Below are 94,479 nucleotides of genomic sequence, written 5' to 3'. Positions count from 1 at the left end.
ACTCTCATCAGAACCGAAGTCCCGAATCCCGTTCGACTTGCATGTATTAGGCCTGCCGCTAGCGTTCATCCTGAGCCAGGATCAAACTCTCCATTGTAAAGTTTCTATTTGCTACTCGTAAGTAGCTGTTTCCTATTGCTCTTGGATAATTAATTTGAAATTGAATAAACAATTTCCTGTCGTTTCGTCTTACAATACTTCAATGAACTTTCTCTCTTTTGAGATTTGTTTCAAACCCTTTGTCTGAAAGCGAGTGCAAATATCGGGAGGTTTTTTTTAACTTCCAAAAAGTTTATTAGAATATTTTTCTTTAATTTCTTTTTTAACTTTTTGTCGTTAACACTACCTCATATTTCAATCTGCATTTAACCATTTGTTTGATTGTTTCCCTCATTTGGGACTGCAAACATAGAAGCTATTTCCAAATTTACCAAACCAGCTATTCATTTTTTTTAAACATTTCTGTTAACCTATTGTGGACAAGCTAAATAAATTACTTTGGTGCTTTATACAAAGGTACAGTACTGCAAGGTTCTCCATACATTATGGATTTTGCATGAGGCTGGACCAAAGTAAGCAGCCGACCATAGGCATATGAGGGGACGGGAAATTTACTACAACCTTTTACTACAACTGGTTTATCCTTATAAAGGGAGGCGTCTATCTTTGAGATAGCTTGTTCAAATAAATATTGTTCTAAGACTGACAAATCACCAATTACATGCTCGACACTATTACTTGTCAAATAGGTACTGACCAACATGAATGCCCATGCAGGAATAATTGCATCAGCTGTACATGTAATTGCAACTAGCTTATTTGAATATGTCCCCCAATCTAAAGACTTCAAAGCTGACCTAAAGTCGAGTTCTTTCAAAACTAATTCTTGAAAAAGGAAATCTTTAATATCAAAAACAACCCTCTCTTCTTTTCTGTAAAAATCTTCTAAGTTAATTGTGACCAATGAACTGTTCGCAACTCTATTAATTATCTCACTCATGATAGAAATGGGTTTTTCTTAGATTGAATAACCTTAAACTCTTTCAAGTAGTTCGGTTCAAAATATGCTAAATCTTCAAAATCCTCATCTTTATACTTTTCATAAGCAATTACACCAATTGACTTACTGGAGTTCTCTGCTACAAAAAAATTGGCATTTGGGTGATCAATTATATTTTTGAATTTTGGAACACCATCGCCTAAAAAATAAACCAATCCTTTATCAAGCAATGATCTAAAAGAGTTTTCATCCAAAATCACTGGTTTTGCAACATCAATCTGAGATCCATCTCCATAGTAGGACGAAGAATACACCTCCATCCTTCTAGCATCTATCATACTCACTATTGCACTGCTTTGATGTACCTGCCCTACTAACTGATGAGCCAGTGCTTTTAGTGTGTCTACAGAAATTAAAGGTATGTCATTTGCGAAGGCCAATCCTTTGGCGACTGAAGTCCCTATTCTTAAACCTGTATAACTACCAGGTCCAGCTGAAACGGCCACGGCCTGCAAGTCTTTGATTGATAATGCTGCTGCATGAAGCAGGTTTTGGATCATCTCCATCAGTACCTTTGAATGAACATTATCTTTGTAAAGCTCAGATAGTCCAACTAACCTACCATCTTGATGCAGCGCAACTGAACAAACATTGGTTGCAGTCTCTATTGAAAGTATGGAAACCATAAGGAAAATTACTTCTTCTTCGTGTTCACACTTAATAAACTGTTGACTTTGCTGGTATTGGATAATATTTCAAGAGATTGTTTAATTGCATCATCTTCGCTTAGAGAAGCCTCTATCACTCCCTCCTGATAATAATACCTTGATATCAATTCATCTTTTAAAGCTTCTTTTATTTCAGCTTTAAATGTCTGTAAATCTTGTTCCTTGCTATGAGTTACTTTCTTTTTGAGATTTTGAATCTGATCCTTTATCTCATCAAAATACTTTTCCTTTTCAGCATACTTCTCAAGGTCTTCAATAGATTTTTCAACATAAGTGGTATAATCATACTCTTTACCCTCAAGCCAAGCCACAAAATCATTGTAGGTCTCATCTGAAACTTTGAATTCTCTTGGACTAGGTATCTCTTTATTTTTCAAAAAATACTGATTACCAAAATCAAAAATTAAGCTTCGAGCTACTAAGCTATATGTAATCGGAGCATAAGATCTGTCTTCTACTGCTTCATCTGGTTCTATACCAGCACCATCAAATACCACCCTACCATTCTTAGTGGTAAATTGATTTCGTAAAGAATCTGGAACAACCCTTTCATCATCCTCTTTCTTACTATAGTCAATCGCCTGAATACATCTTCCGCTAGGGATATAATATTTGGCTGTTGTCAATTTGATTTGAGAATTATAAGACAAAGGAACAGTAGTCTGAACAAGGCCTTTACCAAAAGTCTTCTTACCTACCAGTACTGCTCTATCATAATCTTGCAATGCCCCCGCAACAATTTCTGATGCAGATGCACTTCTCTCGTTTATAAGTACGACAAGCGGAATATCTTTATCAAGTGGTGATTTTGTGGTTTTATAAACTACATTGACACTTTCCAACTTCCCTTTTGTACTCACAACCTCTTTTCCCTTAGGAATAAATAAATTAACAATCTCAACGGCTTCTTTTAATATCCCTCCAGGATTATCCCTCACATCTAAAACTAATCTATTGATTCCTTGAGATTTTAGTTCGATTAGTGCTTTTCTAACATCCGCAGCTGCATTGGTGGTGAAATCTGTAAGTTTGATATACCCAGTATTATCATCAAGTTTTCCATAATAAGGCACATTACTGATCACAATTTTCTTTCTCTCTAAATCTACTGAAATAGTGTCTTCTCCCCTTTTGACTTGTACAAAAACAGATGTATTAGCAGGACCTTTTAACAATTTTGAAATATCAGCTGTTTCTTTTTCCCTAACATCAACAGTGTCAACTTTCAGAAACTCATCTCCAATCCTCAATCCCGCAGATTGAGCAGGAAAACCCTTATATGGCATAAGAACCATGTTTTTACCTGTCCTATTCCCGATCAATGCACCCACACCGCCATATTCACCAGTAGTAAGCATTCTGAAATCATCCGAATTTTCTTCAGGAATAAACTCTGTATAAGGATCTAGCTCTTCTAACATCGCATTAATCCCGACTGTCACCAATTCTTCAGGATCAATCTCATCTACATAATAGGAGTCTAACTCCCTAACCATAGAAGCAAAAATGTCCAAGTTTTTAGCAATGGCAAAAAGCTTATCATTCTTCAAGTTGAAAGAAAGAAATATAGAAACTATTACAAGTCCAATTACAGATGGTATGATGATTTTTGCCTTTATAAACTTCATGGTGATATGGGATTAACTTTCTTGTTGTAATTCATTCAATTTGGTGAGAACCTTGATGACCGTTGACTCGATTTTATCAAACTCAATGATTTCGGATGAAACATAAATTAATGCAATATGCATTTTTGAATCAGCTTGAGCTTCTAAAAGACCTTTATTAAGCCTATAAGTCTCTTTTAACCTTCGTTTGATCAAGTTTCGGTTTACAGCCTTTTTAATCTTTCTCTTTGAAACGGAAAAAAGTACCTGAATAGTTTCAGATTCACTAATATTACGCTGAATGTATAAAACTTTTAGTGGATATAAAAAAAAAGAGGAACCTTTATCAAAAAGTTCCTTTATAGCCTTTTGAGAATGTAATCTTTCATTCTTTGGAAGTCCGTATTTTTTCATATTCATTGCTTGCGTATAAATATACGAAATCAATGGAATGAATTACTTCTTAAGTGTCTTTTCAGAAGAAACAGTAAGTTTGTGTCTTCCTTTTGCTCTTCTAGACTTGATTACTCTTCTTCCGTTAGCAGTAGACATTCTTTCTCTGAATCCATGCTTATTTCTTCTTTTTCTACGAGAAGGCTGAAATGTTCTTTTCATGACGCGCTATGATTTAATATTTTGTATGCTTACCTGAATCCCTCGATAGGTTCACCCTAAAAAGGACTGCAAAGATAGATAGGTTTTTTTTATTTACAAATCAGAGATTTACTTTTGTTGAATAACAATCAAATTATGATATGCAATATCAATTTAGAAGACATGCTATTTCTTCCCAATTTATAGACATTAAGCTTTTGATCCACTGCAAAGCTAAAGAAATCATATCGCTCCAACTTGCTGCTTGGAGACCTGGAAGGTATGAAATCGCTGATTTTGCTGCAAAAATAAAAAACTTTGAAGTCACTCACCAAGGTGATTTCGTCAAATCCTCTAAAGTGAATAAAAGCCTATGGGAGTTTCAAGCAATTGAAAAAGGGGTTTATGAAATATCTTATAAGTTTTTTGCAAATCAAATGGATGCAGGAGGATCTTGGTCTGACGACAGTCAATTATATATAAACTTTACAAACTGTGTCTTTGACATCAAAGACAGACACAATGAACCTATTGAAATTATCATTGAATTACCGTCTGATTATGATATTGCCTCTTCTCTAAAAAGAATTGGAAAAAACTCGTGGGAAGCAAAAAATTATCAGGAAATCATAGACAGCCCCTTACTTGGTAGTTCCAACCTGACACATTTGGAGTATTCAGTTGCAGGTACAGTTTTTCATGTTTGGCTAAATGGGAAGATCTATTTCAATCAAAATGAATTAATCAAAGTTTTCGAAGCATTTACCAAAAGACAAATTCAAGACTTTGGAGGCTTCTCAGCAGCAGACTATCATTTTATTATTCAGTTACTTCCTTATAAACATTATCATGGCGTAGAGCATCGCTTCTCAACAGTAATTACAATAGGGCCTGATAAGGATTTAAAAGAAAAGAAGCTTTTTGAAGACTTGATAGGTGTGAGTTCTCATGAATTGTATCATTTTTGGAACGTCTGCAGGATAAGGCCTATAGAAATGATCCCATATGATCTAAGCAAAGAAGTCTATTTAGACTCAGGTTTTGTGCTTGAAGGGATCACTACTTACATGGGAGATCTATACTTGCTCAAATCCAAGTTTTTCACTTTAGAAGAATACTTCCAAGAAGCCATTTCAAAACGTATTCAAAGAGAGTTTGACCAATTTGGATGGAAAAGTCAAAGTATCGTGGACTCTAGTAAAGACCTATGGCTAGATGGGTATAAAGCTGGAATTCCTGACAAAAAAGTAAATATTTACAATAGAGGTTCATTAATTGCATTTTGTCTGGATATATTGCTTATTCAAAATCAAAGCTCTTTAGCTGATGTTATGTCTGCCATGTGGGAAAAACATGGTGCTAAAAACTTAGGCTATAGCATGATTGATTTCATAAATACGATAGCATCAGCTTTGAATAACCATAAATTAGCAGAAACTTTTTTTGAAAATTATGTTTATGGAAAAGAAGATATCCTACCTCTGATCATAGAAAGCTGTAATAAGCTAGGCATACAATTGACAAAAACCTATGAGCCTGAAAATTTTTTGTTGCATGATTATGGAATTCGGCATGTAGAAGGATGTGTAACTCAAGTACATCCTGATTCAGCAGCTTATCAGTCAGTCATGATAAATGATAAAATAATTTCTAAGGAATTAAGTGAAGGAGAAATCACTTTGGAAGTTGACAGGTATTCAAGAAGATTATCGCTGAAACTCTCTCAATCAAACATAAAACATTTCCCTACATTCCAGGTGACATTCAAAACCCGAACATCGCTATTAGAAAAATGGATTGAATAAAAAAGGGAGGTTTAAACCTCCCTTTTTTATTTAAAATCAATTAAAATCCTCATCACTGAGCTCTTTATTCAATTCGATTTTGACAATTTTTGTCTCCAAAGGAACAGGTAGCATCGGACTTGTCATAGTTATCGTATGAGGATAAAGTACACCACTTACTTCCTTATAATCTGAATAAACCATGTCACCTGCTGCGTCTGAGCTAGTCTTTAGCTTCAAGCCAGACTTAGTAGAGTAATATTCTACGGTTTTCATTCCGTTTGGTAGTGCCAAAATCAGCACATTTGCCTCTTCTCCTTCGACTTCTTCTGTTCCTCTAAGTGAAAGTTCAATTCCAAGCTCCTTATACATAGGCTCAGGAAACACATAGGTTTGAGTTTTGATCATCGCTATCATTTCTTCAGGAAGGTCTTGGGTCTGACCACCAGCCTCCATAAATCCTTTCCCATCCTTAAGTATCATTTTTTGTTGTACCTCACCCATTACTCTAGTTTCTTGTTTTAACCTTGAGTTATCAGAATCAGCAAACAAAATCGTCTCAATTTTCATCCCTTGAAAATCCGCTTCCATGGCTACATGTGAAGTTTTAATTTTTGAAACTTTGTCCAATCCACCAACGGCCTCAACATATTTGGCAATCACTTCATCTGGCTCTATCAAATTAGCTTTTATTTCAGCCTTAATTTTTTGATCAAGCGTATTTTCTAATGCAAATCCAGGACTTACAAAAGTGGAGCCAGCCATAATAGCTGCTGACATTAAAAGAATTTTGGTTTTCATAATTTGTATTGTTTAGTCATCATTTGATTAGCTTTACCTTAATATTGCCAAATGATTTTAGTTAATTAAACTGATTGTCCTCGATAGAAACATTAAAAGCAACATTTTCAACTTTGGCTTCCAAAGGAACTGGAATCATTGGATTACTGATAGTCATCAACATTGGGTATTTGACACCATCTACTTCTTTATATTCACTGTAAAGAACTTCTCCAGAAGTAGGACTTTCCATTTTTAACTTCAATCCGCTATCTACACCAAAAAAGAAGTCTGATGAGCTTCCAGAAGATGCAGTAACAACTAGCTTATAAGCGTTCTTTCCTTCTACTTCTTTTATTCCGTCAAGTTTTAGGGAATATCCCAAAGATTCAAAATGCAATTCTGGAAATATATACATGGAAAGCTTAGCCTCTTCATATTGCTCTTCAGGAAGTTGCTGAGTTTGCCCCATCGCCACTACTGATGCCTTACCATCCTTTATGATCGTATTTGACATTACATTCCCGCCCATCAACACTTTATTTGAGAAAGCCTCTTTATTTTCGTCATGGTAGAAGTTCATTCCCAACTTCATTCCTTGTACTTCTGCATTGGCTTCAATAATAGCTGTTTTCACCGCTTTCACTTTATCTATACCACCTAAGGCCTGAAAGTACTTCTCCAGTACCTTTTCTGCTGTCATATCAGCATCCATAGCAATTACTCTCTCCGGATCTCCTACGGTATTAAATCTATTAATTTCTCCATATGCCATCATTCCCTCAGATACTACCGACCCATTGCCGACAACTGTAATGTACATATTCTCTGGTTTCAAAAACTTCTTGGCAGCAGCATTCACATCTTCTACAGTCAAAGCATTCAACCTCTGAAGATAGGTTGCATAGTAATCCTTGGCCAAGCCATACCTCTCGATATTTATCGCGAAATTTGCTATTGTAGCGGGACTTTCAAGCGACCTACCAAATGAACCACTCAAGTTGGCTTTAGCTGCATCCAACTCTTCTTGCGTGACACCATTATCTTTCATGTTTCTGATTTCATGGATCATTTCATGTACAGCAGAATCTGTCGCCGTACCTCTCACGCTCGCATTAGCTGTAAAGCTCGCAACCAGACTATTTGAGCCTATTCTAGCATATGCTCCATAGGTGTAGCCTTTATCTTCTCTAAGGTTCATAAATAACCTCGATGAACCTCCCCCACCTAATATATATCCTGCAACTTGACTTGCCAAATAATCAGGTGAAGGCAAGTGGTTTTCAATCGGGTAGGTTAGTTCTACCACAGACTGCTGTGCAGAGGGTCTATCTACTAGTGCTACCATATTTTTCTCAGGGACTTGAGGCTTCTTATACTCATGCTTTGGAACATCCTTATTCTCCCATTTGGAAAAATGCTTCTCAACCAGCTTTTTTGCTTGGTCCAAAGTAACATCTCCTACTATAGCCAAATAAGCAATGTTTGGCCTGTAATAGGTGTCATAGTAGGTCTTTATATCCGATACTGTGATATTATCGATGGTTTCTTCAGTTTCATTTTCTCCGTAAGGGTGATCTGTTCCATAAACTAACTTACTTGTCAAAATAGAGGAAATTGTAGATGGATCAGATTTTGCCGCAGCAATCCCTGATTTGGCTTGAGTTTTCAACTTTTGCAGTTCATCTTCTGGGAAAACTGGGTTGAAAAGAACATCAGCCATTAGCTCCAACACCTTTTCTTGATGTTTAGTCAAGGTAGAAGCAGAGATTGAAGTTGATGAAGCAGAGACTCTAGCACCAAGAAAATCAACTTCTTCATTGAATTGATCTTTTGACCTATTTTTTGTGCCTGCCGTCATCATATCTCCAACAAATCCTAACATTCCTGACTTATCTCCTTCCAAAATAGGATCCCTATCCAATATCAAAGAATAGGTCACTCTAGGCAACTTGGAATTCTGAATCACAAATACTTTCAATCCATTTGTTAAGGTAAATGATTCAGCATCACCGAATCTAATTTCTGGAGCTGGACCTGCCTCTGGCATTTTTGATCTATCCAACTGTGCATTTGCTACAAATGACAGTGATACTAAAAGTAATATTATATATAGTTTTCTCATTTCTATTCAAGTTAATTTCAAAACTTATTCAGTTGCATCACTAGGTTTTGGCAAATATTTCAACACCACTCGACTCTCCTTATTCAAGTATTCGTTAGCCACCCTTTTGATGTCTGCAGCTGTCACTTCCCTGTACTTGTCAAGTTGTGTATTTACATAGTCAGCACTTCCATAAAAGACATGACCTTGAGCTAGCGACTGTGCGATACTGGCCACTGACCCAAAACCATTTACAAGCTGAGTTTCTTTGATATTGATCAGTTTTTGAAGATCTTTTTCTGCAATCCCGTTTGATTTCACTGATTCTAAAACTTCATCGATTGAAGCATTCAGCTCATCTACATCCACACCCATATTGGCAATTGCTAATACCAAAAACATTCCTCCATCTTCAAGGTCATTTGGAAAAGCGACAGCTTGTACAGCTTTCTGCTGCTGATCAACCAACTCTCTATACATTATTGAACTTTTTCCAGAAAGCAAATAAGTACTTAACAAACTCAATGCATAGGTATCAGGGTGATTCTTCTTTGGCATCAAATAGCCCTGAAAAATCGCTGGAAGCTGAATATTATCATACACAATGTCTTCTAGCTGAGTTGAGAGCTTTTCAATTTCAATATTTGGTCTTTTAAACTCCTTTTTCCCAGCGGGGATATCGGAAAAATACTTTCTTATCAGTGCTTCAGTTTCTGCATAGTCTATATCTCCAGCGATTGATAATGTTGCGTTGTTTGGAACATAATACATGTCATAGAACTCCATAAACTCCTCAAGTTTTGCATTGTCTAAATGCTCAGCCGAGCCAATAATTGGCCAATTGTATGGGTGATTTGGATATAGTCTTACAGGAATCTCTCTTTGAAAAGACCCATAAGGCTGCTCATCCATCACCTGTTTCATCTCTTGCTTGATCACTTCTCTTTGCGTATCAACACCAGTCTGATCTACTTTTGCATGAAGCATTCTTTCTGACTCCAGATAAAGCGACAGTTCTAATTTATTTGAAGGAAGGATTTCATAATAGACAGTGTAATCTTGATTCGTACCAGCATTCAAAGTACCACCTGCTGATTCGACTATCTCAAAAAACTTACCTCTTGGGATATATTCTGATCCCTCGAACATCAAGTGCTCAAAAAAGTGAGCAAAGCCAGTTCTTTCAGGATCTTCGTTCTTTGAACCTACATGGTATAAAACCGTAGTTGCGACTATTGGGGTTGTTTGATCTTGATGCAATATGACATGCAGCCCGTTGTCAAGTTTGAATTCCTTGAATTCTATCTTGTTTTGTGCAAAAACTGAGCATGTAATTAATAAGCCCAGCAAAATAGATAGGGTAGTTTTCCTCATCATGTTATTTATTTAAATTTTAACAATTGATTAAAGTTTCAAAAATTATGCAGTTTAAAATAGTGTTGGCAAGATAATTATCAAAGACAAATAAAACACACATTTAATAATTATTTATCAATGTAATAAATTATCACTACTACAATATACCCTTACATTTTGAATTCATTAATGATCATTTTCGGACGTTCAATGTTCAATTATGTCCTAAATCGGTCATTCATTTTTTCAAATTCCCATCATTGTATATGAATTCAAAAACCTTATTTATGTCTTTTATTAAAGACTTTTGACCTACTGTATTATTTTCCAAATGCGAGGTTTGAAGCGTCAAATCTACCATCATTAACTTTTCACTAAGATCATATAATCTATACCTGGTAATAAGCCAATAATTCAAATTATCTAAAGGCCCGATAGGTCCAACAAATGGGCTGTTCTGAACGGTTTCATTATACCGCATTGTAGCCCCAAGTCTACTTACTCTTAAATGCCTTTTGTCCAAAACTTCCACATCAAGCAAATACCTAACTCCAAGCTCATCGGAAAGTTTCTCTAGGTTTCTATTTGTTGAAAAATCATGAATTCCCACAGATTTTAACTCAAGCTCATGAAAATCAGTATCCCACACCTCTCGAAAGCCTTTTGACCTCAGTTCTCTCGGTAATATTTCCAAGAAAGTATTATAATCTATCTGAGAAAAACCTGAGGGAATTGTAACTAGAATAATTTCATTTCTATCCAGCGGCATTCTCATTTCATTAATCCTTGCATCCCTTACAAACTGCTGCACTGGCTTGCTACATGCAACCCATAAAAAACAACTAGTCAAAATCGTCAACATGCTTAAAAGATTAGCCAATTTCATAGGCAACTTTAATTATTGTGCAGGGACTTAAAATAAGTCATTGATCCTAGTAATTTACTCCCATACCATGAAAAAGGTTCTCCATCTACCAAAATTATTTTAGTCTTAGATAATATTTTTTTGAAATATTCAATATGCCTTTCTTTGAAAGGGTATGGTTCAGAACTCAACAAAAGGTATTGTGGGTTTAAGGTTTGAAGATTATCAACGCTTACTGAAGGGTATCTTTCAGCATTGATAAGATTATCGAAACCTGCAAAATCAAGCATTTGATCTATAAAAGTATTAGAACCCGCACACATGATAGGATCATTCCATATCAGGTAAACTGCTGAACCTAATTTTGGCAAAGGTTCATTAAATTGACTAACTATTGCATCTGCGATTAAGGTTGCTTTATCCAATGTCGAGGTAATTTCCCCTATCCCTCTAATCATCTCGCAAGCATCTGAAAGTTTAAAAATATCACTCATCCAAACTGGGTACTTTCCCGACAATTCTTCTATCCCTTCTCGATAATTTTCTTCTTTGTTACCTATAATCAAATCAGGCTTCAGTGCATCTATTTTATCAAAATGAAAATTCTTAGTACCTCCTATGATCTGTTTATCCTTTTTAAAACCTTTGGGATGTATACAAAACTTAGTAACTCCTACAATTCTATCTCCTAAGCCCAAATCCACCAAAAGCTCTGTTTGCGAAGGAACTAAAGAAACAATCCTTTGGGGATTAGATTTTATATCTATTATTCTGTGGAGCTGGTCGATAAAGGTTGGCATTTTTCTTAAAATTAAAATTGTAATAATTAAGAACTGTTGAATGCGAAATGGATTTGAAGGTTCATTTCGAAATCACTAAGTTTAACTAATATCCTAATGATTGAATTACAATCATCTATCACAATTCTACTGCATCCAGATAGTTTAAGCTTATGGTCTAAAATCTATGCAAAAACTATTATGAGTCTATAGTATCAAATACAAAATTAAGGTCTATGTACCCACAGACCTTAATGAGGGTAGATTCGTATTTTATTTATGCGAATAACTAGGCTCTTTAAACAACATACCTGAAATCATAATTAGGATCGAAATCTTCAAGAAATGCTTTAATCAATTGTATCACCTGCTCTATATCATCCTTACTTGCCGTTTCCACGGTGGTGTGCATATACTTCAAAGGCAGGGAAATAAGAGCAGAAGGCACTCCTTCATTTGAATAAGCAAACGCATCCGTATCGGTGCCAGTCACCCTTGATGCTGCAGCTCTTTGAAAATCAATTTTTCTTTTTTTGGCTGACGCTATAATTAAGTCTAGCAACTTTTTGTGTACAGAGGCACCATAAGTCAGCACAGGCCCCTTGCCAGCGACCTGTTCACCTGAAGTGATTTTATTATACATTGGCGCAGTAGTATCATGGCACACATCAGTGATAATGGCAACATTTGGTTTGATCCTCGCTGCAATCATTCCAGCCCCTCTTAGCCCTATTTCCTCTTGTACTGCATTGACGATATATAATCCAAAAGGTAATTTTCTACCTTCTTCATGAAGTCTCTTTGCCACTTCTGCTATCATATACCCCCCAATTCTATTATCTAAAGCTCTACCACTGTAAAATTTACCATTCAGCTCAGTTAACTCATCTTGAAAAGTAATAACACATCCCACATGTATGCCCAATTGATCCACTTCTTCTTTGGTTCGAGCTCCTACGTCTATGAAAATATTATCCAAAGTAGGCGCATCATCTTTTCCATTTTTCCTAACATGGATTGCTGGCCAGCCAAATACCCCTGGAACAACTTTGTCAGAAGTATGGATATTCACCCGCATCGAAGGAGCAATCATGTGGTCAGAGCCACCATTTCGGCGAACATAAATATATCCTTCAGGTGTAATGTAGTGAACAAACCAGCTGATTTCATCTGCATGCGCTTCAATAACCACCTTGAAAGTCGCTTCTGGATTTACAACTCCTACCACTGACCCATAATTATCAGTAAAATAAGTATCAACGAATGGTTTGATATAGTCCAGCCAAATCTGTTGACCTGAGGCCTCAAAACCGGTCGGACTCGCTGTATTAAGGTATTTGTAAATAAAATTATTTGATTGACTCATGATTCCAATTTTAAAATATCTTCCTTTGTTGCCTGTTATTGATCACCTTTTTACAAAGGAATGTTCCCATGCTTTTTCCTTGGCAATTTGTCTACCTTATTCTCTAGCATTTTGTATCCTCTAATAAGTTTCTCTCGAGTTTCTGAAGGAATGATTACTTCATCTACAAAACCTCTATGAGCCGCTCTGTAAGGATTTGCGAATTTGGCTGTATAATCATCAATTTTCTCCTGCAATTTAGCCTCTGGATCCTCTGATTCTGCAATTTCTCTTTTAAAAATAATTTCAGCAGCACCTTTTGCTCCCATCACGGCAATCTCCGCTGTAGGCCATGCAAAATTCAAATCTGCACCAATATGCTTTGAGTTCATCACATCATATGCACCTCCATAAGCCTTTCTTGTAATGACTGTCACCCTTGGCACAGTCGCTTCCGAAAATGCGTATAGCAATTTGGCCCCATTGGTAATTATACCATTCCACTCTTGATCAGTACCTGGCAAAAAGCCAGGTACATCAACTAAAACAAGCAAAGGCACATTGAAAGAATCACAAAACCTTACAAATCTAGCTGCCTTGGTTGATGCATTGTTATCCAACACACCTGCCATCGACTGAGGCTGATTACCGACAATTCCTATACTCCTACCTGCCAGTCTAGCAAACCCAACAACTATATTATCAGCATAATCCTTATGAACTTCTAAAAATGATTCTTCATCCACAATGCCATTAACCACATCACGAATATCGTAAGGCTGATTGGGGTTTTCAGGAATCAATTCATCCAAGACTTTTCTTGACTCATCTTCCTTTAGCTCATAGGGATATACAGGAGCTTCATCCTCACAGTTTTGTGGAATGTAACTAAGTAATGACTTAAGATGATTAATACAATCTAGCTCATTAGCACATGAAAAATGGGTAACTCCACTCTTAGTACTATGGGTGCTTGCACCTCCAAGCTCTTCCGCTGTCACTGTCTCTTGCGTTACAGTCTTTACTACATTTGGACCTGTCACAAACATATAAGATGAATTCTCTACCATCAATATAAAATCTGTGATAGCAGGAGAGTAGACAGCACCTCCAGCACAAGGCCCCATGATTGCAGATAATTGAGGGATCACACCTGATGCTAAAGTATTCCTGTAAAAAATATCTGCATAGCCACCTAAGGAAACAACACCTTCCTGAATCCGGGCACCACCTGAATCATTCAGTCCAATGACTGGAGCACCGTTTTTCATAGCCATATCCATTATTTTGCAGATTTTCTCTGCATGAGTTTCAGATAAAGACCCTCCAAAAACAGTAAAATCTTGGGAATAAACATAGGTAAGACGTCCATTGATCTCTCCATACCCTGTTACAACCCCATCCCCCAAGTAATGCTCTTTATCTAACCCAAAGTCTTTTGCTCTATGCATGACGAACTTATCAATTTCTTGAAATGTCCCTTCATCCATGAGAAGGTGAATCCGTTCTCTAGCCGTCAACTTGCCTTTTTTATGTTGCGATGAGACCCTTTCTTTACCTCCACCTTCAAGTGCTTCTTGATTTTTATTTTTTAAAAGTTCGATTTTTTCCTTGTTGCTTGGAAGGGTATAGATTCCCAGTGTCTTATTTTCCATATTATTTAATCTAAAGTTAATTTGGCTTCTTCAAATATACATGCTGCAAGTAAAGCGCAAAAGTTTTTTATCATATATAGAAAGATAAAGGGGACTTAAAGAATTGATAATACACTTGGTAGAAAGTGTCTGGCATGAATTTAAATAAATCCTCTATATTCGCACAACTTTAACAGAGGCGCTTATGACTAACAGGAAAGCTGCTATCATTGACATGGGTACCAATACATTTCATTTGTTATTGGTTGAGTTGAATGCAGAAAATTTTACGACTATATACAAGGAAAAAATACCTGTAAAAATCGGGCAAGGTGGTATTAGTAAAAACACTATTACGAATGATGCAAGCAAAAGAGCTTTTCATACTTTGGGGCATTTCAAAAACTTGATTGATGGTGAAGGAATTACAGAAGTCTTTGCTTTTGCAACCAGTGCAGTAAGGAATGCTGACAATGGACTAGTTTTTGTCTCTGAAATCAAATCAAAGTTTGGAATAGATGTACATGTGATTGATGGTGATGAAGAAGCTCAACTGATCTATGAAGGTATAAGATTCAGTGGAGCACTTGACGAATCTACTCATTTGATGATGGATATTGGGGGAGGATCCGTGGAATTTATCATTGGAAACAATAAGGAAGCATTCTGGAAACAAAGTTTTGAAATAGGAGGGCAAAGACTTTTAGATCTTTTTCATTATCATGATCCTATTTTGGATTCAGAAGTAGTGAAACTAAACAGCTTTTTAGATGAAAAACTCAAACCCCTGATCAATGCGATCGAGCTTTATCAACCAACCAAAATAGTTGGAGCTTCTGGAACTTTTGACACCTTAAGTGACATGTATTATGAAAGTACACATGCCAAGAAGAGAGTCCCAGAGCTAGCTTTCTTTTTACCAAGAACTGGCTTTGAAGCACTCGCTCACCAACTTATTTCACTTGAAAAATCTGAAAGGCTTCAAATCCCCGGTATGATTCCAATGCGAGTGGATATGATAGTAGTGGCAACCTGTCTTATAACATTTATCTTACAATATATTTCAGGAGACCACTTGATTTGTTCAAGTTTTGCGCTCAAGGAAGGTGCTATTTCCAGGTTGGTAAAAGTTGATTCTCTTGCAGGCGCTGTTACAAATTAACCCAATCATATTAGAAGAAAAATGAATAACTATAGCTACGAAGCACTTTATAAATTCACGAAAGATTTACTTTTAAAAATAGGATGCCCAGAGACTGATGCTGAAACAGCTTCAAAGGTTTTGTTATCGGCTGATTTAAGAGGTGTGGATTCCCATGGAGTAGCTAGGCTATCTGGATATATTAGACTTTGGGAAAAAGGTCGAATCAACCCTAAACCAAATTTAAAAGTTACTTATGAAACGCCAAGTACAGCTGTAGTAGATGGTGACAGTGGCTTAGGGCTAGTGGTGGCTCCATATGCCATGCAAGTAGCTATAGAAAAAGCAAAAAATGTAGGTACAGGCTGGGTAAGTGTAAAGAATTCAAATCATTACGGCATTGCAGGGTATCATGCCATGATGGCTTTGGATCAAGATATGATAGGGATATCATTAACCAATGCTAGCCCTTTAGTGAGCCCCACATTTTCTAAGGAAAGAATGCTAGGAACGAACCCCATTTCTGTAGCAATTCCAGCAAGTGAGCAACCACCGTTTGTAGCTGATATGGCAACGACAACAGCTGCAAATGGTAAACTCGAAATTCTTCAGCGAAAAGACCTCGATGCTCCACTTGGCTGGGTCCAAGATGCCACCGGAACCCCCACTACTGATGCCAATGGTGTAAAAAAAGGAGGATCTTTACTTCCTCTTGGTGGTGACAGAGAACACGGTTCTCACAAAGGCTACATACTAGGTTCGATTGTAGATATATTATCAGCCGTCCTATCAGGCGCAAATTATGGCCCATGGGCTCCACCATTTGTTGCATTCTTGGAACCAGATCCCAACCCAGTTGGGGAAGGTTTAGGTCACTTTTTTGGAGCCATGCGAGTAGATGCCTTTAGGCCAGCTGAAGAGTTTAAGGCTCATATGGACAACTGGATTACCAGGTTTAGAAAAGCAGAACCAGCTCCTGGCTTTGATAAAGTATTGATCCCAGGTGATCCAGAAAGAGAACTTGAGGCTGAAAGAAAGGTATCAGGCATTCCATTGATCAAAGCTGTGGAAGATGATTTAATGGAATTAGGCGAAAAATTTGGAATAAAACTCGACAATTGACCTTACTCTTTACTATTTAGTGTTTATCTTTTGTTAACTTGAGAATCTCAAACCACACAAAAGATAAACATGTCACACCCAAAACAATCCAGAAGAAACTTTTTAAAGAAATCATCAGCTGCGTTAGCATTAGCAAGTTTAAGCTTGGGTTCGTTTAAATCTATTGCAAATCCAGACACCTTAAAAGTAGCTTTAATAGGTTGTGGATGGTATGGAAAAATGGACTTATGGAGACTTTTACAAGTCGCTAATGTGGAAGTCGTTGCACTTTGCGACGTTGATGAAAACCATTTGGAGGAAACAAAAAACCTTCTAGCAAAACGGTCATCCAAAAGTAAACCTAAACTTTACAAAGATTACAGGTCTCTATTAGAATCTCATGATTTAGACATTACAGTGATTGGCACACCAGATCACTGGCACGCACTTCAAGCCATCGCAGCTATCCAAGCAGGCTCTCATGTATACCTACAAAAGCCCATTTCAGTGGATGTACTGGAAGGAGAAGCTGTAGTAGCTTCTGCAAAAAAACATCAAAAAATAGTTCAAGTAGGTCTGCAAAGGAGAAGCACTCCACATTTAATTAATGCGAAGGAACAAATCATAGACAAAGGTGTACTAGGGAAAATTGGCCATGTAGAGATTTGTTGTTATTACCATATGCGTGCAAATGGTAATCCATCTATTGAATCTGTACCAGATTTCTTCGACTATGAGCTTTGGACTGGTCCAGCACCGCTTCGCGAGTATGATGGCTTACCGCACCAGAGGTGGTGGAGAACATTCATGGAATATGGCAATGGAATCACTGGAGATATGTGTGTGCACATGTTAGATTGTGTCAGGTGGATGCTAGGCTTAGGTTGGCCTTTAAAAATAGCTGCCACTGGAGGTATATTGGTTCAAAAAGAAGGCAAATCAAATATAGCCGATACACAAACAGCCATTTTTGAGTTCCCTGAATTCAATGTAGTATGGCAACATAGAACATGGGGAAATCCTGTGGACCCTGAATACCCCTGGGCTTTCAAAATATTTGGTGAAAACGGTTACTTGGCAGGAAGTCCTCAAAAGGCAGATTTTTTCCCAAATGACAAATCAGAACCTGTTCATTGGGAGGCTAAATATGAAAAAGAAGAATTCCCTGAAGATACGAAAGAAGAAAAAATAGAGCTACATGCAGTACCTGCCACAAGGAGACATATGAAAGATCTTCTGAAAGCTATAGAAAGCGGTAAATCACCAGTAGCAAATGTCGAAGAAAGTCACATCTCTACTGCAAGTTGCATATTAGCTAATATCAGTATGGAGTTAGGAAGACCCCTATCTTATGACCCAAATTCCAAAACAATTCCAAATGATAAAGAAGCGACTGATTTACTCAAAAGGCCATACAGGTCTCCGTGGAAGCATCCCTTTTCTTGATTTCCCCCTGACTGCCTATAAACTTTGACCCAAGTTAAAACAGTTTATAACCAGCCTGAAAATCAAAATATTTCAACAAAACATGTAACATTATGTGATGCTCAGAGGAGCATCACATTTTTCTTTTGCGCTAAACCTCCCTTACTTTTTTTTGAAATTCATGTAGCATTTTGAAAAGATGATCCGTCTAGAGATTGGAAAGATTCAAAAAACCAACTTATGAATACTACAATGAAAATTAAAAATGCTTTGAAAATGTTGCTTGCTCCAATTGTGGTTACTTTGGGATTAAGCAGCTGTCTAAATGACAATGACGGCGCACCTGTTGAACCTTCAGCGCATATCTCAATCTATCATGGTGCCCCAGAAACAGCAGCACTTGATGTCTTTGCCAATAGCAATAGGGTTACAAACAGTCCCTTTCGATTCACCGAAACCTTACCTTACCTAAGATACTATTTAGGAGAGCGAACATTCAAGTTTTCACCATACAATTCGGTGACCACTTTATTTGAAGATACTTTTACTATTGAAGAAAATAAGGTTTATAGTATGTTCCTAGCGGGTATACCGAATGACCTCGAGGCCATACTGGTGGAAGATACCTGGGGTTCATTTAATCAAAATCAATCACAAGTAAGGTTTGTACACTTATCTCCTGATGCAGGTGATGTAGAAATCATATTAGATACTGAAGAATCTTCAATATTCGAGAACACTGAATTCAAATCATATTCAGATTTTGAAGCAGTAGAAGCAAAGAGTTATAACATCAGCGTGGTTTCCACCACTACTGGAGAAACCCTTATAACAGCCAATAATGTGGAGCTAAGAAACAACAGAGTTTACACCCTAATCCTAAGAGGTTTAGAAAGTGAAGAAACTGATGTAAACAAGCAGCTCAACTTACAACTTGTAACCAACTTTATTAATTACTAAATTCTCAGCATGTTTGATATTTTAAATCAATGCTTGTTTATTAAACGCACTTTGCTAATTCATTAATAAAGTGTCAAGTTAGGACAAAACCACATGCTAAATAAAAAAAGTCCCGAACTCAATGCTCGGGACTTTTCATTTTCATATGCTCTTAATACTACTACGAGTCGTTTTAAAACTATGTAGCTTAAGAATTGATACTCCATTACTATATTTTAATAAGCTCTTGCAAAAAGAACTCTTCCTTTGGAAGCATTACCTGTAAGCACACACTTCCCATCCTCTTCCTTCTGATCAAGTGGGACACATCTAATTGTAGCTTTGGTTAGTTCTTTGATCTTGTCTTCAGTCTCAGAGCTCCCATCCCAATGAGCAGCGACAAAGCCACCTTTATTTTCAATCACATCCTGAAACTCTTCCCAAGAATTAACTTCAGTGGTATGAGTTGTTCTAAAATCATATGCTTTTTGGTAAATGGCAGTTTGAATTTCATCTAGTTTTGCTACAATAAAGGAATCAATTTCAATTTCATTAAGATTGATAGTCTCCTTGGTCAAAGTATCTCTTCTAGCCAACTCTATGGTGTTATTTTCAAGATCTCTTGGACCCATAGCAATCCTTAAAGGAACTCCCTTAAGCTCATACTCTGCAAATTTCCACCCTGGCTTGTGTGTATCTCTATGATCAAAATGAACCGAAACACCAAGCTTTCTTAATTTTGAAACTATTTCTTTTGCCTTTTCTGAAATGCTATCTAATTCTTCATCAGACTTGAATATTGGAACAATTACTACTTGAATAGGTGCAAGTTTTGGAGGTAAAACCAAACCATTATCATCGGAATGAGCCATAATCAAAGCTCCCATCAACCTTGTACTCACGCCCCAAGATGTTCCCCAGACATGATCGAGTCCTCCCTCCTTCGTTGCAAATTTCACATCAAATGCCTTAGCAAAATTTTGTCCCAAAAAGTGGGATGTTCCAGCCTGTAATGCTTTCCCATCTTGCATCATGGCCTCAATACAGTAAGTATCTTCTGCACCTGCAAACCTTTCATTGGGTGTCTTTACCCCTTTCACTACGGGAAGAGCCATAAATGATTCTGCAAAAGTAGCGTATACATTAAGCATTTGAACAGTCTCATCTATAGCTTCCTGCTTGGTAGCGTGAGCAGTGTGACCTTCTTGCCATAAGAACTCAGCAGTCCTCAAAAACAACCTTGTTCTCATTTCCCATCTCACTACATTAGCCCATTGGTTCACAAGCAGAGGAAGATCACGATAGGACTGAATCCAATTTTTATACGTACTCCAAATGACAGTTTCGGAAGTAGGTCTTACGATAAGCTCTTCTTCTAGCTTAGCTTCTGGATCTACAACTACACCCTTTCCATCTTCAGAATTTTTTAATCTGTAATGCGTCACTACTGCGCACTCCTTGGCAAACCCCTCCACGTGACTTGCCTCTTTGGACAAGTACGATTTCGGGATAAATAGCGGGAAATATGCATTGGTATGTCCAGTTTCCTTGAACATCCTATCAAGCTCAGCTTGCATCTTTTCCCAAATGGAATAACCGTAAGGTTTGATGACCATACAACCACGTACTGCGGAGTTCTCAGCCAGGTCAGCTTTCTTCACTAATTCGTTGTACCACAAAGAGTAGTCTTCACTTCTTTTAGGCAATCCTTTGCTCATGATTTATTTGTTGATTTGGAAATTCTATTTATATTCGTCTCTCATTGAGAGTTGGCAAATATAATTCAAAAATAACAACCCTCTTAGATAACACACGTATAATAGTGTTGGAGATAGTAAACAACAACAAAATGAAACGATTTAACACATTCTTGACTTTAGGAGCATCAGCTATAGTTGCCTTGTCGTCTTGTAGCACCAGCTACAATGCCATGCAAGGCGAGTCTGATGATCTTTATTTTATGGCCTCTGACGCTAGGTTAGCTACAGAATTTGCTGTAAATAACAATAACGCCCAAAATTTTAGAGCACTTTCAGAAACAAGTTCAGATCAATTTGAACAAGAAAATTTTTCTGCTCGAAATGTAAATCCTGAATATATCGCTAAGTATCAAGCTGATTCAAATGTTAACAATGATGAAGCTGTATATTTTGATGACAATCAAGTAGCAGCAGGAGGAGATCCGAATATCAATGTTTACAATAACTATTACAGCAACGCTGGAGGTAATTTCAATACATTTGGAGGCCCTATGATGAGCCCATGGATGATGGGAGGATTTTCTCCTTGGGGAATGGGAATGGGAATGTATGATCCATTCTGGGGCCCAGGTTTTGGAATGGGTATGATGCCAGGAATGGGCTTTGGATTTAGACCAGGTTTCAACATGTCTATCGGCTTCGGTTTTGGAGGTGGATTTGGATGGGGAAATCCATGGATGATGAGAAGAGGTTTTGGCATGGGTGGATTTTATGATCCATTCTTCGATCCATTCTGGCCAGGAATGGGATTCGCTGGCGGCGGATGGGGCTGGGGAGCTCCAGGCTGGGGATGGGGCGGAAGACCTATCTATGTCATCCCAGGAAATGAGTTTGGTAATAGACAAATAGTACGTGGCGCTAGACCAACAAGAGGTTCTTCTCTTGCAGCAACTGGAGCAAGATCTAGAACGAGTAATGTAGCTGCAGCACCTAGTTCTTCAAGAGCAGCAGCAAGAAGAGATGCTACAGGAACTAGTAGAACTGGTACTTCAGTAGCCAACTCCTCAAGAAATTCTAGAGCTGATTTTGGAAGAAGTCAAAATGACTACTATAATAATTCAAGAGCAGGTTCTACAGCTACAACAAGATCTGCAGCTCCTTCTTCAAGAAACACAAGATCTGCTGTAATGGACAGAGGTGCAAGTAGAGTTGGAAGTAGTTCTGCAGCTCCTTCTTACAGAAATGCAGCGCCTTCGAATACAAGGTCTAGAGTTGGATCTACAGCTGCTCCAAGCAGATCCACAGCATCACCTAGTTACAACAATTCAAGATCTACTGCACCAAGTAGAAATACATATTCTCAACCAGCAAGAACATCTACTCCAAGCAGAAGTACTTATAGTGCTCCATCAAGAAGTACCGGAGGTAGTGTAGGAGGTGGAAGTGTAGGAGGAGGTAGCCGAGGAGGCGGAGCTAGCTCAGGAGGTTCTTCTAGAGGTGGAAGAGGAGGTTGATACTAAAACTATCTCATTTTAAAAAAAAGATACCCATGCCCTAAGGTTTGGGTATCTTTTTTTATTATAAGTTAAAATTTTGTGATCTCTCATTATCTTTTTTTTATTTATTACGTTAATAAATTCAGATCAAGCACCATATTTGATAATTGCTTGAGTGATTAACTTAAATTATTCCTATGTCATTAATCAAAAAATCACTGATAGTTGGGGCTTTGGCCTGTGGGTTTAACTTGTCAAATGCGAATGCTCAGACAAGCTTTCTTGACGATGCTCAACTTTTCAGTCAATTTCGATCTACTGGTTCGGCACGCGTAAGTGCCCTAGGTGGTGCGCAGATGTCTTTAGGTGGTGATGTTTCTAATATACACACCAACCCTGCTGGCCTTGGGTTTTATAGAAGGTCTGAATTTTCCTTTACGCCATCATTTTCTGCGAATCAAGCCCAATCAAATTTTCTAGGCCAATTACAAGAAGATAGAACACCAAATTTTTCCGTACCTAACCTGAGTTTGGTAATAAGCAAACCTAAAGGTGACTTACAGCCAGGTTCATTTAGAGGCGGGACATTTGGTATCAGTTTCAACAGAATAGCTGATTTCAACAATCAATTTGGTTTCTACTCCGATATACCACACGGGAATTCCCTCTTAGACTTCTACATCAACCAATACAGTGCTTTCGGTGAGCCACCTGTAAGAGCTACAGATGGCTTGGTTTTGGATATTGAACTCGTGCAAGGAAGCCCTGCAGATGGATACATAAGAGATCCTGAATGGGCAATAGGCCAACCTTTTGCAGATGAAACGATCATAACAGAAGGTGGTATTACACAAACTTCATTTTCCTATGGTGCCAATTTTGACAATAAGCTATTTATAGGAGCAAGTCTTGGCATCCAATCGGTGAATTTTTTCCAAAACAGGATTTATGGCGAGGAGTTCTTGGACGGAAACGGAGTACGTTCACTACTTTATTCCATAGAAGACAATACCAGAATCAATGGCTTTGGAGCAAGCTTAACTGCAGGTTTAATTTACAAACCTGTTGAGACGGTAAACCTTGGTTTGAACTTCAAAAGTCCTACATGGTACAGACTAAACAAAGAAGTGGATGCCAACATCATTGGCGAGTTTTTTAATGAAAATGGCCAATTGCAGTTCACCGAAAGAGCGAATTCTGACTTGGAAGTAAGTACGACAACCTTAAGTACACCCCTTATACTAAGCGCCGGTGGTACTGTTTTCATAGGTAAAAATGGTTTCTTAACTGCTGATGTAGATTATGTCGATTACAGCCAAAACAGATTAAACTCTAGAGATTTTGACACATCCTTTGACAATGCGGACATCAATACATTCTTAGGCTCTACATTCAACTTCAGGGTCGGTGGCGAATATAGATTTGATATTTGGAGATTAAGAGGCGGGTATGGTTTCTATGGAGACCCAACTACAGACGAATCATTTGATAGAAGTATGCAAAGAATCACTGGTGGTATTGGTGTAAGACTTCGAAAAATGTATATAGACTTTGCATTGATCAACTCTAGATCTGAAAGCCTTTATAATTCATATGCAATCATTAACAGTTCCAATCAAAATGTAGGCCCCTTCACCGAGACAAGGAACAACATGACTCAGGGCATGCTTACATTAGGATTTAATTTCTAATGTAATTCATCATTTCAGCCAACAAAAGCTCAGTGGAAGGATCATCTCCACTGAGCTTTATTTTTGCTTGGTCATAATAAGTACCTCTTGAAGACAAGAGATCCTTTAGCTTTAAGGTAATCTCACCTGCATCCATGCCTGAGAACAAAGGCCTTTGTCCAGCATCATCTTTGGTCAGTCTATTGTAGATAGTTTCTAAAGACACATCTAGGTAAACAGACACACCATGATCATTGATCAAATCCATGTTGCCATTAAAACAAGGTGTTCCACCACCAGTGGACAACACAAATCCCTCAATTTGATTCAGAACTTCATTTAGGCAGGAAGTCTCTAATTCTCTAAACACACCTTCACCCTGCTCTTCAAAGATTTCTTTGATCTCTTTACCTTCTCTTTTCTCTAAATATTGATCAAGATCAATAAAGGCAAAGTTGAGCGATTTTGCTAAGGTTTTTCCAAAAGTAGATTTCCCTGAGCCAGGCATCCCGACTAGTATAATTTTAAGAGCTTGTCTCATCCTCCCAAAACTTCTTTTACATCTTCAGAATTAGGAGTATTGCGAAAGTGATATTTACGTATCACAGTACCCTCATTTAGAAGCATCACTCCTGGATTAGATCGCATGATCGTCTTCACCACAGTGGCGTCCGCTTGAAAACCTACAACTTCCCAATTCTTTCTTTCTAAGAATGTGTCAATATCAGGTTGGGAAGAGGCCGCTACAAACACTATTTTTATATCAGCGTCCTTCAATCCAGAAATCATTAAATCAATTTTGTCGATATTTTCATCTTTCACTTTGGAAAGGTTTGTCACTAAAATAACAACCTTCTTACCTGAAAGGATTTCTTCTGTATAATCACCATCCTCATTCCAAACGGCAAAATCAGATATTTTTGGCAATGCCTCCTCATTATTGAGTTTCAATTCAACAAATTCATAAGCTTCATCAGAGGGATATTGATCAAAAATCTCTTCTTTACCATCCTTTTGCATGACATAACTATACTCAAGTGGTGCTGAAGGTTGCATTGCTTGTGGGATATTCACCCCTTCCTTGTAGGCCCTGAAATCTATAAAAGGCAGGTTTCTAATAGCTAAAATTGCCACTGAAATAGAAAACACCAAAGAAAACAAAGCTGTCCATAAAGCCCAATTTGCTCGATTATCTTTAAGTGATTTTCTAGAAAGAAAAAGGATAAGAATCATGACCAGAAGGACAATATCTTTGTAAAATGATTCCCATGGAGTTAGCTTGATAGCATCACCAAAACATCCACAATCTGTGACTTTATTGAAATATGCTGAATAGAAGGTAAGGAAAGTGAAGAATAAAATCATCAAACCCAGAGCCCAGACAGTAAATCTAAGCTTGAACCCTACTATCAGCATCACTCCTAACACCACTTCCGCCACGACCATTACTACGCCAATCTCCAAAGCCCAAGGCTTGAATATTTCAAAAAATCCAGCAATATCATAGGAAAAAACATCAAAATACTCCTCAAGCTTAATAGCTGTACCGACTGGATCATTTACTTTGATCAAGCCAGAAAAGATGAAAAGACCGCCTACTAATAAGCGGATGAGACGCAATAGCAAGTCTTTAAGCATGGTTTTGTAATTTTATAAGACAAAAAATAGCATAATTGATCATATCTTGATAGTTGGCTTCTATACCTTCGGACACCAAGGTCTTGCCTGCATTATCTTCAATTTGTTTTACCCTGTAAAGTTTCATAAGGATAATATCCGTCATCGATGAAACGCGCAAATCTCTCCATGCTTCATCATAATCATGATTTTTATTTTCTAACAAACCCCTAGTGGCATATACCCAGTGCTCATACATAGGAGCTAGCTCTTCATAACTTAGCTCCATTCGATCATCATCTTTTAGAGAAATCTGAATAAGGGCTATTATACAGTAGTTGATGATTCCCACAAACTCATCCGAAATCGGATCATCAACTCTTTGGGTTCCCTTCTCTTGTATAGATCGAATACGTTGTGCTTTAATGAAAATCTGGTCTGTGATCGATGGAATCCTCAAGATTCTCCACGCCGTACCATAATCTATTGTTTTCTTCTTAAAAAGTTCTTTACAAAGGCCAATAACTTGATTATATTCGCTGACAGTTTGCGTTTTCAAGGTAGTTTGATTTAATGAACAACTTATTCTCTTCTTCTTCGGAAATCGAAGATAAATTATTTCCTCCAAAAATAACACTTCATAGTAGAGGAAAGCTATTTTTATTGGATAAACCCTGGGTAATGGGTATCATGAACATCACCACAGACTCATTTCATGAAAAAAGTAGAGTAGCATTTGATGAAGCGGCTATACTTAATGCAGCTTCTAAAATGATAAATGAAGGGGCTGACATATTGGATATTGGAGGCTACAGCAGTAGACCTGGTGCAGATGATGTTCCTGAATCTGTAGAAATAAACCGCGTAGTTACAGCAATCACTGCGATTCGAAAAGAATTTCCTGATATTTTGATTTCCGTAGATACATTCCGCTCAAAAGTTGCTTTGGAAGCTGTAAATATGGGCGCTTCAATGGTAAATGACATATCAGCAGGTGAATTAGATGAGCAAATGATTCCGACAGTTGGCAAATTGAAAGTTCCCTATATTGCCATGCATATGAGAGGTAATCCCAAAAACATGAAGGATTTGACAAGCTATGAAGATATTGTTTTAGAATTGATGACTTTTTTTTCAAAAAAACTGAACCAATGTATCAAAGCTGGCATTAATGATGTAATACTTGACCCAGGTCTAGGTTTTTCAAAAACACTTGAACAAAATTATTGTATTCTTAAGAATTTATATTATTTTAAGAGTATGCAAATCCCGATTTTGATAGGATTGTCTAGAAAGTCGATGATTTACAAAATACTGAATATTGACCCAAGTCTTGCACTGAATGGCACCACAGCACTTCATATGGCTGCGTTGCTAAATGGCGCTAATATTCTGCGAGTTCACGATGTAAAAGAAGCCAAAGAAACCATAACTTTATTCAAACAACTATACACTTGAGTTTATTATTTAAAATAGGATTTTTAGAAATTTCCATCGTCAATATCATAGATATTACCTTGGTTAGTATGCTTTTATATCAAGTTTATAAACTTTTGAGAGGAAGTGTTGCCATCAAGATTTTCTTAGGCTTCCTTTCTATATACTTGATATACTTGATGGTAAGTGCAGCAAGGATGGAACTGCTATCTATTATTTTAGGACAATTTATGGGCGTAGGTGTGATTGCAGCTATTATCATTTTCGCTCCTGAGATCCGGAAATTCTTGTTGATTATAGGTAAGTCTTCATTTTTGTCCAATGAAAACATCTTGCAAGAACTTCTATTCTGGAGAAAAAGAGAAACCCAAGTATTCAACATTAATCCCATCATTGATGCTTCAAAATCTCTCTCTGGAACAAATATGGGAGCCTTGATGGTAATTTCAAGAAACTCTGAGCTGAAGTTTTACGCAGAAAGTGGGGACTATATGGATGCTGTAGTCTCTAAAAGATTGTTAATATCCATATTCAATAAATACAGCCCACTTCATGATGGTGCGGTGATCATTTACAATGGTAAAGTAAAGGCTGCAAGATGTATCCTTCCTGTCACTGAAAGAGATGTTCCGGCGCAATTTGGCCTACGGCATAGAGCAGCAATTGGTATGTCGGAAGCTACAGATACTTTGGTTTTGATTGTATCAGAAGAAACTGGACAAATTTCTTTGGCAAAAAACGGAAAAATTCTGCATAACCTTTCATTTCAAGAAGTAAGGGAATTTATCAATGATTACCTCACTGGTGTGGACATAGATGATAAATTTGAACCCATCACAGCTTATCAAAGAAACAGGTTGAAAACTAGCTAATACTTTCAAAGATAATTTAGACAATAAAAAAGAGGCTTTATATAAGGCCTCTTTTTTATTGTCTTTGCTCTAGGAAACAATTAAGAAATGACTCCTAACTCTTTTCCGACAGTTACAAAAGCTTCAATTGCCTGATCTAAATGAGATTGCTCATGTCCTGCTGATATTTGAACCCTGATACGTGCTTGACCTTTTGGAACCACAGGATAGTAGAAACCTATTACATAGACCCCTTTTTCGAGAAGTTTTTCCGCCATTTTCTGTGATAGTACAGCGTCGTATAGCATTATAGGAACTATGGCATGCTCACCAGGTTTGATATCAAATCCAGCTTCTGTCATTTTCTTTCTAAAATAAGTTGTATTCGATTCAAGCTTATCTCTCAACTCAGTGGTCTCTGTGAGCAAGTTAAACACTTCAATAGAAGCACCAGTGATAGATGGAGCCAAGGTATTAGAAAATAAATAAGGTCTGGAGCGCTGTCTAAGGATCTCAATGATTTCTTTTTTGCCTGATGTAAAACCTCCCGAAGCGCCACCAAGTGCTTTTCCTAGGGTACCTGTAATGATATCGATTTTACCCATTACACCTTTGAGTTCATGTACACCTCTACCAGTTTTACCCAAGAATCCCGTAGAATGACATTCATCAGACATCACAAGTGTTTTATACTTTTCTGCCAAAGCTACTATCTTGTCAAGTTGAGCTATGGTTCCATCCATAGAGAATACCCCATCCGTAACAATGATTTTGTTCACAGCACCTTTGGCTTCGGCATCCTGAAGTTGCTTTTCCAAGTCCTCCATATCATTGTGTTGATACCTGAACCTCATCGCCTTACACAGCCTTACTCCGTCAATGATAGATGCATGATTCAGTGCGTCAGATATAATCGCATCTTCAGGACCAAGTATAGGCTCAAATACACCACCATTAGCATCAAATGCAGCAGCATAAAGGATAGTATCTTCTGTACCTAAGAATTCTGAAATCTTTTGCTCTAATGTTTTATGGATATCTTGAGTTCCACAGATGAATCTCACCGAAGACATTCCGAACCCATGACTATCGATGGCATCTTTAGCTGCTTGGATTACCCTTGGGTGTGAAGAAAGTCCTAGGTAATTATTGGCACAGAAATTCAGCACTTCTTTTCCTCCAGCTATGGTAATTCTGGCTGATTGAGGCGAGGTGATTACACGTTCATTTTTGAACAAACCTGCTTCTTGAATCTCTTTTAACTCTTGTTCTAATTTGGGTTTTAAGGTTTCAAACATATAATTTTGTTTTTATTCTAAATTCATGACAATTCAAAAGAAATTAAATAAGAATCATCAATTGAAATCATTAATTTTGTTCCAATCGATACCCAAATATATCAAAAGCTAGAGGGTCTAGAAAACCTTATAGATTGAAAGTTTCAAAATGGAAAGAATTCTTATAATAGGAGCAGCTGGACAGCTGGGTTCAGAGCTCACATTCACCCTATCCCAGCAATACGGAGGTGACAACATCATCGCTTCTGACCTTAACCCGAAAGCATTAGAAAAGTTTGAATACTGTAAGACCGCAGTATTGGACATCATGGATCAAGATGCGGTAAGAAAACTTATCAAAGACCAAAATGTCAAACAAATTTATCACTTGGCGGCTGTTCTTTCAGCCACAGGAGAAAAAAATCCAAGATTTGCCTGGCAACTCAACATGGACAGCCTACTATTTGTATTAGAACTGGCTATGGAGTTCAAAATGGACAAAATTTACTGGCCTTCTTCAATTGCTGTTTTTGGCCCCAATACTCCTAAAATTAATACCCCTCAATTCTGCGTCAAAGAGCCAAATACAGTGTATGGTATATCCAAACAAGCTGGTGAGAGGTGGTGTGAATACTATTTTCAAAAATTCGGAGTAGACGTAAGAAGCTTGAGGTATCCAGGATTGATAGGATACAAGTCACTTCCAGGAGGTGGAACCACAGATTATGCAGTTGACATTTACCACAAGGCAATAGCAGGAGAGCATTTCGATTGTTTTTTAAGTGCTGACACTGCACTTCCTATGATGTATATGCCTGATGCGATCAAAGCAACACTAGACCTGATGCACGCACCTAAAGAAAACGTAAAAATAAGATCCAGCTATAACCTGGCAGCCATTAGTTTTACGCCGGAAGAAATTTATCAATGCATCAAAACTCATCATCCTGATTTTACGATCTCCTATTCACCCGATTTTAGGCAAGCTATTGCTGACAGCTGGCCAGATAGCATAGATGATACAAGGGCAAGGGAAGATTGGGGATGGAAACATGATTATGATTTGAAAAAAATGACAGCAGACATTCTCAGGAACTTGCCAGCATATTTGGTCAATTTTTAATAAAAGGGAATAGCGTTAAAAGGGAGTAGAGCAAAGCTTTACTCCCTTGTTTAATATTACTTTAGACCTTCTTTAATTTTTTCAGGTTCAAAACCTAAAACCAACTCTCCATTTGGGAATTCAACAATTGGTCTTTTGATCATGGAGCTTTTTTCAGCGAGTACTGCCAAAGCTGATTTTTCAGACTCCATTTTCTCTTTATCTGCATCGTCAAGCTTTCGGTAAGTTGTCCCCTTTTTATTGATCAGTGACTCAAATCCAACTTTATCAGCAAACTTCACTAATAAGGATGCATCTGGAGCTTGTTTCTTATAATCTACAAACTCGTAGTCAATTCCTTCAGAATCCAAGAATTCAAAAGTCTTTTTCATCGTATTACAGTTCTTGATACCATAAACTCTTAGTTGCATATTCCTATTTTTTTAATTTTTGAGTGAAAATTTCGAGTCACTAATTTATTGATTTCAAAAGGGAATTGGTATGTTTACTTTCAAAATTTAATAAAGTGAAAAAGTCGAGAAAGCTAGATCATTGTCTCAATTGTGGGGAATCCTTGCTAAATGATGAGAATTTCTGCCCAAGCTGTGGACAAGAAAACAAAGACCAAAGGGTGTCAATTGGCATCTTCATATCAGACTTCTTCTCAAACTATATCAACTTTGATTCCACCTTCTTTCGCACACTACCAAAATTACTATTCAAACCTGGGAGTCTGACCTTAGTTTTCAGCGAAGGCAAAAGAAAAAAGTACATACATCCCATACGGTTGTATCTCATTTTTTCACTATTCTATTTCTTCATCTTTAGCCTAATCATACCAAAAAACATGCTGGACACATTTCTGAGCAACGATAGGTTTATAGATGATGATTTCATCAGTATTAATGAAGGGAATAAAAAGAAAAATAAGTTAACTGAAGAGGAGGGGCTTGCCCTAGCTGAAGAAATAGAGACAGCTTCAAAAAATCCAGAGGAATCAAAGTCCTCAAAAACAAAATGGAAAGAGCTAAAAATACTCGCTCAAGATAGCGATGTTAGTATGGCAGAATTCGAACAATCACTTCAAGAGTCATCTTGGGGTATAGGGAATATCATAAGCACTGAAAAACAAAGGGCATTCATTGCAAACTCCAATTTATTTATCAGTGGTGTAGCTAGAAACTTACCGCTGATGATGTTTGCTTTGTTACCCATTTTTGCAGGAATTCTAATGTTACTTTATATTCGATCTGACAAATACTTTGTAGAACACATGGTGCATGCTTTGCACTTGCACACTTTTGCTTATTTGATTTATGGACTAGGGATACTGGGGATCACCAATTTGAATTTCAGCTCGGGCTGGGTAGTAACCATCACTTTCACTATAGTATCGGTGTATTCTTTTTTGTCGTTTAAGAATATCTACAAACAAAGTTGGATAAAGACAATGATCAAGTTTTTCATATTGGGGCATATTTACATCACATTTTTATCACTTGGGCTCATGACTGAGCTATATATCACTTTACTTCTTATGTAAGGGATAGTACCTTATTATGAATGATTATACAGTAAACAAGAGACTTTCCATAGCCAATCTATTTCTAAAAAAAACTTATAGAAAAATAATAAAAGCATAAAATAAAGGAGGCTTATTAAATCACCTCCTTTATCAAATTACTGAAAACTTTACAAACCTAAAGCCTGAATCAACGACTCCTCATGGGCAGTCAAAATTTGCTCAATCAGGTGGTCGGTCAAAGCCGTGGAGAGGAAAAGGCTTTCGAATTGGGAAGGTGCCAAGTACACTCCTCTTTGAAGCATAGCCTGAAAGTACTTACCAAAAACAGCCGTATCAGATTGCTTCGCTGTTTCAAAATCCACTATTTCCTGATTCGTAAAAAACAAGCTATACATACTACCAACATGGTTGATAGAAAAATCAAGCTGATACTTTAGCAAAGAAGATTTAATACCTTTAACTAACTTGCCCCCTATAGCATCAAGTTCTTTATAAACCTCATCATTGCTATCAAGATGCTTTAACATAGCTAAGCCCGCAGCCATTGCAATAGGGTTACCAGACAAAGTACCCGCTTGATAAACCGGACCAGCAGGAGATACAAATTCCATGATTTCCTTTTTCCCGCCATAAGCACCTACAGGCATTCCTCCACCGATGATTTTCCCCAGTGTCGTCATGTCCGGAACCACTCCAAATCGTTCCTGAGCACCACCTTTTGCCAACCTAAAGCCCGTCATCACTTCATCGAAGATCAATACTATACCCTCTCTATCACAAATTTTTCGCAAGCCCTCTAAGTAGCCAGCTTTAGGTAAAACCAACCCCATATTACCCGGTACTGGCTCAAGTATCAAAGCTGCTATTTCACCCTTGTTGGCCGAGATAAGCTGCTCTATGGCCTCCAGGTCATTGTAAGGCGCTAATAAGGTATCTTTCGCTGTGCCTTTAGTCACACCAGGAGAATCTGGGTTACCCATGGTAATGGCACCAGATCCAGCCGCTATCAGGAAAGAATCTCCATGTCCATGATAATGACCTTCCATTTTGATAAACTTATCTCTTCCAGTATAGCCTCTAGCCACCCTGATTGCGGACATGGTAGCTTCAGTACCAGAGTTTACCATTCTAACTTTCTCTACAGATGGAACCATCTTGGTGATCAATTCGGCAATCTCAACTTCTCTTGCTGTGGGTGCCCCAAAAGAAGTTCCGTTTTCCATTGCTTTGATCACGGCCTCTTTGATCATAGGGTGATTATGCCCAAGGATCATTGGTCCCCAGCTATTGATCAGCTCTATGTAACTATTGCCATCAGCATCATAAATATGTGCGCCCTCTGCTCTTTCTATAAATATTGGATTTCCTCCTACTGCTCTGAATGCTCTCACAGGAGAGTTTACCCCACCAGGGATGAAGTCTTGTGCCTTTTCGAATAAAGATTTGCTCTTATTGATCTGCATGTGATTCTTTTATTTAACATCTAAAACACCATCTCCCAAGTGTAAAACAGGGACATAGCGATTGTTTTTACTTTCTCTGAAATCTAAGCCATAGGTAATCTTACCCCCTACTCCACTTGCCTGGTCTAAACTTTTTCTAAAATCAAAACCAGATGAAATGTTCAATGTATTCGACAGCCATGACATCAATTCATAGCCAAGATGCGCATTCAATGAAGGGTATATATGATATTTTTGAAAAAAACTTTCTCTAAAATCTTCTAACTCCTTACTCCCAAGTTTCGCAGTATTGTTAGAGATAAAATGAAAATTGTCTTGCTGGATCATCTCATAGTTAGCAAAGTTAAAATACAACCAACTGTCCATCACCAGCACTGGAATATCTCTAGAAATAGATTCCATTAACTGAAAAGTAGGTGAAGCTATATTAGGATCATCTGTCAAAATCACAATCATATCAGCGGCAGGAGCCCCTCCCCCTCTCTTTAGGTTTACTTTGTCGAAAAATCCTCTAATGGACCTTTCATCAACTTTTTCAAAATTAACAATTTGAAACCCTTTGCTACTTGCCTGATCCGAGAGTCGCTTTGCAAGGCTTTCATCTCTCGTGGCCGAAGTATAAGCGACAGCTATGCGCCTGCCGCTCACTTCCTTGCGGGCAAAATCCAATATCCCATTTGATATGGCGCCAATAGAAGGCCTGAACAAATAAGCATATTCGAAATTCTCTAGCTTATCATCGATATTTGAAAGTGGATTGATAAAAGGAATCCCTTTACCTTCGGCAAAAGGGCTCATCATATCAACTTCGTCTGGATAAAGTGGCCCAATAATTACGTCTGCCTTGTCAAAAAAAGGATCAGCAAAGATGTTCTTCATTCTGGCAATATTACGTTGGGTATCAAAGGCTTTCACGTTCACCTTTACCCCTTTACGCTTGGCCTCATCTAAAGCGAAAGAAATTCCTTGATACAATTCAAAAATAAAATTCGAAGTATTGATTCTAGCTGACTGTGCTCCCGAAGATTGTGAAAAAGGCAACACCACTGCTACATCTAAAACATCATCCTTTTTACTAGTATTACTTTTGGTTGGCGTTGTCTGACTACCTAGCTCTACATTTTTGATCTGGTTGTAAATAGATCTATCAGTCGAAGACATTACTGTCTGACTTTCCAGTTTTTCCTTTAGAGACAATACAAAACCACGATTAGACTCATATTTCCTAAGATTCCCAGCCAAATAACTTAAAGAAACATCCGACAAATACTTGTACGAGGCATTTTCAGCATGCTGCTTGACTTTATCGTCTTTAATTTCAAGAATTTGTTCCAATGCATTTACGTGATTGCCTTCTTCGAAATGTATCAAAGCCATCAAGTACTTGGCATCATCTATTTTATCCCAAGTAGATTGGTTTAGCAAAGACTCAATAGTTGCCTTAGATAAGTTTGGCTGCTTATTCATAAATGCGGACTGAGCAAAATAAAAAGTAGCATACTTTGACAAATCACCATATTGCTTTTCATCCATATATGGCCTAAGTAGCTCCATTGCGTCTTTATAATTCCCATAGCTTAATAGCGTCTTTGCCCTATTGTAATTATTTAATGCATCTTGGGCAATGGAATTTGCAAAAAAAGAGACCATAATGAAGGTCAATAGAAAAACTTGCTTCATGATTTTTTTGGAGTTAACTGACAAATATCATTCCTCTTCGAACGGGACACGAATTTAATCCATTTTCATCCAAAAGAAAAGCTAATGTTGTCATACTATTAGCCACTGACTGAACTATGAAAAATAAAACTCCTCTTTGAACCCCATTTAAAACAAAGGAACAAAGAGGAGTTTCTATCAAAAATTTAATTTAAGTGCTATTCCCACTCAATCGTAGCTGGTGGTTTTGAGGAGATATCGTAAACAACTCTATTTACTCCTTTTACTCTATTGATGATTTCGTTGGAAATTTTACCTAAAAACTCATACGGAAGATGTATCCAATCAGCGGTCATACCATCCACAGAACCTACTGCTCGCAATGCAACCACTCTTTCATAGGTACGCTCATCACCCATCACGCCTACAGATTGGATTGGGAGTAATATAGCTCCAGCTTGCCATACTTGATCATACAATCCATGATCTTTCAAACCTTGAATAAATATGTAATCTACTTCTTGTAAGGTTTTCACTTTGTCCGCAGTAATATCTCCCAAGATTCTAATTGCCAGGCCTGGACCTGGAAATGGATGTCTACCTACAATCGTTTCAGGAATCTCCAAAGCCCTTCCTACTTCTCTTACCTCATCTTTGAATAAAGTGTTCAAAGGCTCTACAACTGATAACTTCATAAAATCAGGTAATCCACCAACATTGTGGTGAGATTTGATCGTTGCTGAAGGACCTTTCACAGAAACAGACTCTATTACATCTGGATAGATCGTTCCTTGGCCGAGCCACTTGACACCTTCGAGCTTGTTTGATTCATCATCGAAGACTTCAATAAATACCCTTCCAATAGCTTTGCGCTTTGCCTCTGGGTCAGTAAGCCCTTCCAAAGCATCATAAAACCTTTGCTTTGCATCAACTCCAATCACATTGAGACCCATATCTTTGTAAGAATGAAGTACTTCTTCAAACTCATTTTTTCTCAATAGTCCATTGTCCACAAATACACAATAAAGGTTACTGCCTATTGCTTTGTGTATCAAGGTAGCTGCCACAGATGAATCAACACCTCCAGACAATCCCATTACCACTTTATCGCCACCAATTCTTGATTTCAGTTCTTCAACTGTAGCATCTATAAAAACATCAGAGGTCCAGTCTTGTGAACATCCACAGATATTTACGACGAAGTTTCTAAGTAAATTCTTCCCTTCTGATGAATGGGTTACTTCTGGGTGAAACTGTATACCATAAGTTTCTTCATCCCTAACCTTGAAAGCCGCTACTTTTACAGAGTCTGTACTAGCGATGACATCAAAGCCATCAGGCAATGTCTTGATCGTATCTCCATGCGACATCCATACTTGAGAACCATGTGTCAACTCTTTCAACAAGTCGTAGTGATTGTCCAAATGGGATAAATTTGCACGTCCGTACTCTCTGATTTCTGAAGGTAAAACCTCCCCGCCATATTTTTGCGCAAGTAGTTGAGAACCGTAGCATACGCCAAGAAGTGGTAACTTACCTCTCAAACTGTCTAAGTCCAAATCAGGGGAACCTTCATCTCTAACAGAGCATGGACTTCCTGAAAGAATCACTCCTTTTACCGCTTCTGTAAGCTCAGGGACTTTATTATAAGGGTGAATTTCACAATATACGTTTAGTTCTCTAACTCTTCGGGCGATGAGTTGTGTGTACTGAGAACCAAAATCTAGGATCAAAATCTGTTCTGCCATGCGCAAAGGTAATCAGCCTATCACAATTGATAAAGTTTAAATGAAAAATTTTCGGAATATAATTTGGCTTTGTTTAAAAGGGGCACAAAAAAGCAATCTTAAAGAAGCTTTTCTACATCCTTCCCCGGCTTTGGATAGCTGAGCTTACCTAGCCTTTGACCAGTATAATATTCATCCAAACCACTTACGGTGACTGTCTCCATTTTTTCCAAATCCAAGGAACCATCTTCTCTCAATCCATTTTCTGCTACCCAAACATGCTCGATTGATGCAATAACTAGCACTGTATCATTCACCTCAAGTGTCTGACTTGATATAAGCTTACAGGCTATTTGTAAAGGGCTGATTTTCACAAATGGGGCAAGGCATTCTGGTCTATTCAAAGCTTTTAAACCTACAGCTTCAAACTCCGATCCCTCATACCTCGCTGCTGTTTGATGCGCTTCTTCATAAAAAGATTTACCTACATGATTGAGCGTAAACTCATCTGTATCTAAAACATTCTGAAGTGTATGCCTTTCAACAGTGTGTGGCCTAAATAGCACTCCTACCAGTGGTGGAGAAGCCCCAATATGAAACACTTGAGAAAATGGAGCTAAGTTGTTTACACCTGCCTTGCTTATAGTTCCTATTAAATTAAGGCTTTTATATCCCGACAAGGCATTGACAAAATCTCTTCTAAATGATGCATCACCTTGAAGCAAGCTTTCTTTACTAAAATTCTTCATTAGCTTGCAATTGCTTCATCTAAGCTGTCACAATATTTGATATTTAATTGATCAATAATATGGTCAGGATTATTTTTCATGATTTGTTCCTTTGCAATCATCACCATTTTTTCGAACCATTTTTCTGCTGGCAGAATCTTCCTGTGCTGGCGGAGTCCTAGTTCCAGCATTTGCTTTTTCCATTCTAAAAAATACCACTCCATACTAGGTTGATGAAATGCTCTGAGAGAACGTTTATCAAAGATGAATTTTTCATAGCCACCTTTCTTGATTACATCTGAAATTCTAAGAAAAATGTCTTTGAAGACATCAATAGGCACATAATCTGTCAATAACTGACATATTACTATACCACTTTCAGCATTTGCTAACACTTTCGCATCTCTTTCTTCGAATATCAACTCAAAATCATTGATACCTATAATGTTGTCAATAGCATTCATAGCTAAGAAATTAAATTACTAAATTAGTGGAAGGATTTCTTTTTAAGGCTTGGGACATTAGCGACTTCTACTTTGAGGTGATCTAAGTTTTCTTCTAATCTGATCGCATACTCTAAAGTCGTCTTCATCAGTTCCTGCTGTGCAGCAATTTGTTCTTTCAACCTCGAAAGTTCACTATTCATTGACTGCAATTGAGACTCATATTCCTTTTGAAGCTTTTCTTTCTCTAACCTTGCCTTCTTTAGCTCTTCCTTGAAAATCAAATATGATTCTGGTGGAGTCTTCATAATACTTGTACTTGTTACTCTCGGGAACATACCCTTCTATTACTACAAACAAATTTACAAATTGTTTTGAGTAAAAACTTACTAAACACCTCTTACTGAAGACATACCACCATCTATATGCAATATCTGACCAGTCATCCATGACGAACTGCCTGATAAAAGGTATGAAACAGCCGCAGCTAAATCTTCAGGTTTTCCAAATCTACCTAAAGGGTGACGCTTCATTGCGGCTTCTCTTTTGTCGTCATTTGAAAGCAACTGTCCAGCTAGTGGTGTATCTGTAAGTGATGGAGCGATGGCATTCACTCGAATGCTTAGTGGAGACCATTCCGCAGCCAATGATTTCACCAATCCTTCAACAGCACCCTTGGAGCTTGCTATGGAGCTATGAAAACCCATCCCCACACTTACCGCCACAGTACTAAAAAGCACCACTGAAGAGCTTGAAGATTGCTTTAGACCTTTAAAACAGGCCTGTAATACCTTCACTGCTCCCAAAAAGTTCACCTCAAGATCTTCTTTGACTTGGTCTACTGTCAACCTGTGGAAAGGCTTCAAGTTTATTGATCCAGGGCAATACACCAAACCATCTATGGTATCGGGTAATGTTTTAATCTCTTTGAAGTCAGACGTAACATCAAGTTGAAAATCACCTACCATACTCCTAGAATATTCGAAGACTTCAGCTCCTTCAGACTTAAGCATTTCGACAATAGACTTTCCAATGCCAGAGCTACCTCCTATAATCACTATATTTTTATTCTTCATAATGAGCCTAATATTTTTCAATTGATCTAAAATACTGCATGAATCTAATCATAAACTATTCACTCAATTAACCTTCAACTTTATGTCTATGTTTACAAAAAAAAGATATATAATTAAAAAATCCCTCTCCAAATTCATGTGAATCTGAACAGGGATTTAAAACTCACTGCTACTCTAAAATTAGGGTAAAATTCTAATTACAGCTTCAATATTATAAGTTACAAAGTGATGTACTTCATAAACTCATTCCTTGACTGCTCATCCTTTTCGAACTTACCACTATAATAAGAAGTAACGGTAGAACTATTGACATCATTGATTCCTCGCGAAGACACACACATGTGATTTGCGTCTATCACTACCGCTACGTCATCGGTTCCCAATACTTCTTTTAACTCATTACCTATTTGCATTGTCAACCGCTCTTGTACTTGAGGACGCTTAGCAAAGTACTGAACTATCCTGTTGATTTTGGACAAACCAATTACACTTCCATTAGAAATGTATGCAACGTGTGCTTTTCCATATATAGGTACAAAGTGATGCTCACAATTTGAAAAGAAAGTGATATCTTTTTCTACAAGCATTTCATTGTATTTGTACTTGTTTTCAAAGAGTTTTGCGTCTGGCTTGTTTTTTGGATTAAGTCCACTGAAAATCTCTTTGATATACATCTTAGCAACTCTTCTTGGAGTTCCTTTCAGACTATCATCAGTCAAATCCAATCCCATAATGAGCATGATCTCTTTGAAATGCTTTTCAATAAGCTCAATCTTGAGCTCATCATCCATCTCAAATGCATCTTCTCTCAACGGCGTGTCATATGAAGTCCCCACGTGCTCATCCCCGATTTCGTCAATGTCACGTGTCACATTAATTGCCATCGTATTCAACAAAGTTTCTTTCTGTTTCATATAATCGAACTATTAAGTCGTATTTTGTCTCGATTTCTTTTCTTAAAATATTCCAAACAACTACAGCTATATTTTCTGCTGTTGGGTTAATCTCTCTAAACTCCTCAGTATCCAGGTTCAAGTTTTTGTGATCAAACTTATTCAATATTTTTTCTTTGATCAGGTCACTCAATATTTTCATATCATATACGTAACCAGTGTCAGGGTCGATCTCTCCCACTAGCTTTACGATCAATTCGTAATTATGTCCATGAAAATTGGAATTATTACATTTCCCAAACACTTCATGATTCTTTTCATCAGTCCAATTTGGATTAAATAATCTATGTGCAGCGTTGAAATGCTCTTTTCTATATACGGATACTTTCATTGATATCAGAACTTGAATTCGGAAGCTTTGTTTACTTTTTTGAATCAATTGTTAAACAAAAATTACAAAGCATTGATTTATAAAGCGATAAAAAACAAGAAAGATTTATCACCGCTTCAATATTTATTGAATTTTGATCACGCAAATTAACACAGAAATCAACAAAAACAGTTCCATGCCACGCAAAGTAGTACACTTGAAACCTATTACCTGATTTTCACCGGAACTTAAACCATTGAATCCTTGTCTTTTAGACAAACAAGCACTTTCTTTGTCACACAAAGAATGAAATTAAAATAGTCAATGAAAAAATTCACCCTAGCCCTATTCTTCCTTACTTCAAGTTTATTTTCCGATTTCTTTGCAGCACACAGCTTACGCGCACACCATGAGGAAATCAATCCAGTAGCGAGCTTCAATGCAGATTTGATTTTTTCGAATCCAAACAACTCAAACATCGACCTCCCTAACGAAATCATTTTAGAGATCGGAATGTCTGGTTATCAGAAGTTAGTTGAGAAAAAGGAAATCAGCCTAGAGAAGCCTTTAAGTGTAATTGACTTTACTTTACCATCTTCTCAAAAGAGACTTTGGATCATAGATATGGTCTCAGGTGAAATTTTACATCATGGCTATGTGTCACATGGTCGCAACTCAGGAGACTTAATGGCTAAGTCTTTTTCAAATACGAACTCTTCTTATAAGAGTAGCTTAGGCTTCTATAAAACGGCAGAAACCTATCAAGGCAAGCATGGTTATTCATTGAGGTTAGATGGATTAGAAAGTGGATATAATGATAGCGCTAGAGAAAGAGCCATCGTGATCCATGGCGCAGCATACGCCAATGAAGATTTCATCAAAACTACAGGAAGACTAGGTCGAAGCCTAGGCTGTCCAGCACTCCCTTTGGCTGAAGCTAATAAGGTGATTGATTTGATTAAGAATAAATCACTCTTGTTTATATTCGGTAATGATGAACAGTACCTTTTAAAATCCCCCATCTTAAACGCCTGATTTCTTACCACGAGTTTGCTTTAATGCCAGAAGAATTTCATTATCTCTTTCATAAATATCTTTTCTAAAGAAATTATTGCCGCGAGAATCCGACCAAAAAGTCATGTATAAAATAACCACAGGAATCTTTCGGTCTAGTTTTACGATCACTTCTTTGGACTTATTCATTGATTCTTTGATCTTTTCATCCGTCCATGCACTATCGTGCTTCAGTAATACTTTTGCAAAATCTACTGGCCGCTGAATCCTAATACAACCATGGCTAAGCGCTCTATCTTCACGGGCGAATAAACTTCTCGCTGGTGTATCATGAATATATACACTATGCTTGTTAGGGAACATAAATTTCACCAATCCAAGGGAGTTTTGTTCACCTGGTTCTTGCCTTACCAAATAAGGGAAGTTTTTCCCATTAGCCTTTTGCCAATCAATACTTTGCGGATCCACCTCTTTCCCATCAGAAGTCAATACTTTCATGTTTTTGCTATTAAGATAACCAATATCTTTCTTCACTGCAGGAATGATCTCATTTCTAGTAATTGAGTTCGGAATGGTCCAGGTTGGACTGAAAACCATGTAAGACATTTCTGCACTAAACTGCGGGGTAGCATGGTAACTTTTGCCTACAATCACTTTCGAACTAAGAATTGTATCCCTTTTTGAGATATAGTCCAATTGAAAATTTGCAGTATTTACTAAAATCACTTCTTGGTCTTTTACATCTCTAGGTAGCCATCTAAATCTCTCCATATTTACCCTTGCTGTCTCGATAAGATCATCTGGTGTCTGATTGAGTGCATGGATTGTTCCCTGACCTATCACACCATCCGGCTCCATACCATGCCTTATTTGAAGCTTGGTGATCGCTGGTACAAGTAACGAATCATAAACCTTCGAACTTTCCAAAGGCAAGTCCTCCAAGTAGCCCCAAAACCTCAATCTTTCTTTAACTTGATCTAGCTGATTATAGCTATCACCTACTTTGATAGACTTATCGACCTTAAGTTTTTTCCAATTGGCGGAAGATTCAGACTGCCACCTAGCCAGATCATCATATAGAAATCTCAAAGCATCCCTCATTTTTTTATATACTTGAAATGAAGGATACAGTTCCTCAAGACTCTTTCGAATACTATGTTGCAAAATTGCTTCATGTAGTCTTTCATCTATCTTTAGCTCAGGAGCGGATCTCTGGATATCCCATGAGGACTTCAGGTTTTCTGGATCGATTTTACCTAAATACAAGTGTGACGAAATGATGATGTAGGCATCTGTAAGCAACACATCCAAACTAGCATAATCATGAACTAAAAACTCAGCTTTCCCTTTCTTGGATCTTTCGTATTTTTCAAAAAGTAAATCAATAGCTCCAAGGTGATAGTCTTCAGGGTTAAGCCCATCAAATTGAACTTGCTTGATTTCATAGCGCATTTCATAAGCTAACTCTGGAAAAACATCTCCATCAGACCAAGCTGGAAAAAAAGTGCGGTCACTGTAAAATTTTCTTATCACTACCGAACTAAACAAATCTTCATTTGCCACCTTTTTTATCCTCTCTGTATCATCCACTTCTATAATGCTGTTAATTACAGAAGACACAGAGCCAGTCCGATCTTGGGACATCACTGGAAACATATAGATCAATAGCAATGTACTTAATAAAATATTCTTCATAATTTATTTACCCTTTTTGAGTTAATATTTACTATTAAACATTATTTGTACCGTTTTTTCAAAGTTGATCGCTTTAGATGGTTTTTTGTATATGTTTATTTTATCAATAAATAGCCAAAAACCTTCAAAAACCTAAGATTTTATTCTCAGCACATTCACAAAAAAGGCTGTCTCATAATTTGAAACAGCCTTTTTTTCATTAAGTCCTGTTTAGACTTTAAAGTCTTGAAACTTTCTACCTAGTTCCCACGAAGCTTTAAGCATTTCTAAGAATCCTTCCATTTTATCTAATGGAATCAAATTTGGTCCATCACTCAAAGCTTTGGCTGGTTCAGGATGTGTTTCTATAAAAAACCCGTCAATTCCTGTTGCTGCCGCAGCTCTTGCTAAGATCGGAGCAAACTCCCGCTGACCGCCACTTGTACCTCCTTGACCTCCAGGCTGCTGAACACTGTGCGTGATATCAAAAACCACTGGCGAAAATTGTCGCATAATAGGTAAGCCTCTCATGTCTACCACCAAGTTGTGATACCCTAATGAGAAGCCTCTTTCTGTCAAGCAAACATTATCGTTCCCAGTGGACCTAACCTTTGAAACTGCATATTGCATGTCTTCTGGCGCCATAAACTGCCCCCTTTTGATCTTAACTGCTTTACCGGTATTACCAGCTGCCAAAAGTAAGTCAGTTTGTCTACAAAGAAAGGCTGGGATCTGTAATACATCAACAACTTCTGCTACCTCTGCTGCTTGATAACTTTCATGAATGTCAGTCACCAAGGGAACATCGAGTGCTGAACCTACTCTTTGGAGAACTTCTAAAGACTTATCCATCCCTATACTTCTAAAAGAGCCAGAGGAAGTTCTATTCGCTTTATCAAAAGAAGCTTTAAAAACATAGGAAAAACCAAACTTCTCAGCCAAGCTTTTTACTTTACTTCCAATCTCTATGCAAATATCATAACTTTCTACTGCACAAGGCCCTGCAAACAAAACTGGCTTATCAGACCCTAAAATCACATCGTCCGTAATTTTCATCTTTTGGGTACTTCTATTCATGATTATTTTACTAAGTTTTCTATGATTTCATCCATTAAACCCTTCGCAATCAACACAGCATCCCCAACCTCTCTAAATACTCCATACCCACCTTTTCTGCTTGATACGAAGTCTACTTTTTGCTGAACATATGGCAAAGCATCAGAAGGGCTTACAGACAAGCCTACCTTACAAAGGATAGGCAAATCTATCAAATCATCTCCAATATAGGCAACTTCATCTAGGGCAAGCTCCAAAGTTTCTAAAATCTCAGCAAGCTTTCTCCCTTTATCCTTGATACCATGGTAGTGAAAATCAAACTTCAACTCCTCGCACCTATCTTCTACTACTTTGGATTTTCTACCAGTGATTGCGCCCACCATTATTCCATTTTTCCTCAAATGTCTTACTATCAAACCATCCTTGACGTTGAACTTTTTATATTCAAGCCGATTGTCATCATATATAATTCCACCATCTGTCAATACCCCATCCACATCTGTGATGATCAACCTTATTTTTTGCGCCTTATACTTAATAACTTCTGTCAGTCCAGAAAGGTAATTCTCCATGCTTATTTTTTTCTTTTTAGCTGAACTGAATACAAATCCAACCTTCTTTGTTCCAAATTCCTTACACTTCCTGCTTTGCGCTGCTTAGTCAATAGATCCAAATCAACATCCGCCACTATAGTTGTTTCTGCATTTTCAGAAGCCTGTGCTACGGTAGCGTCGTGAGGAAAAGAAAAATCTGAAGGTGAGTAAATTGCCGCTTGTGAATATTGAATATCCATGTTTTCTACCCTCGGAAGATTCCCGACTGATCCAGTGATCGCTACATAGCACTCATTCTCTACAGCCCTCGCCTTTGCACACGTATTTACCCTTAGGTAAGCGTTTTTGGTATCTGTCCAAAATGGCACAAACAAAATATCCATCTCTTGCTCTGCCAATATCCTGCCCAACTCAGGAAACTCCACATCATAACATATCAATATGCCAATTTTACCTGCATCTGTATCGAATACTTTGATTCCATTTCCCCCTTGTAGACCCCAATATGATTGTTCGTCTGGTGTAATATGAAGCTTGTATTGCTTATCTATCGTGCCATCCCTTCTACAAAGGTAACTCACATTTCTTAGTTTTTTACCATCATACTCAGGCATACTACCAGCGATGATATTCACGTTGTATGAAAGAGCTAAATCTCTCATTCTACTCACGATTTCATCAGTGTAATCAGCCAAATTCCTGATCGCTTCAGAAGCGGGCATGTCATTGAACTCTGCTAAAAGCGGGGCATTAAAAAACTCTGGAAGTAAGCAAAAATCTGACTTATAACCTGAAACGGTATCAACAAAAAATTCCACTTGTTGCATAAGGTCATCCACATTATTGAACCTTCTCATCTTCCATTGCACCAAGCCAAGTCTTACGATGGACTTTTTGTTACCTATTAGCTTTTCATCTTTTTCATAATAAATATTGATCCACTCCAGCAAGGTCGCGTAAGCTCTAGAATCCGTATCTTCTGGCAAGTATTTCGTTATTACTTTTCTTACGTGAAACTCATTAGCTAATTGAAATGATAGCACTGGATCAAATATCTCTTTACTTTTCACCAAATCAATGTATTTCCTCGGTGTCATTTGATCATAATACTTCGAATAGCCAGGTATTCTTCCCCCCGCAATGATTGATCTTAGGTTCAGGTTTTCGCAAAGCTCTTTTCTGGCGTCATATAGCCTTCGTCCCAACCGCATACCTCTGTATTCATTGTCTACAAAAACATCTGTGCCATATAAAGTATCACCATCATTATCATGTGTGTCAAACTTTCCAAAGCCTGTGATTTGGTCGTAGGTATGGTTATCACCAAACTTGGCATAATCTACTATCAAACTCAACGCTGCAGCTACAACCTTACCATTATCTTCAATACAAATTTGCCCCTCGGGGAAAGCTTTGATCTGATTTTTCAACTCTTGCCTCGTCCATGCTCCTCCCTGATCCTTGTATATGCTGACCATGATATCCCTAATATCATCATAATCAGAAAGTTTTATATTTCTTAACTTTAATCGATGCTCTAACTCTTCTTTATGCTTAGTCATATTACAAAATTATATAAAATTCAATCAATTATTTCAAATTCGACACATCTTCGAATAGAAACCAAAGTTTATTTTGCAAATAATTGAACAAAGATTTAGCCAAATTGATTTATAAAATTAAAATTGTATTTTGCTTATTCAAAAATTTTTAAGGCACTTGCTATGGATGAGATTCTTGCGTTCAAAAAAGAGAAAATATCTGGTTTTTTAGATATAATGAATGATTTTCTAACCATTAAGCTTTTTTCCATTGGTGAATCAAGCTTGACAGTAGGGCTTCTGATTACTTTGATTTTCTCTGTTTTCATTCTCTTTTTTGTATCTGAACTCATCAGAAAAATCCTGGTTAATAAAGTACTTTCAAAATACCGAATTGAAATAGGCACCAGACAATCGGTGGGTATAATTGTCAAATATGTTATCATCATTGCAGGTGTCTTTTCAATATTACAGACCACTGGGCTAGACTTAAGTGCGTTTGGCATCCTTGCTGGCGCACTCGGTGTGGGTATAGGTTTTGGTCTCCAAAATATTACCAACAATTTCATTTCAGGTCTAATCATCCTTTTTGAACAGCCCATCAAGATTGGTGATAGGATAGAAGTAGGAGACATTTCAGGAGATGTAGTTAAAATTTCGGCTAGATCCACCATGGTAGTCACCAATGATAACATTTCAGTCATTGTTCCAAATAGCCAATTTATAGATAGTCAAGTCATCAACTGGTCTCATAATGATCGCAATATCAGGTTCAATTACCCTGTCGGCGTTTCGTATAAGGAAGACCCCGAGAAAGTCAGAAAAATACTTATAGAAATCGCAGAAGCCAATGAAGGTGTATTAAGCAGACCAGCTCCTGATGTACTCTTTGATGAGTTTGAGGATAGCAGCTTGAACTTCATCTTAAGGGTGTGGACATCAGACTACATCAACAAACCCAAAGTACTTAAGAGTCAATTATATTTCGAGATCTTTAAAAGGTTCACACAAGAAGGTATTGAAATCCCATTCCCTCAACGAGATATTCATGTAGTATCTGTATTAGAAAAATTGAAAAGTTAAAGTTTTTTCTTTTATTTACAATCCTGTTGAAGATCACTAGCCTTCACCCCATAAGTTGTGTCAAACAGTACTGTAAAATATTTAGGGACATTTCTTGCCTTTGGATTTCTATTCCTCATTGGCGGGCACACTTCTGCGCAAAGTTTATACAGGTATAGATTTGAAGAGCCCTGGTCTATCTCATTTTCAGGTGGTGCTACACAGTATTTTGGAGAGCTCTACTCTTTATGGAAATACCATGAGGGGATACAGCCTGACTGGAATGGTAATATTGCAATTAGACGGACGATTGGAACAAGATTAAGAGCAAGGGCAGATTTTTCTTACTATCAGATTTCTGGCGGAGACCTTCCTTCAGACAGAAGGGCGAATCGAATACCTAGAAACCTCCACTTTAGAGCAAGAAATGTAGAGGCTGCCCTCATAGGTGAATACCATTGGAAACCTGTGAAGCTATATAATATCACTAGAAACTTTTTTAACCTGTATGCATTTGCAGGAGTAGGAGTATCTTCCAACAATCCTAAAGCGATGCTTAGAAATGAGTGGATAGACCTAAGACCATTACAATTGGAAAATAATCCATACAATAAATACGTCATGGTATTTCCGACCGGCATTGGAGCAAAATACAAGTTGAATGTGTACATGGATCTTACCTTGGAAATGAACTACCGTTGGACACTTACTGACTATTTGGATGACATCAGTGCATATAATGTCAGTGAATTTTATTTGGATTTGGTAAGAGATTATGGCACATTCGGAGAAGGGCCAAACCCAGATCGTCTTCGTTTAGCCATCAGAAACCCGAATTTCTTAACATCAGATGGAGAACCAGACGTCGAAAGAATCCTTCAAAATGGAGGTAGAATCCGAAGAGGTTCTGGACTTGATGAAAGATTTGACGGGTATCTTAGCTTTAATGTGGGACTAGAAATCTACCTATCACCAGACATTTGGGACAACTGGATTTTTAGAAATCGACTTTACGAAAAACGATTCAGATTCTGGTAATCAAATTGGTTTACTATCAGGTAGGTCTTTTATGCCTATTTTTTCTATTTTTGCAATCAACTAGATAATATTTAAGCTTTTATTCAAAAAAATGGCCGATTACAATCCTTCCGTTATAGAAAAAAAATGGCAACAATACTGGGAACAAAACCAAGTATTCAACGCTAAAGTAAACCCTAACAAACCAAAATTCTATTCATTGGACATGTTCCCTTATCCTTCAGGAGCAGGGCTACATGTAGGTCATCCATTAGGATATATAGCCTCTGATATCGTCACCAGGTACAAAAGATTGCAAGGCTTCAACGTCCTACACCCAATGGGTTATGATTCCTTTGGACTTCCCGCTGAGCAATACGCAATTCAGACAGGGCAGCATCCCGCAATCACTACAGAAGAAAACATCACAAGGTATACAGAGCAGCTTAAAAACATTGGTTTTGCTTTTGATTGGGAAAAAGAAGTACGAACATCCAACCAAGATTACTACAAATGGACACAGTGGATATTCATGCAGCTTTTCAACAGTTATTACGACAAAGAAGAAAACAAAGCAAAATCTATTTCCTCTCTAATCGAAAGGTTTCAAACCACGGGGAACCTTGGCTTGAATGCAGTATGTGATGAAGATACTATCGACTTCACTGCGGAAGATTGGGAAAATTTTTCTGATGAAGAAAAGCAAAAAACACTTCTCAAATATAGGTTAACTTATTTGGCTGAAACCACTGTAAACTGGTGTGCGGCTTTGGGAACAGTATTAAGTAACGATGAAGTCAAGGACGGTTTTTCAGAGAGAGGAGGACATCCAGTAGAGCGTAAGAAAATGATGCAATGGTCTATGAGGATCACGGCCTATGCTGATAGACTTTTGGAAGGATTGGAAAAAGTGGACTGGAATGAGCCTATCAAAGAAATGCAAAGAAACTGGATTGGCAAGTCCAAAGGTGCAGAGATGGTATTTCAAGTAAAAGGTCATGATAAGCAAATCAAAGTTTTTACCACGAGAATAGATACAATTTATGGTGTTACTTATTTGGCTTTAGCGCCGGAGCATGATTTTGTAGCTGACCTTATCACCAAAGATCAAGAGAAAATAGCAAATGAATACATTGCAACTGCAAAAAACAGGTCTGAAAGAGACCGAATGTCAGATGTAAAAACTATTTCAGGAGCATTCACTGGCTCATATGCCATTAATCCCTTCAATGGAGAAGAGATCCAAATCTGGATTGCTGATTATGTATTAGCTGGCTATGGAACTGGAGCTGTTATGGCTGTTCCAGCGCATGATGAAAGAGACTTCAATTTCGCAAAGCATTTTGATCTAGAAATCAGGCAGGTAATCGAAGGAAGTATGGAAAACGGGTCCTTTCCAGGCAAGGGTGGCACTATCATCAACTCTGACTTTCTTTCGAATTTACCCATGCAGCAAGCTATGGATAAAGCTATTGCATTTTTGGAAGAGCATAAAATAGGAAAGGGTAAGATTCAATACAGGATGCGGGATGCGATATTCACTCGCCAGAGATATTGGGGAGAACCGTTACCAGTATATTTCAACGATGGCTTACCGTACCTAATTAATGAGCAAGACTTACCGCTGGTTTTGCCTGAAGTGGACAAGTACTTGCCTACTGAGGATGGAGAGCCACCACTAGCCAGGGCTTCCAACTGGACATACACTACAGCATCAGGAACTTATCCTTTGGAAAAAAGTACAATGCCAGGTTGGGCAGGATCTAGCTGGTACTTCTTCCGCTACATGGACCCAAAGAATTCTGAAGAATTTGTATCATCCGAAAAAGCAGCATATTGGGGCGCTGTAGACTTGTATATTGGAGGAGCTGAACATGCCACAGGTCATTTGCTTTACTCAAGATTTTGGACCAAGTTTTTGTTCGATATTGGCACTGTCCCGATAGAAGAGCCTTTCCAAAAAATGATCAACCAAGGAATGATCCAAGGAAGATCAAACTTTGTCTACAGAATCAAAGGTTCAAATAAGTTTGTAAGTCATGGTTTGAAAGATCAATACGACACATCGGCCATGCATGTGGATGTGAATATTGTGCACAATGATCAGCTTAACCTTGAGAAATTCACCGCATGGAGGCCAGACTTGGTAGATGCTACGTTTATCCTTGAAGATGGAAAATACATCTGTGGATCAGAAGTAGAGAAAATGTCCAAATCAAAATACAATGTGGTCAACCCTGATGACATTATCGAAAGATATGGGGCTGATACCTTAAGGCTTTATGAGATGTTTTTAGGACCGCTAGAACAGTTCAAACCTTGGAATACTAACGGGATAGACGGTGTCTCTAAGTTTCTTAAAAAACTTTGGAAATTGTATCATGATAACCAAGGCAATGTAGCTGTCTCAAATGATAAAGCAAGTCCTGAAGAGTTGAAAACACTTCATAAGACCATCAAAAAAACCAAAGAAGATTTAGACAATTACTCATTCAACACTTCGGTAGCTTCATTTATGATTTGTGTAAATGAGTTATCCGCTTTGAAATGTAATAAGAGGGAAATATTAGAACCATTGGCAGTGATCATTTCACCATATGCCCCTCATGTTGCTGAAGAGTTGTGGTCGCTATTAGGTCATGAGAATTCAATAGTGGAAGCAGCATTCCCAGTGTTCAACGAATCCTACTTGGTAGAAAGTAGTCATGAGTACCCAGTTTCTGTCAATGGTAAAATGCGAACAAAACTAAGTTTATCCCTTTCCCTCAGCAAGGAAGAAATTGAAAAAGCTGCACTTGAGGATGAAACAGTCCAAAAGTGGCTTGAGGGTAAAGCGCCTAAAAAAATGATCGTGGTACCAGGGAAAATAGTGAATATTGTTATCTAATGTCGCTAATCATTAATCAAAAATAAATCAGCTATATAAAGTCAATTATGCCCGACCTATTTGAGACTCCATGTTGTCAAAAATAGGTCGGAACATTACACACTCCATTTATTTGGCTTGATGTGCATCGCTAAAGTAGTGATGAAAGAACAAAAACAAAATGAACAAAATTTTCATCAACATCGCTGCCTGCCTATCCTCTGGAATTTTTGCTTATGCATACCTTAGAGAGTTTATAGGTGCTTTTTTCTTTGGTGAGAAAATACAGCTACAAACTGGCAATCCTGATGCACCTTACTACCACAACAGCTTAGACCTATATCTTTGGAACACACTCACTTTTGGCCTCATATTCACTGGAATTTTGGGACTTGCTATATATGGGATATTCAAACGAAAGCATGGACTAGTATTTCTTAGCTTTGTATTGAGTATGATGAGTATTTTTCTAATGATGTTCAATGGTGCATTTAAGTAATGCTTTTTTTGAATTCCCGTTCCACCAAAAAATAAACGTACCTTTGTTCCGCAGATGTAATCAAAAAAGGGATAGGCATTGTCTATCTCGGTTATTCTCAAGTCAAGAAATTATTTAGGCAATTCTGATTTAGATTAGCCTTTGCCATTGAAAAAAAACAAAATCCAAAAAGATGAAAATCACTCAGAATACAATTGTAGGACTAACTTACGAGCTAAAAGTAAGCAAAGAGGAGGAAGAAGTAGAATCTGCCCCATTTAGTGTAGAAGTAAGAGATGAGGAAGACCCTTTTTATTTCCTATTCGGAAATAGTGGCTTACCAGAAAAATTTGAAGAGTTGTTGGCTGGAAAGAAGCAAGGAGAATCCTTTGAGTTTACCTTGACAGCTGAAGAGGCTTATGGAAAGGCGGACGACGACATGATCATGGCTTTGCCTAAGGATCAGTTTTCCCAAGAAAGAGGATTTGAAGCAAGTATGCTAGAAGAAGGTAATTTCTTACCATTGGTAGATGAAAATGGCTATCAAATGCAAGCAAAAGTATTAAAAGACCTTGGAGAAGAGGTACTATTGGACTTCAACCACCCTCTTGTAGGCTTCGATTTGCATTTTGAAGGAGAAATCCACGAAGTAAGAGAAGCTACTGCAGAAGAAATTGCCCATGGACATGTTCATGGTGAGCATGGACATCAGCATTGATTTAAAAAATGATCACTGACTTTGGAATCAATTTTCAAAAGTCCAAAAATTGATTCCAAAGTCAGTGATACTTCTTTCAATGTGTTAAAAAGAGATCTCATTTTTCTCTAACCACTTCAAGTAAACCCGATCTCCAATTTTGAAAGACCTTTTTTTATCTTCCGCTTTCCATATTGTCCCATCTTTCAATTGAAGTGTCAGTTGATCAAAGTGAATTAAGTATTGCTTATCCACTACCTTCGCAGACAAACCTTTACGCTTATAAATCTCCAAATCTGAAGGCCTAACAAAAGTTTTATCCTTTTCTGGAAGCTCATTCAAATGGCTAAAAAGCTTGGCAGCATACATATTGTTTGGCTTCGAAAACACCTCTTCAGGAGTGCCTCTTTGAATCAATTTACCTCCTTGCATGATCGCTAAGTCGTTGGTCATTTGCAATGCATCATCCAAATCATGGGTCACAAAAAGCACAGTGACACGCAAAGATTCAAACATCTCCTTTAGTTCTCCAATCAACTCCCTCCGCTGAATACCATCCAAAGAAGAAAATGGCTCATCTAAAAGTAAAACCTCTGGCTCAAGACTCAAGGCCCTACCAATGGCAACTTTTTGTTGCTGTCCACCAGATAAGTTCCTAGGCAAAGTGTCTTTAAAAGGCTCTAATCTCAGCATTTTCAACAAATGCGCTACCCTCTCCTTTCTGTAAGCTTTATCATACTGTATCAATGGTCTAGCTATATTCTCCTCTACTGTAGAATTTGGATAAAGCTGGTATTCTTGGTAAACAAGCTGCACTTCATCATAGCCAGGCACTAACCGTTCTTTTGGGTTTTGTACAACAAGGTCGCCTATCGTAACCTTTCCAGCATCCATATTTTCTAGACCAGCTACAATTCTAAGCAAGGTACTTTTGCCAGATCCACTCTCACCGACTAGTGAGAGTACTTTTCCCTTTTCGAGAGATAGCGAAAAATCATGAACTACTTCATTCCCTTTTTGATAAGCTTTACTGACAGCTTTGATTTCCAGAAAACTCATTTTGAAGCTATTTCTAGTTTCAGTCTTTTCGTCAGACTGTTATATACTAAATTATAAGAATGATCCACCCACTGCAAAAGTTTAGAATCTGGCAAATCACTGTTGAAAACAATCGTATTCCAGTGCTTTTTATTCATATGGTATCCTGGAGACACTGCTTCGTACATTTCTCTCAGCTCTATCGCTTGTTCTGGGTCACATTTCAAATTGACACTTTCGAACTTTGTGATGTCAACAATTGCAAATATTTTCCCACCAACTTTGAAACAAAGCGTATCTTCATCAAAGGGTGTATCTTCTGTAACGCCAGGTTTGTCAAGGCAATATGATCTGAAAGCTAAGATTTCCAATGTGATTTACTGATTAAAATACACTTACAAAACAATGAAGTTAACATTTTGAATGTTCAACACAAGTGGTTTATCCCTAAAGAATTATCAAAGTACTCTCTTCAAAATCCAAATAATAATCGCCGCCAAAAACATCAGAATGGAAATCTTATTGATCCCATGCATCATCCTCAGGTTGAAATTCGATTTTTGATTTGGATCAGGTTTTTGGAATACCCTAACAAAATAATTCCCCAACTCACCTAATTGAAAGAACTCCTTTAACTTACTATTTCCCATAATCTTTTCGTTCACTTGATTATCAATTCTCTGGATCAGTCCACATACCATCTTTCCTGATGATCTCTATTAATTCATCCACTGCATTTTCTGACGGCACTGACCTTTTCACTACTTCTTTGCCTCTATATAGGGTGATCTTACCCTTCCCCGAACCAACATAGCCAAAGTCTGCGTCGGCCATTTCACCAGGACCATTCACGATACAACCCATGATGCCAATCTTTACTCCTTTGAGGTGATCCGTACGCTTTCTGATCATTGCCGTGGTCTCTTGAAGGTCAAACAAGGTTCTACCACATGAAGGGCAAGAGATATATTCCGTTTTGGACATCCTGGTACGCGCTGCTTGAAGAACCCCAAAGCTAACCGAGTGGTTCAGTTTTATGTGAGTAAAGCATTTTTCCCTTTCTATATCTTCATGTCCAGCACTTTCTATCATGATACCATCACCCAAACCATCTATTAGTAACCCGCCAACGTCCGTGGCAGCATAAAGCATGATTTGATCTTGAGTATGCTGATTATACCTCACCTTTGGGACAACGGGAACCTTCACCTGATTGGAAATCAATGATACAAATGCCCTTCTCAAGGCTGGGTAAGTATGAGAATTTTCACTTGAAAGTATTACCACCAGGTCTTTTCTTCCTTTTACAAAAGGGATGGCATCTTCAATCTCTGAATCATTAATCATCAAAAAATTAAGAGATTGGTGATACAATTTTGATTCTTGAAAAGCTTTCAATGAGAATGCTGGGTATTTATTTTGTTGATCTTCCGCATCTTCCCAAGTTGAATAATCCTGAATTTCTTTCATCCCATTAGGGAGCATGAATGGAATAGGGTTGCTACCTGTATAGATGTAATCAGCACCTTGATCATTCATCTTCCATTTATCCAGTTCAGGCAAATAGAAATGCCCTACGTGCTTCATCTCTTTTGGTAGAATTTCAGATACTTTCGAGATATCCGTAATTACCCTAGGTACATTCGTCCCTCCAAAATTAGCAACTTCAACAGACTCCCTTCTCTGATATTCAAAAGGATTGATAGGGTATGTAACTACCGCTGGAATAGAATCATGCCCAACCCTTTGATCATACCTATCGACCAAAGCTTTGGCTACAGGAGCTTCGAATTCTGGATCTTCAGTCAGAGAGACCCTAACAGTATCTCCTAAGCCATCCTCTAGCAAAGTCCCTATACCTACAGCGGATTTGATTCTTCCATCTTCTCCATCACCAGCCTCTGTCACTCCCAAATGCAGAGGGTATGGCTTAAAACCTCCTTCATCTAACTTCTGCACCAAAAGCCTATAAGCTTGGACCATTACTTGGGTATTGGAAGATTTCATCGAGATCACGATATCATAAAACTCTTCTTCTTCACAAATCCTCAAAAATTCCAGAGCGGATTCCACCATACCCAATGGAGTGTCCCCATACCTACTCATGATTCTATCAGAAAGGGACCCATGGTTGGTACCTATTCTCATAGCCGTGCCATGCTCCTTACAGATTTTGACCAAAGGTAAAAACCGCTCCCTTATCCTTTCTAGCTCTTCTTGATAGCTTTCATCAGAATAGTTGATCACTTCAAATTTTTTCTTATCAGCATAGTTCCCAGGATTGATCCTGACCTTTTCGACAATTTTAGCTGCCAATTCTGCTGCATTTGGAGTAAAATGTATATCAGCTACTAGAGGTGTACTATAGCCTCTCTTCCTCAGCTCATCTTTTATCTCTTTTAGATTTTCTGCCTCTTTCATGCTTGGGGCTGTAATCCTCACCAATTGGCAACCACTTTCAATCATCCTGATACATTGCTCTACAGAACCTAGGGTATCCATGGTATCTACGGTCGTCATGGACTGCACCACAATAGGATTATTCCCTCCGATGATCACATTCCCGACTTTGACTGGAATCGTCTTCCTTCTCGAATATGAAGTCAGGCTATTACAATAATTCACCTTCTCCATCAATGATTTGGTTTCCATAAAATTTTATAAATCTCCTAATTGTGGTCTAATCACTATTTCTTCAACTACAGCACCTGGAGAAAGTTTGTATGCTCCCCAGACTGACTCAGCCACATCTGATGCTTTCATTAACCTTTCCTCTGGCACATCAACACCTTCCCAGCTGGCAGTATAAGTGGCTCCTGGAAGTATTGATGTCACTTTGATATGATAAGGACTTAGCTCTTGACGAATGCATTTGGTAAAACCAAGCATCGCCCATTTTGAAATCGCATAACTACCCCCGTTGGGATATGCCGTAAGCCCTGCGATAGAACCCATGGAGAAAATGTGACCCGAGGATCTGGCGATCATTTCTGGCACAAAAGACCTGGTTAAGTAATAGGCAGAATATAAATTTGTCTCTATCATTCTCTCCAAATTGCCCTCCTCTTCTGTATGGATTGCTCCTGGAAGAAACACACCCGTGTTGTTCACCAATACATTTGGAGTTCCAAGCCTCTTCTTTACAACATCAGAAAATTTCTGTACATCTTCTTTTTTTGACAGATCTGCTCGAAATGCCAATAACTGTTGATTTGGATAATTACTTGAAAAAAAAGTCTCCAAATCCTTCAAATCTTGCTCATTGCGTGCACAGGTGGACACATCAAACCCCTCTTTTGCAAATCGCTCAACAATGGCCCTACCTATCCCCTTGGTTCCACCAGTTACTAAAATATGCATTGACATTTTCTTTCGTTTTTAATAGTTAGCATAACAACTATTTTCCTTGAGCAAAGTTACATTTTTTTGAAAGATTTGCGAACTTAAACGATTAATCCTAGGCTGCTCATATTTTTTTCTACTAATTTTATCCTTATGGAACATGAAAGAACGGATAGACTGGAGCTAGCGGCACATTTTGTCAACACGACAAACAGTCCAATATTTTTGACGGGAAAAGCGGGAACAGGTAAAACTACATTTTTAAGAAAATTAACTTCACTCACTCACAAAAACCATATCATCATCGCTCCCACAGGCATAGCCGCACTTCATGCTAAAGGTGTAACTGTACATTCTCAATTCCTTCTTCCATTTGGATCATTTTTACCAACAAAAGAGCCCGAGGGGAATTTTTCCGGTGACGGGAATTTCTACACTCAATACACGCTCAATAGAAAGCATCCGCTCAATGCTGCACGAAAAAAAGTCCTTAACTCCATCGACCTGATCATCATCGATGAAGTCAGTATGCTCAGAGCTGACCTGCTTGATGCCATAGATTATAGAATGAAAAGGGTCAAACAAAATTATGATGAGCCATTTGGAGGAGTTCAAGTCCTCATGATTGGTGACCTCTTTCAGCTACCCCCGATTGTCAAGGATCAAGAATGGCATGTATTGGCAAAGTTCTACAACACCATGCACTTTTTTGCAGCTAAGGCGCTTCAGCAAGTGGGGTTAGTCTATGTAGAACTCAATAAAATTTTCAGACAAAAAGACGACATCTTCATTGATGTCCTAAATCACCTAAGGGAAAACCGCGTCACTAATGAAGACATCAAATTCTTAAACACTTACTATAAAACACCAGAAGAAATTGATAAGTTAAAGGAAGTTATCATCATCACTACACACAATACCAAGGCAGAAAATCACAATAAGAACGAACTGGCTGCCCTCAAGTCACCTATTCACCGATTTGATGCAAAAATTGATAAAGACTTTCCAGAAAGCCTTTACCCCATCCCAAAAACGCTAGAGATCAAAGAAGGCGCTCAAATCATGTTTATCAAAAATGATAGTAGTAGAAATGCCTCCTATTTTAATGGGAAAATGGCAATGGTAAAATCCATACATAATGATGAAATCACTGTTTTTCTAAAGGAAGAAAAGTCCGACTACATCCTTAGAAGAGAAACTTGGGAAAACAAGCGCTACATTATCAATGAAGACACAAAAGAACTTGAAGAAGATATTATAGGAACATTTGAACAGTTCCCAATCAAGCTCGCCTGGGCGGTCACTGTTCACAAGAGCCAAGGATTGACTTTTGACAAAGCCATCATTGATGTAGGTCAGGCATTTGCTCCAGGGCAAGTATATGTAGCCCTAAGTAGATTGAGAAGTTTGGATGGGCTAGCTTTACGCACCCGCATTCAACCTCACATCATCAGCTCAGACCCGCAAGCTGTCCAATTCACAAAACAGACTACAGATCATCAACAGCCCTTGGATACATTGCTAGAGCTACATCAAAAGCATTATATACAAAAATTGCTATCAAACACCTTCGATTTCCACAAGCTCATTCTAAGCATTGAAAACTTCCAAAAAGAACATGCTAGCACCATGGTATTTGAGGATGAAGAAATGAGAATGGCTATGGGACTGATTCATCAGCTTTTAAAAAAAGAGGAAGAAAATACTTATAAGTTTTCACGACAACTACAGCACTTACTTTATAAAAAAGATTTGCTTTTTATGATGGATAGGCTTGAAAAAGGCAGTGATTATTATAGCTCGTTATTCAAAAAAGTGCTTAAAAAATTACTTCTTCACCAAGCTGAAGTGGAACAGTTTACCCAGACCAAAAAGTATTTGGAGGAGATATCCGAGATTGAAATCAATTTATTGAGAAAATTGAATGAGATCATGAAAATCAGCACCCTGGTACCTGCCATATTGAATGGAGAAGAGATTGGAAGACTCTCGTCCATCACTGACAGTATTACACAACTTCGAATCAGTTTGGCTCATGAGGCTAAGCAAGAAGTAAAAGAGAACCCAAAATTCACTACCAATAAAACTGGCAGAAAAAAATCAAAAGACGACAAGCCAAAAATGAAACTTGAGAAAGGAGAAACCTACGAGATCACCTTTCAAATGAGTCGGGAAGGAAAAAGTATTCAAGAGATTTGTGAGATTCGAAATATGGCTAAATCTACCATAGAATCTCACCTTACAAAAGGAATCGCTCAAGGGAAAGTAGATATAAATCAGTATTTAACGCATGAACAAATCAGTGAAGCCGCTGTACTTTTAGAAATTGAAAATGGTGAAATTGGAGAAGTATTTAAAAAGTATCCCGAAAAGTTCTCATACACAACCTTAAGAATGGTGGCTGCCCACATGGCTCGAGACTAATCTGTTAACGAGCGGTTGATTTTCAAGGATTCAAATTTGTTTTAATATTGCCCATAAGGTTTTGCTCTTGTCAAAACAATGCAGTCACTTGCATTCTTCCGACGTGAACCAGTCTTCCTAAGCCCTCAGAATTCCTACCTTCATAAACCATATTCATCTGCAACCCTTCTCCGATTTTTTGTAGCCAGTTGAATGTCCAAGTTAAATTATTGCCCGTATTCAAAGCTTGGAGCATTTCATAGCCAGCTGGGGAGTTAGCTTGTCCATTATAGTCGATATATATGTACTTCAATTGTGCATTCAAGGTAGTACGTATGGCACGAGCAAAACGCAAATCTAAGCCAAGTTGATGAAGAACTGCCTTTTCATCTTGCAATTCATTGCTCAGGTTGACCTTGTCTGTATATTGATACATAATCGTAGACCGAAAAGTACTTCCAAGCTGCCAAGCAAGCTCTGGACCTAGAGCATATTGCTCTATCAGGTAGTTTCTATTTTCCAAAAAATCTGATCCTGCAAACCTACGGCCTGACATCAATAAGAACCTCATATTCCAATTAGGATTAAAATTAAAGCGTGTATTCAACCTCAAGTCTTTCTGTGCCAAATCTTCAAATCCTCCAGCAAGCAACTGTTTGTTTTGACTATCAAAAATAGAAAAGTCAAAACCATACTTTGGAGAGGACCTGTTGAAGAAAAAGGAACTCCTGATCACTTGCCTAACAGACACCAGGTCTTCATCAGCAAACCCTCCTACAAAGGGATTTACCCTATCCCAAAACTGATCAGATGTAATCTTCTTCTCTATACTCAAACTGGTATTATTAGAGAATTTTTGCAAAAGTTTTCGGAGCCCAGATACTGTCCTCCAAGTATCGGGGAATTTTGCATTCAACCTGTAATTGAAAATTGTGGAGTAAGCTTGAATGAAATCTGCCGTAGGTACAAATACTTTGATGAAATTCTTTTCCTCTGGGTTTACTGCAAGATAAAATTCATTGAGTTGCTGAACTCCATCACCATTATCATCCCGCCATGCATGGGTACCTTCTCCAGCGGGTACAGGAAGAAAAACAAACTCTCGCCTAAACTCTCTCCCGTTGCCCAAGGCATAAGAAAGCTCATTTCTCAAATTACCTTTTAGCAAATTACTGTGATAATCGATCTTCCCCAAAACTGTTGTTTCTACCTCATCGGCCAATCTTAAAAACCTCAACGCTCTATAAGTAAAAGTACCTTTAAAATCATGTAGACCAAAGCGTCTTTTCAAGCCTATATTGGTAGCGAAAGCTTCAGTATCTCTCACCAGCACTCCTTCTACAGGAAACTTATCCTCTCGCTTACTCACATCTACAAAAAAAGAATAGCGTAAGGTATCATTACTTTTGATGTATGCTGTATGCTCGATAAAGTTCATCGCAGTACTCACTACAGAATCTGTGGCTGCATCTCTTACTGTATTGCGATCCACCATAAGTCTATATCCTGGCACAATCACATTGCCTCTGTAGCTGATGTCCCCAGTATATCGAAGCCAGTAAGAGTCCAGATTCCTAACATCACTATCTAGTTGAAAAAAATCCTGTTTCAGGAAAATTTTATTCCCTATTACCTGATTGACTGTAGCGAGATGTTGCGTTCCAGCCAATACACCTTCCCGGTTCCGAAGGTTAAAGCGATAAAAAAGTCTCCTGTCTGCATCTTTTTCCAAGGCAAATTGTGTATTGAATATTCGCTCTGCTCCATGCTCTATGAGATCTTCTGGATTCAAACTCCAGTCCCTATCAAATTCAATATACCTTATCCGATCTATAAAACTAAAATGCACTGAATTGTACTCAAATTCAGTCAGCGCATTGAACTTATATCCTTCAAGCTTCTCAAAAGTTCGGTTTTCGGATGAAATACCTGACTTGATTCCAAAACCAGTGTTGTCCTCATTGTCTAATGTTGAAAAAAGGTTATTGTCTGTATTCGAAAAAGCAACCTCAGTATACGCCTGTTCATGAGCACTTAACTTCACCCTACCTCCTGCAGTCAACATCTGTCGCTTATTTGGTGCAGGAAGCTGAGACAAAATGCTAAACCTACCTTGAGGCTGACCATTGACACGGGGTACATATTCATATACGGGACCATTGGTTATTTGAGCTGACCTGACATAGTCCCCATTACCTTGCCCTACTTCTGAAAACCCTACAGCAAAAAATGCTTCTTCTGGATTGGTCGAATATTCGAAAAAGGATAAGGGATTGCCAGAAACATCTATCGTATCAACTCTTCTATACAAAATCCTACTAGGGTCAAAAGACACAGAATCTACTCTTGGAACAGCCGCAGCTTCCAAATCATCTCCAACCGAAGCTAGAAGGCGTTTTTCAGCATCCGAAAACTCAAAAAACAGTGGTCTATTCCTATTATCTTGCTCACGGTAATAGTTCATGTAAAAGGTCACTTTATCAGACTCTTGGATATGATTAGCAGTCAAGATGGATCTTGAATAATTTCTCTCAGCATATTCATAATCTATCCTCACACGTGAATACTGGGTGATCAAGACATTGGGAGTAAATGTAATTTCTCCTTGATTATAATCGATCACATAGTCATAGTTGAATCCTCTCTGAAGTTGTTTTCCATCTAAAAACACACGCTCCGAGTTGGCCATAATAATTACAAACCGCTCATTTTGCGGCCCAGGGATTCTGTATGGCCCAAGTGTACCTTCAAAAACATCGAGCTGAATAGAAGCAAATTTACCCTTTGCCACAGAGGCTGATGCTTGAGTAGATGCTTTCCATTTATCATTGAGCTGATAATTTGTAGTCACTTGAGCTCCTTGCACATTTTTATAATACCGCAAAAATTCCGACTCGCGCTGTCTCAAGACGACATCACCAGCTGACAAGTTGAATCTATCATTATACAACTCCACGAGCACATTATCAAAGTCTTGTAACTGCTGGGTATTACCTTCTGGCTGAAAAGGCACATTTTGATCTGTGATACTAGCACGGATATTCAGGTTATCAGCCAACTGGCCAGACATTTGAAGATTGAGTGAGGAGTTTACAAATACGTTTTGAGTGTTCCCAAAAGACACACCTCGGGTCAAGTTACCAGATTTCTGAAGGTTAGTGGAAGGAAAAAGCTCCTCTCTAAAATCAAATGCTGGAATGGCCTGTACCCTTCGGTCTTTAAACATGGCCATTGAATCATAATCCATGTCCAAAGATCTTCTGGACACTGGTAAATGAAAGCTATATGGGAAAGTTTTATAGCATACTCGAATAGAATCTATCGCATCTATTGATCCTAAAGCGACTTTGATCATCCCTGTATTCAGATTATACTCAAACTCAAAATTCCTATCTGCACCATCGCTGACTTGAATATGTTCCTCCATTACTGATAAGGAATCAAGCAAAACCCAACTCGAAAGCTGATCTGTTGACCACCATTTACAACGCTGTTCTTGAGCGCTAAGCTCAAGAAAAACAAGCAAAGTAAACCCTAACAGTAAAAGTTTTTTCAATTGAGAACATGATGATTAATACCACCTGCTAAGGTAGTATATTCAATCAAAAAAAATAGTCGACACAAACTTTGATTATTTTCAACCCATCTGAATATCTTGCTGAACCAATTCAAAGGAAAGGAAAAAGCTAGTCCCTTTACCTTCCTCTGTCTCAAACCAGATTTTTCCACCAGCAGTTTCAACACCTCGTTTGGCAATAGCCAAGCCCAAACCTGAGCCTTCAGACTTGGTACTAAAATTAGGGATGAAAATTTTATCTTTTAACTCATCAGGTATTCCCTTACCATTATCTTTGATTTCTAAAACCACTTGTTGATATGGAACTATTTTGAGCGTTACGTCTATTACAGGCTGTTTACCCGAATCTACAGCTTGGATACCATTAATGATCAAATTCCCAATCACTCTCCCAAAAAGCTGGTCATCACCCATAATGTATAAGGACGCATTTTGACTGAAATCATGGAGGATCACGGTTCCTTTATCTCTATTTTTAAAAAGCTCAACACTCTCTTGCACCACAGTTCTGAAATCCATCAACTCATTTTTAGGAAGTGGCATTTTAGCAAATGTTGAAAAAGATGTGGCAATATCACTTAAGGTATCTACTTGATGAATGAGGGTTTGAATTGGCTTTTTTAACTTTTCTGTATCATCAAGCTTCCCCATCGCTTGTAATCTAAGCAAATGCTGTAAAGTGAGCTTCATGGGAGTAAGTGGGTTTTTAATTTCATGAGCTACTTGCTTGGCCATTTCTCTCCAAGCTGATTCCTTTTCAGTATTGGCCAAAGTTTTCTTACTTGCTTCCAACTTAAAAAGCATGTTGTTATACTCATTTACCAAAAGACCAATCTCATCATTTGTGGGCCAATACATGGGTTCATTACTGTCCAAGTCGGTATCTTTCAATTTTTGTGTTAGTAAGTTGAAAGGAAGCGTAAGCTTCTTTGATACAAAATAAGAAACAAATAAAAATACAATGAAAATCAACACAAATATATTGGCAATGTTGCTTAGGACATCCGCTATCAACATGTCAAGTTCAGCCTCGGACTCAAAGAAAGGAATAGATACAATTGCCCTAACTTGCTGACTATCGGTAGATCTTATAGCCACATAGACAGTTTTGAAACTTAAGTTACCTATTGTCTCCTCTAAAATAGCACGATTGTTTTGCTCACTAATGATTTGTGCCCAAGCAGCTGGATTGATAAATTTAGTGACGATGCGCTTATCAAAAATATTTGGCTGTGAAGTAGCAAGGAGCGTACCGTCTGACTGATAAACATTCACTTCTACACTAGTTGTCCCCGCTAAGTTATTGACCATTTCAACTAGATCATCTCGATCTGCTTCTCTCATAGATAACCTCTCCATAATAGCCGAGAGGTTGTCTGCTACCAATGAGGCCTTTTGAAAATATTGCCTATGAAGCTCCTCCTTATATGAACTCGTCAATAATCCGATGATGATCAAACTAATGGTCAAAATCGGAAAGAAAAAAGCGAAATTCAAGTACATCTGAAGTCTTGTGGCATATGTAAAACTAAACCTTTTGATTCCGTTTCTTAGGGTGAATGCTAAAATACTAATCAAAGTAAGTAGAATAAAGGCTACGAAAAAAAGTGAAATGTCAGCAAGAATATAATAAACAGGGTAAGTTGGTGAAGATACTATTACTTGCCGATCCTCATTTTCAACACTAAAATGGTGATATTTCTTCGCATAAGAACCTGTTGACTTCAACTTACTTGAACTCAAAAACTCCTCTAGATCTAAGGACCTATAGTTAAATACGCCTACGGAATACTGTAAAACACCATCCTGAAAAACAGCATAATCAAAATTCCGTTCTCCAAGATTTGCATTGTATTTCCTATCTAATATCAATCTCGGAAATACCGCTGTTGGGTGTATTTTCAATTGCTTCAACTCTATAAATACTGTGCCCACAAACGTACTTTCCCTGTATAAAGGGATAAAAGTCACATACCTATTTCCAAGCCCCTCTCTAGAGCCTTTGACAAAATACAAATCTCTTACAGAAGTGGCATTATCGCTTTTGATATAATCTAATCTTAAATCCTGTAAACTCTCTGTACTTGACCTATCAATAGCATTGTCTCCCCTAACATTGAACACTCGGATTTTCACATCATATTGTTCAAAGTAATTGGTAATATGAAACTTTCGAATCTTCCTTTCGATCACTTCATTTGGCTGGAAAGGATCTGTAAGTGTATTCTTGATAAACAAGTCTCCTTTTATCCTATCCATAATGCCACCAAGGTAAAACTCAGCCATAACATCATTTTCCACCAATTGTTGCATGCCAAACCTAACTTTTGCTTGATGCTGTCTATCCAAAAATACTTGATGAGAGGCGATCCCTGTTACTACAGCACCAATCAGGCATCCAAAAAAGAAGGTAAGGAATGTATTCAAACCAAGCTTGAATATATTCTTGTAAAGCTCAAAACTTACTATTGAAAACAACAAGAAGAAATGAGATAAAAAAGCTATAAAATAGACCCAGTTGTAATATCCTAATAAAATCCCAATAGGGACTGAGAAGTAAACCAAAATTCTCAAAGCAAAAATTTTCTCAATCCTTTCACCGCTTAACACCAAATTGATCCCCAAAATAGAAAACAATAAATACATGGCTCCACCAAAGAAAATAATCAGCAAACTGATCATTTTAAAATAGTCAAAAGAAGGTAGTGTGAGAATATTTAGATCCCATTGTGCATTACTCAATATATTGATATACAAGCTGTAGAAAAGCGCCAGTAGAATGGTAGAGACCAAATAAGAAAGAAAGACAAAAATACCTGGTCTAAAAGGCTCTCGAAATTTATTAAAGTTTACCTGAAACTGTTGGCTTGCAAATACCTTCAACACCAACCCAAACACCACCATATAACAAATGGTGTTTAAAAGCAAATCCCCTAAACTTGGGTTGAACCAGGAAGAAGCATATTTACTAGAATCAAATAACTCAAATTCAAAAAAGTCTTGTGGAAAGTGAAAAAATAACATAAATGATCTTATAATAAGAAAAATCCCACTTGTATATATAATTGCCAGGTTTCTTTTACCTTTCTTCCAAATCATGGAAATAAACCCATAACCGACTATCAATACGAGCAAAAGCAAGGAAAAGAAAAATATCAATACAGTATGATTACTTTCCTTATGTACAGGCTGATAACCACTTTCGAATCGAATAGAGAAAATAAAATCCCCCTTTATACTTTTAATATCATGAGCTGAAAATGTTTGGTCAGGGTAAAGACTCAACCTGTTGTTTCCAAAAAGCTCCGGATTAAAGCCAGATAATAAAAAATCATTCTGAATTTCTCTTTTGAAATTCAGTGGAAAAAGCTGTACAAGCCAGAAATTTCCTTCACCTCTTTTTACTTGGCGGATTTTTGCATAATATACCCCACGTGTATCTTCATACAATTGATGTGCTTTGCCTTTATTCAATGAGGAAAAGACTGGTAAATGTTCGAAATTTGACCAAAATATCAAACTATCTCTATCATCAAACAGGTAATAGGGTTGTCTATGGTTGTGTAATAATAGATTTTGGAACTTCAATTCATCTTCAGGCCTGTTTTTCATAAGGATCTCAATAAAATCCTCATCAAACTCCTTTTCTACAAGGTGTAGGTTATCCTCTATATCCTTTACAAATTGATCTGTTCGTGCTGATTGTCCAAAAAATTGATGAATTGCCAAAAGAATACCAATGGCTATAATTGATGCAAATAAAATCAGTCGTCTCTGTTTAAGCATATTGTTTGTCAAAGTAAAAAAAGCAACGTTATATTTCAAACTTTGCCTTTCTACTTGTTATATCTATTAAAATCATCTAACTCCAATTTCAAACTAACGCTATTAAAAAAAGTTTAAGCTTATTGATAATTATACGCAAAATTTTTACAAAAAACAGAAGTTTATACCTCAAACAAGGTGAATTTTAGCAACCTAGAATTTTGGTATAATATCTAAAAAATAACTACTTTGACTAAAACAGGAGTCATGGCATATCCCATTGCAATGCAGCTCAAATCACGATTTTAACTTGGTCAATTTCACACAATGGAATTCTTACGTCGCAAATATGGGTTTGCGAGCTCCTTCAGTCTTCTATTTTTGGCATTTTTATACCAAAAATATCCAATCACAGCGGCTATCAAGTAAGGCATCGTGAACAAATACAGGATTCCTGTATTAAGACCAGCTCCAATACTTGTTTCACCATTACTCACATTATTCTCCACTGATGCTCTACACATGGCACATTGCGCTATAGATTGGAAGCTCAGAATCACCATTCCAAAAACAAAGAAACTTACTTGTACTATCTTCTTCATATTTTTACAACGATAGGTTTTCAAAATTAGTTTAGAAGCTGTAATAAGGGCTTATCATCAAATATACGATTACCCCCGTGATGGTGACATACAACCAAATGGGATAGGCATATCTTACTATCTTTTTATGTTTAACTCTCTGATCCGTGTATCCATAATAATAAGCCAACAAAATTGGGAACAATGCTACAGCTGCCAGTAAAATGTGGGTTAACAGCACAAAGTAATAAACAGACTTGATTAGGCCTTCACCGCCAAAAGATGTACTTTCAGCAGCCGCATGATAGATCACATAGGAAACTAAGAAGATTGCACCTAATGCAAAAGCAGTTGTCATAGCAGTCCTATGAAGTTGAATATTCCCACTTTTGATAAAAAAAAGTCCAGCCAATAAGGCCAGGGTAGCTGCACTATTTATTACCGCATTAAGGTGAGGAAGAAAATAAACCCACTCATTCGCTAGGTCAAGTTTGGTAGGCATAAATAACAAAACAGCTACCACAACGGGAATAACTACAGCTATCACTGTTACCCACTTGATTACAGCTTTATCATTTGTATCATTCATTATCTTACTATTTTCCATAAAGTAAAATTTTAGTCTCTAATATTAATCTATCTACATCTTCTCTACTCGTACCACTATAATAGCCTCTGATCCTACCATCACCATCAACCAATATAAACTTATCAGAGTGCACAAAATCATCCGCAACTCCCTCACCGTCTATCGTAGGCAATATAAATCCACAACGAGCCAGCTCATATATTGAAGCTTTATCTCCTGTAAGAAAATGCCATTTATCAGGGTTTGCATTATGCTTCATGGCATAGGACTGAAGTATTTCTGGCGTATCGTATTCTGGGTCTATTGAAATCGAAAAAATTTGAACATCATCTTCATTTCTAAAAACATCATCAACACGTTCCATTTCAGTTGACATCACTGGACAAATACTTGGACATGAAGTAAAGAAGAAGTCTACAATCGTCACTTTACCATTCATATCAGTTCTACCAATTGACTCATTATTTTGAGATGTCAATTCAAATTCCGGTATGCTATGTTGCTTTCCTTCTTCAAACTCACAAGCTTGAAGGGGGTTGTCAACACCTGTTTCATAAAAAACAGGAATCTGGTAAGTATTTGTAGTCATCGTCTTTAGGAAGACAATGATCAAAACAGGAATCATCAAGATACAGAGTAAAACAAAGCCTTGTAATATTCTTAATCCTTTCATAATTATTAATTTTACTTATAACAAAAAAGTAGGTTGAAGAGTCTCTCTCCAACCTACTTTTTTTTAGATTATTTGAAGATTACCACCTCAAATTAAAGATATCAGTTCCTTCTCTTACTAAGGCAATCACAAGCCAAACCAAGAATATCAAAGGTACAATAATCGAATAAAACAATGGCTTAACCTCATCCCCAAGGTGCATGAAATCCATCATGATATATTTCGCTTTCCATATCGTCAAAGCGATAAATAGAAAGTAAAGTAACAATCCCCTATCCATGGTAAAAGCCATCACAAATTCTACTGCAGTAATCGCTAATAGAATACCTGCTGTCTTCCAGATTTTCCAAAACTTCGCATCATCTCTTGGAGTGACTTCCAAAGTCGATTTATTTTCTTGTATAGCCATAATGTTATGATTTATCTTTTAAGCCTTCTTTAATCTAAAGATCATTGAAAGCGATATTATTTCAATTTACAAATGATCACATATATCACCATTTGAGGTAGGATAAACCTTTGTGATTCCTCAAATCAAGTAAGTCCTATTAGATAAGGTAGAAGAATGTAAATACAAATACCCAAACCAAATCTACAAAGTGCCAGTACAAACCGATTTTTTCAATCATTTCGTAATGCCCTCTTCTTTCATACACTCCTACTGCTGCTTGGTAAAAAGCTAAAAACAATAGAACAACGCCAATAGTCACGTGGAAACCATGGAAACCAGTTATAAAGAAGAATAATTGAGCGAAAGCGGCTGGACCATATTCGTTAACTACGAGATTTGCTCCAAAAACAGTTTCATTTACTACTTTATTGACTGAATTGACATAAGTCAAAACTGTTCCTCCATCAGAACCATGTATAAAGTGGGACCATTCCCATGCTTGACAGCTCAAGAAAGCTATACCTCCTAACAAAGTCCAAAGCATCCATTTAACTACATCTTTTCTATCATTTCTATGTCCAGCTTCCACAGCAAGTACCATCGTAACAGAACTCAAAATCAATATGAATGTCATCAAACCAACAAAAACTAATGGCATGTGCACTCCATGGAAAAATGGAAATGCATCAAATACTAATTCAGGAATCGGCCAATACTCATTTGACCCTTGGAAAGTATCCATTGAGCCAGCATAACCAGGATAACTTACCCTGATAGCAGCATAAGTGATCAGAAATGCAGCAAAGGTAAAGATATCAGATAGTAGGAAAAACCACATCATTAGCTTTCCATAACTGGCTTTAAGTGGTTCATTACCACCTCCCCAGATTCCTCTTTTGGAGCTCACTCCAATCGCTGTTGCAGTCGTTGACATATAAATTAAATTAAATTATTTTTTTAATGATTTAATTGCAGAAACATAAATAGATACAACCATAGTCCTCCTAAGAAATGCCAGTAAGTAACACACATTTCCATGGGAGTCATAGCTTGTGAATGTACTTTATATCTAAAGGACGAAATTAACACAATAATTAGAAATATCACACCGCTAATCAAGTGTAATGCATGTAGACCTGTAAATACATATAAGAAGGAACCTGCTGGGTTACCTACAAAGTAAACATCTCTGTCTACTAATGCCACCCAACTATACCACTGACCAATTAAGAACAAAACACCAAGCAAAGTAGCTATTGACATTCCAACTCGCAATTGTAGCAAGTTATCCTTTTTGGCAGAAACATATGCCCAATGCAGAAATACACTACTCAACACAATGATCCCAGAGGTATAATAAAATATCGCTGGTAAATCATATTCTAACCAATTCCCTTCTGATTGACGTACAATATAAGCACTAGTCAATGCAGCGAAAATCATAACAACCGTCACCATAAACAACCAAAGTGCAAACTTCTTCGGATGCATCGCAATGGGCTGTTCTGCTCCTTCTACATACGCTAACTTCTCTTCCATTTCCCTAAACCTTATCTAATAAGTATGCTATCTGAACTATTGGTAAATACAGAAAGGAGCCAAACATAATCTTTAAAGCTGATTTTCTGCTGCAATCCTTCATCAATGAGAATGTTTGTGCCAAAAACAAAACTCCACAAATGGTGGCCACAATACCAGAGTTTATTCCTGTCAAACCAAAGTATGTTGGCAACAACCCTAAGGGTAACAAGAACAAGGTATAGATCATTATTTGAATAGCTGTATTGAGATCCTTTTTACCTCCAGAAGGGAGTAACTTGAATCCAGCTTTTTTGTAATCTTCATCACCTACCCAAGCAATTGCCCAGAAGTGTGGAAATTGCCAAATAAATTGAATCCCAAAGATAATCAATGCCTCATGGCTAATCATTCCAGTAGCTGCAGTCCATCCCAATAGAGGTGGCATAGCACCTGGAATAGCACCCACAAATACAGCAATTGGCCCTACTCTTTTCAATGGTGTGTACACAAATACATATAAGACCATACTCAAAACACCGAGTCCTGTAGTCAAAGGGTTTGTAAACAACCATAATATAGAAACACCTACTACAGCTAATATTACAGTAAACCAATAGGCTTCTTGAAGCGAGATTTGATTTTGAGGAAGAGGTCTGTTTTGAGTTCTCTTCATCAATTTGTCATAATCCCTTTCAAGAATTTCGTTTGCAGCACCAGAAGCACCACTAATTAAAAAACCACCAATCATCAAGGCAAAAAAACCAACCCATGAGAATATGACACCAGAGTCTCCAAGAATAAAACCAAACACAGCAGAAAAAGTGACTAAAGCACTTAATCTAAATTTGATTAATTCGTAATAAGCTTTAGCTCTAAAAGCTAATGCATCTAATATAGTATTTTCAGAAATATTAATAGTACTCATGAACTTTATGAATCGAATTTAATATTTTTTTGGTCATGAAGATTTAGCAACAATAAATACTGAACCCCTATGATCAATGATCCAAACAAAAGATGTACAGGCTGTAAGAAAGCTGGAATACCAAAATATGCCATTCCAATACCTGTTAATATCTCGATAATTATTAAAACCACTAACCAAAAAGACAATTTATAAATGCCTGAATGCCTAACAGCATATTTATACACTTTAAATAGAAACACAAGATGAATTCCTAGTAACAAAAGTGAATAAGATCTATGAATGAGGAAAGTCAAACCTAATTGATCTATCCAATTACTCCGAAGCAAATTACCAAATGAGTTTGCAACAACATCTATTTGTTCTCTTACTTGTGTACCCAAAACGACTTGAACGAACATTAAGATCAAACCTACCAACATCAAATAAAACAAGGATGCAGCATGATCAGTCCTTTTCTTCAATGCTTTGTCTATGTGATGAACTCTGAAATGTACATAGATCAAAACACAAACAAGTAAGAGCGCCAGTACCATATGAATGGTAATAACCCAAGACAACAAATTTGTAGAAACAACGATAGAACCTATCCAGCCTATAAAGAGCACTAACAGTAAACTAAAATTACTCATGATAGGAATCACCTTGTCGTACTTCCACAACGGAATTGACCTAACTACGGTAAGAATGATAAAGAAACCTATCAGTACTCCAATAAGCCTATTGATATACTCAATCCATGTTTTAGTTGCATTGAATTCTTCTTCAATGAGTATGGATTTATCATTTTTAATTTGATAAGCTAAATCTTGAAATCCGAGTCGCTCAAGACTAGATACAAAACGCTCATTCTTTTGAACTCTTTTGTCCAAATAAACTTCTAGATAATCATTTGGGAGCTGATCCTCGCTTGTAGGCGGAACCCAGCTCCCAAAACATTTTGGCCAATCAGGGCATCCCATACCAGAACCAGTACTTCGAACGATCCCACCAACCAATATTAGAAAATAAACAGCTATCACAGTAATCAAGGAGATTCTGCGAAAGCTGTTAATATCTTTAGACTTCTTTAGATCCATTTGCTACCAAAACTTGCTCTTCTTCAGCAATGATTTCCTTTTCCAATTTCACTAACTCTTGCTCATGTGGCAAGTTAGATTCTGGAGTAGCAGATAGAGGGACAGTTTGAGGAATAAAATCTTCTTTTGCACCTGGCTTTGAGTAATCATAAGGCCATCTGTAAACAGAAGGTATTTCTCCTGGCCAATTACCATGTCCTGGGAACAAAGGAGTCGTCCACTCAAGTGTAGTAGATCTCCATGGGTTAAGAGAAGCTTTCTTACCTCTATACATGCTGTAGAAGAAATTGAATAGGAATATAAATTGCGCAGCAAAAGTAATTATTGCAGCAGCAGATACAAACATATTCAAATCAGTATACATATTTGAGAACTCGAAGTTTGTCCATGAATAATATCTTCTTGGAAATCCTGCGATACCAATATAGTGCATCGGGAAGAATACCAAATAAACACCAACAAAAGTCAACCAAAAATGTACATAACCGAGTTTGGCATCCATCATTCTTCCGAACATCTTCGGGAACCAGTGATAAACTCCAGCCATCAAACCAAAGAATGAAGCTGAACCCATCACCAAGTGAAAGTGAGCCACTACAAAGTAAGTATCATGAAGTTGAATATCAATTGCGGAGTTACCTAAGAAAATACCGGTAAGACCACCAGATATAAAGAAAGAAACTAGACCAATTGAGAACAACATACCTGGAGTAAAGATCAAATTACCTCTCCAAAGTGTCGTAAGGTAGTTAAAAACTTTTACTGCTGAAGGTATTGCAATAATCAATGTCAGGAACATAAAGATAGATCCCAAGAAAGGGTTCATACCTGATACGAACATGTGGTGAGCCCATACTACGAAAGAGAGAATCGTAATACCTAGCATTGAAATGATCATTGCCTTGTATCCAAAGATTGGTTTTCTAGAATTCGTAGCGATAACTTCAGAGGTAATACCCAATGCAGGAAGTAAAACAATGTATACTTCAGGGTGACCTAAGAACCAGAACAAATGCTGATACAACACTGGGCTACCACCAGTATTTGGCAATGCACCTTCACCTGAAATATAGATATCAGCAAGGTAGAATGATGTTCCAAAACTTCTATCAAATACAAGTAATAAAGCAGCAGCAAATAAAACAGGGAAAGACAATAGACCAATTACGGCTGTCAAAAAGAAGGCCCAAATGGTCAAAGGAAGTCTAGAAAAAGACATACCTTTTGTTCTCAAGTTAATTACGGTAGTGATATAGTTGATACCTCCTAATAGAGAAGATGCTATAAAGAAAGTCATAGCTATCAACCAAAGCGTCATTCCCATTCCTGAACCTGGAATAGCTTGTTCTAAAGCAGATAAAGGAGGATATACTACCCAACCACCACCAGCTGGTCCATTTTCTAAGAACAAAGAACAAAACATGATCACACCAGAAACAAAGAAAAACCAGTAAGATAACATATTCATAAAACCAGACGCCATATCTCTTGCACCAATTTGCAATGGTATCAGGTAATTTGAGAATGTACCGCTTAGCCCAGCTGTCAATACAAAGAAAACCATGATAGTTCCGTGCATTGTAACTAAAGCCAAATAGAAATTCGGATCAAGTTTACCCGCATCATCTATCCAGCCACCTAATAAAGGCTTCAAGAAGTAGAGTTCCATATCTGGAAAACCTAACTGAAGTCTAAATAAGATAGATAGAAAACCTCCGATCAAAGCCCAGAAAATACCAGTAACCAAAAACTGCTTACCGATCATTTTGTGATCTGTACTGAAGATGTATTTGGTGATGAAGTTATCGTGATGCTCATGATCATGATCGTGATCATGAGTATCATGTAAAGCGACGTTAGCTGCTGCCATAATTTTACCTTTTATAATTACTTATATTCACTGATTGTGATATCAGCCAATTCTTTCAATTCAGAAGAAACATTCTCTACTAGTGTAGGATCATTCACAATGTATGGTTTCTGCTCTTTCAACCACTCTTGGTATTCAGCAGGCTCCACCACTCTGATTTCTCTTCTCATAGAGAAGTGACCTCTACCGCAAATTTCAGTACAAGCTATCTCATAGACAAACTCATCATCTCCAAGTTCTTGACGCATTTCAGCTGTAGTCTTTGTTGGCGTAAACCAGAATCTGGTCGGCATACCTGGAACAGCATCCATTTTGAGTCTCATGTGTGGAGCAAACACCGAGTGAAGCACATCTCTTGCTCTAATTTTCAATAAAACGGGTTCTCCTTTTGGAAGTACCATCACTGGTGAAGTAAAATCATCAAATGAGTTTTTATCCGAGAAATCTACACCAGAAGGATTGTTCACTTCATTGATCAACCTGTAATCATGATCTCCAAGAACATTATCAACACCAGGATATCTAATTTCCCAAGCAAACTGATAACCCATAATTTCAACTACATGAGCATTTTCAGGTGCAGGCGCTGTAATATCTGACCAAGCTTTCCAACCACCAATTACCAAGATAGCTAGGACTATCGCTGGTACAATAGTCCAGATCACTTCCAATTTGTTGTTATCAGGATAGAAAGTAGCTTTTCTTGATTCTTTATATTGATATTTATAAGGAAAAATGAAAAGTAGAATGTGGGTTATAATAAACACCACACCTGTAACAGCCATTGTAATCCAGAACAAGTTGTCAGTAACAGCACCATGCTCTGATGCAAGCGGTAAATTATAGTTGTCAAACTCTTTGATAGAATACCAAAACATCAAGATACCAGCTCCAAGTAGGAACACAATGAACAGGATAGCGTTCACTTTATTACTACTAGAAGCAATCTTTTTATCTGAACCTTTGACTACCGAAACTAAAGTTTGTATCCTGTATACCATCCATATCAAAGACAGTAATAAAAGAACACCAACTGCAATAAGAAATCCGTACATAATTATATTCTTTTCGGATAAATATTAAATATGATGATGATAAGACTCTTCCAACATGGGGTGGTTTTTCGCCACCAAGTTCTTACCTGCTAGAGATTTGAAAACAACGAAGGCAAAGGCAGATCCGTAGATCAACAACATTCCGATTTCCATCAAACCAAATCCTCCATTGTGACCTAAAGTACCTGGCTGAACCATTAAGAAGAAGTCGAACCAGTGCCCTAGAATGATCAAAGAACAAACAACCTTAAGGAATATTCCATGTCTTTTTGCATCTCTAGTCATTAAAACAAGAAATGGTAACACAAAGTTTAAAGCTAGGTTTACAAAAATGAACGGGCTATACACGTCACTCTGCAATCTTTCTACGAAGTAAACTGACTCTTCTGGAATATTGGCATAATAGATCAACAAGAACTGAGAAAACCAGATATAAGTCCAGAAAATTGAGAATGCAAAAACAAATTTACCAAGATCATGGATGTGGTTTTCGTTTACCATTTCCAAATAACCCTTACCTTTAAGGTAAAGGGTAATTAAAGTGATCACTGACAATCCAGCTACAAACCAAGAGGCAAATACATACCATCCAAACATTGTAGAGAACCAGTGTGTATCGATTGACATCACCCAGTCCCATGCAGAAATAGAAGATGAAACAGCGAACAAAATCAAGAAGATTGCTGACCATTTTCTAATGTTTGACCAATCATGCGATCCATTCAAATTGTCTTCAGCAAAAGAAAGATTCTTTAACTTATTGAAGAAAAACACCCAAATACCAAAGAATGCTACCATTCTAATGATATAAAAGATAGGGAATGAACCTTTTTCCATAGGCCAATAGAAGAAACCTCCTTTACCATCTATGATTTTATCATAATGAGGATCGTTTTTATCAAATAGATAGCTATGTGTCCAGTGAAACAAGTCGTGATTTGCTACAAAGAAAACTACAAGCATCAAGACACCAGCTATTGGAAGCCAATTTCCTAGAGAAATCATTACTCTCAACAAACCAGCAGACCATCCAGCTTGAGCTGCATATTGAATTGCAAAAAAGAAAACTCCTATTACAGCTATACCTGTGAAATAGACGTTATTGATCCAAAGGTTTGCAAACACTCTTTGATACCAATGAAAAGCATGTCCTCCAGCTTCAGCTGCCTCATCATGGTGACCACCGCCTACCATTGAAACGATTACACCTGCAACAAACAAAAGAACCCCAAGACCTAAAACGATCATGATAGACTTCTTCAACGAAGCTGTGAAATCAAATTTTTGATCTAAATTATAATTTGAAACGTGCGCCATGATTATTGCTTCTGAATTTCTTGTTTAACATAGTGAACAATTTTCCAAATTCTCTCCTGAGGAATTTGAGTTCCGTGTGCTCCCATTCTGCCTTTCCCTTTCATGATAACATGAAAAATATGACCTTCAGGTAAATCCACGTAAGCTCCACCTTTTAGATTGGCAACACCACCGATCACCTCTCCTGCAAGACCATCACCCTCTCCATTGATTCCGTGACAAGCTTTACAATACTGGAGAAACAGCAATCTCCCATCTTCAAGAACTTCATCGGTAAGCTCTACTGGATTTTCCAATTCAGCAGCTTTCTCAAGTTCAAAAGCCTTTAACCTGTAAGGAAGTAAACCGTCTTTTGTTCTAGGAACAGTGTTAGCGACTGGCTCACGCATATTCATCCTATGAGGATTGTTTATATTAGAGTTAAAAAACTCACCTTTCTCATCTTCACGTGTTGACACCCACTTTCCTTCATCTTCATTTACGATCTGAGTCAACGGCTCATAAGCCACGGAGTTATACATCTGAGGTGCATATTCGTACCCTGGATGATCTCCAGAGGCACTACAAGATGCAAAACCCAGTGCAACACCAGCTGTAGCAATTACATATATGGATCTAATCAGTTTCATATTGTCTGAGTTACTATTCAAAACTTTTTTTATTTACCTCGGATGCTCCAGAAGATTTCAAAATATCTCCGATTTTTTCTTCTCCAAGACCAGCATTAGTTGCCAAATCAATCGCTACTACATGCTTATCATCTGTAATTCTAAGATCAAATATCCTAGGCTGAGCCCAAGGCTTAAGATTAGAAGAAACAAAGAATACTCCACACATCCCAAAAGCCGCAAGAAGTACTGTTAATTCAAAGGTAACGGGAATGAAATCAGGAAATGCCGCATGGTCTTTACCACCTATGATCATTGGCCAGTCAAATTTCATCATGTAAAACTGCATGGTCAAAGCCAAAGTAGTACCTAATAAACCAAACAAAAAAGCTGCAATAGGTAATTTACTTCTTTTGTAACCAAGTACATCATCTATACCGTGAACTGGGAAAGGTGAATAAACTTCATGAATCTTCACTCCATTACCTCTCACTTTGGTAATAGCATCTAATAATACATCCTCATCATCAAATACACCGAGGACAAAATTCTTATCTCTTTCCATGATTATTTATTTACTTTTTCTGATGAAGACTTAACAATTGACTTAACCTCTGCCATGTTGATTACTGGGAAGAATTTAGCAAACAATAAGAACAAAGTAAAGAACAAACCAAAGGTGAATAAATACACACCTATATCTGACAAAGTTGGATAGAACATCGCCCAAGAAGATGGTAAATAATCTCTGTGAAGTGATGTAACAATAATTACAAATCGTTCAAACCACATACCTATATTCACTACAATTGAAAGTGCAAAAGTAGCTACAATAGAAGTCCTGATTTTCTTAAACCAGAAAAGCTGTGGAGAGATTACGTTACACGTCATCATTGACCAATATGCCCAAGCATAAGGTCCAAAAGCTCTATTCATGAAAGCGTACTGCTCGGCTGCTACGCCAGAATACCAAGCTATAAAGAATTCAGTAATATAAGCTATACCTACAATTGAACCAGTAATGATGATTACGATGTTCATCAACTCAATGTGTCCTATAGTAATGTAATCTTCTAATTTAAACACCTTCCTAGTGATGATCATCAAGGTCAATACCATGGCAAAGCCAGAGAAAATCGCACCCGCAACGAAATAAGGAGGGAAGATTGTTGTGTGCCAACCAGGGATAACAGAAGTTGCAAAATCAAAGGATACAATAGTGTGCACAGAAAGTACTAGAGGTGTAGCCAAACCAGCCAAGATCAAAGCAACTGATTCGTATCTGCTCCAAGTCTTAGCAGCGCCGTCCCAACCAAAGGAAAGTGCTCCATAAATTGTTCTTCTCAAACCAGTAGCTCTATCTCTAATTGTGGCAAAATCAGGAATCAAACCGATGTACCAGAAAACTAAAGAAACTGAGAAATAAGTGGAAATTGCAAACACGTCCCAAAGGAGTGGTGAGTTAAAATTAACCCATAAAGATCCGAATGTATTCGGTAGTGGAAGTGCCCAGTAAGCACCTAACCATGGTCTACCCATGTGAATGATTGGGAACATCGCTGCACAGATTACAGCGAAGATTGTCATCGCTTCTGCTGCTCTATTGATCGCCATTCTCCATTTCTGTCTGAATAGCAACAATACTGCCGAAATCAATGTACCAGCGTGACCTATACCAACCCACCAAACGAAGTTAGTAATATCCCAAGCCCAACCAATTGTTTTGTTAAGTCCCCACATACCGATACCTTCCCAAAGGGTCGCTACCAGCGCAAGACTTCCTAATAATAATGTACCAACTGCTACCAAAAGTCCAAGTATCCAACCCAAGGTTGGTTTGCCTTCTACCTGTCTTGATACGTCATGGGTAACGTCTTTTAAGGTTTTTCCGCCTGTAATCAGCGGCTCACGTACGGATGAAGTAACCTGCATATCTTATAAAATTATTTATTAAGCTTCTGATTTATCCTTATTTCTGATTTTGGTGAAGTACCAAACGTTCGGGTTCACGTTAACTTCTTCCAATACGTGGTACGCTCTTTCTTCATTTACCTCTTTGGTAGCAGAAAGTGTATCTTCTTGTATTTTCAAAGTTGCTGTAATTTTACTGTTTGGATCATTCATGTCTCCGAATACGATCGCATCAGTTGGACATGCAGTTGCACATGCAGTATTGATCTCTCCATCCTGAACTTTTCTGTTCTCTCTCTTCGCTGTCAATTTACCTGACTGAATACGCTGCACACACATAGAGCATTTTTCTATAACACCTCTAGCTCTTACAGTCACATCCGGATTAAGTACCATTTTACCCAAATCATCGTTCTGCGCTACGTTCACAGCAGAGAATGATTTATTATCGTGGTATTTAAACCAGTTGAATCTTCTTACTTTATATGGACAGTTGTTTGCACAATATCTTGTACCTATACATCTGTTGTAAGTCATTTGGTTAAGACCTTCTGAAGAGTGTGTAGTAGCAGCTACTGGACATACCGTCTCACAAGGAGCATTGTTACAGTGCTGACACATCATCGGCTGGAATACCACTTCTGGATTTTCAGCAGCTACCTCAAGACCGTCATTGTCTCCCACTTCAGCATCAGAGCTATAGTATCGATCGATTCTGATCCAAGCCATTTCTCTTCTGTTGAGAACTTCTTGCTTACCTACCACTGCCACGTTGTTTTCAACTTGACATGCTACGGTACAAGCTCCACATCCAATACAAGAGTTCATGTCTATAGCAAGGCCCCAGTGGTGCTGGCTATATTGATGTCCTTTCCAAAGAGAAATTTTTGAAGGCTTTACAAACTCACCTTCTTTATAGATTTTTGGTTGATACCTTCCTGCGAAAGCATCCTCTTTATATTTAGGTAAAATAGACTCTTGAACCACAAAGTCACGACCCATGTAAGTCTGATGTGTTTGTGTTTGAGCTATTTTATATTTATCTGAGGTCAACTCTACTGATACTCCTTCTGTAACAGCAAAATTCACAAATCCATCTTTCAGGCTAAGTAGTTCGTATGCGTTTACACCTACTCCATTTGCAACTCTACCTGCCTTTGTTCTACCATAACCTAATGCCAAACCAACAGTTCCATTAGCTTGTCCTGGCTGTACGAGCACAGGAACAATCACAGATTTATCACCTACGGTAAGCTTTGCTTTCTGAGTTGCTCCTTCAAACATCTTCAAGCCGTTATCATTAGCCCACTTTTGAGAAACTGTCAAATAGTTATCCCAAGTAGCCTTTGAAATTGGATCAGACATTTCTTGAAGCCAAGGATTGTTGGCAAAAGTACCATTACCTATACCAATCTTCGTGTAAACCACTAACTCAGTACCTGTATTATCAGCTTTGTAAGCCTTAGCTATAGCTGATGCAGCAGCTGAAATATCTCCAAGTGCTGAAGATGCTACAGACTCAGAGGCTATGCTATATACACCATTGAATAATGATCTATCCCAGAATTCTTGGAAATTCGAGGTTTCAGACTGAGTTCCAAAGACACTTGATCTCCAGTTTTCTTGTAAAAAATCGTAATAACTTGTAGTGTCTCCTGACCAAGTTAGGAAGCTATCTTGCGCTTGTCTTGTATCAAAAAGTGGAGAAATAGTAGGTTGAGACAATGAATACTCACCTTTTCTTGGATTGAAATCATTCCAAGACTCTAAATAATGGTGATCTGGAGCTACATATTGTACCAAAGAAGCTGTTTCATCCATGGTACCATTCGTTGCCACTGAGACTTTGGCTTTTGCAATTCCAGCAGCCAATTCGGCACCCTTTGCAAAATCATAGGCAGGGTTACAGTTGTAAAACACAACTCCACCTACTCTACCTGCATTCAAATCAGCTACAAATTGATTCATTCTAGCATCATCTCCTTTTCTAAAGTAAGAAGGCTTAGAGTAATCTACTGTGACACCATTGTTGCTTAGCAAATCATTGATAGCATTGATCACAACTTGTACATTAGGATCATTTGATCCTGACACAACTAGAGACGCGCCTCTACTTGCCCAAAGTTCATTTGCTGCCTTCTCAAGATTAGCAATTTCAACAGCAGGAGCTGTATAAGTTGATGAACCGGCCTTCTTAGCAATAGCATTGTAAAGTGCTAGTACAGCAAGTCCACTTTGAGAAGCTTTGATTGGTGTTCTATAATCAGCGTTTGAACCAGTCAAAGATAGGTTTGATTCAAACTGATAATGTCTTGACATTTCTGGTTTCTCCTTTGTGATCTTTCTGCCTTTAGCATATTGCTTAGCAAATTCAATTGGAGAAATCCATGTTCCTAAAAAGTCAGCTCCAAAGCTCACAATTACTTTGGCTTTGTCAAACTGATAGGTAGGTAGTGCAGCTGCACCATAGCTTACTTCAGCAGCTTTTGTGATTCCGTAATTAGATATTGGATCATAAGTAATGATCTCAGCTCCACCGAAAGCCTCAGCAAACTTTGCCAAAGCAGCTTCAGTAGAAGGGGAAATTACTGTATTGGTTACAATTTTTACAGCTCCAGCAGATGCAAGTTTAGATTTTACTTCTGAATCCAATTTTGCCCAGTCAGCCCTTTCTCCATTAATGTGAGGACCAGCTAATCTCTGCTTGTCATATAAAGACAATACAGAAGCTTCAACGATTGCGCTTACACCTTTTCCATTGATTGAGGAAAGCTCATTTCCATCAACTTTAATTGGTCTACCCTCTCTTGTTTTCACCACAATGGAAGCGTAATCACCACCAGAAGCAAATGTAGAAGCGTAGTAGTTTGGAATAGAAGGATTTATATCTACAGGCTTGTTCACATAAGGTATCGCCTTTCTTACTGGAGCTTCACAAGCTGCCAAAGAGGCTGCTGCCAAACTGAAACCCATTAATTTTAGGAAATCTCTTCTTGAAGGGCCTTCTTCACCGCTTCCAGAGGATGCAAACTCAGGAAATTCCTTATCTGCATTTTTAACAAACTCAGGATCGTTTGTTAATTGTTCAATTCCTTTCCAATATGTCTTGTTATTTTCTTTCATTTTATATTCAAGAAAAGTAGGTTCTCAATTGATTTAATTAATAGTGACACTTAGCACATTCCAAGCCACCGATATCTTTCACCTTCAAGGCGTTCTTGCTATCTGAATGTAGCTGCACTAATTTATCATAATACTCATTACCTGCTGTATTGATGTTGGTCTGTCTGTGACAGTCTATACACCAACCCATTGTCAATGAACTATGCTGATGAACGACCTCCATCTCTTGGATTTGTCCGTGACATGTTTGACAATCGATACCACCTACTGCCACGTGCTGCGCGTGATTGAAATAGGCCAAATCAGGTAGGTTATGAATTCTTACCCACTCAATAGGCTCATTATTCTCTACCGCATTGTAGATTTTTTGAATTTCTGGAGAAATACCATCTTTGCCTTCCACATTTTGGATATGGGTGTGACAGTTCATACAAATATTTGCAGAAGGGATGTTTGCAGATTTGCCAAGCTCTACACCAGTATGACAATACTGACATTCGATCTCATATTGACCTGCGTGCAATTGGTGAGAGAAAGCAATTGGCTGCTTTGGAGCATATCCTTGTTGGATACCAACGCTATACAAACCGTCGATTGCTGTTTTTGCTACTAAAGCAATAACTAATGCCGTAACGATTATCACAAAAGCGTCACTTTTTAAGATCTTACCGAAATCAAACTTCTGGTTGATGAATTCCTTTTCATCTTCGTCCAAATTCTGATTATTCAAGTATTTTGTCAATACTGAAATGATCAATCCAAGAACGATCAAAATCAATAACAACACAACAACCATCACTGAAATGATGATCGTCAAATATTCACTTGGCACACCTGAACCACCTGAAGAAGCTTCAGATCCTTCACCTGCACTAGCTTCAGCATCAGATGATCCCTTATCTCCATATTCAATATATGAAAGAAGATTTTCCAAATCTGTATCGCTAAGGAAAGTGTGAGAAGGCATGGCAAGGTTATTGAACTCCTTGTAAATAGCTACTGCCTGAGCATCCCCAGAAGCTATTAATGCGCTTGAATTCTTAATGAAATTCTTCGCCCAATCTATGGTTCTTCTCTCTGTCACACCGCGAAGGGCCGGGCCGGTGTATTTTTGATCTAGCTTGTGACAGGTCTTACAGTTCGCATTGAAGAGGGTTTTACCCGCTGCAATGGCTTCTTCACTGTCAGAAACATCAGGATGAGCAGCGAAGGCTTGTGCTCCTATCATTAGGAATAACACCATTGCCAGCGTGCTAATTCTTAAGGGAACACTTAATAATGAGCGTTTGATTGACATATTTATTACTTATTAAACAGTTTAATTCACGGTTTTTAAATAAACAGTGCAAATGTACTACCCCAATTCTACATTTCAAACTTGATTACATTTCTTGAATATGAAGTACTCTAAGCTGATAGTATATCGTATTTATTTGTCTATCAATTAATTATGATCAATAATATCATTTTAATATTAATTTAGAATCTTTATAAATAAATCTTTGTTTGCGGAATTTGGATGAACGGAGAAATCCTTTCACTTACAAATTTTTCATTTATATAAAATTTAAATCATTTTTTGGAAAATTTGAGATTATACCTACATTTGCATTTCATTTACACAATGGTCGGGTGGCCGAGTGGCTAGGCAGAGGTCTGCAAAACCTTGTACAGCGGTTCGAATCCGCTCTCGACCTCAAAAGCACTTCTTAATAGGAAGTGCTTTTTTTGTTTCTATTCGATACACTTTTTGATCATTCCTCATTGCCAAGCATCAATTTACATCATTGCCAGATCTACACTTTTAAAAGAAAATTTGATATTGTCACCCACTGACAATACATATCCCCCTCTCTTCAAAACACTTCTGCCTAATATGGCTTATATTAAGTATATTAATAGTTGAAAATCTCCTTCATGAAAAACGACATTTGTTAAACTATGAAAACAGTCACACTTACAGTAAACGGTAAAAAAACCAAGCATGAACTTGATCCAAAAGAACCATTACTCTATGTGTTGAGGGAGGAGTTCAAATTGTCTGGTGCAAAATATGGATGTGGACTTCATCAATGCGGGGCATGCGTGGTATTGGTAGATAATCAAGCCGAACCCACTTGCATGAACGCTTGTGAATCTTTTGAAGGTAAAAACATTGAAACTATTGAACACCTATCTCAAAACAATAAGCTCCATGCAGTTCAGAAAGCTTTTTTTGAAGCACAGGCAGCTCAATGTGGGTATTGCTTAAATGGCATGCTGATATCAGCTGTTGCCCTTTTACGAAATAATCCCCAACCTAATAAATCTCAAATCAAGGATGCACTACAACAAGTAATCTGTAGATGTGGTACCCACCCCAGATTTATAAAAGCTGTAGAAAATGCTATATCCCAAAAATAATAAGAGATGAAAGACACCACAACCAACAATCAGAACAGAAGATCATTTCTCAAAGCTAGTGGTCAATTAATCATAGGTTTCAATTTGTTCCCATTTTTACAGTTTTGTGCAAACCCAGAAAATCAGACCACTTTAAGTGCATATCCAGGCATTGAGGAAAGACCTCATACTGAAAAGGCTATTATAGACTCTTGGATCAGATTAGATGCTGAGGGATTTGTCACGGTATTGACTGGAAAACAGGAATTAGGACAAGGTATCAGAACAGCACTAATGCAAATAGCCGCAGAAGAACTAGAAGTACCCTTTGACATTTGCCATATCATCAATGGAGACACTGCTCAGACCGCAAACGAAGGCTATACCGCAGGAAGCAACTCCGTAGAGGGCAGTGGTAGTGCAATAAGACAGGCTGCCGCAGAAGCTAAATACTTTTTGATCCAAGAAGCTGCCAAACTTTGGCAAGTTAATATCGATCAAGTAGAAGTTAATAACGGAGAAATACATGGACCGGAAAACAAAAAAATCAGCTACTGGAAACTATTAGATGGGAAATTTCTAGAAGGCAAGATCACTGGTGAAGCCCCTATCAAAAACCCTAGTAATCATGTAATTGTTGGGAAATCAATTCCAAGAGCGGACATTTCAAAAATGATTAAAGGTGAGCCACATTTCATACATGATCTGCGACTCGAGGGAATGCTTCATGCCAGGGTAGTACACCCTCCAAGCTATAATGCTAAGCTAGAAGCATTAGACGAAAGTGAAATTTCTCAACTACCCGGAGTCGTAAGAATTATCGTTGACGGTAGTTTTGTAGCTATAGTGGCCAAAAGAGAATATCAAGCCATCAAAGCTCGTGAAAAGATAATAGAGATCGCTAAATGGGAGTCAACCAATATTAAGCCAGCTATGGGAGACCTTTTCTCCGATATGAAAAATAAAGCTAGTAAACCAAAAGAAATAGAAGCTAGCCCCACCATCAATCAAACGATAAAACAAGCTAAAAATCAGCTAAAATCAACTTATAGAAAGCCATATACCATGCATGGGTCAACAGGGCCTGGCTGTGCTGTTGCCCAATGGGACAATCAAAAATTAACCGTTTGGTCACCTACACAAGGTGTGTATCCATTGCAAAACACCTTAGCTGACTTGTTTTCTATAGAGAAAGAAAGTATTCGATGTATTGGTATGCCTGGCTCAGGATGCTATGGACACAATAGTGCTGATGATGTCTCAGCCGAAGCGGCGATGATTGCTAAGCATCTACCCAATCAGCCCGTGAGGCTTCAATGGATGCGAGACAATGAGCACCGCTGGGAGCCTTATGGAAGTGCTATGCAGCTCACACTAGAAGCTGGCATGGATCAAAATGGCAAAATCACATCTTGGAAAACAGAAATATGGTCTGATACCCATAGCACAAGACCAAATGGAAATGCTGGACACTATGTTTCGGCTAGACATCTTGCCGAGCCATTTGAGTTTAAAAAGGGAGGGTTTTCTGGAGGATCTTATAGGAATGCTTCTCCCCTGTACGACATCGCTGACAAGGCCTTGCTGCTTAATGATTATGAAGGCCCACTCCGAACCTCAGCGCTTAGAGGGCTTGGTGCTTATGGGAATATTTTTGCACTGGAATCTTTTATCGACGAGCTAGCTAGTAGCGCTTCTATGGATCCTTTCGAGTTTAGAATTCGAAACCTCAAAAACAATAGGGCTGTAGAGGTTTTGAATACATTGAAATCTAAAACTGATTGGGATAACCTTTCCGACGAAACAAAATCCAAATGCGGTATTGCCTTCGCTCAATACAAAAACTCGGCAGCCTATTTTGCTGTAATGGTAACCTTAGAAAATGAAGGAGAAAAACTAAAAATCAAGAAAATGATCGGCGTAATAGAAGCTGGACAATGCATCAATCCTGACGGCTTGATCAATCAGACTGAAGGTGGAATGATACAATCTGCCAGTTGGACGATACTGGAGTCGGTGCAATACAACGAAAAAGAAATTATCAGCACAGACTGGAACTCTTACCCCATATTTAGAGCTAATGATATTCCCGAAATCGAAGTCCACATCATTAATCGACCTGAAGAAAAACCACTAGGAGCAGGCGAGGCTGCCCAAGGCCCTGTTGCTGCCGCTATAGTCAACGCAGTATCAAATCACCTAGGGAAAAGGATTTATGAATTGCCATTGAGGGAGTATTTCTCATGAAAATCTTTCAAAGTTTAGGACCGACTTAAGACCGCTCAATTTACTTTCTGACCAATTGAATCTTATAAAAAGTGGTATAATCCTGCTCTTCACCGAGAAAATCATCATTTCTAAGAGCAAAGAAAACTTTGTCTACTGATTCTATATTCAGAATTGTTTTCACTTTTGAAGGAATTACCAACTCGTTAGACCAACCATATTCGCAATGGTAGATTTTGAGATAATTCTTTAGGAATTCAGGGTAGCGGGAAAAATTTCCTCTTTCCTTTAACTCATGATTAGTAAAAGTGTCTTCATCTATTCCTCCATAATAAGTGACAATGATATTATGCTGATCAGAATAAATGCCATGAATCCGGGCTTCCTCCATTTTCATTTCTTCCTGATACGTATAAGGTGTTTTTTTTCCAGGCAATAATTTAAAATCAGAAGGTAATATATCGAAACTTCTTTCCCAACTAATGCTATCCCCCATCACATACACATGCACAATTGGCTCATTGGAAAATGTTAAATATAAGCTATCATTTTCTATCGTGAAATTGAGATATGGTCTTCCAAAAAAGTCATCAGTACTATACTTAGAAGTTAGTGGTGTTTTTACGACTGGTTTTGAGGACTTAGTCTTAAGATCATATAACTCCAAAAGAGCATGGTCTCTATAAAAATAATTTTTATAAGGGCTGACACCATTTCGCCCAGGATACCAAAGAAGTAATTTATCCTTCCAAAATACTATATTATTTTGATTGTATGAGCCTCCTCGAGCTTCACCTAAAAAAGGCATGTCCAAGCTTCCCTTTAAAGTTAGATCCTGATCAAAATGGTAAATATTTTTAAATGATGTAGTTCCAAAGAATTCTCCATTATGTTCAAGTAGAGTCTCTAGCCATCTAACCGTCCCAGGTCCTTCCTTAGGAAACTCCTTCTTAACTAATACCTTTCCCAACGAGTCAAACTTCAACAAGGTGCTTCTTGAAATATCCTTAATAACGCCTATTCCATTTGAAAATGTACCTTCTCTAATATCAGCCAAGTAATCCACTTGAATGGAATCCAAAATCACAAGTTCCCAAAAATTAGAATCTACCTTGACTTGAGAATCATTCACCCGCTCTGAGCAAGCTATCATTAAAACTCCTAATATAAATAATATCTCTACTTGATAGAACTTACTCATTGTGCGGTAATTTTAACCTTATAAATCCTCAAAAATTCTTCCTCATCATCTGGGTCAGGAGTCCTTTCCATCCATAAAAACCCACCACCTGATGCAAATCCACGCAGATTCACACCTTCGGGCAACTTAAGATTGTCAAACACATTCAGACGCTTAGCATCTAGGATTAACACACCCTGAACTACTTGTTCCAATACCTTTTTATACTGAATCTCGAAACCTTCCTTGTCACCTGCTTCCCATAAAGCATTGGCGTCCTTTAGTTTTTCTTCTTCGATTCCACCGAAATAATGGATCACCAACTTTTCGTCTAAGACATGAATATTTCTAATGGCTGGAGTATTTGCTTTCACAGCAACTGAACCCTGCGTAAAAACATCTCTAGAGGTAATGGGCAAATCTCCAAAATCTGGAATTTGTAATTCGACAATTGTATCTAAACTTACTCCCTCCGGACTAAGTGCGTACACATTTAACTTAGCCTCTCCGCCAAGCACTACGTATAACTTCCCATTGTAGGCTTTAAAAGCTGGAGCATAATCACTTTCATAATACCCATTTCCATCCAAAAACTTACTCCCTCGCTCAAAGGGAACAATGTCCGTAAAACTACCTATTTCTAAATCAACAAGCTCTATAGCTTTGAACTTATCATAAAATTCCTGTTCACCAGCATATGTATCTCTTATCCGCACAGATTTACTAAGTAAATAAACCGAGCCATCTATTGTGGTGGACTCTATACCTTTGCCTGGGAAACTCATAAAAGCTGCTCCTCCCATCAATTCTGGGTGAGAAAATTTCTTAACCAATCCACCATTCAAATCATATACAAAAATACCCTTCATCCCTGTAACAGCCACTTGATCATCAGCTATAAACCCAGGAAACTCCATAAGGAACCCATAGGAATCAGGGGTGTCGCCTTTTTTAGAAAATTTACTTAGCACTTCACCAGAATCGTCAGTAAAAACAAATTCTTTATTAGAGTAATCATAAAACACCAATTTATTTCCGTCCTCACTCACGCTGGCTAGGGTAGGACTCCCCAGTATACGAAGATCTAAAGAATCTGCGATCATTAATTCATAGCCAAAAGATGTACCTAGATCTTCATCATTTGATTCAGAACAAGACACTAAAACAAAAGCTGTTAGCAGGTAGGCGTATATTTTCTTCATTCAGCAATGTGACAATTTTAACTATAATATTAAAACATATAACCCGAGCTTAGAAACGATTGATTGACAAAAAAAAAGTGGCTGTCTTTCGACAACCACTTTTGTATTTAGTTTTGAACCATCTTGGTTCTTGTATATTGCTTCAAGAGATTATTTCTTTCCGCCTTCCATTTTCTCTTTCAACTCTGCCAAAGCATCTAAGTCACCAAGGGTAGACTTTTCAGCTGGTGCAGATGATGCAGGAGCATCTTCTTTCTTCTTAGCTTTCTTAGGAGCAGCCGCTGGCTTAGCTTCTTCTCTGAAAGTAGCTGTGTGAGAAAGAACGATTCTCTTGTCATCCTTAGAGAATTCAGTTACTTTAAACTCGATAGACTCACCTACCTCCACAGAAGTACCGTCAGCTTTCTCTAGGTTCTTAGTAGTTGCGAATCCTTCCAAGCCATAAGGAAGTTCAAGTACTGCACCTTTATCATTTTTAGATACTACAGTACACTTATGATCAGATCCTACTGGGAATACATTTTCAAAAGTATCCCAAGGATTCTCTTCTAATTGCTTGTGACCAAGAGCCAATCTTCTGTTGTCAACATCAAGCTCAAGAACAGCTACTTCTAGTTCATCTCCTACTTTCACAAATTCAGAAGGGTGCTTGATTTTCTTAGTCCAAGAAAGGTCAGATACGTGAACTAAACCATCGATACCCTCTTCCAATTCAAGGAATAGACCAAAGTTAGTCAAGTTTCTTACCACACCAGTGTGCTTAGTACCTACTGCATATTTAGCAGCCATGTCACCTTTAGTCCAAGGATCTTCAGTCAACTGCTTGATGCCAAGAGACATTTTTCTTTCTTCTTTGTCAAGCGTCAATACTACAGCCTCGATTTCATCACCTACTTTTACGAAGTCAGCAGGGTTTCTCAAGTGCTGAGACCAGCTCATTTCAGATACGTGAATCAAACCTTCTACACCTGGAGCAAGCTCAAGGAATGCACCGTAGTCAGCTACGTTTACAATCTTACCTTTCACTCTAGAACCTACTTCAAGGTCAGCAGAAAGTGCATCCCAAGGATGAGCAGTAAGCTGCTTCATACCCAACGAGATTCTCTTCTTATCATCATCAAAGTCAAGAACAACGATCTGAACTTTGTCATCAAGGTTAAGAACTTCTTCTGGGTGATTGATTCTACCCCAAGAGATGTCAGTAATGTGAAGTAAACCATCAACACCACCCAAATCGATGAACACACCGAAATTAGTCATGTTTTTGATCACACCTTCTAGTACTTGACCTTTCTCAAGGTTGTTCAAGATCTCAGCTTTTTGCTTCTCAAGATCTTTCTCGATCAATACTTTATGAGATACTACTACGTTATCATTAGTGTGGTTGATTTTCACCACTTTCACTTCCATTTTCTTACCTACATAGATATCGAAATCTCTAATAGGCTTCACATCGATTTGAGAACCTGGCAAGAAGGCTTCTACACCGTAGATATCTACGATCAAACCACCCTTAGTTCTTCTCTTCACAAGACCTTCGATCACATTGTCATGCTCAAGCGCATCTTCAATATCGCTCCATGCACGTACCATTCTTGCTTTCTTTCTAGAAAGTACAAGCTGACCCAAAGCATTCTCTTGCTCTTCAATGAACAATTCTACTTCGTCACCGATCTTTAGATCTGGTAGGTCTCTGAATTCTGTTCTTGGAACCAAACCATCAGATTTGAAACCAATGTTGATGATCACATCTTTATCATTGATACCTACTACAGTACCTTTGATAACTTCTTTCTCTGTGATCTCATTCAAAGTTCCAGCATAAAGAGCTTCCATTTCGGCTCTTTTGTCTTTGGAATAACCTTCACCAAAACCTTTGGTCCCGAAATCGTCCCAGTTAAAATCTTTTTGATTAGACATATTATAAAATAATCCTGATTTTCAACAACCCTAGGATCATCGGGTTGAGGTTTTTAGTTTTAGAAAAGTCCCTGATTATCAACACCAGAAACCCCGTCCGACCGAACGGATTGCAAAGGTAGTGATTTTTAATCAATTGAAAATATTGTGTAGAAAAAGTTTTGGCATTTACCCAACCTTGTAAATCCAGCTTCACTGAAGTGGATTTTAAAAATAAAACCCTTGAGAACGCTCTCAAGGGTCAGTTTTGCAAGCAAAGAGTTAGTAAATTGTTTAAAATTGTACAAAAATAGTAAAAGCAACCGAGCTATGAAAATCATTCAATGGGTTTATACAGTATATGCAGCTTTATTATTTACCTTATTCATGCTGACATTAGGTTGGTTTGTGGTGATTCCTTATGCATTATCTCCTAAGGGAGGCAAGATAGCCTTTATCGCTATCAGAATATGGATCAGAACATGGTCTACTCTGGTAGGAATTCGATACCGAATCCATGGCAAGGAACATATCAACATAAATCAGCCATACATTTACATCTTCAATCATCGCTCATTCATAGATGCTCCGGTAATCCCTATGGCCATAAGTCAAGAAGTAAAAGCAATTGGCAAAAAGGAATTATCTCGCATCCCAATTTTTGGCATAATAGCCTCTCGACTGGCTGTTTGGGTAGATAGAAAAGATGCTTTATCTAGGAAAAAATCCGTGAAAGCCTTATTAGAAATATTGCAAACAGGAATTTCAATAGTAGTGGCACCCGAAGGGACAAGGAATAATAGCAGCCATGCACTTCTTCCTTTTCAAAAAGGTGCTTTTCGAATTGCAATAGAAACAGGTATCCACATCATGCCCATGGCAATCATTGGAGCTGACAAAGTAATGAAGAGAGGATCAATTCTGCTAAAACCTGGGGTGATCAACATCTACTTCTCAAATGCAATAGACCCAACTTCTTTCCAAACCAATCAAGATGTCATTGGACTAGCAGAAAAATGTTTCAATAGGCTAGAGGCTATGATTTTGACACACGAATAAAAAAACCGAGTGGCAATCACTCGGTTTTTTATTGAAACAAGGGTTTCTATTAAAGCTTAGAAAAACTTACAGTTTTTTGATTTCAATATTCCTGAACCACACTTCATCTCCATGATCCTGGAGCGCTATTTTACCCTTTTTGAAAGTACCAAAACCAGGCATATTTTTGAACTTACTTCCTGCTATCAGCTCTTCCCACTCTGGTGTCCACATGGTAGTCTCTACTACTTTCACCCCATTCAGATGCAATTCCAAATGCCCATTGTCAGCAATGATTTCTGCAAGATTCCATTCACCTACTTCCTTCACTGTCTCTTCTGAGGACTCAATCAAATCGTACAAATCTCCAGCTCTGTGGGTGGTGATTTTCGCATCAGGGTGACCATCATTATCTAGTACTTGCATTTCCATACCAGTGTTCCATGGATAACTGTACTCATCAGACTCATGCACAAAAAAGATAATGCCACTATTGCCGTTTTCTGCTATTTTCCACTCTAATTTCAAATGGAAGTTTTCGAACTCTTCTTCAGTTACTATGTCACCTCCGTCTCCAGTTTGCCAGTCAGCTTTGTTTGTTGCATCTAGATATATAGTACCATTTTGAACTTTCCAAGCTTTTCCAACTTCACCGCCTCCATATTTTTTCCAGCCATCGAATGATTCTCCGTCAAACAAACTAGTCCATTCTGGTTCTACTTCGATTTCTTCCGCTTGTATCGTAACTTCTCTTACTTCTTGAGTTCCTCCGCATGAAAATGCTATCGAGGCTGCAAACATCGCTGCAAACATTGGTTTTTTCATCAGTATTATTTTTTAAGTAGTAAAATATATTTGATCATATCTTCTACATCTGCTCTTTCCAAATGAGGATGTGAAGGCATTTGAATTTCTCCCCAGTTCCCAACATTACCATCTATAACATGGTCGGCAAGCAAGGAAACATTCTCGGGCGTATTCTCGTATTTTGCTGCTACATCTGCATAGGAAGGTCCTACTACTTTTCGTTCTATCATATGACATGCAGTACAGCCGGCCTCTTTAGCTTTAGCCGAGCCAGTGATAAATACCGGATCATCTTTGTACTTGTCTTCTAAGCTGATATTTGCCTCTTGTACTGAAGCTGAATTGGCACTGTCGGCCGATTGTGTTGACTCTTGACTACCTCCACCACATGCAAAAGCAAGGGTAGTAAGCGCTACAAGTCCTAGGGAAAGTGTTTTTCTTGAATTCATTATGTATTTACTATTATTAAGGTATGGTTAATTTAAATTCCTAAAATCTTTTTATTGAAAGCTTCATCGGCTCCTCTGCCCGCAAAATCATCAAACGCCTTCTCTGTCACCCTTATGATGTGATCTGAAATAAACTGTGCTCCCTCTATAGCTCCTTGCTCAGGATGCTTGATTGCACATTCCCACTCCAGTACTGCCCATCCATCGAAATCATATTGAGAAAGTTTGCTAAAGATACCATTAAAATCAACTTGACCATCTCCTAATGAGCGGAATCTTCCTGCACGCTCTACCCAACCTTGATACCCTCCATATACACCTTGCTTACCTGTAGGGTTAAACTCTGCATCTTTGACATGAAACATCTTGATTCTTTCATGATAAAAATCAATGAATTGCAGATAGTCTAAACACTGTAAAACAAAGTGGCTTGGATCATATAAAATATTGGCCCTCTTATGATTATTTACCTTTTCTAAGAACATCTCGAAGGTAATACCATCATGAAGATCTTCTCCTGGGTGTAACTCATAGCATACATCTACCCCATTTTCCTCAAATACATCCAAGATTGGTAGCCATCTTTTGGCCAATTCCCCAAAACCTGTATCTACAAGTCCTGCTGGTCTTTGAGGCCAAGGGTAAACGGTATGCCACATCAAGGCACCAGAAAAAGTAGCATGTGCTGTAAGCCCTAAGTTTTTCGATGCCTTTGCTGCATATTTAAGCTGCTGTGTCGCCCAAGCCGTTTTTCCTTTTAGGTCTCCAGCCAAATCAGAAGGAGCGAAACCATCAAATAACTCATTGTATGCAGGATGAACAGCTACCAACTGCCCTTGAAGATGGGTGGAAAGTTCCGTAATCTCTAATCCAGCCTCATTCACAATACCTTTGATTTCATCTGCATAAGTTTGGCTTTCCGCAGCTTTCTGAAGGTCTATCAATCGACCATCCCAAGAAGGGATTTGTACGCCATAGTAACCTACAGAAGCCATCCATTCACAGATACTCTTCAGGTTATTAAAAGGTGCTTGATCATCTACAAATTGTGCCAGAAATACCGCTGGCCCTTTTATTGTTTTCATAGGTTTAAATAGTTTTGGTTAATTTTTGTTTATCATCTAAAATCCACAATAGAATATTGTCAATTGGTTGATTTATAGAAACAATAAATCATCTAGGTTTCAATGGAACATTCCCAATAACTCATTGACAATCAAACCTGAAAGATTCTGTGTTAAATTTCAAATAAAATCTAAATTTTTTACCTTTGATTTGTAAATCAGCTTAAGCTAGATTCAAAAGGTCCTGTTATTTCTGGCAGGGCCTTTCTTTTTTCTTCATAATCTATAT

The 94,479-nt window shown here is 37.8% G+C and carries 81 protein-coding genes, 1 tRNA gene and 1 rRNA gene; 22 read left to right on the top strand and 61 right to left on the bottom strand.

The genetic code is table 11. The features are described 5' to 3' along the window. The 6 genes from MM239_RS06700 to rpmH all read right to left on the bottom strand — a co-directional run. A 16S ribosomal RNA gene (locus MM239_RS06700) occupies window positions 1-97 on the bottom strand; the annotation flags it as partial. A gap of 396 nt (window positions 98-493) precedes the next feature. Beyond that, complete coding sequence (locus MM239_RS06695; RefSeq protein ID WP_241347430.1) at window positions 494-1,000, bottom strand: DUF2480 family protein; 507 nt, start codon at window positions 998-1,000, stop codon at window positions 494-496. Beyond that, complete coding sequence (gene tsaB / locus MM239_RS06690) at window positions 997-1,686, bottom strand: tRNA (adenosine(37)-N6)-threonylcarbamoyltransferase complex dimerization subunit type 1 TsaB (protein ID WP_241347429.1); 690 nt, start codon at window positions 1,684-1,686, stop codon at window positions 997-999. Before tsaB ends, MM239_RS06695 begins: the two co-directional genes overlap by 4 nt. A gap of 8 nt (window positions 1,687-1,694) precedes the next feature. Further along, on the bottom strand, window positions 1,695-3,356 hold the full coding sequence (locus tag MM239_RS06685; protein WP_241347428.1) for a S41 family peptidase: 1,662 nt from the start codon (window positions 3,354-3,356) through the stop codon (window positions 1,695-1,697). 12 nt (window positions 3,357-3,368) lie between these two features. After that, a complete protein-coding gene (gene rnpA / locus MM239_RS06680; protein ID WP_241347427.1) occupies window positions 3,369-3,749 on the bottom strand; it encodes a ribonuclease P protein component in 381 nt (126 codons plus the stop codon). A gap of 42 nt (window positions 3,750-3,791) precedes the next feature. Further along, window positions 3,792-3,950, bottom strand: a complete 159-nt coding sequence (rpmH, locus tag MM239_RS06675; protein ID WP_076503142.1) for a 50S ribosomal protein L34 — start codon at window positions 3,948-3,950, stop codon at window positions 3,792-3,794. Between the two features lie 140 nt (window positions 3,951-4,090). Between rpmH and MM239_RS06670 the strand changes: the two genes are divergently transcribed. Beyond that, the gene (locus MM239_RS06670) at window positions 4,091-5,734 is read left to right on the top strand and encodes a M61 family metallopeptidase (protein ID WP_241347426.1); all 1,644 of its coding nucleotides are present in this window, start codon (window positions 4,091-4,093) and stop codon (window positions 5,732-5,734) included. 36 nt (window positions 5,735-5,770) lie between these two features. Here MM239_RS06670 and MM239_RS06665 read toward each other — a convergent pair whose 3' ends face one another. The 7 genes from MM239_RS06665 to MM239_RS06635 form a co-directional block, all read right to left on the bottom strand. After that, complete coding sequence (locus tag MM239_RS06665; protein ID WP_241347425.1) at window positions 5,771-6,514, bottom strand: outer membrane lipoprotein-sorting protein; 744 nt, start codon at window positions 6,512-6,514, stop codon at window positions 5,771-5,773. A 61-nt stretch (window positions 6,515-6,575) separates the two neighbouring features. After that, a complete protein-coding gene (locus MM239_RS06660) occupies window positions 6,576-8,618 on the bottom strand; it encodes a M16 family metallopeptidase (protein ID WP_241347424.1) in 2,043 nt (680 codons plus the stop codon). 24 nt (window positions 8,619-8,642) lie between these two features. Beyond that, window positions 8,643-9,971: a M16 family metallopeptidase gene (locus MM239_RS06655; protein WP_241347433.1), complete on the bottom strand. Its 1,329-nt coding sequence runs from the start codon at window positions 9,969-9,971 to the stop codon at window positions 8,643-8,645. A gap of 220 nt (window positions 9,972-10,191) precedes the next feature. After that, window positions 10,192-10,839, bottom strand: a complete 648-nt coding sequence (locus MM239_RS06650) for a hypothetical protein (protein WP_241347423.1) — start codon at window positions 10,837-10,839, stop codon at window positions 10,192-10,194. A gap of 8 nt (window positions 10,840-10,847) precedes the next feature. Then, window positions 10,848-11,618 carry a helical backbone metal receptor gene (locus tag MM239_RS06645; RefSeq protein ID WP_241347422.1) on the bottom strand — a complete coding sequence of 257 codons (771 nt, stop codon included), beginning with the start codon at window positions 11,616-11,618 and terminating at the stop codon, window positions 10,848-10,850. 277 nt (window positions 11,619-11,895) lie between these two features. Then, window positions 11,896-12,963 carry a M20/M25/M40 family metallo-hydrolase gene (locus MM239_RS06640; RefSeq protein ID WP_241347421.1) on the bottom strand — a complete coding sequence of 356 codons (1,068 nt, stop codon included), beginning with the start codon at window positions 12,961-12,963 and terminating at the stop codon, window positions 11,896-11,898. 50 nt (window positions 12,964-13,013) lie between these two features. Continuing rightward, entirely contained in the window at window positions 13,014-14,597 is a 1,584-nt protein-coding gene (locus tag MM239_RS06635; protein ID WP_241347420.1) for an acyl-CoA carboxylase subunit beta, read from the bottom strand. 184 nt (window positions 14,598-14,781) lie between these two features. Between MM239_RS06635 and MM239_RS06630 the strand changes: the two genes are divergently transcribed. The 4 genes from MM239_RS06630 (at window position 14,782) to MM239_RS06615 (ending at window position 19,203) form a co-directional block, all read left to right on the top strand. Beyond that, window positions 14,782-15,738, top strand: a complete 957-nt coding sequence (locus tag MM239_RS06630; protein WP_241347419.1) for a Ppx/GppA phosphatase family protein — start codon at window positions 14,782-14,784, stop codon at window positions 15,736-15,738. Between the two features lie 21 nt (window positions 15,739-15,759). Next, a complete protein-coding gene (locus MM239_RS06625; protein ID WP_241347418.1) occupies window positions 15,760-16,839 on the top strand; it encodes an Ldh family oxidoreductase in 1,080 nt (359 codons plus the stop codon). A gap of 69 nt (window positions 16,840-16,908) precedes the next feature. Then, complete coding sequence (locus MM239_RS06620; protein WP_241347417.1) at window positions 16,909-18,264, top strand: Gfo/Idh/MocA family protein; 1,356 nt, start codon at window positions 16,909-16,911, stop codon at window positions 18,262-18,264. A 219-nt stretch (window positions 18,265-18,483) separates the two neighbouring features. Next, a complete protein-coding gene (locus MM239_RS06615; RefSeq protein WP_241347416.1) occupies window positions 18,484-19,203 on the top strand; it encodes a DUF4397 domain-containing protein in 720 nt (239 codons plus the stop codon). 215 nt (window positions 19,204-19,418) lie between these two features. Here the strand turns inward: MM239_RS06615 and proS are convergent, their stop codons facing one another. After that, window positions 19,419-20,900 (bottom strand): proline--tRNA ligase, encoded by a 1,482-nt coding sequence (gene proS / locus MM239_RS06610; RefSeq protein WP_241347415.1) that lies wholly within the window; start codon window positions 20,898-20,900, stop codon window positions 19,419-19,421. Between the two features lie 131 nt (window positions 20,901-21,031). Between proS and MM239_RS06605 the strand changes: the two genes are divergently transcribed. Both MM239_RS06605 and MM239_RS06600 read left to right on the top strand, forming a co-directional pair. After that, entirely contained in the window at window positions 21,032-22,396 is a 1,365-nt protein-coding gene (locus MM239_RS06605) for a hypothetical protein (RefSeq protein WP_241347414.1), read from the top strand. Between the two features lie 179 nt (window positions 22,397-22,575). Further along, window positions 22,576-24,069, top strand: a complete 1,494-nt coding sequence (locus MM239_RS06600; RefSeq protein WP_241347413.1) for an OmpP1/FadL family transporter — start codon at window positions 22,576-22,578, stop codon at window positions 24,067-24,069. On the opposite strand, the gene MM239_RS06595 is transcribed toward MM239_RS06600, so the two are convergent. The 3 genes from MM239_RS06595 to MM239_RS06585 are packed head-to-tail and all read right to left on the bottom strand — an operon-like array spanning window position 24,059 to window position 26,224. After that, window positions 24,059-24,589, bottom strand: a complete 531-nt coding sequence (locus MM239_RS06595; protein ID WP_241347412.1) for a shikimate kinase — start codon at window positions 24,587-24,589, stop codon at window positions 24,059-24,061. The genes MM239_RS06600 and MM239_RS06595 overlap by 11 nt on opposite strands. Continuing rightward, window positions 24,586-25,686, bottom strand: coding sequence for a BT_3928 family protein (locus MM239_RS06590; RefSeq protein ID WP_241347411.1), 1,101 nt, complete (start codon window positions 25,684-25,686; stop codon window positions 24,586-24,588). The genes MM239_RS06595 and MM239_RS06590 overlap by 4 nt, the downstream gene beginning before the upstream one ends. Beyond that, complete coding sequence (locus tag MM239_RS06585) at window positions 25,679-26,224, bottom strand: DUF1599 domain-containing protein (protein WP_241347410.1); 546 nt, start codon at window positions 26,222-26,224, stop codon at window positions 25,679-25,681. The genes MM239_RS06590 and MM239_RS06585 overlap by 8 nt, the downstream gene beginning before the upstream one ends. A 14-nt stretch (window positions 26,225-26,238) precedes the next feature. On the opposite strand from MM239_RS06585, the gene folP reads away from it, so the two are divergent. Both folP and cdaA read left to right on the top strand, forming a co-directional pair. Beyond that, window positions 26,239-27,123, top strand: a complete 885-nt coding sequence (gene folP, locus MM239_RS06580) for a dihydropteroate synthase (RefSeq protein WP_241347409.1) — start codon at window positions 26,239-26,241, stop codon at window positions 27,121-27,123. Continuing rightward, the gene (cdaA, locus tag MM239_RS06575; protein WP_241347408.1) at window positions 27,120-27,974 is read left to right on the top strand and encodes a diadenylate cyclase CdaA; all 855 of its coding nucleotides are present in this window, start codon (window positions 27,120-27,122) and stop codon (window positions 27,972-27,974) included. The genes folP and cdaA overlap by 4 nt, the downstream gene beginning before the upstream one ends. Window positions 27,975-28,054: 80 nt before the next feature. On the opposite strand, the gene kbl is transcribed toward cdaA, so the two are convergent. Continuing rightward, on the bottom strand, window positions 28,055-29,251 hold the full coding sequence (gene kbl / locus MM239_RS06570; RefSeq protein WP_241347407.1) for a glycine C-acetyltransferase: 1,197 nt from the start codon (window positions 29,249-29,251) through the stop codon (window positions 28,055-28,057). 148 nt (window positions 29,252-29,399) lie between these two features. Between kbl and MM239_RS06565 the strand changes: the two genes are divergently transcribed. After that, a complete protein-coding gene (locus tag MM239_RS06565; protein WP_241347406.1) occupies window positions 29,400-30,353 on the top strand; it encodes an NAD-dependent epimerase/dehydratase family protein in 954 nt (317 codons plus the stop codon). 56 nt (window positions 30,354-30,409) lie between these two features. Here the strand turns inward: MM239_RS06565 and MM239_RS06560 are convergent, their stop codons facing one another. Next, window positions 30,410-30,763, bottom strand: coding sequence for a Spx/MgsR family RNA polymerase-binding regulatory protein (locus MM239_RS06560; protein ID WP_241347405.1), 354 nt, complete (start codon window positions 30,761-30,763; stop codon window positions 30,410-30,412). A gap of 95 nt (window positions 30,764-30,858) precedes the next feature. Between MM239_RS06560 and MM239_RS06555 the strand changes: the two genes are divergently transcribed. Next, a complete protein-coding gene (locus tag MM239_RS06555; protein ID WP_241347404.1) occupies window positions 30,859-31,875 on the top strand; it encodes a DUF3667 domain-containing protein in 1,017 nt (338 codons plus the stop codon). A gap of 149 nt (window positions 31,876-32,024) precedes the next feature. Here MM239_RS06555 and hemL read toward each other — a convergent pair whose 3' ends face one another. From hemL to MM239_RS06510, 9 genes are all read right to left on the bottom strand, one after another. After that, window positions 32,025-33,320, bottom strand: a complete 1,296-nt coding sequence (gene hemL, locus MM239_RS06550; RefSeq protein WP_241347403.1) for a glutamate-1-semialdehyde 2,1-aminomutase — start codon at window positions 33,318-33,320, stop codon at window positions 32,025-32,027. 9 nt (window positions 33,321-33,329) lie between these two features. Continuing rightward, window positions 33,330-35,000 carry an ABC transporter substrate-binding protein gene (locus tag MM239_RS06545; protein WP_241347402.1) on the bottom strand — a complete coding sequence of 557 codons (1,671 nt, stop codon included), beginning with the start codon at window positions 34,998-35,000 and terminating at the stop codon, window positions 33,330-33,332. Between the two features lie 197 nt (window positions 35,001-35,197). Further along, window positions 35,198-36,727, bottom strand: coding sequence for a glutamine-hydrolyzing GMP synthase (guaA, locus tag MM239_RS06540; RefSeq protein ID WP_241347401.1), 1,530 nt, complete (start codon window positions 36,725-36,727; stop codon window positions 35,198-35,200). A gap of 98 nt (window positions 36,728-36,825) precedes the next feature. Next, window positions 36,826-37,455, bottom strand: coding sequence for a flavin reductase family protein (locus MM239_RS06535; RefSeq protein ID WP_241347400.1), 630 nt, complete (start codon window positions 37,453-37,455; stop codon window positions 36,826-36,828). Beyond that, a complete protein-coding gene (locus MM239_RS06530) occupies window positions 37,455-37,898 on the bottom strand; it encodes a hypothetical protein (protein WP_241347399.1) in 444 nt (147 codons plus the stop codon). The genes MM239_RS06535 and MM239_RS06530 overlap by 1 nt, the downstream gene beginning before the upstream one ends. Before the next feature lie 23 nt (window positions 37,899-37,921). Then, window positions 37,922-38,185 carry a hypothetical protein gene (locus MM239_RS06525; RefSeq protein ID WP_241296427.1) on the bottom strand — a complete coding sequence of 88 codons (264 nt, stop codon included), beginning with the start codon at window positions 38,183-38,185 and terminating at the stop codon, window positions 37,922-37,924. Window positions 38,186-38,266: 81 nt separating this feature from the next. Continuing rightward, window positions 38,267-38,953: an SDR family NAD(P)-dependent oxidoreductase gene (locus tag MM239_RS06520; RefSeq protein ID WP_241347398.1), complete on the bottom strand. Its 687-nt coding sequence runs from the start codon at window positions 38,951-38,953 to the stop codon at window positions 38,267-38,269. 218 nt (window positions 38,954-39,171) lie between these two features. Then, complete coding sequence (folE, locus tag MM239_RS06515; protein WP_241347397.1) at window positions 39,172-39,867, bottom strand: GTP cyclohydrolase I FolE; 696 nt, start codon at window positions 39,865-39,867, stop codon at window positions 39,172-39,174. Further along, entirely contained in the window at window positions 39,827-40,237 is a 411-nt protein-coding gene (locus MM239_RS06510; RefSeq protein ID WP_241347396.1) for a 6-pyruvoyl trahydropterin synthase family protein, read from the bottom strand. The genes folE and MM239_RS06510 overlap by 41 nt, the downstream gene beginning before the upstream one ends. Window positions 40,238-40,540: 303 nt before the next feature. Between MM239_RS06510 and MM239_RS06505 the strand changes: the two genes are divergently transcribed. Then, entirely contained in the window at window positions 40,541-41,251 is a 711-nt protein-coding gene (locus MM239_RS06505) for a murein L,D-transpeptidase catalytic domain family protein (protein ID WP_241347395.1), read from the top strand. Here MM239_RS06505 and MM239_RS06500 read toward each other — a convergent pair. From MM239_RS06500 to MM239_RS06485, 4 genes are all read right to left on the bottom strand, one after another. Then, window positions 41,240-42,925, bottom strand: a complete 1,686-nt coding sequence (locus MM239_RS06500; RefSeq protein ID WP_241347394.1) for a L,D-transpeptidase family protein — start codon at window positions 42,923-42,925, stop codon at window positions 41,240-41,242. The genes MM239_RS06505 and MM239_RS06500 overlap by 12 nt on opposite strands. A 210-nt stretch (window positions 42,926-43,135) precedes the next feature. Continuing rightward, on the bottom strand, window positions 43,136-43,981 hold the full coding sequence (gene kdsA, locus MM239_RS06495) for a 3-deoxy-8-phosphooctulonate synthase (RefSeq protein WP_241347393.1): 846 nt from the start codon (window positions 43,979-43,981) through the stop codon (window positions 43,136-43,138). 2 nt (window positions 43,982-43,983) lie between these two features. Continuing rightward, window positions 43,984-44,532, bottom strand: coding sequence for a KdsC family phosphatase (locus MM239_RS06490; RefSeq protein ID WP_241347392.1), 549 nt, complete (start codon window positions 44,530-44,532; stop codon window positions 43,984-43,986). 2 nt (window positions 44,533-44,534) lie between these two features. Next, window positions 44,535-46,076: a bifunctional GNAT family N-acetyltransferase/carbon-nitrogen hydrolase family protein gene (locus MM239_RS06485; RefSeq protein WP_241347391.1), complete on the bottom strand. Its 1,542-nt coding sequence runs from the start codon at window positions 46,074-46,076 to the stop codon at window positions 44,535-44,537. A 162-nt stretch (window positions 46,077-46,238) separates the two neighbouring features. On the opposite strand from MM239_RS06485, the gene MM239_RS06480 reads away from it, so the two are divergent. The 5 genes from MM239_RS06480 (at window position 46,239) to MM239_RS06460 (ending at window position 52,196) form a co-directional block, all read left to right on the top strand. After that, window positions 46,239-47,138: a mechanosensitive ion channel family protein gene (locus tag MM239_RS06480; protein WP_241347390.1), complete on the top strand. Its 900-nt coding sequence runs from the start codon at window positions 46,239-46,241 to the stop codon at window positions 47,136-47,138. Between the two features lie 57 nt (window positions 47,139-47,195). After that, entirely contained in the window at window positions 47,196-48,155 is a 960-nt protein-coding gene (locus tag MM239_RS06475) for a hypothetical protein (protein ID WP_449495060.1), read from the top strand. A gap of 91 nt (window positions 48,156-48,246) precedes the next feature. Continuing rightward, window positions 48,247-51,021, top strand: a complete 2,775-nt coding sequence (gene leuS, locus MM239_RS06470) for a leucine--tRNA ligase (protein WP_241347389.1) — start codon at window positions 48,247-48,249, stop codon at window positions 51,019-51,021. A gap of 160 nt (window positions 51,022-51,181) precedes the next feature. Beyond that, complete coding sequence (locus MM239_RS06465; protein ID WP_241347388.1) at window positions 51,182-51,499, top strand: hypothetical protein; 318 nt, start codon at window positions 51,182-51,184, stop codon at window positions 51,497-51,499. 172 nt (window positions 51,500-51,671) lie between these two features. Then, window positions 51,672-52,196, top strand: coding sequence for an FKBP-type peptidyl-prolyl cis-trans isomerase (locus MM239_RS06460; RefSeq protein WP_241347387.1), 525 nt, complete (start codon window positions 51,672-51,674; stop codon window positions 52,194-52,196). An 84-nt stretch (window positions 52,197-52,280) separates the two neighbouring features. Here MM239_RS06460 and MM239_RS06455 read toward each other — a convergent pair whose 3' ends face one another. The 5 genes from MM239_RS06455 to MM239_RS06435 all read right to left on the bottom strand — a co-directional run bounded on the left by MM239_RS06455 (window position 52,281) and on the right by MM239_RS06435 (window position 56,579). After that, entirely contained in the window at window positions 52,281-53,234 is a 954-nt protein-coding gene (locus MM239_RS06455) for an ABC transporter ATP-binding protein (RefSeq protein ID WP_241347386.1), read from the bottom strand. Further along, window positions 53,231-53,584, bottom strand: coding sequence for an MmcQ/YjbR family DNA-binding protein (locus MM239_RS06450; protein ID WP_241347385.1), 354 nt, complete (start codon window positions 53,582-53,584; stop codon window positions 53,231-53,233). The genes MM239_RS06455 and MM239_RS06450 overlap by 4 nt, the downstream gene beginning before the upstream one ends. Before the next feature lie 87 nt (window positions 53,585-53,671). Continuing rightward, window positions 53,672-53,863 (bottom strand): DUF6728 family protein, encoded by a 192-nt coding sequence (locus MM239_RS06445; RefSeq protein WP_241347384.1) that lies wholly within the window; start codon window positions 53,861-53,863, stop codon window positions 53,672-53,674. A gap of 22 nt (window positions 53,864-53,885) precedes the next feature. Then, window positions 53,886-55,865: a (E)-4-hydroxy-3-methylbut-2-enyl-diphosphate synthase gene (gene ispG, locus MM239_RS06440; protein ID WP_241347383.1), complete on the bottom strand. Its 1,980-nt coding sequence runs from the start codon at window positions 55,863-55,865 to the stop codon at window positions 53,886-53,888. Between the two features lie 6 nt (window positions 55,866-55,871). Beyond that, on the bottom strand, window positions 55,872-56,579 hold the full coding sequence (locus tag MM239_RS06435) for an SDR family oxidoreductase (RefSeq protein WP_241347382.1): 708 nt from the start codon (window positions 56,577-56,579) through the stop codon (window positions 55,872-55,874). Window positions 56,580-56,708: 129 nt separating this feature from the next. On the opposite strand from MM239_RS06435, the gene MM239_RS06430 reads away from it, so the two are divergent. After that, on the top strand, window positions 56,709-58,979 hold the full coding sequence (locus tag MM239_RS06430; RefSeq protein WP_241347381.1) for a helix-turn-helix domain-containing protein: 2,271 nt from the start codon (window positions 56,709-56,711) through the stop codon (window positions 58,977-58,979). Window positions 58,980-59,049: 70 nt separating this feature from the next. Here MM239_RS06430 and MM239_RS06425 read toward each other — a convergent pair whose 3' ends face one another. The 18 genes from MM239_RS06425 to MM239_RS06340 form a co-directional block, all read right to left on the bottom strand. Beyond that, window positions 59,050-62,385: a hypothetical protein gene (locus MM239_RS06425; protein WP_241347431.1), complete on the bottom strand. Its 3,336-nt coding sequence runs from the start codon at window positions 62,383-62,385 to the stop codon at window positions 59,050-59,052. Window positions 62,386-62,595: 210 nt separating this feature from the next. Beyond that, window positions 62,596-66,321: a sensor histidine kinase gene (locus tag MM239_RS06420; RefSeq protein WP_241347380.1), complete on the bottom strand. Its 3,726-nt coding sequence runs from the start codon at window positions 66,319-66,321 to the stop codon at window positions 62,596-62,598. Between the two features lie 299 nt (window positions 66,322-66,620). Next, the gene (locus MM239_RS06415) at window positions 66,621-66,902 is read right to left on the bottom strand and encodes a hypothetical protein (RefSeq protein WP_241347379.1); all 282 of its coding nucleotides are present in this window, start codon (window positions 66,900-66,902) and stop codon (window positions 66,621-66,623) included. Between the two features lie 31 nt (window positions 66,903-66,933). Next, entirely contained in the window at window positions 66,934-67,470 is a 537-nt protein-coding gene (locus MM239_RS06410; RefSeq protein ID WP_394801489.1) for a DUF420 domain-containing protein, read from the bottom strand. A 7-nt stretch (window positions 67,471-67,477) separates the two neighbouring features. Then, window positions 67,478-68,143: an SCO family protein gene (locus MM239_RS06405; RefSeq protein WP_241347377.1), complete on the bottom strand. Its 666-nt coding sequence runs from the start codon at window positions 68,141-68,143 to the stop codon at window positions 67,478-67,480. 79 nt (window positions 68,144-68,222) lie between these two features. Next, window positions 68,223-68,552, bottom strand: a complete 330-nt coding sequence (locus tag MM239_RS06400) for a cytochrome C oxidase subunit IV family protein (RefSeq protein ID WP_241347376.1) — start codon at window positions 68,550-68,552, stop codon at window positions 68,223-68,225. A 139-nt stretch (window positions 68,553-68,691) separates the two neighbouring features. Further along, complete coding sequence (locus MM239_RS06395) at window positions 68,692-69,468, bottom strand: cytochrome c oxidase subunit 3 (RefSeq protein ID WP_241347375.1); 777 nt, start codon at window positions 69,466-69,468, stop codon at window positions 68,692-68,694. Between the two features lie 23 nt (window positions 69,469-69,491). Further along, window positions 69,492-70,073, bottom strand: a complete 582-nt coding sequence (locus tag MM239_RS06390) for a cytochrome c oxidase subunit 3 (RefSeq protein WP_241347374.1) — start codon at window positions 70,071-70,073, stop codon at window positions 69,492-69,494. Window positions 70,074-70,077: 4 nt separating this feature from the next. Next, window positions 70,078-70,980, bottom strand: coding sequence for a heme o synthase (gene cyoE / locus MM239_RS06385; protein WP_241347373.1), 903 nt, complete (start codon window positions 70,978-70,980; stop codon window positions 70,078-70,080). Between the two features lie 5 nt (window positions 70,981-70,985). Beyond that, window positions 70,986-72,059 carry a COX15/CtaA family protein gene (locus MM239_RS06380; protein WP_241347372.1) on the bottom strand — a complete coding sequence of 358 codons (1,074 nt, stop codon included), beginning with the start codon at window positions 72,057-72,059 and terminating at the stop codon, window positions 70,986-70,988. After that, a complete protein-coding gene (locus MM239_RS06375) occupies window positions 72,040-73,929 on the bottom strand; it encodes a cytochrome c oxidase subunit I (RefSeq protein WP_241347371.1) in 1,890 nt (629 codons plus the stop codon). Before MM239_RS06375 ends, MM239_RS06380 begins: the two co-directional genes overlap by 20 nt. 17 nt (window positions 73,930-73,946) lie before the next feature. Then, window positions 73,947-74,984, bottom strand: coding sequence for a cytochrome c oxidase subunit II (locus tag MM239_RS06370; protein ID WP_241347370.1), 1,038 nt, complete (start codon window positions 74,982-74,984; stop codon window positions 73,947-73,949). Between the two features lie 24 nt (window positions 74,985-75,008). Then, a complete protein-coding gene (locus tag MM239_RS06365) occupies window positions 75,009-76,301 on the bottom strand; it encodes a quinol:cytochrome C oxidoreductase (RefSeq protein WP_241347369.1) in 1,293 nt (430 codons plus the stop codon). 2 nt (window positions 76,302-76,303) lie between these two features. Beyond that, the gene (locus MM239_RS06360; RefSeq protein WP_241347368.1) at window positions 76,304-76,930 is read right to left on the bottom strand and encodes a c-type cytochrome; all 627 of its coding nucleotides are present in this window, start codon (window positions 76,928-76,930) and stop codon (window positions 76,304-76,306) included. Between the two features lie 13 nt (window positions 76,931-76,943). After that, window positions 76,944-77,474 (bottom strand): DUF3341 domain-containing protein, encoded by a 531-nt coding sequence (locus MM239_RS06355; RefSeq protein ID WP_241347367.1) that lies wholly within the window; start codon window positions 77,472-77,474, stop codon window positions 76,944-76,946. A 2-nt stretch (window positions 77,475-77,476) separates the two neighbouring features. Next, entirely contained in the window at window positions 77,477-78,841 is a 1,365-nt protein-coding gene (gene nrfD, locus MM239_RS06350; RefSeq protein ID WP_241347366.1) for an NrfD/PsrC family molybdoenzyme membrane anchor subunit, read from the bottom strand. 18 nt (window positions 78,842-78,859) lie between these two features. Beyond that, complete coding sequence (locus MM239_RS06345; protein ID WP_241347365.1) at window positions 78,860-81,943, bottom strand: TAT-variant-translocated molybdopterin oxidoreductase; 3,084 nt, start codon at window positions 81,941-81,943, stop codon at window positions 78,860-78,862. A gap of 37 nt (window positions 81,944-81,980) precedes the next feature. After that, on the bottom strand, window positions 81,981-83,240 hold the full coding sequence (locus MM239_RS06340; protein ID WP_241347364.1) for a c-type cytochrome: 1,260 nt from the start codon (window positions 83,238-83,240) through the stop codon (window positions 81,981-81,983). A gap of 329 nt (window positions 83,241-83,569) precedes the next feature. Between MM239_RS06340 and MM239_RS06335 the strand changes: the two genes are divergently transcribed. From MM239_RS06335 to MM239_RS06325, 3 genes are all read left to right on the top strand, one after another. Further along, window positions 83,570-83,640: transfer RNA gene (locus tag MM239_RS06335), tRNA-Cys, on the top strand. A 244-nt stretch (window positions 83,641-83,884) separates the two neighbouring features. After that, window positions 83,885-84,346 (top strand): (2Fe-2S)-binding protein, encoded by a 462-nt coding sequence (locus MM239_RS06330; RefSeq protein WP_241347363.1) that lies wholly within the window; start codon window positions 83,885-83,887, stop codon window positions 84,344-84,346. A 6-nt stretch (window positions 84,347-84,352) separates the two neighbouring features. Continuing rightward, on the top strand, window positions 84,353-86,572 hold the full coding sequence (locus MM239_RS06325; protein WP_241347362.1) for a xanthine dehydrogenase family protein molybdopterin-binding subunit: 2,220 nt from the start codon (window positions 84,353-84,355) through the stop codon (window positions 86,570-86,572). Window positions 86,573-86,612: 40 nt separating this feature from the next. On the opposite strand, the gene MM239_RS06320 is transcribed toward MM239_RS06325, so the two are convergent. From MM239_RS06320 to rpsA, 3 genes are all read right to left on the bottom strand, one after another. Further along, complete coding sequence (locus MM239_RS06320; RefSeq protein WP_241347361.1) at window positions 86,613-87,752, bottom strand: hypothetical protein; 1,140 nt, start codon at window positions 87,750-87,752, stop codon at window positions 86,613-86,615. Then, window positions 87,749-88,933, bottom strand: a complete 1,185-nt coding sequence (locus MM239_RS06315; protein WP_241347360.1) for a hypothetical protein — start codon at window positions 88,931-88,933, stop codon at window positions 87,749-87,751. Before MM239_RS06315 ends, MM239_RS06320 begins: the two co-directional genes overlap by 4 nt. A 150-nt stretch (window positions 88,934-89,083) precedes the next feature. Beyond that, on the bottom strand, window positions 89,084-90,853 hold the full coding sequence (gene rpsA, locus MM239_RS06310; protein ID WP_241347359.1) for a 30S ribosomal protein S1: 1,770 nt from the start codon (window positions 90,851-90,853) through the stop codon (window positions 89,084-89,086). 309 nt (window positions 90,854-91,162) lie between these two features. Between rpsA and MM239_RS06305 the strand changes: the two genes are divergently transcribed. Continuing rightward, window positions 91,163-91,891 (top strand): lysophospholipid acyltransferase family protein, encoded by a 729-nt coding sequence (locus MM239_RS06305; RefSeq protein ID WP_241347358.1) that lies wholly within the window; start codon window positions 91,163-91,165, stop codon window positions 91,889-91,891. 66 nt (window positions 91,892-91,957) lie between these two features. Here the strand turns inward: MM239_RS06305 and MM239_RS06300 are convergent, their stop codons facing one another. The 3 genes from MM239_RS06300 to MM239_RS06290 are packed head-to-tail and all read right to left on the bottom strand — an operon-like array spanning window position 91,958 to window position 94,211. Then, window positions 91,958-92,695 (bottom strand): 3-keto-disaccharide hydrolase, encoded by a 738-nt coding sequence (locus MM239_RS06300; protein WP_241347357.1) that lies wholly within the window; start codon window positions 92,693-92,695, stop codon window positions 91,958-91,960. 5 nt (window positions 92,696-92,700) lie between these two features. Further along, entirely contained in the window at window positions 92,701-93,126 is a 426-nt protein-coding gene (locus MM239_RS06295; RefSeq protein WP_241347356.1) for a c-type cytochrome, read from the bottom strand. 32 nt (window positions 93,127-93,158) lie between these two features. Further along, window positions 93,159-94,211 (bottom strand): sugar phosphate isomerase/epimerase family protein, encoded by a 1,053-nt coding sequence (locus tag MM239_RS06290; protein WP_241347355.1) that lies wholly within the window; start codon window positions 94,209-94,211, stop codon window positions 93,159-93,161. Window positions 94,212-94,479 lie beyond the last annotated feature (268 nt).

The sequence above is a fragment of the Belliella filtrata genome, from assembly GCF_022549775.1.
GTDB lineage: Bacteria > Bacteroidota > Bacteroidia > Cytophagales > Cyclobacteriaceae > Belliella > Belliella filtrata.
The sequence above is the reverse complement of the archived record's forward strand: the minus strand, read 5'-3'. Positions and strand labels throughout refer to the sequence as shown.

Excerpts from the sequence above, each read along its gene's own strand:
- MM239_RS06305 (WP_241347358.1), top strand. The coding sequence starts at position 91,163 with ATGAAAATCATTCAATGGGTTTATACAGTATATGCAGCTTTATTATTT.
- MM239_RS06455 (WP_241347386.1), bottom strand. The coding sequence starts at position 53,234 with ATGAGTTTTCTGGAAATCAAAGCTGTCAGTAAAGCTTATCAAAAAGGG.
- MM239_RS06330 (WP_241347363.1), top strand. The coding sequence starts at position 83,885 with ATGAAAACAGTCACACTTACAGTAAACGGTAAAAAAACCAAGCATGAA.
- MM239_RS06355 (WP_241347367.1), bottom strand. The coding sequence starts at position 77,474 with ATGGAAAGAGATAAGAATTTTGTCCTCGGTGTATTTGATGATGAGGAT.
- MM239_RS06325 (WP_241347362.1), top strand. The coding sequence starts at position 84,353 with ATGAAAGACACCACAACCAACAATCAGAACAGAAGATCATTTCTCAAA.
- MM239_RS06290 (WP_241347355.1), bottom strand. The coding sequence starts at position 94,211 with ATGAAAACAATAAAAGGGCCAGCGGTATTTCTGGCACAATTTGTAGAT.
- MM239_RS06655 (WP_241347433.1), bottom strand. The coding sequence starts at position 9,971 with ATGAGGAAAACTACCCTATCTATTTTGCTGGGCTTATTAATTACATGC.
- rpmH (WP_076503142.1), bottom strand. The coding sequence starts at position 3,950 with ATGAAAAGAACATTTCAGCCTTCTCGTAGAAAAAGAAGAAATAAGCAT.
- MM239_RS06530 (WP_241347399.1), bottom strand. The coding sequence starts at position 37,898 with ATGAATGCTATTGACAACATTATAGGTATCAATGATTTTGAGTTGATA.
- MM239_RS06345 (WP_241347365.1), bottom strand. The coding sequence starts at position 81,943 with ATGAAAGAAAATAACAAGACATATTGGAAAGGAATTGAACAATTAACA.
- MM239_RS06410 (WP_394801489.1), bottom strand. The coding sequence starts at position 67,470 with ATGAATGATACAAATGATAAAGCTGTAATCAAGTGGGTAACAGTGATA.
- hemL (WP_241347403.1), bottom strand. The coding sequence starts at position 33,320 with ATGCAGATCAATAAGAGCAAATCTTTATTCGAAAAGGCACAAGACTTC.
- folP (WP_241347409.1), top strand. The coding sequence starts at position 26,239 with ATGAACAACTTATTCTCTTCTTCTTCGGAAATCGAAGATAAATTATTT.
- MM239_RS06510 (WP_241347396.1), bottom strand. The coding sequence starts at position 40,237 with ATGAAAGTATCCGTATATAGAAAAGAGCATTTCAACGCTGCACATAGA.
- rpsA (WP_241347359.1), bottom strand. The coding sequence starts at position 90,853 with ATGTCTAATCAAAAAGATTTTAACTGGGACGATTTCGGGACCAAAGGT.
- MM239_RS06425 (WP_241347431.1), bottom strand. The coding sequence starts at position 62,385 with ATGGAGGAACATATTCAAGTCAGCGATGGTGCAGATAGGAATTTTGAG.
- MM239_RS06320 (WP_241347361.1), bottom strand. The coding sequence starts at position 87,752 with ATGAGTAAGTTCTATCAAGTAGAGATATTATTTATATTAGGAGTTTTA.
- ispG (WP_241347383.1), bottom strand. The coding sequence starts at position 55,865 with ATGGAAACCAAATCATTGATGGAGAAGGTGAATTATTGTAATAGCCTG.
- nrfD (WP_241347366.1), bottom strand. The coding sequence starts at position 78,841 with ATGCAGGTTACTTCATCCGTACGTGAGCCGCTGATTACAGGCGGAAAA.
- MM239_RS06525 (WP_241296427.1), bottom strand. The coding sequence starts at position 38,185 with ATGAAGACTCCACCAGAATCATATTTGATTTTCAAGGAAGAGCTAAAG.
- MM239_RS06545 (WP_241347402.1), bottom strand. The coding sequence starts at position 35,000 with ATGAAGCAAGTTTTTCTATTGACCTTCATTATGGTCTCTTTTTTTGCA.
- proS (WP_241347415.1), bottom strand. The coding sequence starts at position 20,900 with ATGAGCAAAGGATTGCCTAAAAGAAGTGAAGACTACTCTTTGTGGTAC.
- MM239_RS06635 (WP_241347420.1), bottom strand. The coding sequence starts at position 14,597 with ATGGAAAATAAGACACTGGGAATCTATACCCTTCCAAGCAACAAGGAA.
- folE (WP_241347397.1), bottom strand. The coding sequence starts at position 39,867 with ATGAAACAGAAAGAAACTTTGTTGAATACGATGGCAATTAATGTGACA.
- MM239_RS06360 (WP_241347368.1), bottom strand. The coding sequence starts at position 76,930 with ATGAAACTGATTAGATCCATATATGTAATTGCTACAGCTGGTGTTGCA.
- MM239_RS06600 (WP_241347413.1), top strand. The coding sequence starts at position 22,576 with ATGTCATTAATCAAAAAATCACTGATAGTTGGGGCTTTGGCCTGTGGG.
- MM239_RS06560 (WP_241347405.1), bottom strand. The coding sequence starts at position 30,763 with ATGCAACTAAGAGTTTATGGTATCAAGAACTGTAATACGATGAAAAAG.
- MM239_RS06660 (WP_241347424.1), bottom strand. The coding sequence starts at position 8,618 with ATGAGAAAACTATATATAATATTACTTTTAGTATCACTGTCATTTGTA.
- MM239_RS06695 (WP_241347430.1), bottom strand. The coding sequence starts at position 1,000 with ATGAGTGAGATAATTAATAGAGTTGCGAACAGTTCATTGGTCACAATT.
- MM239_RS06505 (WP_241347395.1), top strand. The coding sequence starts at position 40,541 with ATGAAAAAATTCACCCTAGCCCTATTCTTCCTTACTTCAAGTTTATTT.
- MM239_RS06480 (WP_241347390.1), top strand. The coding sequence starts at position 46,239 with ATGGATGAGATTCTTGCGTTCAAAAAAGAGAAAATATCTGGTTTTTTA.
- MM239_RS06535 (WP_241347400.1), bottom strand. The coding sequence starts at position 37,455 with ATGAAGAATTTTAGTAAAGAAAGCTTGCTTCAAGGTGATGCATCATTT.
- MM239_RS06430 (WP_241347381.1), top strand. The coding sequence starts at position 56,709 with ATGGAACATGAAAGAACGGATAGACTGGAGCTAGCGGCACATTTTGTC.
- MM239_RS06465 (WP_241347388.1), top strand. The coding sequence starts at position 51,182 with ATGAACAAAATTTTCATCAACATCGCTGCCTGCCTATCCTCTGGAATT.
- MM239_RS06395 (WP_241347375.1), bottom strand. The coding sequence starts at position 69,468 with ATGTCAACGACTGCAACAGCGATTGGAGTGAGCTCCAAAAGAGGAATC.
- MM239_RS06490 (WP_241347392.1), bottom strand. The coding sequence starts at position 44,532 with ATGGAGAATTACCTTTCTGGACTGACAGAAGTTATTAAGTATAAGGCG.
- MM239_RS06520 (WP_241347398.1), bottom strand. The coding sequence starts at position 38,953 with ATGAAGAATAAAAATATAGTGATTATAGGAGGTAGCTCTGGCATTGGA.
- MM239_RS06665 (WP_241347425.1), bottom strand. The coding sequence starts at position 6,514 with ATGAAAACCAAAATTCTTTTAATGTCAGCAGCTATTATGGCTGGCTCC.
- MM239_RS06420 (WP_241347380.1), bottom strand. The coding sequence starts at position 66,321 with ATGCTTAAACAGAGACGACTGATTTTATTTGCATCAATTATAGCCATT.
- MM239_RS06340 (WP_241347364.1), bottom strand. The coding sequence starts at position 83,240 with ATGTCAATCAAACGCTCATTATTAAGTGTTCCCTTAAGAATTAGCACG.
- MM239_RS06500 (WP_241347394.1), bottom strand. The coding sequence starts at position 42,925 with ATGAAGAATATTTTATTAAGTACATTGCTATTGATCTATATGTTTCCA.
- MM239_RS06375 (WP_241347371.1), bottom strand. The coding sequence starts at position 73,929 with ATGGCAGCAGCTAACGTCGCTTTACATGATACTCATGATCACGATCAT.
- cyoE (WP_241347373.1), bottom strand. The coding sequence starts at position 70,980 with ATGAGTACTATTAATATTTCTGAAAATACTATATTAGATGCATTAGCT.
- kbl (WP_241347407.1), bottom strand. The coding sequence starts at position 29,251 with ATGTTTGAAACCTTAAAACCCAAATTAGAACAAGAGTTAAAAGAGATT.
- MM239_RS06445 (WP_241347384.1), bottom strand. The coding sequence starts at position 53,863 with ATGGGAAATAGTAAGTTAAAGGAGTTCTTTCAATTAGGTGAGTTGGGG.
- MM239_RS06485 (WP_241347391.1), bottom strand. The coding sequence starts at position 46,076 with ATGACTAAGCATAAAGAAGAGTTAGAGCATCGATTAAAGTTAAGAAAT.
- kdsA (WP_241347393.1), bottom strand. The coding sequence starts at position 43,981 with ATGAATAGAAGTACCCAAAAGATGAAAATTACGGACGATGTGATTTTA.
- MM239_RS06685 (WP_241347428.1), bottom strand. The coding sequence starts at position 3,356 with ATGAAGTTTATAAAGGCAAAAATCATCATACCATCTGTAATTGGACTT.
- MM239_RS06460 (WP_241347387.1), top strand. The coding sequence starts at position 51,672 with ATGAAAATCACTCAGAATACAATTGTAGGACTAACTTACGAGCTAAAA.
- rnpA (WP_241347427.1), bottom strand. The coding sequence starts at position 3,749 with ATGAAAAAATACGGACTTCCAAAGAATGAAAGATTACATTCTCAAAAG.
- MM239_RS06630 (WP_241347419.1), top strand. The coding sequence starts at position 14,782 with ATGACTAACAGGAAAGCTGCTATCATTGACATGGGTACCAATACATTT.
- MM239_RS06415 (WP_241347379.1), bottom strand. The coding sequence starts at position 66,902 with ATGAAGAAGATAGTACAAGTAAGTTTCTTTGTTTTTGGAATGGTGATT.
- MM239_RS06295 (WP_241347356.1), bottom strand. The coding sequence starts at position 93,126 with ATGAATTCAAGAAAAACACTTTCCCTAGGACTTGTAGCGCTTACTACC.
- MM239_RS06645 (WP_241347422.1), bottom strand. The coding sequence starts at position 11,618 with ATGCCAACCTTTATCGACCAGCTCCACAGAATAATAGATATAAAATCT.
- MM239_RS06640 (WP_241347421.1), bottom strand. The coding sequence starts at position 12,963 with ATGAGTCAATCAAATAATTTTATTTACAAATACCTTAATACAGCGAGT.
- MM239_RS06615 (WP_241347416.1), top strand. The coding sequence starts at position 18,484 with ATGAATACTACAATGAAAATTAAAAATGCTTTGAAAATGTTGCTTGCT.
- MM239_RS06670 (WP_241347426.1), top strand. The coding sequence starts at position 4,091 with ATGCAATATCAATTTAGAAGACATGCTATTTCTTCCCAATTTATAGAC.
- MM239_RS06405 (WP_241347377.1), bottom strand. The coding sequence starts at position 68,143 with ATGAAAGGATTAAGAATATTACAAGGCTTTGTTTTACTCTGTATCTTG.
- MM239_RS06300 (WP_241347357.1), bottom strand. The coding sequence starts at position 92,695 with ATGAAAAAACCAATGTTTGCAGCGATGTTTGCAGCCTCGATAGCATTT.
- MM239_RS06565 (WP_241347406.1), top strand. The coding sequence starts at position 29,400 with ATGGAAAGAATTCTTATAATAGGAGCAGCTGGACAGCTGGGTTCAGAG.
- MM239_RS06650 (WP_241347423.1), bottom strand. The coding sequence starts at position 10,839 with ATGAAATTGGCTAATCTTTTAAGCATGTTGACGATTTTGACTAGTTGT.
- MM239_RS06595 (WP_241347412.1), bottom strand. The coding sequence starts at position 24,589 with ATGAGACAAGCTCTTAAAATTATACTAGTCGGGATGCCTGGCTCAGGG.
- MM239_RS06400 (WP_241347376.1), bottom strand. The coding sequence starts at position 68,552 with ATGGCTATACAAGAAAATAAATCGACTTTGGAAGTCACTCCAAGAGAT.
- MM239_RS06625 (WP_241347418.1), top strand. The coding sequence starts at position 15,760 with ATGAATAACTATAGCTACGAAGCACTTTATAAATTCACGAAAGATTTA.
- MM239_RS06380 (WP_241347372.1), bottom strand. The coding sequence starts at position 72,059 with ATGGATCTAAAGAAGTCTAAAGATATTAACAGCTTTCGCAGAATCTCC.
- MM239_RS06370 (WP_241347370.1), bottom strand. The coding sequence starts at position 74,984 with ATGTACGGATTTCTTATTGCAGTTGGTGTTCTTTTATTACTGTCTTTG.
- MM239_RS06605 (WP_241347414.1), top strand. The coding sequence starts at position 21,032 with ATGAAACGATTTAACACATTCTTGACTTTAGGAGCATCAGCTATAGTT.
- MM239_RS06590 (WP_241347411.1), bottom strand. The coding sequence starts at position 25,686 with ATGCTTAAAGACTTGCTATTGCGTCTCATCCGCTTATTAGTAGGCGGT.
- MM239_RS06365 (WP_241347369.1), bottom strand. The coding sequence starts at position 76,301 with ATGGCGCACGTTTCAAATTATAATTTAGATCAAAAATTTGATTTCACA.
- MM239_RS06390 (WP_241347374.1), bottom strand. The coding sequence starts at position 70,073 with ATGGAAGAGAAGTTAGCGTATGTAGAAGGAGCAGAACAGCCCATTGCG.
- MM239_RS06435 (WP_241347382.1), bottom strand. The coding sequence starts at position 56,579 with ATGTCAATGCATATTTTAGTAACTGGTGGAACCAAGGGGATAGGTAGG.
- tsaB (WP_241347429.1), bottom strand. The coding sequence starts at position 1,686 with ATGGTTTCCATACTTTCAATAGAGACTGCAACCAATGTTTGTTCAGTT.
- leuS (WP_241347389.1), top strand. The coding sequence starts at position 48,247 with ATGGCCGATTACAATCCTTCCGTTATAGAAAAAAAATGGCAACAATAC.
- MM239_RS06620 (WP_241347417.1), top strand. The coding sequence starts at position 16,909 with ATGTCACACCCAAAACAATCCAGAAGAAACTTTTTAAAGAAATCATCA.
- guaA (WP_241347401.1), bottom strand. The coding sequence starts at position 36,727 with ATGGCAGAACAGATTTTGATCCTAGATTTTGGTTCTCAGTACACACAA.
- MM239_RS06315 (WP_241347360.1), bottom strand. The coding sequence starts at position 88,933 with ATGAAGAAAATATACGCCTACCTGCTAACAGCTTTTGTTTTAGTGTCT.